This window comes from Fictibacillus sp. B-59209 (assembly GCF_036216745.1).
In the GTDB taxonomy this organism is placed as follows: Bacteria; Bacillota; Bacilli; order Bacillales; family Fictibacillaceae; genus Fictibacillus_C; species Fictibacillus_C marinisediminis.
In genome coordinates this window covers 58,979-173,680 of the sequence record NZ_JARMMC010000020.1, presented here as the reverse complement: position 1 = coordinate 173,680, position 114,702 = coordinate 58,979, and the positions used below count along the sequence as shown (strand labels likewise).

120 protein-coding genes, 2 tRNA genes, 1 pseudogene, 7 riboswitches and 1 other annotated feature (1 of these 131 running past the window's edge) are annotated in these 114,702 nt (G+C 43.1%); of the genes and pseudogenes, 85 read left to right on the top strand and 38 right to left on the bottom strand.

Translation table 11 applies throughout. The annotated features are described in order from the left end of the window. Positions 1-188, top strand: partial view of an undecaprenyl-diphosphate phosphatase gene (locus P4361_RS17310; RefSeq protein WP_256226602.1) — the end only. The gene continues 595 nt to the left of window position 1, outside the view; the window shows 188 of its 783 coding nt (coding positions 596-783); the start codon falls outside the window, past its left edge; its stop codon occupies positions 186-188. Between the two features lie 76 nt (positions 189-264). Next, positions 265-401: riboswitch (cyclic di-AMP (ydaO/yuaA leader) on the top strand. Positions 402-490: 89 nt separating this feature from the next. Beyond that, positions 491-1,147, top strand: coding sequence for a TrkA family potassium uptake protein (locus P4361_RS17305; RefSeq protein WP_328090232.1), 657 nt, complete (start codon positions 491-493; stop codon positions 1,145-1,147). 163 nt (positions 1,148-1,310) lie between these two features. Here P4361_RS17305 and P4361_RS17300 read toward each other — a convergent pair whose 3' ends face one another. Continuing rightward, positions 1,311-2,690: an amino acid permease gene (locus tag P4361_RS17300; RefSeq protein ID WP_328090231.1), complete on the bottom strand. Its 1,380-nt coding sequence runs from the start codon at positions 2,688-2,690 to the stop codon at positions 1,311-1,313. Between the two features lie 145 nt (positions 2,691-2,835). Beyond that, entirely contained in the window at positions 2,836-3,297 is a 462-nt protein-coding gene (locus P4361_RS17295; RefSeq protein WP_248251695.1) for a hypothetical protein, read from the bottom strand. 194 nt (positions 3,298-3,491) lie between these two features. On the opposite strand from P4361_RS17295, the gene hutP reads away from it, so the two are divergent. The 5 genes from hutP to hutG all read left to right on the top strand — a co-directional run bounded on the left by hutP (position 3,492) and on the right by hutG (position 9,479). Then, positions 3,492-3,926 carry a hut operon transcriptional regulator HutP gene (gene hutP, locus P4361_RS17290; protein ID WP_328090291.1) on the top strand — a complete coding sequence of 145 codons (435 nt, stop codon included), beginning with the start codon at positions 3,492-3,494 and terminating at the stop codon, positions 3,924-3,926. Positions 3,927-4,056: 130 nt separating this feature from the next. Then, positions 4,057-5,589, top strand: a complete 1,533-nt coding sequence (gene hutH / locus P4361_RS17285) for a histidine ammonia-lyase (protein ID WP_328090230.1) — start codon at positions 4,057-4,059, stop codon at positions 5,587-5,589. A 15-nt stretch (positions 5,590-5,604) separates the two neighbouring features. Next, entirely contained in the window at positions 5,605-7,266 is a 1,662-nt protein-coding gene (gene hutU, locus P4361_RS17280; protein ID WP_328090229.1) for a urocanate hydratase, read from the top strand. Positions 7,267-7,276: 10 nt separating this feature from the next. Beyond that, a complete protein-coding gene (gene hutI / locus P4361_RS17275) occupies positions 7,277-8,533 on the top strand; it encodes an imidazolonepropionase (RefSeq protein ID WP_328090228.1) in 1,257 nt (418 codons plus the stop codon). Continuing rightward, positions 8,526-9,479, top strand: coding sequence for a formimidoylglutamase (gene hutG, locus P4361_RS17270; RefSeq protein WP_256226595.1), 954 nt, complete (start codon positions 8,526-8,528; stop codon positions 9,477-9,479). The genes hutI and hutG overlap by 8 nt, the downstream gene beginning before the upstream one ends. Before the next feature lie 44 nt (positions 9,480-9,523). Here hutG and P4361_RS17265 read toward each other — a convergent pair whose 3' ends face one another. The 3 genes from P4361_RS17265 to P4361_RS17255 all read right to left on the bottom strand — a co-directional run bounded on the left by P4361_RS17265 (position 9,524) and on the right by P4361_RS17255 (position 12,673). After that, positions 9,524-10,540, bottom strand: a complete 1,017-nt coding sequence (locus P4361_RS17265; RefSeq protein ID WP_053355470.1) for an acyltransferase family protein — start codon at positions 10,538-10,540, stop codon at positions 9,524-9,526. A 177-nt stretch (positions 10,541-10,717) separates the two neighbouring features. Continuing rightward, a complete protein-coding gene (ytvI, locus tag P4361_RS17260; protein WP_328090227.1) occupies positions 10,718-11,749 on the bottom strand; it encodes a sporulation integral membrane protein YtvI in 1,032 nt (343 codons plus the stop codon). Positions 11,750-11,851: 102 nt separating this feature from the next. Then, a complete protein-coding gene (locus tag P4361_RS17255; protein WP_175501891.1) occupies positions 11,852-12,673 on the bottom strand; it encodes a YihY/virulence factor BrkB family protein in 822 nt (273 codons plus the stop codon). Between the two features lie 240 nt (positions 12,674-12,913). Between P4361_RS17255 and P4361_RS17250 the strand changes: the two genes are divergently transcribed. Then, positions 12,914-13,603 carry a TerC family protein gene (locus P4361_RS17250; protein WP_328090225.1) on the top strand — a complete coding sequence of 230 codons (690 nt, stop codon included), beginning with the start codon at positions 12,914-12,916 and terminating at the stop codon, positions 13,601-13,603. 74 nt (positions 13,604-13,677) lie between these two features. Here P4361_RS17250 and P4361_RS17245 read toward each other — a convergent pair whose 3' ends face one another. The 3 genes from P4361_RS17245 to P4361_RS17235 are packed head-to-tail and all read right to left on the bottom strand — an operon-like array spanning position 13,678 to position 16,374. Beyond that, entirely contained in the window at positions 13,678-14,658 is a 981-nt protein-coding gene (locus P4361_RS17245) for an ABC transporter permease (protein WP_328090224.1), read from the bottom strand. Then, the gene (locus P4361_RS17240) at positions 14,651-15,562 is read right to left on the bottom strand and encodes an ABC transporter ATP-binding protein (RefSeq protein ID WP_328090222.1); all 912 of its coding nucleotides are present in this window, start codon (positions 15,560-15,562) and stop codon (positions 14,651-14,653) included. Before P4361_RS17240 ends, P4361_RS17245 begins: the two co-directional genes overlap by 8 nt. After that, a complete protein-coding gene (locus P4361_RS17235; protein WP_328090221.1) occupies positions 15,559-16,374 on the bottom strand; it encodes an SGNH/GDSL hydrolase family protein in 816 nt (271 codons plus the stop codon). Before P4361_RS17235 ends, P4361_RS17240 begins: the two co-directional genes overlap by 4 nt. A 208-nt stretch (positions 16,375-16,582) precedes the next feature. Between P4361_RS17235 and P4361_RS17230 the strand changes: the two genes are divergently transcribed. The 3 genes from P4361_RS17230 to P4361_RS17220 all read left to right on the top strand — a co-directional run bounded on the left by P4361_RS17230 (position 16,583) and on the right by P4361_RS17220 (position 19,095). Continuing rightward, a complete protein-coding gene (locus P4361_RS17230; RefSeq protein ID WP_328090219.1) occupies positions 16,583-16,957 on the top strand; it encodes a hypothetical protein in 375 nt (124 codons plus the stop codon). Between the two features lie 56 nt (positions 16,958-17,013). Further along, on the top strand, positions 17,014-17,340 hold the full coding sequence (locus P4361_RS17225; protein WP_328090218.1) for a metalloregulator ArsR/SmtB family transcription factor: 327 nt from the start codon (positions 17,014-17,016) through the stop codon (positions 17,338-17,340). A gap of 807 nt (positions 17,341-18,147) precedes the next feature. Beyond that, positions 18,148-19,095 (top strand): formate/nitrite transporter family protein, encoded by a 948-nt coding sequence (locus tag P4361_RS17220; protein WP_256226586.1) that lies wholly within the window; start codon positions 18,148-18,150, stop codon positions 19,093-19,095. Here P4361_RS17220 and P4361_RS17215 read toward each other — a convergent pair. Beyond that, a complete protein-coding gene (locus P4361_RS17215; protein WP_256226585.1) occupies positions 19,089-19,544 on the bottom strand; it encodes a hypothetical protein in 456 nt (151 codons plus the stop codon). The genes P4361_RS17220 and P4361_RS17215 overlap by 7 nt on opposite strands. A 133-nt stretch (positions 19,545-19,677) precedes the next feature. Here P4361_RS17215 and P4361_RS17210 point away from each other — a divergent pair, with 133 nt between their 5' ends. After that, positions 19,678-20,184: a TraR/DksA C4-type zinc finger protein gene (locus P4361_RS17210; RefSeq protein ID WP_328090217.1), complete on the top strand. Its 507-nt coding sequence runs from the start codon at positions 19,678-19,680 to the stop codon at positions 20,182-20,184. Between the two features lie 20 nt (positions 20,185-20,204). Here the strand turns inward: P4361_RS17210 and P4361_RS17205 are convergent, their stop codons facing one another. After that, positions 20,205-20,867: a phosphatase PAP2 family protein gene (locus tag P4361_RS17205; RefSeq protein ID WP_248251713.1), complete on the bottom strand. Its 663-nt coding sequence runs from the start codon at positions 20,865-20,867 to the stop codon at positions 20,205-20,207. Positions 20,868-21,403: 536 nt separating this feature from the next. On the opposite strand from P4361_RS17205, the gene P4361_RS17200 reads away from it, so the two are divergent. The 13 genes from P4361_RS17200 (at position 21,404) to P4361_RS17140 (ending at position 31,898) form a co-directional block, all read left to right on the top strand. Next, positions 21,404-22,069, top strand: a complete 666-nt coding sequence (locus P4361_RS17200; RefSeq protein ID WP_053355457.1) for a C40 family peptidase — start codon at positions 21,404-21,406, stop codon at positions 22,067-22,069. Positions 22,070-22,232: 163 nt separating this feature from the next. Continuing rightward, complete coding sequence (locus P4361_RS17195) at positions 22,233-22,454, top strand: hypothetical protein (RefSeq protein ID WP_328090216.1); 222 nt, start codon at positions 22,233-22,235, stop codon at positions 22,452-22,454. Between the two features lie 201 nt (positions 22,455-22,655). Beyond that, on the top strand, positions 22,656-22,865 hold the full coding sequence (locus P4361_RS17190) for a hypothetical protein (protein ID WP_231689154.1): 210 nt from the start codon (positions 22,656-22,658) through the stop codon (positions 22,863-22,865). A 218-nt stretch (positions 22,866-23,083) separates the two neighbouring features. Continuing rightward, positions 23,084-25,342, top strand: a complete 2,259-nt coding sequence (locus tag P4361_RS17185) for a glycoside hydrolase family 2 protein (protein ID WP_328090215.1) — start codon at positions 23,084-23,086, stop codon at positions 25,340-25,342. Positions 25,343-25,360: 18 nt separating this feature from the next. Further along, positions 25,361-26,644, top strand: coding sequence for an ABC transporter substrate-binding protein (locus tag P4361_RS17180; protein WP_062236423.1), 1,284 nt, complete (start codon positions 25,361-25,363; stop codon positions 26,642-26,644). A 63-nt stretch (positions 26,645-26,707) separates the two neighbouring features. Further along, complete coding sequence (locus P4361_RS17175) at positions 26,708-27,640, top strand: carbohydrate ABC transporter permease (RefSeq protein WP_082683487.1); 933 nt, start codon at positions 26,708-26,710, stop codon at positions 27,638-27,640. Between the two features lie 10 nt (positions 27,641-27,650). Beyond that, entirely contained in the window at positions 27,651-28,487 is an 837-nt protein-coding gene (locus tag P4361_RS17170) for a carbohydrate ABC transporter permease (RefSeq protein WP_062236422.1), read from the top strand. Between the two features lie 227 nt (positions 28,488-28,714). Continuing rightward, on the top strand, positions 28,715-29,269 hold the full coding sequence (locus P4361_RS17165) for a DJ-1/PfpI family protein (RefSeq protein ID WP_197275474.1): 555 nt from the start codon (positions 28,715-28,717) through the stop codon (positions 29,267-29,269). A 53-nt stretch (positions 29,270-29,322) separates the two neighbouring features. Next, positions 29,323-29,490, top strand: a complete 168-nt coding sequence (gene ytzI, locus P4361_RS17160; protein ID WP_256226579.1) for a YtzI protein — start codon at positions 29,323-29,325, stop codon at positions 29,488-29,490. A gap of 153 nt (positions 29,491-29,643) precedes the next feature. Then, entirely contained in the window at positions 29,644-30,564 is a 921-nt protein-coding gene (locus P4361_RS17155; protein ID WP_062236409.1) for a DNA-3-methyladenine glycosylase family protein, read from the top strand. A 30-nt stretch (positions 30,565-30,594) separates the two neighbouring features. After that, on the top strand, positions 30,595-31,011 hold the full coding sequence (locus tag P4361_RS17150; protein WP_053355450.1) for a CBS domain-containing protein: 417 nt from the start codon (positions 30,595-30,597) through the stop codon (positions 31,009-31,011). A 5-nt stretch (positions 31,012-31,016) separates the two neighbouring features. After that, positions 31,017-31,580: a GNAT family protein gene (locus P4361_RS17145; RefSeq protein ID WP_328090213.1), complete on the top strand. Its 564-nt coding sequence runs from the start codon at positions 31,017-31,019 to the stop codon at positions 31,578-31,580. Positions 31,581-31,598: 18 nt separating this feature from the next. After that, entirely contained in the window at positions 31,599-31,898 is a 300-nt protein-coding gene (locus P4361_RS17140) for a hypothetical protein (RefSeq protein ID WP_328090212.1), read from the top strand. 241 nt (positions 31,899-32,139) lie between these two features. On the opposite strand, the gene P4361_RS17135 is transcribed toward P4361_RS17140, so the two are convergent. The 5 genes from P4361_RS17135 to P4361_RS17115 all read right to left on the bottom strand — a co-directional run bounded on the left by P4361_RS17135 (position 32,140) and on the right by P4361_RS17115 (position 37,501). Next, positions 32,140-33,330, bottom strand: coding sequence for a DUF4129 domain-containing protein (locus P4361_RS17135; RefSeq protein WP_328090211.1), 1,191 nt, complete (start codon positions 33,328-33,330; stop codon positions 32,140-32,142). Beyond that, a complete protein-coding gene (locus tag P4361_RS17130) occupies positions 33,327-34,553 on the bottom strand; it encodes a DUF58 domain-containing protein (RefSeq protein ID WP_328090210.1) in 1,227 nt (408 codons plus the stop codon). The genes P4361_RS17135 and P4361_RS17130 overlap by 4 nt, the downstream gene beginning before the upstream one ends. Beyond that, positions 34,550-35,470, bottom strand: a complete 921-nt coding sequence (locus tag P4361_RS17125; protein WP_053358348.1) for an AAA family ATPase — start codon at positions 35,468-35,470, stop codon at positions 34,550-34,552. The genes P4361_RS17130 and P4361_RS17125 overlap by 4 nt, the downstream gene beginning before the upstream one ends. 138 nt (positions 35,471-35,608) lie before the next feature. After that, positions 35,609-36,412, bottom strand: coding sequence for an undecaprenyl-diphosphate phosphatase (gene bacA, locus P4361_RS17120; protein ID WP_328090209.1), 804 nt, complete (start codon positions 36,410-36,412; stop codon positions 35,609-35,611). A gap of 198 nt (positions 36,413-36,610) precedes the next feature. After that, the gene (locus tag P4361_RS17115; protein WP_053355446.1) at positions 36,611-37,501 is read right to left on the bottom strand and encodes a peptidoglycan-binding protein; all 891 of its coding nucleotides are present in this window, start codon (positions 37,499-37,501) and stop codon (positions 36,611-36,613) included. Positions 37,502-37,793: 292 nt separating this feature from the next. Here P4361_RS17115 and P4361_RS17110 point away from each other — a divergent pair, with 292 nt between their 5' ends. Further along, a complete protein-coding gene (locus P4361_RS17110) occupies positions 37,794-38,744 on the top strand; it encodes an aldo/keto reductase family protein (RefSeq protein WP_328090207.1) in 951 nt (316 codons plus the stop codon). A 77-nt stretch (positions 38,745-38,821) separates the two neighbouring features. Here the strand turns inward: P4361_RS17110 and P4361_RS17105 are convergent, their stop codons facing one another. Continuing rightward, the gene (locus P4361_RS17105) at positions 38,822-38,974 is read right to left on the bottom strand and encodes an aspartyl-phosphate phosphatase Spo0E family protein (protein ID WP_231689152.1); all 153 of its coding nucleotides are present in this window, start codon (positions 38,972-38,974) and stop codon (positions 38,822-38,824) included. 251 nt (positions 38,975-39,225) lie between these two features. Here P4361_RS17105 and P4361_RS17100 point away from each other — a divergent pair, with 251 nt between their 5' ends. Further along, a complete protein-coding gene (locus tag P4361_RS17100) occupies positions 39,226-40,893 on the top strand; it encodes an SWIM zinc finger family protein (protein ID WP_328090206.1) in 1,668 nt (555 codons plus the stop codon). Continuing rightward, on the top strand, positions 40,886-43,663 hold the full coding sequence (locus tag P4361_RS17095) for a DEAD/DEAH box helicase (protein WP_328090204.1): 2,778 nt from the start codon (positions 40,886-40,888) through the stop codon (positions 43,661-43,663). Before P4361_RS17100 ends, P4361_RS17095 begins: the two co-directional genes overlap by 8 nt. A 45-nt stretch (positions 43,664-43,708) precedes the next feature. On the opposite strand, the gene P4361_RS17090 is transcribed toward P4361_RS17095, so the two are convergent. From P4361_RS17090 to sigY, 4 genes are all read right to left on the bottom strand, one after another. Continuing rightward, on the bottom strand, positions 43,709-44,068 hold the full coding sequence (locus P4361_RS17090; protein WP_416054259.1) for a group I truncated hemoglobin: 360 nt from the start codon (positions 44,066-44,068) through the stop codon (positions 43,709-43,711). Between the two features lie 62 nt (positions 44,069-44,130). Beyond that, positions 44,131-44,337 (bottom strand): sigmaY antisigma factor component, encoded by a 207-nt coding sequence (locus tag P4361_RS17085; protein WP_265408340.1) that lies wholly within the window; start codon positions 44,335-44,337, stop codon positions 44,131-44,133. Further along, positions 44,327-44,653 carry a YxlC family protein gene (locus P4361_RS17080; protein ID WP_053355440.1) on the bottom strand — a complete coding sequence of 109 codons (327 nt, stop codon included), beginning with the start codon at positions 44,651-44,653 and terminating at the stop codon, positions 44,327-44,329. The genes P4361_RS17085 and P4361_RS17080 overlap by 11 nt, the downstream gene beginning before the upstream one ends. Then, on the bottom strand, positions 44,625-45,170 hold the full coding sequence (gene sigY, locus P4361_RS17075) for an RNA polymerase sigma factor SigY (RefSeq protein WP_062236382.1): 546 nt from the start codon (positions 45,168-45,170) through the stop codon (positions 44,625-44,627). Before sigY ends, P4361_RS17080 begins: the two co-directional genes overlap by 29 nt. Before the next feature lie 186 nt (positions 45,171-45,356). Between sigY and P4361_RS17070 the strand changes: the two genes are divergently transcribed. The 4 genes from P4361_RS17070 (at position 45,357) to P4361_RS17055 (ending at position 48,907) form a co-directional block, all read left to right on the top strand. Beyond that, the gene (locus tag P4361_RS17070) at positions 45,357-46,127 is read left to right on the top strand and encodes an SDR family NAD(P)-dependent oxidoreductase (RefSeq protein ID WP_062236379.1); all 771 of its coding nucleotides are present in this window, start codon (positions 45,357-45,359) and stop codon (positions 46,125-46,127) included. 156 nt (positions 46,128-46,283) lie between these two features. Next, positions 46,284-46,562: an HU family DNA-binding protein gene (locus P4361_RS17065; protein ID WP_053355437.1), complete on the top strand. Its 279-nt coding sequence runs from the start codon at positions 46,284-46,286 to the stop codon at positions 46,560-46,562. 171 nt (positions 46,563-46,733) lie between these two features. Then, positions 46,734-48,584, top strand: coding sequence for a PAS domain S-box protein (locus tag P4361_RS17060; protein ID WP_328090202.1), 1,851 nt, complete (start codon positions 46,734-46,736; stop codon positions 48,582-48,584). A 47-nt stretch (positions 48,585-48,631) separates the two neighbouring features. Next, positions 48,632-48,907, top strand: coding sequence for a hypothetical protein (locus P4361_RS17055; protein WP_328090201.1), 276 nt, complete (start codon positions 48,632-48,634; stop codon positions 48,905-48,907). Positions 48,908-49,373: 466 nt separating this feature from the next. Here the strand turns inward: P4361_RS17055 and P4361_RS17050 are convergent, their stop codons facing one another. After that, positions 49,374-50,750, bottom strand: coding sequence for an FAD-binding oxidoreductase (locus P4361_RS17050; protein ID WP_062236372.1), 1,377 nt, complete (start codon positions 50,748-50,750; stop codon positions 49,374-49,376). A gap of 131 nt (positions 50,751-50,881) precedes the next feature. Here P4361_RS17050 and P4361_RS17045 point away from each other — a divergent pair, with 131 nt between their 5' ends. Together P4361_RS17045 and P4361_RS17040 are read left to right on the top strand one after the other, a co-directional pair. Then, the gene (locus tag P4361_RS17045) at positions 50,882-51,394 is read left to right on the top strand and encodes a BsuPI-related putative proteinase inhibitor (protein WP_175502016.1); all 513 of its coding nucleotides are present in this window, start codon (positions 50,882-50,884) and stop codon (positions 51,392-51,394) included. 267 nt (positions 51,395-51,661) lie between these two features. After that, positions 51,662-53,821, top strand: coding sequence for an ATP-dependent Clp protease ATP-binding subunit (locus P4361_RS17040; protein WP_328090199.1), 2,160 nt, complete (start codon positions 51,662-51,664; stop codon positions 53,819-53,821). Positions 53,822-53,881: 60 nt separating this feature from the next. On the opposite strand, the gene P4361_RS23285 is transcribed toward P4361_RS17040, so the two are convergent. Beyond that, a complete protein-coding gene (locus tag P4361_RS23285) occupies positions 53,882-53,965 on the bottom strand; it encodes a putative holin-like toxin (RefSeq protein ID WP_353051312.1) in 84 nt (27 codons plus the stop codon). 331 nt (positions 53,966-54,296) lie between these two features. On the opposite strand from P4361_RS23285, the gene P4361_RS17035 reads away from it, so the two are divergent. After that, positions 54,297-54,563, top strand: coding sequence for a hypothetical protein (locus tag P4361_RS17035; RefSeq protein ID WP_256226560.1), 267 nt, complete (start codon positions 54,297-54,299; stop codon positions 54,561-54,563). Between the two features lie 15 nt (positions 54,564-54,578). After that, the gene (locus P4361_RS17030; RefSeq protein ID WP_328090198.1) at positions 54,579-55,196 is read left to right on the top strand and encodes a hypothetical protein; all 618 of its coding nucleotides are present in this window, start codon (positions 54,579-54,581) and stop codon (positions 55,194-55,196) included. Between the two features lie 180 nt (positions 55,197-55,376). Here P4361_RS17030 and P4361_RS17025 read toward each other — a convergent pair whose 3' ends face one another. Continuing rightward, entirely contained in the window at positions 55,377-56,114 is a 738-nt protein-coding gene (locus P4361_RS17025; RefSeq protein ID WP_328090197.1) for a type II CAAX endopeptidase family protein, read from the bottom strand. Between the two features lie 84 nt (positions 56,115-56,198). Here P4361_RS17025 and P4361_RS17020 point away from each other — a divergent pair, with 84 nt between their 5' ends. After that, a complete protein-coding gene (locus P4361_RS17020) occupies positions 56,199-56,870 on the top strand; it encodes a diphthine--ammonia ligase (RefSeq protein WP_328090196.1) in 672 nt (223 codons plus the stop codon). A 128-nt stretch (positions 56,871-56,998) separates the two neighbouring features. Here the strand turns inward: P4361_RS17020 and P4361_RS17015 are convergent, their stop codons facing one another. After that, the gene (locus P4361_RS17015) at positions 56,999-57,829 is read right to left on the bottom strand and encodes a GDSL-type esterase/lipase family protein (protein ID WP_328090195.1); all 831 of its coding nucleotides are present in this window, start codon (positions 57,827-57,829) and stop codon (positions 56,999-57,001) included. Positions 57,830-57,983: 154 nt separating this feature from the next. On the opposite strand from P4361_RS17015, the gene P4361_RS17010 reads away from it, so the two are divergent. After that, positions 57,984-60,389: a penicillin acylase family protein gene (locus P4361_RS17010; protein ID WP_425590277.1), complete on the top strand. Its 2,406-nt coding sequence runs from the start codon at positions 57,984-57,986 to the stop codon at positions 60,387-60,389. 38 nt (positions 60,390-60,427) lie between these two features. Here P4361_RS17010 and P4361_RS17005 read toward each other — a convergent pair whose 3' ends face one another. Next, on the bottom strand, positions 60,428-61,282 hold the full coding sequence (locus P4361_RS17005; protein ID WP_256226555.1) for a DUF1206 domain-containing protein: 855 nt from the start codon (positions 61,280-61,282) through the stop codon (positions 60,428-60,430). Positions 61,283-61,429: 147 nt separating this feature from the next. Between P4361_RS17005 and P4361_RS17000 the strand changes: the two genes are divergently transcribed. The 16 genes from P4361_RS17000 (at position 61,430) to P4361_RS16925 (ending at position 73,666) form a co-directional block, all read left to right on the top strand. Beyond that, positions 61,430-61,816, top strand: coding sequence for a hypothetical protein (locus P4361_RS17000; protein ID WP_328090194.1), 387 nt, complete (start codon positions 61,430-61,432; stop codon positions 61,814-61,816). A gap of 258 nt (positions 61,817-62,074) precedes the next feature. Next, positions 62,075-62,254: a binding site (T-box leader), on the top strand. A 74-nt stretch (positions 62,255-62,328) separates the two neighbouring features. Then, positions 62,329-63,711, top strand: coding sequence for a glycine--tRNA ligase (locus tag P4361_RS16995; RefSeq protein WP_328090193.1), 1,383 nt, complete (start codon positions 62,329-62,331; stop codon positions 63,709-63,711). A 51-nt stretch (positions 63,712-63,762) separates the two neighbouring features. Beyond that, a riboswitch (TPP riboswitch) is annotated at positions 63,763-63,868 on the top strand. A 98-nt stretch (positions 63,869-63,966) separates the two neighbouring features. After that, on the top strand, positions 63,967-64,584 hold the full coding sequence (locus P4361_RS16990; RefSeq protein ID WP_328090192.1) for a thiamine phosphate synthase: 618 nt from the start codon (positions 63,967-63,969) through the stop codon (positions 64,582-64,584). After that, the gene (thiO, locus tag P4361_RS16985) at positions 64,584-65,714 is read left to right on the top strand and encodes a glycine oxidase ThiO (RefSeq protein WP_062236337.1); all 1,131 of its coding nucleotides are present in this window, start codon (positions 64,584-64,586) and stop codon (positions 65,712-65,714) included. The genes P4361_RS16990 and thiO overlap by 1 nt, the downstream gene beginning before the upstream one ends. Before the next feature lie 5 nt (positions 65,715-65,719). Continuing rightward, positions 65,720-65,920, top strand: a complete 201-nt coding sequence (gene thiS / locus P4361_RS16980) for a sulfur carrier protein ThiS (protein WP_328090191.1) — start codon at positions 65,720-65,722, stop codon at positions 65,918-65,920. 4 nt (positions 65,921-65,924) lie between these two features. Continuing rightward, positions 65,925-66,689 (top strand): thiazole synthase, encoded by a 765-nt coding sequence (locus P4361_RS16975; protein ID WP_328090190.1) that lies wholly within the window; start codon positions 65,925-65,927, stop codon positions 66,687-66,689. Next, positions 66,689-67,711 carry a thiazole biosynthesis adenylyltransferase ThiF gene (locus P4361_RS16970; RefSeq protein ID WP_328090188.1) on the top strand — a complete coding sequence of 341 codons (1,023 nt, stop codon included), beginning with the start codon at positions 66,689-66,691 and terminating at the stop codon, positions 67,709-67,711. The genes P4361_RS16975 and P4361_RS16970 overlap by 1 nt, the downstream gene beginning before the upstream one ends. Before the next feature lie 7 nt (positions 67,712-67,718). Next, a riboswitch (TPP riboswitch) is annotated at positions 67,719-67,823 on the top strand. A gap of 16 nt (positions 67,824-67,839) precedes the next feature. After that, positions 67,840-68,019: a hypothetical protein gene (locus P4361_RS16965; RefSeq protein WP_328090187.1), complete on the top strand. Its 180-nt coding sequence runs from the start codon at positions 67,840-67,842 to the stop codon at positions 68,017-68,019. Beyond that, the gene (locus tag P4361_RS16960; RefSeq protein ID WP_328090186.1) at positions 67,994-69,280 is read left to right on the top strand and encodes an acetylornithine deacetylase; all 1,287 of its coding nucleotides are present in this window, start codon (positions 67,994-67,996) and stop codon (positions 69,278-69,280) included. The genes P4361_RS16965 and P4361_RS16960 overlap by 26 nt, the downstream gene beginning before the upstream one ends. Further along, positions 69,277-69,963, top strand: coding sequence for a thiaminase II (gene tenA / locus P4361_RS16955; protein WP_062236325.1), 687 nt, complete (start codon positions 69,277-69,279; stop codon positions 69,961-69,963). Before P4361_RS16960 ends, tenA begins: the two co-directional genes overlap by 4 nt. A 23-nt stretch (positions 69,964-69,986) precedes the next feature. Further along, the gene (locus P4361_RS16950) at positions 69,987-70,736 is read left to right on the top strand and encodes an ABC transporter ATP-binding protein (RefSeq protein WP_053355414.1); all 750 of its coding nucleotides are present in this window, start codon (positions 69,987-69,989) and stop codon (positions 70,734-70,736) included. After that, positions 70,711-71,511: an ABC transporter permease gene (locus P4361_RS16945; protein WP_062236322.1), complete on the top strand. Its 801-nt coding sequence runs from the start codon at positions 70,711-70,713 to the stop codon at positions 71,509-71,511. Before P4361_RS16950 ends, P4361_RS16945 begins: the two co-directional genes overlap by 26 nt. Then, on the top strand, positions 71,486-72,496 hold the full coding sequence (locus P4361_RS16940) for an ABC transporter substrate-binding protein (protein ID WP_328090184.1): 1,011 nt from the start codon (positions 71,486-71,488) through the stop codon (positions 72,494-72,496). Before P4361_RS16945 ends, P4361_RS16940 begins: the two co-directional genes overlap by 26 nt. A 54-nt stretch (positions 72,497-72,550) precedes the next feature. Then, positions 72,551-72,691, top strand: coding sequence for a hypothetical protein (locus P4361_RS16935; RefSeq protein ID WP_156316251.1), 141 nt, complete (start codon positions 72,551-72,553; stop codon positions 72,689-72,691). A gap of 99 nt (positions 72,692-72,790) precedes the next feature. Next, positions 72,791-73,258 carry a GNAT family N-acetyltransferase gene (locus P4361_RS16930; protein WP_328090183.1) on the top strand — a complete coding sequence of 156 codons (468 nt, stop codon included), beginning with the start codon at positions 72,791-72,793 and terminating at the stop codon, positions 73,256-73,258. Positions 73,259-73,417: 159 nt separating this feature from the next. Next, positions 73,418-73,666 carry an HPr family phosphocarrier protein gene (locus tag P4361_RS16925; RefSeq protein WP_328090182.1) on the top strand — a complete coding sequence of 83 codons (249 nt, stop codon included), beginning with the start codon at positions 73,418-73,420 and terminating at the stop codon, positions 73,664-73,666. 230 nt (positions 73,667-73,896) lie between these two features. Here the strand turns inward: P4361_RS16925 and P4361_RS16920 are convergent, their stop codons facing one another. Further along, a complete protein-coding gene (locus tag P4361_RS16920; protein WP_091010712.1) occupies positions 73,897-74,967 on the bottom strand; it encodes an undecaprenyldiphospho-muramoylpentapeptide beta-N-acetylglucosaminyltransferase in 1,071 nt (356 codons plus the stop codon). Positions 74,968-75,092: 125 nt separating this feature from the next. Continuing rightward, a riboswitch (SAM riboswitch) is annotated at positions 75,093-75,202 on the top strand. Positions 75,203-75,302: 100 nt separating this feature from the next. Further along, positions 75,303-75,411, top strand: a riboswitch (SAM riboswitch). Between the two features lie 107 nt (positions 75,412-75,518). On the opposite strand from P4361_RS16920, the gene P4361_RS16915 reads away from it, so the two are divergent. Further along, positions 75,519-76,787: a homoserine dehydrogenase gene (locus P4361_RS16915; RefSeq protein WP_328090181.1), complete on the top strand. Its 1,269-nt coding sequence runs from the start codon at positions 75,519-75,521 to the stop codon at positions 76,785-76,787. Positions 76,788-77,289: 502 nt separating this feature from the next. Further along, on the top strand, positions 77,290-79,248 hold the full coding sequence (locus P4361_RS16910; protein WP_328090180.1) for an endonuclease MutS2: 1,959 nt from the start codon (positions 77,290-77,292) through the stop codon (positions 79,246-79,248). A gap of 138 nt (positions 79,249-79,386) precedes the next feature. On the opposite strand, the gene yjcZ is transcribed toward P4361_RS16910, so the two are convergent. From yjcZ to P4361_RS16880, 6 genes are all read right to left on the bottom strand, one after another. After that, positions 79,387-79,605, bottom strand: coding sequence for a sporulation protein YjcZ (gene yjcZ / locus P4361_RS16905; protein WP_062237094.1), 219 nt, complete (start codon positions 79,603-79,605; stop codon positions 79,387-79,389). A 196-nt stretch (positions 79,606-79,801) separates the two neighbouring features. Continuing rightward, positions 79,802-80,287 (bottom strand): glutathione peroxidase, encoded by a 486-nt coding sequence (locus P4361_RS16900; RefSeq protein WP_328090179.1) that lies wholly within the window; start codon positions 80,285-80,287, stop codon positions 79,802-79,804. 222 nt (positions 80,288-80,509) lie between these two features. Beyond that, positions 80,510-81,679, bottom strand: coding sequence for an MFS transporter (locus P4361_RS16895; RefSeq protein WP_328090177.1), 1,170 nt, complete (start codon positions 81,677-81,679; stop codon positions 80,510-80,512). A gap of 113 nt (positions 81,680-81,792) precedes the next feature. Continuing rightward, the gene (locus tag P4361_RS16890; RefSeq protein WP_328090176.1) at positions 81,793-82,707 is read right to left on the bottom strand and encodes a DMT family transporter; all 915 of its coding nucleotides are present in this window, start codon (positions 82,705-82,707) and stop codon (positions 81,793-81,795) included. A gap of 136 nt (positions 82,708-82,843) precedes the next feature. Next, on the bottom strand, positions 82,844-83,020 hold the full coding sequence (locus tag P4361_RS16885) for a hypothetical protein (RefSeq protein WP_328090175.1): 177 nt from the start codon (positions 83,018-83,020) through the stop codon (positions 82,844-82,846). A gap of 453 nt (positions 83,021-83,473) precedes the next feature. Beyond that, a complete protein-coding gene (locus P4361_RS16880; RefSeq protein ID WP_328090173.1) occupies positions 83,474-84,259 on the bottom strand; it encodes a hypothetical protein in 786 nt (261 codons plus the stop codon). 160 nt (positions 84,260-84,419) lie between these two features. On the opposite strand from P4361_RS16880, the gene P4361_RS16875 reads away from it, so the two are divergent. Both P4361_RS16875 and P4361_RS16870 read left to right on the top strand, forming a co-directional pair. Next, positions 84,420-84,692, top strand: coding sequence for a LapA family protein (locus P4361_RS16875; RefSeq protein ID WP_053355402.1), 273 nt, complete (start codon positions 84,420-84,422; stop codon positions 84,690-84,692). A gap of 94 nt (positions 84,693-84,786) precedes the next feature. After that, complete coding sequence (locus P4361_RS16870; protein WP_328090170.1) at positions 84,787-85,167, top strand: hypothetical protein; 381 nt, start codon at positions 84,787-84,789, stop codon at positions 85,165-85,167. An 88-nt stretch (positions 85,168-85,255) separates the two neighbouring features. Here P4361_RS16870 and P4361_RS16865 read toward each other — a convergent pair whose 3' ends face one another. Next, entirely contained in the window at positions 85,256-85,648 is a 393-nt protein-coding gene (locus tag P4361_RS16865) for a hypothetical protein (RefSeq protein WP_256226537.1), read from the bottom strand. 189 nt (positions 85,649-85,837) lie between these two features. On the opposite strand from P4361_RS16865, the gene P4361_RS16860 reads away from it, so the two are divergent. After that, the gene (locus tag P4361_RS16860; protein WP_328090168.1) at positions 85,838-86,395 is read left to right on the top strand and encodes an NADPH-dependent FMN reductase; all 558 of its coding nucleotides are present in this window, start codon (positions 85,838-85,840) and stop codon (positions 86,393-86,395) included. A gap of 355 nt (positions 86,396-86,750) precedes the next feature. Further along, complete coding sequence (locus P4361_RS16855; protein ID WP_248251768.1) at positions 86,751-86,918, top strand: aspartyl-phosphate phosphatase Spo0E family protein; 168 nt, start codon at positions 86,751-86,753, stop codon at positions 86,916-86,918. On the opposite strand, the gene P4361_RS16850 is transcribed toward P4361_RS16855, so the two are convergent. After that, positions 86,915-87,103 carry a hypothetical protein gene (locus P4361_RS16850; RefSeq protein WP_053355398.1) on the bottom strand — a complete coding sequence of 63 codons (189 nt, stop codon included), beginning with the start codon at positions 87,101-87,103 and terminating at the stop codon, positions 86,915-86,917. The two genes, P4361_RS16855 and P4361_RS16850, sit on opposite strands and share 4 nt — an antisense overlap. 271 nt (positions 87,104-87,374) lie before the next feature. Between P4361_RS16850 and P4361_RS16845 the strand changes: the two genes are divergently transcribed. Continuing rightward, positions 87,375-88,205: an aldo/keto reductase gene (locus P4361_RS16845; protein WP_091010745.1), complete on the top strand. Its 831-nt coding sequence runs from the start codon at positions 87,375-87,377 to the stop codon at positions 88,203-88,205. A 101-nt stretch (positions 88,206-88,306) separates the two neighbouring features. Here P4361_RS16845 and P4361_RS16840 read toward each other — a convergent pair whose 3' ends face one another. After that, a complete protein-coding gene (locus P4361_RS16840; protein WP_328090166.1) occupies positions 88,307-89,779 on the bottom strand; it encodes an aminoacyl-histidine dipeptidase in 1,473 nt (490 codons plus the stop codon). A gap of 150 nt (positions 89,780-89,929) precedes the next feature. Here P4361_RS16840 and P4361_RS16835 point away from each other — a divergent pair. After that, positions 89,930-90,005 (top strand) — tRNA-Arg (locus P4361_RS16835). A gap of 346 nt (positions 90,006-90,351) precedes the next feature. Here the strand turns inward: P4361_RS16835 and P4361_RS16830 are convergent. Beyond that, positions 90,352-91,686: a S8 family serine peptidase gene (locus tag P4361_RS16830; protein ID WP_328090164.1), complete on the bottom strand. Its 1,335-nt coding sequence runs from the start codon at positions 91,684-91,686 to the stop codon at positions 90,352-90,354. Positions 91,687-91,972: 286 nt separating this feature from the next. Here P4361_RS16830 and P4361_RS16825 point away from each other — a divergent pair, with 286 nt between their 5' ends. From P4361_RS16825 to cyoE, 6 genes are all read left to right on the top strand, one after another. Next, positions 91,973-92,599, top strand: a complete 627-nt coding sequence (locus P4361_RS16825; protein ID WP_328090163.1) for a MarC family protein — start codon at positions 91,973-91,975, stop codon at positions 92,597-92,599. A 1,687-nt stretch (positions 92,600-94,286) separates the two neighbouring features. Beyond that, the gene (locus P4361_RS16820; RefSeq protein ID WP_328090162.1) at positions 94,287-94,592 is read left to right on the top strand and encodes a DUF3784 domain-containing protein; all 306 of its coding nucleotides are present in this window, start codon (positions 94,287-94,289) and stop codon (positions 94,590-94,592) included. A gap of 204 nt (positions 94,593-94,796) precedes the next feature. After that, a complete protein-coding gene (locus P4361_RS16815) occupies positions 94,797-95,249 on the top strand; it encodes a tyrosine-type recombinase/integrase (protein WP_375162207.1) in 453 nt (150 codons plus the stop codon). 12 nt (positions 95,250-95,261) lie between these two features. After that, on the top strand, positions 95,262-95,387 hold the full coding sequence (locus P4361_RS16810; RefSeq protein ID WP_328090161.1) for a hypothetical protein: 126 nt from the start codon (positions 95,262-95,264) through the stop codon (positions 95,385-95,387). Between the two features lie 725 nt (positions 95,388-96,112). Further along, positions 96,113-96,188, top strand: a tRNA-Arg gene (locus tag P4361_RS16805). A 168-nt stretch (positions 96,189-96,356) separates the two neighbouring features. Beyond that, positions 96,357-97,256: a heme o synthase gene (gene cyoE, locus P4361_RS16800; protein ID WP_328090160.1), complete on the top strand. Its 900-nt coding sequence runs from the start codon at positions 96,357-96,359 to the stop codon at positions 97,254-97,256. Between the two features lie 108 nt (positions 97,257-97,364). On the opposite strand, the gene P4361_RS16795 is transcribed toward cyoE, so the two are convergent. Continuing rightward, the gene (locus P4361_RS16795) at positions 97,365-98,018 is read right to left on the bottom strand and encodes a phosphatase PAP2 family protein (protein ID WP_328090159.1); all 654 of its coding nucleotides are present in this window, start codon (positions 98,016-98,018) and stop codon (positions 97,365-97,367) included. A 171-nt stretch (positions 98,019-98,189) separates the two neighbouring features. Here P4361_RS16795 and P4361_RS16790 point away from each other — a divergent pair, with 171 nt between their 5' ends. From P4361_RS16790 to P4361_RS16715, 16 genes are all read left to right on the top strand, one after another. After that, the gene (locus P4361_RS16790; protein ID WP_328090158.1) at positions 98,190-99,389 is read left to right on the top strand and encodes a hypothetical protein; all 1,200 of its coding nucleotides are present in this window, start codon (positions 98,190-98,192) and stop codon (positions 99,387-99,389) included. A 134-nt stretch (positions 99,390-99,523) separates the two neighbouring features. After that, positions 99,524-99,967 (top strand): general stress protein, encoded by a 444-nt coding sequence (locus P4361_RS16785; protein ID WP_265408303.1) that lies wholly within the window; start codon positions 99,524-99,526, stop codon positions 99,965-99,967. A 93-nt stretch (positions 99,968-100,060) separates the two neighbouring features. Then, the gene (locus P4361_RS16780) at positions 100,061-100,708 is read left to right on the top strand and encodes a phosphatase PAP2 family protein (RefSeq protein ID WP_328090157.1); all 648 of its coding nucleotides are present in this window, start codon (positions 100,061-100,063) and stop codon (positions 100,706-100,708) included. Positions 100,709-100,734: 26 nt separating this feature from the next. Continuing rightward, positions 100,735-100,850: riboswitch (SAM riboswitch) on the top strand. Positions 100,851-100,932: 82 nt separating this feature from the next. Continuing rightward, a riboswitch (SAM riboswitch) is annotated at positions 100,933-101,046 on the top strand. 96 nt (positions 101,047-101,142) lie between these two features. Next, positions 101,143-102,174 (top strand): methionine ABC transporter ATP-binding protein, encoded by a 1,032-nt coding sequence (locus P4361_RS16775; RefSeq protein WP_328090156.1) that lies wholly within the window; start codon positions 101,143-101,145, stop codon positions 102,172-102,174. Continuing rightward, positions 102,164-102,826 carry a methionine ABC transporter permease gene (locus P4361_RS16770; protein ID WP_256226522.1) on the top strand — a complete coding sequence of 221 codons (663 nt, stop codon included), beginning with the start codon at positions 102,164-102,166 and terminating at the stop codon, positions 102,824-102,826. Before P4361_RS16775 ends, P4361_RS16770 begins: the two co-directional genes overlap by 11 nt. A 27-nt stretch (positions 102,827-102,853) precedes the next feature. Next, positions 102,854-103,684: a MetQ/NlpA family ABC transporter substrate-binding protein gene (locus P4361_RS16765; protein ID WP_328090155.1), complete on the top strand. Its 831-nt coding sequence runs from the start codon at positions 102,854-102,856 to the stop codon at positions 103,682-103,684. A 24-nt stretch (positions 103,685-103,708) separates the two neighbouring features. Then, a complete protein-coding gene (locus P4361_RS16760) occupies positions 103,709-104,929 on the top strand; it encodes a M20 family metallopeptidase (RefSeq protein WP_328090154.1) in 1,221 nt (406 codons plus the stop codon). A 223-nt stretch (positions 104,930-105,152) separates the two neighbouring features. After that, the gene (locus tag P4361_RS16755) at positions 105,153-105,977 is read left to right on the top strand and encodes an aldo/keto reductase (protein ID WP_328090153.1); all 825 of its coding nucleotides are present in this window, start codon (positions 105,153-105,155) and stop codon (positions 105,975-105,977) included. 458 nt (positions 105,978-106,435) lie between these two features. Continuing rightward, positions 106,436-106,588 carry a hypothetical protein gene (locus P4361_RS16750; protein ID WP_156316247.1) on the top strand — a complete coding sequence of 51 codons (153 nt, stop codon included), beginning with the start codon at positions 106,436-106,438 and terminating at the stop codon, positions 106,586-106,588. A 15-nt stretch (positions 106,589-106,603) separates the two neighbouring features. Next, positions 106,604-108,205, top strand: a complete 1,602-nt coding sequence (aceB, locus tag P4361_RS16745; RefSeq protein WP_328090152.1) for a malate synthase A — start codon at positions 106,604-106,606, stop codon at positions 108,203-108,205. A gap of 13 nt (positions 108,206-108,218) precedes the next feature. Then, positions 108,219-109,502 (top strand): isocitrate lyase, encoded by a 1,284-nt coding sequence (aceA, locus tag P4361_RS16740; protein WP_053355376.1) that lies wholly within the window; start codon positions 108,219-108,221, stop codon positions 109,500-109,502. Between the two features lie 98 nt (positions 109,503-109,600). Further along, positions 109,601-110,359, top strand: coding sequence for a PAS domain-containing protein (locus P4361_RS16735; RefSeq protein WP_328090151.1), 759 nt, complete (start codon positions 109,601-109,603; stop codon positions 110,357-110,359). 44 nt (positions 110,360-110,403) lie between these two features. Continuing rightward, a complete protein-coding gene (locus tag P4361_RS16730) occupies positions 110,404-110,883 on the top strand; it encodes a GNAT family N-acetyltransferase (protein WP_062236253.1) in 480 nt (159 codons plus the stop codon). A 189-nt stretch (positions 110,884-111,072) separates the two neighbouring features. After that, entirely contained in the window at positions 111,073-111,957 is an 885-nt protein-coding gene (locus tag P4361_RS16725) for an ABC transporter ATP-binding protein (RefSeq protein WP_256226517.1), read from the top strand. A 1-nt stretch (position 111,958) separates the two neighbouring features. After that, positions 111,959-113,179, top strand: a complete 1,221-nt coding sequence (locus P4361_RS16720) for an ABC transporter permease (RefSeq protein WP_328090150.1) — start codon at positions 111,959-111,961, stop codon at positions 113,177-113,179. Between the two features lie 95 nt (positions 113,180-113,274). Further along, positions 113,275-113,511: a DUF2164 domain-containing protein gene (locus P4361_RS16715; RefSeq protein WP_248251785.1), complete on the top strand. Its 237-nt coding sequence runs from the start codon at positions 113,275-113,277 to the stop codon at positions 113,509-113,511. 32 nt (positions 113,512-113,543) lie between these two features. Here P4361_RS16715 and P4361_RS16710 read toward each other — a convergent pair whose 3' ends face one another. Next, the gene (locus P4361_RS16710; protein WP_248251786.1) at positions 113,544-113,999 is read right to left on the bottom strand and encodes a hypothetical protein; all 456 of its coding nucleotides are present in this window, start codon (positions 113,997-113,999) and stop codon (positions 113,544-113,546) included. Between the two features lie 157 nt (positions 114,000-114,156). Between P4361_RS16710 and P4361_RS16705 the strand changes: the two are divergent. After that, positions 114,157-114,655: pseudogene (locus P4361_RS16705) on the top strand (histidine phosphatase family protein). Positions 114,656-114,702 lie beyond the last annotated feature (47 nt).

The following is a 114,702-nucleotide window of genomic DNA, read 5'->3' as shown; positions in this document are numbered from 1 at the left end:
GCGGCCAGGCGGAACAATTATCGTTCTTCTCCCTTTTCCTTGGGACAGCCATGTCAGCATTATTCGGCTACTTAGCGGTTAAATGGATGATCTCTCTAGTGAAAAAAGGTTCTTTAAAGGGCTTTGCTATATATGTATGGCTCCTTGGCATTTCAATTATTGGAATGCAGGCAGCAGGCGTTTTTTAACCTGAAATGAAGTCCTTAAGAAAGCATTGACAATTAACATTTGCAGGATTACATTATATTTATTCAAAATCGCATAGCCTTTAAATCGCTTAATTTTAAATCGCTTTTTAAGAGCAGGGAAACCACTTTTTTGGGGTGAATCTTAGAAATAAGAAGGGATACTTCCAATTCCTAATCCGGCAGCTAACCTCGTAAGCGTTATACAGGAAGAAAGGGACAGTTTGGAAAGTAGCTGACCATTTTTATAATGGTCTTTTTTTATTTGTTCTTATCTAATATTTGTTTTCTAGGGAGAGAGAGGAATGGACAAGCAGTTTGCCGTTATAGGGCTAGGCCGTTTCGGTGGAAGCATATGCAGAGAATTTGCAAAAATGGGATATGAAGTCATGGCTGTTGACCGGGATATCGAGCGGGTAAATGAATACGCCAGTATTGCTACTCAGGCTGTACAGGCAAACTCTACAGACGAGAAAGCGTTAAGCGCTCTCGGTATTCGAAATTTCAATCATGTGATCGTATCGATTGGGGAAGATATCCAATCCAGTATCTTAACTACGCTTCTTTTAAAAGAAGCAGGAGTGAACAAAGTCTGGGTTAAAGCTCAAAATGACTATCATCATAAAGTCCTTGAAAAAGTGGGTGCGGACCGAATCATACATCCTGAACGTGACATGGCCCTCAGGGTAGCCCAGCTTATTACGTCTGAGAAAATTATTGATTTTATTGAACTATCCAACGAACACAGCATCATTGAAGTAGGAGTCACTGACAAACTTGCAGGCAAAACCCTGACGGAACTTGATGTCCGTGCCAAATACGGATGTAATATTGTCGCAATAAAAAAAGACAACGATATTCTTGTTTCTCCGATTGCCAATGTGGTATTGAGGCCAGGTGATGTTCTCGTAGTGATCGGACAAAATAGAGATTTAAACCGTTTCGAAAATGAAGGAGTGTAAATCCTCTGAAGATTCATCTGCATCATGTTCTTGGGGAAAATCGGGCTGGGGCACTTCTCCCTCGAAACTGAATAAAGCAATCATTCACTATCCTGATGGCGATGTATATACAGGATAAAAAGAGGCGCGGGAAATTCTCCGCACCTCTTTTTTTTGATTTTATTTAATTAAGTTTGCTTCTCGTGCGGGCGTAGAAAAAATAAACGATTAGGCCGATAGCAATCCAGATGACAAAAGAAATCCATGTGATCGAAGGAAGACTGATCATCAAGTAAAGACAGAATAAAACGGTTAAGATTGGCAATACAGGAACGAATGGAGCTTTGAATGCTCTTTCCAGGTTTGGATGTGTTTTCCTTAACACGATCACAGCTACAGCGATAAGAGCAAATGCTGACAATGTTCCCATGTTAACTAGGTGTGCAAGCGTTGTAAGATCGATAAAACCGGCAATTCCGGCTGCGATAAATCCCGTAAGCCAGGTATTTTTGAATGGCGTTTTAAATACCGGATGAACTTTAGAAAGTATCGGCGGCAGCAGGCCGTCGCGGCTCATCGCATAAGAAATTCGAACCTGTCCGAAAAGCATGACGAGCAGAACAGTGGTAATTCCCGTAATCGCACCGACTGATACAAGACCTGCAATGGAATCCTGGCCTACGTAGTGCAGGGCGAAGGAAACAGGGTCTGCTACGTTCAATTTATTGTAGGGCACCATACCAGTTAAAATAAGGGATACTACAATATACAATGCGGTACAGATGGTAAGCGACCAGATAATTCCGAGAGGCAGATCACGCTGCGGCCGTTTCACTTCTTCGGCTGCGGTTGCTACTGCGTCGAATCCGATATAGGCAAAGAATACTGTTGCGGCACCAGCTACAATCCCTTCGAAACCAAACGGCATAAATGGTGTCCAGTTATCCGGTTTCACATAGCCGACACCGGCAACAATAAACAGAATAATAACAGCAAGCTTTATGAATACCATAATATTGTTGACGCGGGCGCTCTCCCTGATTCCTCTGCTTAATAGCGTAGTAATCAGCAAAATGATGATAACCGCCGGGAGGTTAATCCATCCCCCCTTGCCGGATCCTGGAGCTGTTGCAAGCTCATGTGGAAGGTGAAGGCCGAATCCAGCGATCAATGACTGGAAATAAGCGGACCAGCCGGTTGCAACAGCAGATGTGGCGAGCAAGTACTCCAGCATCAGATCCCAGCCGATCAAAAAGGCAAAAACTTCACCTAACGTGGCATAAGTATAGGTATAAACACTGCCGGCGATAGGAACGGTCGATGCAAACTCGGCATAGCAGAAGGCGGCGAAAGCACAAGCAAGACCAGATATGATAAAAGAAAGGATGAGAGCAGGACCAGCATGTTCAGCTGCTACAACTCCAGTCAAAACAAATATTCCGGTTCCTATAATTGCCCCGATGCCCAATAATGTTAAATCAAATGCTCCTAATGAGCGGTTCAATCCTTTATTGTTACTTTGAGCTAACATTTCTGAAATGGATTTTTTTCTGAAAATACTCATTGATGTCCCCCATTCATTGATTAATCTTTATAATTTGAATATATTGAAAATTTTTATTTTCAAACTATTTGTAGTATATTGTCGAATGATGGTCTTGTCAATGGCTAACTAAGTAGATAACTTTTCCAGGATCAAGATTTTTAAGTCAATTTCTTAAAAGCTGTTCTAACAATTCACTGTATTTCTTTTTCTCATCTAATGAAGAAACAGCATCATACTTCAGCAATGTCTCTTTAATTACCTCCTCTTGTTTCTTAGTGCTCCAGCTTACATAGGCCTGATAGCAGCTGCTTTCCAGGTAAATGTTCAGCATATTATGGTCAGGTCCGAAAAAGAAAGCAAGGTGGTCGATGAACATGCGGATATTATTCAAGTCGACCGGGACGATGTGTGTATCCAAATGGTATTTATAGGGATTGCATACATCCCTCTGGAATGAAATGCCATAGCATTCATCTTCAAGGAGCAGCCCTGGTGTTGTTGGCAGCAGTAGGAAAGGAGTATCCTGTCCATCATAGCCGATGAAAAAATCATGGCTGTTCTCGTTTTTAACGGGAGGCCGTTTCATGGTGGCATGTACAATTTCTTTTTGAAGGTTAATCAACACTACCACTCTCTTTCATTGATTGATAAACACAGCATGCCCGATAGATTACTAGTTTATACATGTGACATGCTGCCCTGATAAAGTGATAAGTTGTTGAAAAGGAATTGACGAACAATTCAGAAAGGCATAAACTGAGTGTAGTGAGCAATTAGTTATTAATGAAAGCTGCGATTTAAGCGAAAGTAGTGGATAAGATGTCTCTTGCAGAACAGAAGTTAATCGGCAAGCTTGCCATGCTTTATGTATTGGATGAATCTCACCAATCGAAGGTGGGCGAACTCGGATGGCTCCACTGCACCGGTAAAGTAGGTTCCATGGAATCGAATAAAGTAGTGGCAGCAATCGAAACAGCTGCAAAAAAGAACCAGATCATCAATGGAGGGGTCTATCGTGAAACCCATGCGTTATACCATGCCATTATGGAAGCGCTTCACGGAGTTACCCGGGGGCAAGTTCAGCTTGGAACGGTTCTTCGGACGGTAGGTTTACGGTTTGCCATTGTGAGGGGACAGCCATATGAGCAGCCGGAAGAAGGAGAATGGATTGCTGTAGCTTTATACGGGACGATCGGCGCACCGGTCAAAGGTCTGGAACATGAAGCCATCGGACTCGGCATCAATCATATATAAATAAAAGCCCATAGCAAATAGTGGAATTTAGGGGGCTGTGTTTCAAAGAACAGGTTTTTTTGCTGTTCTTTAAATGCAGCCTCTTTTTGCGTTTTTTTTTTACATTATCCAAAAAGGAGAAGGATGACGCATGGTAGTTCTGACAGGACATAAATTGACTTTAGAAGAGGCAAAAAGCATCTTAAGTACCAATGAACAAGTGATTGCCTGTGAAGAAAGTATAAAAAGAGTAAAAGAAAGCCGAAGAGCAGTAGAGGATATTGTTGCAAAAGGGAAAGTCATTTATGGGATCACGACAGGTTTCGGAAAGCTAAGCGATGTTTATATCGCTCCGGAGGATACTGAAAAACTGCAATTGAATTTAATAAGAAGCCATGCATGCGGGGTAGGAGAGCCTTTTCCTGAAAATGTAAGCCGCCTGATGGTCGTTTTGCGTGCCAACGCTCTATTAAAAGGATATTCGGGAGTAAGACCGGCTGTAGTAGAAACCCTGATTAAACTTGTAAACTGCCAGATCCATCCGGTAATTCCTCAGCAAGGGTCCTTGGGAGCAAGCGGTGATCTTGCACCGCTGTCCCATCTGGCTCTTGTTTTGATCGGTGAAGGAGAAGTATGGTACCGCGGAAAGCGAATGAGTGCGATGGAAGCGCTGCTGCAGGAAGAAATCCTGCCGCTCACACTTACGGCTAAAGAAGGCCTTGCCCTCATCAATGGCACACAGGCGATGACAGCTCAGGGAGTTGCGGCCTATTTAGAAGCAGAGCAGCTTGCCAGCCAGTCAGAAGCCATAGCTGCGTTAACGATGGAAGGTTTAACAGCTATCACTGACGCTTTTGACAAAGACATTCATCTGGCGCGCGGTTATAAAGAGCAAACAGCAGTAGCTGAACGCATCCTTTCCTACTTGGAAGGCAGCCGGCTGACAACGCGGCAAGGAGAAGTACGAGTGCAGGATGCTTATTCTATCCGCTGTATTCCTCAGGTACATGGTGCTTCCTGGCAGGCACTGGGCTATGTAAAAGAGAAGCTGGAAATTGAAATTAATGCAGCAACAGACAACCCTCTTATTTTTGATGAAGGAAGAAAGGTTATATCAGGCGGCAATTTTCATGGCCAGCCGATTGCCCTTGCCATGGATTTTCTCAGCATTGCGATGGCAGAGTTCGCCAACATTTCAGAAAGGAGGATCGAACGGATGGTCAATCCTCAGCTCAGTGATCTGCCGGCATTCCTCAGCGCTAATCCAGGCCTTGAGTCTGGAGCGATGATCATGCAATATTGTGCGGCTTCATTGGTCTCTGAGAACAAAACGCTTGCTCATCCTGCGAGTGTGGATTCTATTCCTTCCTCGGCGAATCAGGAGGACCATGTCAGTATGGGAACCATCGGGGCACGGCATGCCTACCAGATTATCAGCAATGTAAGAAGAGTATTTGCTATTGAAATGATCTGCGCTCTTCAAGCCGTCTACTATAGAGGGATAGATCTCCTTGCACCCGCAACCCGCAAAATCTATGACCAGGCTTCTGCCGTTTGTCCTCCTATTACGTCTGACAGAATTTTTTCCGCGGATATTGAACGAATGAATGCTTGGCTGAAAGAAGTTCGATGGGACGGACTTCTGAAACACCCAAACGAAAATTCAAAAGAAATGCAATGCTAAGAGGAGGAAATAACCATGTCAAATACCATTCAAAAAATCTCGGCTCCACGCGGTAACAAATTAAATACGAAAGGATGGGTTCAAGAAGCAGCACTGAGGATGCTGATGAATAACCTTGATGCAGAAGTTGCTGAAAAACCGGAAGAGCTTGTTGTTTATGGAGGAATCGGGAAAGCGGCGAGAAACTGGGAGAGCTATGAAAAAATTTTGGAATCCCTTAAGAAACTGGAGAGCGATGAAACCCTCCTGATCCAATCCGGTAAACCTGTAGCAGTATTTAAGTCTCATCCAGACGCACCGAGAGTTTTACTTGCAAACTCAAACCTTGTACCAGCATGGGCCAATTGGGAGACGTTCCGTGATTTAGAAAAACGGGGGCTCATGATGTACGGCCAGATGACGGCTGGAAGCTGGATTTATATCGGTACACAGGGAATTTTGCAAGGAACCTTTGAAACGTTTGCTGAAGCGGCACGCAAGCATTTTAACCATTCTCTTAAAGGAACGTTAACCGTTACGGCGGGCCTTGGAGGCATGGGAGGAGCACAGCCGCTGGCAGTTACGATGAACGGAGGGGTTGTGATCGCGATTGAGTGCGATCTTTCTCGCATCCAGCGAAGAATCGATACTAAATATTGTGACGTGCTTGCCAAGGATTTGAATGAGGCATTATCGCTGGCAAAGGAAGCCATGACTCAAGAGAAGCCTCTGTCCATCGGCTTGCTGGGAAATGCTGCTGAGCTATTGCCTCAGTTGGCAGAAAGAAATGAAATACCGCATCTTGTTACTGACCAGACTTCAGCTCATGATCCGCTAAATGGATATCTTCCTGCTGGAATGTCGATGGAAGAAGGGGAAAAAATGCGGACGGAAAATCCAGATACGTATATCCGAAAGGCAAAGGAAAGCATGGCCGTACACGTACAGGCGATTCTTGACCTGCAGGCAAAGGGTGCGGTGGCGTTTGATTATGGCAACAACATCCGCCAGGTCGCCTTTGATGAGGGCGTAAAAGATGCATTCCAGTTCCCAGGTTTTGTTCCGGCCTTTATCCGTCCTCTATTTTGTGAAGGGAAAGGGCCTTTCAGATGGGTAGCTCTTTCCGGCGATCCTGAGGATATTTATAAAACAGACGAAGTCATTCTAAGAGAATTTGCCGATAATGAACACTTATGCAATTGGATTAAAATGGCGAGGGAAAAAGTCCAGTTCCAAGGACTTCCTTCGAGAATTTGCTGGCTCGGATATGGTGAACGGGCGAAATTCGGCCGTATCATCAATGAAATGGTCGCCAAGGGAGAACTTTCGGCTCCGATTGTGATTGGACGTGACCATTTGGACTGCGGTTCTGTGGCCTCTCCAAACAGAGAAACCGAAAGCATGCTGGACGGCAGTGACGCTGTAGCAGACTGGCCGATACTGAATGCTCTCATCAATTCCGTAAATGGGGCGAGCTGGGTATCCCTGCATCACGGCGGAGGTGTCGGAATGGGCTATTCACTCCACAGCGGTATGGTGATCGTTGCAGATGGAACAGATGATGCAGCGAGAAGACTGGAGCGGGTGCTGACTTCGGATCCTGGCATGGGTGTTGTACGCCATGCTGATGCAGGATATGACCTGGCAAAGAAAACAGCCAAGGAAAAGGGAGTTCAAATCCCGATGATGGAAGAATAGGAGGGGTAAAATGCTGGATACATTGTTGACCTCCATTGATCAGCTTCTGGCTATTCATGGATCGCATGGACCAAAACGAGGCAAGGATATGAGCACACTTCCTGTGATCAAAAACGGTGCACTCGGTATAAAGGATGGAAAGATTGCATTTATAGGCACAACAGAGGAAGCGAAGGGCTTAGAGGCCAAGGAAATCATTGATTGTAAAGGAAAAATTGTATCCCCGGGCCTTGTTGATCCACATACACATCTTGTATTTGGCGGATCACGAGAACATGAAATGACCTTGAAACAGCAGGGCGTATCTTACTTAGAGATTCTCGCACGAGGGGGCGGAATCTTATCTACCGTAAAAGCAACAAAGGATACGAGTGAGGAAGAACTCTTTCAAAAAGGATTGTTTCATCTAGATCGCAGCTTGAGTTTGGGTGTAACGACAATGGAGGCCAAAAGCGGATATGGTCTGGATCGTGAAACAGAAATAAAACAGCTGAGGGTGGCCAAACGATTGAATGAGGCTCATGATATGGACCTTGTTTCTACATTCCTCGGAGCTCATGCTGTACCAGCTGAGTATAAGGGGAAACCAGAAGGATTTTTGGAGAGCATGCTGGATGTGCTTCCTTACATTAAAGAACAGGGACTGGCTGACTTTGTGGATATCTTCTGCGAAACAGGCGTATTTACAGTTGAACAATCACGAAGGTTTCTTGAGCGAGCAAAAGACCTTGGATTTAACGTGAAAATTCATGCTGATGAAATCGATCCACTAGGCGGGACAGAGATGGCATGCGGGATCGGGGCCATTACCGCCGATCACCTCGTAGGTGTTTCAGAAGAAGGAATACGGTTGCTTGGAACTTCGGAAACCATTGCTGTTCTCCTCCCAGGCACAACGTTCTACCTTGGAAAAGACAGCTATGCACCAGCAAGAAGCATCATTGAGGCAGGCGGAGCAGTTGCATTGTCCACAGATTTCAATCCGGGAAGTTCCCCAACCGAAAATCTTCAGTTTATTATGAACCTGGCGGCATTAAGACTAAAAATGAAGCCTGAAGAAATTTGGAATGCCGTCACAGTCAATGCTGCGTATGCCATTGGCAGAGGGAGTGAAGCTGGAGCCATTGAAACGGGAAGGTGGGCCGACCTCGTTCTTTGGGATGCCCCCAATTATCACTATCTGCCTTATCATTACGGTGTGAATCACGTGAATACTGTGTGGAAAAAAGGAAAGAAGGCAGGAGAAAGGAAGCCTGCTTATGCATGACATCGAACATTTAAAGCCTTCTGGAAAACCAAAGTTCATTGACCGGGGGATTAAAAAAGCAGGAGAAATGCTCGTGGACTGGAACGGAGAGAAGGTGAGCGGCATAGGGCTAATCGGGATGCCGTTATCCAAAACCTCGATTTCCCATTCAGGAGCTTCGGCGGCACCGGAAGTGATCAGGAAAATGCTGAATTCGTTTACGACATACAGCATTGAAAAGGACATCGATCTGCAAACATCAGTCATTACCGACTTGGGTGACATCATGCCTCATGTGACAGATCTCAAGGAAACACAATCCAGATTCGAACATGCATTGGAAGGAGTACTGAAGCACAATCCCGGTATGATTCCAATCATACTCGGGGGAGACCATTCAATCAGCGCCAGCAGCATCGCAGCCTTCTCCAACATTTATGGTTCGGTTGGAATTATCCAGTTTGACGCCCATCACGACCTGCGCAATCTCGAAGATGGCGGCCCTTCAAACGGGACTCCCTTTCGAAACCTGATCGAACGGAATAAGATCAAAGGAGAGCACCTGATCCAGATAGGATTGCGTGATTTTTCCAATGGAAAGACCTATAGTGACTATGCTAAAGAGAAAGGTGTCACTGTTTATCCGATGAGCGAAGTAAACAGCCGTGGTATCATTCCTATATTGGAAGAAAGCATTCAACAGCTTAAATCGTCGGTATCTGCTGTTTATGTTTCAGTAGACATGGATGTTCTTGACCAGGCTTTCGCACCAGGATGTCCTGCCATCGGCCCTGGCGGCATGCACAGTGAAGAACTCATCAGGGGCATTCAGTTCCTTTCAACCCTCCCGATCGTAAAAGGCATGGATCTCGTGGAGATTGATCCAGCTATTGATTTTAGAGACATGACCAGCCGCCTAGCTGCCTATCTTATTCTTCAGTTTTTATTATTTCAAACATCAAAATAACACAAAAACCATCTCGAAATTTAATCCGAGATGGTTTTTTAATATCACTCATCCTTTTTGAGCATACGGTTCAGCTTGGTCCAGCGCAGTTCAATGAGCGGCTGGGCGAGGGCTATGACCGGCTTGCTGGCAAGGAACATTGTAATCATAACGGCCAGAACGAGAAGCATCACATAATAGTTGTTCTTCTCTATGGAGGAGAACAAATCTGTTGTAAATAAATATTTTAATACGAAACCATGCAGTAAATAAATATATAACGTTCTTTCGCCAAATTCCGTAAAAAAGAATCTTCGCTTTGGAATGATCGCCAAAAAACTGAATGTGGCAAGAAACATAACAGCATAGAGACCAAGCCTGATAAATCCTCCGTACCATTCGTTATGCCCGAGAATTTCCGCATAGGATGAAGAAGATAAAAGCCAGTCTTTGGCATGGTCTGGGATGAAGAAATGATAAGCCAGAAACATTAAGACCATGAATATGCCGGAAGCGATCCGGATTGATGGTTTTAAAATCTGTTTGAAATCCCTTTTTGTCAAATAATGACCTAGCAGAAACACTGGGAAAAATACAAAGGTTCTCAATAAACTTAAATATGTTCCTATCTCTGTAATATAACCGACAGCAACTCCAATTCCGATCGCAAGGATTAAAGGATACTTTATTTTTACAAATACCTTTAATAGGATGTTCCAGAATACCAGGCTTAACAAAAACCACATCGTCCAATGCGGGTCGAAAAAATTAAGCTTCATTTCACTTTTATCATATAAGTCATAGTAAAAGAATGAATAGATTAATTGAAAGACAACATAGGGAACAAGAACTTTTCTGAAAATCTTGGACAAATAGCCATCCTTGAATACACCCTTTGTAAAGAAGCCGGATATAAGGATAAAGGCTGGCATATGAAACGTATATATAAAGTTATAAAGGGTATAGAGCAAGTCATTTTGGCTTTTGATGGGGGAGATGAAATGACCCAGCACCACCAATAAGATTAAAATAAATCTTGCATTATCAAAATAATAGTCGCGTTCTTTTACATCAGTTGCCATATTTCCTCCAACATCTACAAGACATGCAAACATAGTTATTCGTTGCCCGTGTCCCTTTTTCTGTATCTAGTTCTATAATTCCCATAAATGATAGGATTTCTAACCTACAAATAAAAAAAGTACAAACCAAAGTTTGTACTTTTGTCCTGAATGATAGGACCTGTTTTAAGATGAGATTTAAAAATCGATTTTAATTTTAACAAATCCAGCACTCCGTAGAGCTTCATAGATGATGACAAGTGCAGGGCCGACGATCAGACCGACGAATCCCAGGAGCTGAAAGCCGAGATAAAGGCTGATCAATGCTGCCAATGCTGAAATGCCGAGGCTGGATCCAAGGATTTTGGGTTCAATGATCCGCCGGATGACTGTCAGTACAGCAAACATAATCAATAGACCGATGGCCAGGAAATCGTTGCTGACCACAAAGTTATAGACGGCCCAAGGAACAATAAACGACCCTGTCCCTAATATAGGAAGAATATCAACCAATACGATAAACAGTGCGATAAGTACAGCATATTTCACATCAAGGATTAAAAGGCCGATCAAGGCAAGTACGTACGTGATAAAGCTAAGGATAATTTGAGCCCGGATGAAGCCTACAGTCGCTCTGGAAAGCTGTGTGAAAACGAGTTCAACCTTTTCTCTTGCAGATGTTGTAAACAGATTGAGAAAATTGGCGAAGAGCCGGGGTAAATCAAGAGAAATCAAAAACACAGCGACCAGATAAATGATGAGATAGATCAACAGCTGAGGGATGGAAGCAATAACCGCTATGATTCCATTCGTCAGCTTGGTCGCGAAACTTCCAGCAAACGTCTTAAAGCCCATCAAGGCATTCTGTATCGTTGAAATAACTTCGGGAGGAAGTGAAGCATAAAGTTTTTCTGCTTTATATAAATCTTTTTCAATAAGGGCGAACACTTTTACAGCATAAGAAGGAACAAGTGACAGGAATTCAATCGTCTGAACCACCAATGTTGTAGTCAGCCAATAGGAGAGAAGTCCAAATCCTGCTAGAAATAAAATAAACACGACTGTAACAGACAATAACCGTTTCATTTTAAAATTCTTTATGAAAAGCTTAATTGCAGGCTCCAGCACAAGAGCGGTTACAAGGGCTAATATTAAAGGAATGCTGTAAGGGATCAGAAAAATAACCACAGCCAGCACTAACCCAATAATAATTAAATTCTTTAACGACATTTCAGGCCATCATCCTCTATGTAAAGTAACTTTAATCTATATCTTAAATCATTATATGGAACGGTGAAAAAGTCAATCCTGTTCTAGCCTTTCGACAGAAAATTATATCTGTTCTGCTTTTCTCTTATGAATTGTCAGCAAGGCAGCGTTGATTTGTCCGCCAATAATCAGAATCATCGCAGAGAGATAGAACCAGATCATAAGGGTGAGCAATGCGCCAAGATTACCGTAGATCTGCCGGTAATCGAAAAGTGTTACATAATAGGAAAAGCCGATGGAGATCAGCTGCCATCCAATCGTAGAGAAGAAGGCTCCGGGCAAGACCTGTTTCAGCTTCAAGCGAATATTCGGAGCAATCAGGTACAGTGAAACAAACATCACCATCAGAATACCGAAGCTCAACGTCCAGCGGGTCGTATTCCATAGGTGGAATGCCGGATGGCCATAGCCAAGCCTGTTCGCCAGAAAAGTACCGACCGAATTGCCGAATACAGGCAATAGCAAGGTAGAGACGATGGCAAATACGAGACCTAAAGTCAATAAGATGCCAAGAAAGAGTTCCCGGATGAAAGGCCGGTTCTCGATCACGTGATACGCTTGGTTAAACACACGGATAATGGCAAGAATTCCGATGGAAGACAGCCAGATGGTGATAACAATACTAATAGAGAAAATATCGCTCCTGTTCTGATCAAGAACGGAAATCAAATTATATTCCAGCAAGTTAAAGGCCTGTACTGGAGCGAACGGGCGAATAATCTCAAGCACTGAACCGGATGAAATGGGAAGGAACCCTAAAATGGTGAAGATTAAAAATGAAAAAGGAAAGAGTGACACCAAGAAATAGTAAGCAAGCTGTGCAGAAAGATCAAACACTTTGTCTTCAAAAAAACGAAGTTTAAGTTCTTTTAAAAATACGATCATAACTAACTCCTTTTTAGCCGTTACATGCAGTATTCCCCTTGTAAAAGCAATAGAGACTGCTTTCATGATATAAATTTCAAAATGATTGAAACCTTCTTCCTTGTTATCCGTATAACTTAAGACAAAGCAATTTTTCTTGCATGCTCCAAGCTTTTTAAGAAATGATATGGGGAAGTAAAGGATCAAACGCTATCATAATGTTTCATTTTTACAGCAAGATGTTGAGGAGGAAATTAAATAATGGATTTTTTTACGGCAGAATTCTTTTCTGCTCTCTTATCCATCGTCATTATCGATCTGGTGCTAGCAGGCGACAATGCGATTGTGATAGGACTTGCAGCAAGAAACTTGAAAAAAGAGCAGCAAAAAAAGGTAATCATCTGGGGAACGGTTGGGGCGGTGATTATTCGTGCGCTGGCTACGATGGCGGTCGTCTGGCTGCTTAAAGTGCCAGGATTGCTCCTTGCAGGAGGACTAATCCTGATTTACATCGCCTATAAGCTTATGACGGAAGACAAGGATCATGATATTAAAGCTCAGGATAGCATCTGGACGGCGATCAGAACCATCATTATCGCAGATGCGGTAATGGGTCTCGATAACGTACTTGCAGTAGCAGGAGCTGCTCATGGTGACTTCCTGCTGGTAGTCCTTGGATTACTTATTTCTGTTCCTATCGTTGTATGGGGAAGTACACTGTTCTTGAAACTCATCGACAAGTTTCCGTTTATTATTACGATCGGAGCAGGCATCCTGGCTTGGACTGCTGCTAAAATGATTGTTGGGGAACCGTTCCTCAAAGAATATTTCAGCAATCCGTTCATTAAATATGGATTTGAAATTCTTATCATTGCCGCTGTCGTTCTAATTGGATTAGCGAAAAAACGTTCTGGCGCCAACCAAAAGAATACACAAGAACGCGGAGTTTAAGTCAATAAAAAAGCTGAAACAGATCCTATCTGCTCCAGCTTTTTTTGTTATTTCTGGTGCCAGGCACCCGTATCTTAATATACATCCCTTTTCGTAAAGACAGCGAAGGCGACTATGAGGCCGCCTGCAGCCCAAGCCAATAGTACACTTAACGAAAAGCCGAGGGACATTCCTTCAATCGGAGTAGCCATGCCGCTGATATAATTAGTCAGGGCTAAATTCACCATGAATAGATATTTAGCGCTTTCCCATGAAGATACCATATTGGAAAGAATAGCACCGGCGACCAATGCCGCCAGCATGATTCCCATAACTGCAGCAGTACTCCTCAGCAGTACAGAAAGCATAAAGGTTAATGTTCCAACAACAAAGCATACATACCATACCAGACCGAATTCCATCAAAACATATTGCCATTGAGGAATGAGATGAACGTTGTTTGTCAGCAGTTCTTCACCCTTTGGACTGAATCCGGTCAAAAGAGGCATATCCCATCCTCCATAGCCAAAGACTAAACCTGATATAGTGTAAGAAAGAATGGCCACTGCTGTTACAATAAGCGATACTGATAATAGGAGCGCTATATATTTGCTCAGTAAAATTTTCCACCGTTTCACCGGCCGGGTGAGAAGGAGCTTGATGGTTCCCCCGCTTGCTTCAGAGGAAACAAGATCTGCTGCAGCCACCATAACAAGAAGCGGAAGAAGCAGAGTGATTGAATTTTCAACGAAAACTCTCATGAACGTTGGAGCACCTGGAGCCTGGGGATTAACATCATGATCGAGATAATATTGCTGCTGGGCCAAACGAATTTTTAAATATTTTCTCCAGTCATCCTGTAGCTGGCTTGAACTTAGACGGTTCTGTGTGTCAACAATCTCCTGCTGGAGCTTCGTACGCCAATCTGCATTCCCAAGCTTCTCCTGAGTGGTCTTTGCCTGCTGGTATTGAGCATACGTAAAAAGGGGGACGAGGGCAGCAATAATCAGGATGATGACAAACAGCCGCTTTTTTCTGAACAGCTTCAGCAATTCATTATGAACAAGTTTAGTCAATATGCTCTCCTCCTGTAAGCTCTAAGAAAAGATCTTCAAGGGCAGGGAGTTTCGTTTTCATCTCTTTTACTTCAATCCCGGCGTTAACAAGTATCCTGTTCCAGTTTCCTATTTGACTCTCATCGTATAATGTGATAAGCCTGCCGTCTGATTCTGTCACAGGTGTAACTTCTTCAAGCAGAAGCTTCGCTTTATCCAGCGGTTCTGCGCTCCAAACAACCCGTTCCTTTTCAGCCAGTAATGATTCTACAGTGTCGATTCTGATGATGCTGCCCTTCGAGATTATGGCTACACGGTCACACATCAGTTGAATTTCGCTAAGCAGGTGGGAGGAAACCATTACGCATAATTTCTCTTTTTCAGCCAGGAAGCGGATGAACTCTCTCATTTCACGGATTCCTGCGGGATCAAGCCCGTTGGTCGGTTCATCAAGTATAAGCAGTTTTGGGTTGCCAAGCAGGGCTTGGGCTATTCCGAGACGCTGCCTCATACCCAAAGAATAGGTACTCACTCTATCATTTATCCTGTTGCCCATATCTACGAGTTCGACGACTTCTTGAAGCCTGCTCTCATGGATGGAGGAATCCATACGGGCAAAATGTTCAAGATTCTCCCAGCCTGTTAAATAAGGATAAAGCTCAGGGTTTTCAACAATGCAGCCCAAGTCTTTCATCGCTTCCCCGAACTGGGTCTGAACGTTCTTTCCACCGATATAAATCGATCCTGATGTGGGCTTGATCAGCCCGACAAGCATACGGATCGTGGTTGTTTTTCCGGCCCCGTTCGGTCCAAGAAAGCCAAAGACTTCACCGGGATATAATTCAAAGGAAAGTCCTTTGATAATTTCTTTTTTGCCGATGGTTTTCCGAAGGTTGCTAACGGAAAGGGCAGGTGATTGGCTCATTTCTTTTCCTCCTCGCTGAAATGAATGAGGGAAGCAGTGCGCTCTCCGATTAATTGATAGCCTTCTTTATTCGGATGAAAATGGTCACTGAAAAGATAGTCATTCACATTAAGTTCAAAAAGATCAAAGGTGGGGACATAAATAATATTGGGATAGAAAGCCGCAACGTTAGCGGAATCAAAGTTCCATTGCCGGACGATGCTTGACGTTTTCTTGGAATCCTCCATATCGCTGAATGGGTTGTAGAGCCCTACATGATAGATGGTCCCAGTCTTGTTTAGCGAACGAATTTCCTTGTATAGTTCTTTCAGGTTGTTAAGGTAAGCTTCTTCTGTTTTATTGATGCTCTGCGAATTTAGCTGCTGAAGAGCTTGTCCGCCGCGGAATAAATCGTTGCCTCCAATTGTAAGCAGGATGACATCAGCGTTTTTAATCTGGCGTTTGATCTGCTGCTGGCTGATCTGGTCAAGAAGCTCTTTTGAAGTTTGCCCTTTTATAGCGGAATTGGAAAGCTCAATCTCTTTTTTTGTTTTCTTTGCTAATTCTTCTTTCAAGTAACCGATGTAGCCCTTGCCGTCAGGGTCGCCAGTGCCCCTTGTCAAGGAATCGCCTAATGCTGCAATGCGTAAGTTCCTGCCCATTCCATCCGCTGAATCGCTGGCAGTTTTACCGCTGTCTGGTTTAACGGTATCCATCCGCTGGCCGCCAGCTGAAAAAAACTGGTCCTGTATGACCCAGGCAAGTCCCGCAAGCCATAAAAAAGCTGATAAAATGGAAAGAGCTGTGATGAGAGACAGACCTTTTTTTCTCACAAGACCATCCTTTCAAATACTAATTACATAAAGCATAGCAGAGAAACAAAAAATTTCTTACTATTTTGCATATGTTTTCCTTCCTTTCTATTGTTTCCACTCCGCTTCCCTGTCTAAGCAGCTGTCATAAAAAATGTTGGTTAATGATACAGAGGGGAGAATAGAGAGAGAATAACAGCAGGCAACAGAAGCAGCCGGGTGGTGAAATATGAAAAAGAAATATCAAAACAGACTGATTGCCATAGTAGTCATGACCATGGCAGCCATCTATTTTTTTATAAGCCTGAATCCTCCGCTTTCCGTGGTGGGTGGACATAAGAAATCAGCCAATGAAACATGGATTGAAGTAAAGAACGAAGGCTGGTTTTCATTGAAGGTAGATGCCTTGTATGTGAATAACAAGGAGGTTCCTGCCGAAGCTTCTTTTCTGGCAACTGATAAATTTATACCGTTAAAAAAGCAGACAATTCATTCGGGGGAAGAAAAGTATATACGTATTTTTTACGAGGTGCCTTTAAAAAGGATTACCGTAGCCTACAGCTTCGGCGGCATTTCTTTTATACGTTCGTTTTCAATCTTTTAACCAATTCAGCTTTCATTGGGTATGATCGAATACATGAGTGTAAAGGGGGGATTTTGATGGATTCAAAACCTGACTATAATAATGAAGAATACGTTCAGTTAGATGAAGAAACGCTGTTTATTGTCTCACAGACGTTCAAAGCGCTTTCTGACCCTACCAGGATACGGATTCTGCATCTGCTTTCTCAAAAAGAATGCAGTGTGAATGAAATAACAGATGCTTTGTCTCTTTTGCAATCTACGGTTTCCCATCAATTAAGATTTTTAAAGAACTTGCGTCTTGTAAAGTTTCGCCGTTCAGGGACCACCCTGTTTTATTCCATGGACGATGAACATGTCATTGATCTGCTTAAACAGGCCATACATCATGCGAGCCATGACTAAGCTTGTTGCTGTGGGGAAAAAAAAAAGATTTTGCTTATTTTATGAAGATTTTATATTGTTTTTGTTGAATTTTGAGAAAAAAGCAGGAATTCTATAAAAAAACCTGTTCTAAAAGGCAGAAGCAAGCAAAAACGCTTAAAATCAAACGAAATAGATTATTCTGAATATTTTAATTTATCTTCACATAAAGTATTATAAACGAAACAAAAGAAGGGAGTAGATTCCAATGAAGAATGTTAGCGAAGCATGCTAAACAAGCCTATACAAATAGTTAAACTATTTAACAGGCACAGTATGCGGGTCTTCAGAGTCTGCCAAGCAACAATTATCCATACATCCTTTTTAAAGGCGTGATTCCAATGAAAAAAGTTAGCGAAGCATGTCAAAATCATATCCACTAAAAAATCAGCCCGTGAAAACTGGTTTTGAGATATGTGGACATGTGGGAAACCAAAAATGGAAACATTAAAACTTCAGAGGACGTGGTTCCGATGACAAAAGTTAGCGAAGCATGCTAGGATCATGGCGCAATAGGAAATAGTCCGTGAAAACTATTTTCGCATCATGTGGGCATGTGGGAAGCCAAAAAGGAGAAAATAAACTGAAAGATGCAAGTCTGCAAGTGATGCAAGGCATGTGTTCTAAGTAAAGAAAGGAAAATCAACAAGTGAATAGCAAGTATTTTAAATAAGGCGCAGGTTTATGTTAATTTACATAAACAGCGTCTTATTTTTGTATTTTAAATAAGACGCTGTTTGACGAGGAGGACTTGAAGGGAAACTAAGTTACAGGAAATGGAGGTCCCAAATGAATAATAAATCCGAACAGAAAAACGCGCATCCTAAAACCCCCCAAAAATATCCTGAGCGACAATATTATTTCCCTGCCCAAATCGTTGAAACGTTTATTAGAAAAGGAAAAGAATCCATACAAACCACTTATTTGGCACAATTAATTCTATCCAGTCTGGCAGGAGCTTTTATCGCTTTTGGAGCTCTAGGTTCAGTATTATTGACAATGGACATTGAATCGGCCGGCATTGTGAATTTAATGGCTGGTATCGGATTTATGATTGGCTACGCGATGGTCTTTTTATCAGGTTCCATATTATTTACGGAAGTAAACATACTCTTGCCCAGTTATATCATGCAGAGCAAGTTTTGGATCAGCAAAAAACTGCTGTCCTTTTGGTTTATCTGTTACATTGGAAATTTTGTGGGCGCTCTATTTGTCGGTTTTCTTTTAAACCTTTCAGGCTCGCTGCACGATGAATTCTATGATTACCTGCTCACATTCGTAGAAAAGAAAATGGAATTTACACATAGAGGAACTTGGGGCTGGTTTCAGGTTCTTTTTTCAGGTATTTTGGCAAACTGGCTAATCGGAGCAGCAGCGGTTCTTGCTACCGCCGCAAGAGATGTGGTTGGCAAGATTCTCGGTATTGCTCTGCCTGTTATCATTTTCGAAGCCGGAAACTTTCAGCACGCTGTGGCCAACATGGGCTATTTCAGTATATCCGTCCTTGAAGGCTTTGATATCAGCTGGTATAAGTTTATTCTGCTTAATCTGGTTCCAGCAAGTATCGGCAATCTAATCGGCGGCGGTATACTTGTATCTCTGCTGTTGTCATATGCTTACAAAGAAGAACTAGATGAGGGGGTTCTGAAAGAGGAAGAAGAGGCAATTGAGGAAATGGAAAACAAGAAAGAAGCACCCAATGGAAAACCAGCTGGAGAACCAGCTGGTCATCAATAATAAGGATAAGGGTAATAAGGATACGGATAGTAATAAGGATATAGGGAGAGTGCAGCTATAGCGGCAAGGGGAAATATCCCTGGAAAAAACCTTCTTCCAAACCATGGCCGGCCAAAAAATACACGATTTTCTTCATTGTCCTCTCTTCCCATAGCCCCCTGCTGCCCCTGCATTCCTTGTTGCACTTGCATTCCTTGTGTTCCCTGCATGCCCTGCTGTCCTTGCATTCCTTGCTGGCTTCCTTGCCCGCCCTGTTGCGGCTGCTGAATGTCCTGAGGAACCATCATATGGAGATTCTGGCCATCCACATTTGTAATGATCCCTTCCGTTTTCTTGCCATCATGCATGGTAATAATCACATGAAAATACAAGTGCTGCTTACAAAGATTGTGCATCTGTGCCCAGTTTCTTTCATCCGTCTGCTCCTGATTATTGTAATCTTCCACCATAGGCAATCAACTCCTTCCAACACTATTTTTATTTTTTAAAAAAAAGATTATGTCTGTCCAAAGAGGTTTGTGCGTGTTATTTCATTAGAAATAGGGTAAATACTAACCACAATAGTGTATGAGGAGGAACAGCATGAGCTTATCTAAACAACAAATCAACGAATTAGAACAAAATCTGCTAAAGATGAAAAAACAGCTAGAAGAACAGCAAGAGCTGAGGGAGAAAGATGAAAGCCTGCAAGAGTCTACCGGGGAGATCAGCTCATATGATAACCACTTTGGTGATATGGGGAGTGAGTTATATGACCGCGAAATGGCAATGGCGCTTGATGAAAATCAAGAGGAAACTCTTGAAGACATTAACGAAGCGCTCCAGCGCATTGAAGAAGGCACCTACGGAAAATGCGTGGACACGGGAGAGGAGATTCCTTACGAAAGATTAAAAGCCCTTCCTTTTGCAAAACGGACGGTCCAAGCACAAGAAAAGGCTGATGAGGACGGGAAAACAGATGATTATGAAATAGGTGAACCTTCTTTCATCAGGAAGGGTGAAGGGAAGTATGAAGACAGCAGAATGCAATCGGTTGACGAGATAATGGAGACACACGGAAATGCTTCTAATAAAGGAGAGGACGCATAATAAAAAAGCAGCCTGCCCAACTATCGGGGTTCGGCTGCTTTTTTGTTCTTTGAATAACGTTTATTCGTGGCGTAGGACAACATAGGTTTAAAATAATAAATTGTATTAAACAGGATATTACCGAGAAGGATTCCGGCAAAAGCATCTAGAACTACGTGCTGTTTAATGAAAAGTGTGGAAAGAATAATCAAGTATCCTGCAATGTTGACAGCGAAAATTCGTACTGGTGTTTTTGTTTTGCAGTATCTTATTGCAATGACCATTAAATAACTGCTCAGGACATGAATACTTGGAAAGCAATTAAAGGGTTCATCAGCTGAGTAAATATAACGAATAACATTTGTGAGAACACCGCTGCCCTCTATGGCAGGTCTTGGAACCGTTGTCTGAAAGAAATAGTAAATGACATAACAGATGGCCATCCCGATCGTTAAGCTCAACAGCGTCTTGAAATATAAGGATCTGTCATAGATAAAAAAGTAAAACAACATGCCAAAAATGAAAAGGTACCAAAAAACATACGGAATAATAAAGGCTTCAATAAAAGGAATATGCTGGTCAAATGATGTAATAAGACTCCTTGCTCCCCGATCTCCGTTATTCAGTAATTCATAAAAAGTATGCAGAAGAGGAATAGAGAGCATCAATAACAAAGGAAGAATATGGGATTTTAATTTACTCAATAGTCACTGCTCCTTCAATTCATAACAATCATATTTAACAACTACCATATTATACCATATCGTTTGCTAGAGTTGGGATGGTTCTTGTTAATGGCTATGTAATATTTATACCAAAAAATAGTCATACACTAGCTTATCATAACGTAATGAAGGGCTAGAGGCATCCTTTTTTTAGTGACAAATTATTTAACGATTTGTCTTCTTTGCATTATACTTCCCTAAAAATTGAGGGAAAGAACATCATTCAAAGGACAAATCCGCACATAAAGGTCTTTTGACACTGGGTATTAAGTCCTGTTATCGAAGATTGGGTAGTCAGATTGTTACAATTTATTTTACTGAATTTAGCTTAATTTGACAGAAAATATGGAATTTATTAGGTTTAATGTCATAAAAAATCGGGAATTCTATTAATTTGTAATATATCTGTAATCTTCCTAAAATGTTCGTGTCATATTTTGTTGGTAGAATCTAATTAAGTTAGCAAGGAAACAAATACCAACATTGGTAATACAGATTTTAGGGGGATACATGCTTTGAAAAAATTGGTAGCGGCAGCGGCACTATTAGGAATGATGGCTTTCAACCCGATCGTAGGGAAAGCAGCGCTTGGCGATCACACTTTAAAACAAGGTATGACCAGTAAAGATGTGCAGCAATTACAAACTGTCCTTAAGAAAAAAGGATATTTTACATACAAAAAGACGACTACTTACTATGGTACATATACGAAATCAGCTGTAAAAAAGTTTCAAAAAGCAAAAAAACTTAAAGCGGATGGCGTGGCTGGAAAAAGCACGTTCAAAGCACTAGGGGTTAAAACAGCTGTTAAAAGCACTTCATACAGTTCATCAGGTTTGATCAGTACGGCAAAAAGATACATGGGTGTTCCTTACCGCTGGGGCGGAACAACACCTAAAGGGTTCGATTGCAGCGGCTATATCAACTATGTTTTTGATAAATCGGCTGGAATTGACTTGCCTAGAACAGTTTCCGGAATCTATTTAAAAGGTACATCTGTCAGTACTCCAAAAGCTGGAGATGTTGTATTTTTCCAAACGTATAAACATGGTGCTTCCCATGCTGGAATATACATCGGAGACCATAAGTTTATTCACAGTTCATCTTCAAAAGGAGTAAGCATTGCTTCAATGCAAAATCCTTACTGGGCACCGAAATTCCTTGGCGCTAAAAAGATATAAGTACGAAACAGGCAGACTCATTCTGCCTGTTTTTTTTCAGTTTGAAGGCTTTTTTTATTTTTTTCGTCATATCGTTTAACTTTTCTGAATATTATAGTATAATCTATCATATCATGAATTGGCCTTAATGCAGTTTACCTTCCTGTTGAAAGGAGTGTTAGGCATGTATTTTGGTGAAACTGTCAAAATCAACCGTTTTGACGGGGAATACTTTGAGGTGAACCACAACTGGCTGATGGATATTGTGTGGGACAAATATCACATGCCGCTGCGGGACTTTTTGGATTCTTATGATAGAAGGGACAGTGATTATATTTTGACGCTGGCCGAACAGAATACTTTACGTTACGAATTGAAAAATGATAAAAGCCGCTTAGTTTTATAAGCGGTTTTTTTGTGATGTAAAAAAGTATAATATTCAGCTTGCATAGATGTAATGTCTAGCTCCAGCGCCCAGGGCTGAAAACTTGGTTCTTGTTTTCAGCATAAGTCCTCGAGGACGCTTGCGCTTTTCTTACTTTGTCTTGTGGCATACCTCTTCACCTCTTCATATCATATGAGGAATGTTAGGCGAGGAGGATGAATTATGGCAAAAAAAAAGGCTAAAAAGATCTCTAAGTATGATCAGGCGGTCAATAAATATGCACATACTCTAAAAATGGTTACCAGTTCCACCTGCCTGTCCTGCAAAACTCAATGTGTGAGGGGATTGGCCTATATAGATAAAATGTCTAAACCGGGCGCGGTCGGGCACGGTGTCCCCTGCCATCTGACAAAAGGAAAAGGTATGAAATAAGTGATGTCTCTCTAACTTAGCACATCTTCCCTAAGGATTTAGTTTGTGTGAGGATGTGCATCCTTTTTTTATTTTGAAGGATGTTAGCATCCATAAAAAGGTGTTTATGTTAATTCATCGCCGGGAAAAGTTCAGAATAGTGAAAACAAAAATGATGTCTCTGTCCCATAAAGGCGATAATAACTATAAACTATATAAAGCAAAGTCAGGTGATACCCATGAGCAGAGAATGCAGAGAAAAATTCAGTTTAAATGGTATATGGAAATGTGTTCCTGATGAGGATAACCGTCTGGAAGGAAATATTAGAAACAAGCCTGTATACCATTCAGAAGAACTAACTTGGGAGGATATCCATGTTCCTGCACACTGGCAGAAAGCGGGATATGAGGATTTCCAGGGAGTCATGTGGTATAAAACTGTCTTTCGTGCTCCGTCACTAAAGAAAAATAAGATGTTCTACATTTGTTTTGATGCTGTTGATTATTATTCAGAGGTTTGGCTCAACGGAGTGTATCTTGGAGCTCATGAAGGAGACTTTGATGCGTTTGAATTCAATGTCTCTGATTTTCTGGAATATTGCGGAGAGAACACGCTGGTAATCAAAGTGACTTCTGAATTGGATACAAAGCCCGAACGTAAAAAAATTGCCAAGGGAGGCCTTTACCATTGGGACTGCCTTCCAGTGAAACAAGAAGGGCTGACAGATTGTCCAGAAGTTCCTTCTTCTGTGAATGCCCATTACCCAAATCCTCTTGTCAACCCGGGTGGAATATGGAAAGGGGTTTATCTTGAAGAACGCTGCAAGGTACATATTGAGCATATTCAGGTGACTCCTTATCTAAAAGATGAGTATAAGAAAGCCACCATCTACCTTGATGTTGAAATACAGAACAATAACAGCAAGGAAGCCAAAATTGACGTGGAAGTTTCATTCCTGCCCCATAATTTCAGAGGGAAAATATACAGATGGAAGTCTCAGAGCTATTTTCAAAGACCAGGTACGAGCAGCTATTCAATGACTGACCAGCTGTCCAACCCCAAATTATGGTGGACATGGGAGCTTGGATTTCCTCACCTGTATAAAGCTGTGATTGAAGTGTGGGTAAATGGGGTATTGGTAGACAAGAAGATTCAAATATTTGGAATCCGCGAAATTAAAATGGATGAAAAATGGATCTTTTACCTCAATGGAACAAGGGTGTTTATTAAAGGAAACAACTATTTGTCCGACCAGTTCCTCTCTCTTATGACAAAGGAATCCTACCAGCTTGATGTCCAAATGATGCTGGATGCCAACATGAATACCACCAGGCTTTTTGCCCATGCCGAACAGGAAGAGTTTTATCAGCTGTGCAACGAAAAGGGTATCATGGTTTTTCAGGATTTGCCGTTTCAATGGGGCTATGAATCTACGGGTCTTTTTATAAAAAGAGCCGAGGATGTTTCACGTCGTTTCGTTAGAATGCTTTATAACCATCCTTCGATCATTTTGTGGTCCTGCCACAGCGAATCCCGCTTTCATGACTACAACAAGCTGGACAATATGCTCTTGCGTGTCGTAAAGGAACTCGATAGTCTGCGGCCCGTTATTAAAAATTCGGTGCTCGTATCCGATGAGGAACTTCCTCATTTTTTTGAGACGCTGGATGACTTTACAGACTATATCGGTACGCATTTAAGTGTGCACTGGGTCGGTTGGTATTGGGGCAAAATTGAGGATGCTGAGTTTTATAACCCGATGTTTGTAACAGAGTATGGAACCCAGTCTATTCCAAATGAAGATTCCTTGAAGAAATTTATGAACCAGGAGTCTCTCTGGCCTGTTAACTGGGAGATCTACCGTACATGGGGCTTTCAGACCAATATTTATCAGACGATGTTGGGGTCGGTCATGACTCAGTCCCTTCAAGAACTTATCGACATTACACAAGAATATCAGGTTCAGTTTTACAAGGAGCATACAGAGGCGTTAAGGCGGAAGAAATACAATCATGTAGGCGGGCTTCTTCAGTTTCACTTTGTTAATACAGGACCGTCCATCGATTGGTCCATCATCGACTATTATCGCCAGCCTAAAAAAGCTTATTTTGCCATGGCTAAAGCTTTTGAACCGCTGCATCTGTCCTTTAACGGCGAAGTTACGGATGGGGAGCTTGGAAAGACTGCTACCGTAACTCCTTGGATCGTGAACGATTACAACGTTACATTTGAAAACTGCGAAATAGCCTACAAGGTATTCCTTGAAGACGGCACCCTGGTCGATCAGCAATGTTTGCCTGTTCCAAAGATAGTGAAAGATTCAGTCCAATCATTTGAATCTTTAACCCTTCCGGTTTCATCCGGAACAACAGTTAAAGTAACAGGTCAATTGAAGGATTCGAACGGTATGACGGTCATGGAAAATGATAAAATCATCCGCTCGCTTCCGGCAGAGGATGAAGTGCAAAATCCGTTCAAATCACCAATACGATTATAAAATGAGGAGGCAAAACCGATGAAAAAGGGATTGTTGCTGCTTTTTTGTCTTGTATTGGCTTTATCCATGTCAGCCTGTTCCAATGACAACCAAGGAGCGTCAGGAACAGAGAAAAATGGAGAAGTGCAGCTGAAAATGTGGGCGCATCAGGGACAGCCGAAAGAAGTCGACTTTTATAAAAAACGTATTGAGGAATTCAATAAAGCTCATAAAGGAAAAATTCATGTTAAGCTCGATATCATTCCAAGCGGTGCAGGCCACGCCTATGAAGATAAAATCAATGCTGCTGCAACCTCGAACGGGCTGCCGGATGTTCTTGATATGGACGGGCCTTTTGTCGGGAACTATGCAGCAACAGGGATCCTGGCTCCCATTGATGATTACGTAGCGAAAAAGGACAAGCAGGATTTTGCCAAATCCATCATCCAGCAAGGTACATATGACGGCAAACTATACGCACTTGGAGCAATGGAATCATCCATTGTGGTCTTCTATAACAAAAAGTTGCTGAAAGAAGCCGGAATTAACGCTCCGGAATCATTAGACAAGGCATGGACATGGGACCAGTTCATGGACGCCTCGAAAAAACTGACTAAAAACAACGTCCGCGGGCTCACGATGCATATGGATAATGGCGTCGGGGAATGGCTCACTTACATGGGTTCCGTATTTGTGTGGTCCAACGGCGGCCTCTTGCTCAATGAAGACCGCACTAAAGCTGACGGCTATGTCAATGGCCCGAAATCGGTAGAGGCAATGAACTATGTCAAAGATTTGTTTAAGTCAAAAGTTGTGAGCGTTTCCAACGGGCCGACGGATTTTGAAGAAGGAAAGGCGGCCATGATGCTTGGAGGTGTGTGGCTGATTCCTGGCTTTGAGGAGTATAAAAATCTGGATTGGGGAATGACCTATTTCCCTTACAGCAAAAAGAAAACCTCACCTTCCGGATCTTGGGCATTTGGTGTGTCCAGCCAGTCCAAACAGCCGAAGGAAGCAGCTGAGGTTGTAAAGTGGATGAGCAATAAGGATTCTGTTGTAGAAATTTCCAAGATAACCGGAATGCCGCCGGCACGCGAATCCGCGTTTAAAGAGCTGCCTGAATACGATAAGCTCCCTAAAAAGATCATTAAAGACCAGGTGCTGAACACAGCAAAAGCCCGTCCGGCAACACCTGCCTATCCGGTCCTAACCGCTAAATTTGCTGAAGCTTTTCAAGCGGCTGCCTTGGGGCAGGATGTAAAAAAAGAACTTGATAAAGCAGCGAAGGATACTGACAGAGAACTGGAACGATTCAAAAAATAAGACGGAAAAGGAGTGATGGATTCACTCCTTTTCCTGTACTTTTTTGCAGAAAGGAGAAACAGGATGGAACCCGCTACACAAAAAACAAACGTCGATCGCCCATTACCTACGGTAAGCCCGAAGCAAAGGAAAAGAAAGAATTTGTTTGCCAGCTATGGGTTCGTTGGCCCGGCGATGATTCTGCTGTTTGTCTTTCTCATACTGCCGGCCATTTTGGCACTGTACTATAGCTTTACAAACTATTATTTGCTGACCCCTGAAAAGATGAAATTTGTAGGAATGGAAAACTACAAGCGGCTGGCGGAGGACGATATCTTTTTAAAATCCTTGGGAAATACCGCTCTTTTTGTCGTAATCGTTGTCCCCGTACAAACCCTTGTCGCTTTGGCACTGGCCCTTCTAGTGAACCAAAAGGTAAGAGGCATCAAATTTTTCAGGATGGCTTTTTTTGCTCCTGTTGTCACTTCAATGGTTATTGTCTCCATCCTCTGGACATTCATATATAATCCGGACAACGGATTGGCGAATTCCATCTTAAATATCGTGGGACTCGGCCCGTTTCAGTTTCTTACAGACAAAGACCAGGCGATGTATTCCATTATTTTTATGAGTATTTGGCAGGGGGCCGGATATCAGATGATGATCTTTCTTGCAGGCCTTCAGGAAATTCCGGACCATCTCTATGAAGCAGCATCCATTGATGGGGCGAACGCTTGGCAAAAGCTCATCAACATCACCATTCCCGGCATTCGGAACATCCTGGTATTTATTGCGATTGTAACGATGATTGCTGCTACCAAACTCTTTATCCAGCCTTTTGTCATGACGCAGGGAGGCCCTTTGGATTCTACGAAAACGCTCGTTTATATGGTATATGAAACAGGCTTTAAGTTTAGGGATGTTGGCTATTCATCAGCCATCGCAATTCTTTTCTTTGTGATCGTGCTAGTCATTTCCATTCTGCAGCGAAAGTTTATTAAAGAATCTACAGAATAGGAGGAGAGTTATGAAAAAGAACCGTTTATTTAAATTAATAGGATTGTATGTCGCCCTTACTTTGCTGGCACTTCTTTTTTTATTTCCGCTCATCTGGATGATTGTCTCTTCCTTTAAATCGGAAGCGCAGATTTTCGCGGATCTGAAATCATTTAAAGCCTTTGTTCCTTATACTTTTTCATTGGACAACTATACCGGGGTCTTTGAACGGATTCCATTCATCAGATATTTGCTGACGAGCACATTGTACGTTTCGGTTATTGTTCTTCTAGGTTTGTTTGTAAACTCTCTGGCTGCTTATGCGTTTGCGAGAATGGAGTTTAAAGGAAGGGACTTTTTGTTTGCAGCCGTGGTCGCGTTAATTATAATCCCGTTTGAGAGTATCCTCCTTCCCTTGTATTTAATCATCGATGAGTTAGATTGGCTGAATACTTACCAGGCGCTGATCGTTCCCTTTATTGCAAATGCGTTTAATATTTTCATGTTTAGGCAGTTCTTTTTAAACTTGCCGAAAGAATTGGAAGAGTCTGCACGAATGGATGGTGCTTCTACGCTTCGAATCTTTTTCCAGATCGTCATTCCGCTATCAAAGCCTGTTTTTATTACAGTGGCTCTCCTTACATTTATTACACATTGGGGAGACTTCATGTGGCCGCTCATTGCGACAACTGATGAGAGTGTAAGGCCGCTTCAAGTCGGCATGCAGTTCTTTTTCCATCAGCCTCCTGTGAAGTATGGCCATGTCATGGCTGCTCTTACAATGGCGACCATTCCGCTGCTGATCATCTTCGTGTTCTTTCAAAAATACTACGTACAGGGAATTGCATCTGCCGGTATGAAAAACTAATCTTGTAACTCTGAGCGAAGCCCAATTAGGCTTTGCTTTTTTGTGATCCAATATTATTCATCGAAGGAACGAATTGGGAAAATGTATAGATAAACACTTGGATATTTTCATAGGTTAACCACTGATTTTCCCAATACACATCCTCCTTTTGTACTGATACAATTGAAAACAAACAATGTTCGACAAAGATAGGTATGCAAATAGTACCAGGAAGAATGGGTGAGGGCGTGAAAAAAAAGAGAGTACTTGTCTATCTCTATCCCCAGTTTCGAGAAGTAGAGATTATGGTGGCGCTGTCTATTGTCAGCCGCTTTTATGAAGTCTTGACCTTCTCATTGCCGCATGGGGCAGTTACAAGTGAATGCGGCCTTACGATGCAGCCGTCTATTAAACTGAAGAATATTAATCCTCTTGAATATGATTTGCTGCTGATCCCAGGAGGCACGCAAGCCGGCAGCCAATCTGATCCCCGGCTGATCAGACTGATCAAAGCCTTTGATAGAGATGGTGTACGCATAGCTGCCATAGGCACGGGTGTGCTTCTGGCTGGAAAAGCAGGAGTATTGATCAACAAAAATTTTACGGCCTCTGTTCTTGAAGAGGAGCATAGAAGAGCCAAGGACTGGCTGACAGGAAGAGCTGTCAACCGGCCGGTCGTTGAAGATAAAAATATAATAACCGCCAAAAACAATGCATATATTGATTTTGGATTGGTCATCGGTGACAGACTGGGTTGTTTTAACAGTATAGATGATTACAATCTGTATAAAGGCAGAGTGTAGCAGGTTGCTTGCCTATGTTAAAATAAGGAATAATAAATAAAGGAGCTGTACACGTGTCGACTCTTCTTATTTCAATTGTTATGTCTGTCATCATCATTTTGTTCATCCTTGTTATTTTTGTTGTTGCGATATCAAAGGGATATTCCTATAAACATACGGTTGACAGCCTGGAGGAAAATCCGCACCTGCAAGGAAAAAAGGAAAAATCGCGCGATGCATAAAGCTGGCAGCCCATGCCGGCTTTTTTTATTTTTCAGGCAAGGCCCATAAATTTAGACTGGAAAGTTTGAGGATGAGAGAGGATAATAAAGATGATGAGAGCGCATACATCGTTATGTGTTTTTTTACAAACTATGAAGTAAAAAGGAGAAAATATGTTAAAAGTAATTAGGCCTGCCTCACCCTTTGATTTCTCTAAGATGCTTCGGCGGGTGAGCAGTGCAGGAAAAAATAATATCGTGCATGTGGACATGGACAATCAAACCTATAAAAGAATGATTCACCTTAGAAATAAACCGATACTTATTCAGGTAAAAGCAGCGGGCAGCATTGACAATCCTGAGCTTATGCTGGAGCACCCCGATGGGCTTTCCACAAGGGAGCAGGATGAGCTGGCTGTTATGGTAAAACGCATGTTTTCCACGGAGATTGATATTAAACAATTCTATAGCCAATTTTCGGACCATAGACAGATTACGCCGCTCATCTCTGACTTTTTCGGTGTGCGTCTTGTTACCGATCCCGACCTTTTTGAATCCATGGTTAAGATTATAATTGGCCAGCAGGTGAATCTAACGTTTGCCGGTGTCTTGATCGACCGTTTGATTGTTCTTGCCGGTGAACACATTGAACATGAAGGAGAAATGTTCTCCGTTTTTCCAACTCCGGAAAAAGTGGCTTCACTGAATGTTGAACAGCTGAGGGAGCTCCAGTTCAGTCAGAGGAAAGCGGAGTATATTATAGATTTTTCAAGGTTGATCACTTCTGGAGCATTAGATACTGATTCCCTTTGGTCCATGACAGATGAAGAAGTAATGAATACGCTGCTGCCCATCAGGGGAATTGGCCGCTGGACGATTGAATGTCTCCTTATTTTTGCAATGGGACGTACCAATGTTCTTCCGGCAGCTGATATCGGTTTAAGAAATGGTGTGCGTAAAGCATGGGATCTTGACTATCAGCCGACTGAAGAGGATGTAAGAAAGCTGGCTGAAGACTGGGCGCCATGGAACACTTACATTACGTATTATCTTTGGGAAAGCCTAGCGGTTGAACCCTTGATAAAAGAAAGATAAGAATGCGAATAGAATGAGGAGGAAGGTACTGTGAACATTGCTTTTTTTCTTTTGCCTAAAGAAGAAGTGGCTTTTTTAAAGTCTACCTCAACGATCAGGCAGGCACTTGAAAAACTGGAACATCATCGATATACGGCTGTTCCTGTGCTGGATGAAAAAGGAAGGTATTCTGAAACACTGACAGAAGGCGATTTGCTTTGGACGATTAAAAATACGCCAGGGCTGACGTTTGAAACGAGCCATCGTTTTTCCATCTCCGGCATCCAAAAAGACCGGGTCATCAAGTCCGTCTATATTAATGCTGAGATGGAAGATCTCTTGTCTTTAATTGCCACCCAAAACTTTGTTCCTGTGGTGGATGATCAGGGAGTATTTATCGGCATTGTCCGCAGGAGTGACATTATTGAATACTGCTCCAATCAGCTGTTTGCCATAAAGGGGACTTAAAAAGAATGGAAGAGATCTACTCTGAGTTTCCGCAATTAGAAACAAAGCGTTTTATTCTTCGAAACATTGAAGAAGAGGATGCAGCCGACCTGCATGAAGTATATTCTGATCCTGAGGTTGTAAAATTTTGGGGTGCTGCTCCGTTTACTTCTATAGAGCAAACCAAATCCTTAATCTGTGACTTTCAAAAAGGTTATAGGGATCAGATGACGATCCGCTGGGGAATAGCGGAAAGGGAAGGAAACCGGCTGATCGGAACATGCGGATACCACAACTGGGCAAAAAAGAAGTTCAGGACAGAAATAGGATATGAAATACGAAAAAGCAAATGGCGCAAAGGTGTTATGAAAGAAGTACTCGGCTCCATACTTCCTTTCGCCTTTCAACACATGAAACTAAACCGGATTGGAGCACTTATTCATCCCGACAACCATGGCTCTGCAATACTTGTATCAAAATTTGGTTTTCACGAAGAAGGGTGCCTCAGAGACTATCAATGTGTTGATGGTGAATTTCAAGATTTAGTGATGTACAGTTTGCTCAAAAAAGACATATTAACTCAAACATAGCATGGATGGAGTTAGGCGTTGAGCCTAGCTTTTTTTTATTTAACAGAGAATACTGCCTGGCAGTGGTATAACGAAATGTATGGGGAGTTTCTCATTCAAATATTCAATAAGTGGGTGGAGCATGATGTAGGCTCGGTATATGTCATGAACTTTGAATGGGCACTGGCTTCGTGGATTGGAATCCCTTCATCCATTTGTATTTTTTCAGAAAAGTGCGGTCAGGCAGCAGCAATGGAACACACAGGTGAGTTGTTTGCCTGTGATCATTTTGTCTATCCTGAATATGGGTTAGGAAATATTAAAGAGGGCTTAGTATAAATAGATTTTTGGTTTCATGAGCCAGGATTAAATTATCTATGTGCATCTTATCTCAACTATTTCAAGCACATTGATCCCTCTATGAAAAGGATGAAACAGCTGCTGCAGGATGGTATGCCTGCTTCATATATTATGATGGATTCAGGTGGCTGAACACGGCCAGCTATTCATTAGTAAAAACCTCACACTCAGAACCGCTTCTGAATGTGAGGTTTTTTTTATTCTATTCGAGGGGGAAACATCAGGTCCTTTCTTTTCTATTCCGGTTCTTGAACTCTCCTGTAAGGCTTCGTGTTTCTTTTTTAAAGAAATCCAGCTCGTCCGAATCAAGTGAAAGGCCTCCATACCGGACCTTATTATAAGACGTTGATACGATCTCAATCGCTGTTTTCGGCAGATCGAGACGATGCAGCCATTCAGTAACGGATTCGTCATAGGCACGGCCGCCCCCTAGTTTTGTCATGCGTTTTTCAAATTGGATATAAACTTTTCTCGCCTCATCGGCCGGTGTTTTCCAAAAACGGCGCCTTTTAAGAGCAGGCTTTTCGCCGGGCAGAATGGGCTGAATACTTTGTGAGGATATCGTCTGACCCAATGTTGATAGAATCCTTCTTCTGAAATAGATTAAGAGGGCGAGCAGGATGACTGCACAGATGATCCAAAATATCCATTGGTTGTGAAAAGGTGATACGTGAGGCAGTCCTTTCACTTTTTTGCTTCCTTTAAATGATCCAGCAAAGGCTTCAGCTCTCCTTTTGCCGCCATCAGAAATGGGAAGAAGGCTGTAAAGAAAGAATAGAGGTTTGCTTAAAATCTTAAATACAGCATAGAGTAGTAGACCCATCAAATTTTTGAACAAGAAGGAAAAGAAAGGGAAAGCAAGGTATGCAGCAACTGCTGAAGATAGCAGCACCGATAACGATAATATTCCTTGCTTTGTGTTCTGAAAACAAGGTTTCCCATCATTCAAATTTCGATGATAGCTTTTAAGCAGGATAAGATAGGCAAGCTGTACTGTCGGAATGAGGAGCAAAGCCTCAGGAATGTTCGGAAAGAAAATATACTGAAAGAATGCCAGTACAAAAGAGACAATCCAGATCACTTCCATGTCTTGCTTAATGGGCTCAGACCAGTTAGCCCATGCTCGCCAGGCTATGATCCCTGCGAGAAGGAAAGAAAAGGCGGCGCCAAACCCAAAAAGATAAGCAATTCCAAAAGCAATAGGGCTGAGAAGGATGATTTTACCCACGCTCATCTTTTTCGAAAAGGTAAAAAGTAAAACAAATGGCAAGCAGCCAAGAATATAAAGAGCAAAAAACCTTAAAAACAGGATAAGACTGAAAGGCAGCAGGATGATTACGATTAAATAAAGAAGCAGACTGTCAAACGAGTAATTAAGAGAAAAGGTGAGAAGCATCCCTTTGTTTTTCATGAGATGGCTCTCCTTGCAGACCATTTTGAAAGATAAGCCCCTTCTTCTTGTTCTATAATCCGATAGACAGGGCTCCCGTGCTTCTGCCATTTTTGAAAGTACAGCTCTTGCCTGTCATCTTCATCAAGGTTGCCTGCCAGTATAACCACAGGAACCGTGCTTGAAATTTCGCGGTCTGATTTTGCAAGCAGCTCAATGAGGGGCAAGGTTACACTTGAAACACTGATACGGGCAAGTGTTTCGAGTACTTTTAACAGATGAGCACGGTCCTCTCCTTTTTCCACTTTAAGAAAACCAACAGCACCGGGAACACGGATATTCATAAAGATTTCATACGGAATACCGGCTGAAGAAGCATGCTGGCACATAAAGGTTAAATAACTGAGCTGGTTTTCCATTGTCTCACTCTGAAAAGGGGAGGTCCCATAGGAGGATGACCCAACATTGACGATAAAGGCCCATTTGTATTCTGTTGTTTTCTCTACAACTTTCGTCTTGAGTGAAGCTGAAGCTGCTGTTGCTTTCCAATGGATCCTGTTATAAGGATCACTCCTTTCATAGTTTCTTACACCTGCAGGAGAAGCCGGATCTTCAAACAATGACCGTGAAAAAGGATGGAAACCCTGGCCGAACTGCAGCAGCGGCTTGATACCGATCACTGGGAGAGGAGCAGGAAATACTATCACTTCCGTTCGGTAGATGGGATCAAAGGCCAGGAGGAGGAGACCATATCCCATGACATTCCGGATGCTGAGTTCAATACGGTTCAGCTTCACGGCCCCCCGTTTTTTTCCTGTAACTATAAGCTCCTGCTCCAGCCGTGACTTTTTAGGGACAGCAAATTGCCACTCATAATCCTTTTGCTTTAAATTTTTCTTTTCATGCGTAAGTACTGCGTTATCAACATCAATGGCATCGGAAGCGGTAAAGGTCATCGTTCCACGGATCTGCGGCCAGCTGCCTTCATAGGAAAGGGTAAGAGGCAGGCTGTCTGTATCGCCCGGAAAAAGCCGGATGCTCCTTCGCGGGTTTTGAAAAAAAAGTTGATCAGCTGCAGACCGGAAATAAAGGCGGCTGAGATAGTATACGGCTCCGAATAAGCAAGCAAGCGCTAATACAGCAGGTGATTTTTTATAAAAACTGATGGCAGCTAAAACTCCACCGGCACTTAACGAAGCCTGAAGAAGCTTGGGTACGGCAAGCTCTTTCCGCCAGACACTCATGACCCAGCACCTGACTCGACCGGGACTTCAACGGATTTCAAGATCTCCTGAATGACCTGATGCTTTGTTTTTCTCAGCGTTCCTTCAAGCGAGAGGACCAGACGGTGGGACAGAACATAAGGGGCCATCAGTTTTATGTCATCCGGTGTGACGTACATCCGTCCATGAATCAGAGCATGGCCCTGAGATGCACGCATAAAGGCAAGCGTTCCCCGCGGGCTGACGCCAGCTTCAGCAAATCCTGATTCTCTTGTCGCATGAACAATGGACAGCAAATAGTTCTCAACATCGTCCGATAGTTCCACTTCCTTTACCATGTCTTGCATTCTATGTAAATCCTCCAGAGAGAAGACGGCTTCAAGCAGATCGAGAGGTTCCTGCTTTCGATACAGAGAGATCATCCTCTTTTCTTCTTCAAATGAAGGGTATCCGGTCTGTATTTGAATGAAAAAACGGTCAAGCTGTGCTTCCGGAAGGGGAAAGGTACCTTGAGATTCAATCGGATTCTGGGTAGCGATGACAATAAAAGGAGAGGGAAGCTTGGTTGTTTCCCCTTCAATGGTAACTTGCTTCTCCTCCATTATTTCAAGCAGGCTGGACTGTGCCCTTGGTGTAGCTCTGTTAATCTCATCAGCCAGCAGTATGTTCGTCATGACCGGTCCGACGCGAAGCTCGAAATCCTGTTCTTTCGGGTTGAAAAATTTAATCCCCGTTATATCACTGGGAAGGACATCAGCCGTAAACTGAATCCGTCTGAATCCGCCGCTGATGGACTTGGCCACACTTTTAGCCAGCACCGTCTTCCCGGTGCCTGGCACGTCTTCTAAAAGAATATGTCCTTTATTAATAAGTGCAATCATGATCAAGTCGACAATTTTTTCTTTTCCGACTAATACTGACGCTATATTACGTTTCATGCGTTCTGTTTGCTGAAGGATATCCAATTTTATTTCCACCTTTATTTTCCATTTTTCTAATATATTCTACAAAAACGGCGAAAAACCTCCAACAAAAAAAGACGGCGAAAAACGCCATCTTTTATCTGAAATTGAAAATTAAAGCCAAATGATCGCAGCTAAAACTGCGGCAAGTATAAAACGATAATAGGCAAATGGAGTAAGTTTTACTTTTGCAATCAAGCGGATAAAGAACAGAATGGCAACGACCGCGACAATAAAGGCCGTGATGAATCCTGCTGCAAAGAATGGAAGATCAGCTCCGCTAAGTACATCCCAGCTTTTATACAGATCAAGACCGCTTGCAGCAATCATAATTGGGACTGCAAGAATAAATGTGAAATCTGCAGCTGTTCTGTGGCTTAAGCCGAGCAGCACACCGCCAGAAATGGTCGCGCCCGAACGGGAGAAGCCGGGCCAAAGTGCAAGACATTGAAACAGCCCAATGATAAATGCTTGTTTATACGTAATTTGATCAAGGGTAGCTGCCGTAATTTTCTTCTTCTTCTTTTCCGCATAAATCATCAGCAGACCGCCGGCAATTAAGCTGAATACAACCGTACTTGTAGAGAATAAATATTTTTTTACAGCATCATGAGCGAGAAGCCCGATCACAACAGCCGGCAGCATGCCCGCAAAAATGTGGAGTAAATTCAAATGGCCTTTTTGGCCGTTTTCTGTCTCCACCTTGCCTACACCGAGAAGGCTCCACAGTCTTTTCCAATATAGAACTACAACAGCTAGGATGGAACCGAGCTGTATAACAATTTCAAACGTTTTCGCTTTGTCCCCTGTAAACCCGAGAAAATGCCCGGTAATAATTAAATGTCCGGTGGAGGAAACAGGTAGAAACTCTGTTAATCCTTCTACCATTCCCATAATAATCGCAATCCAAAGAAACATACATTCACCAGCCTGTTCACTAATTAGTCAAATACTGTACCTATTATAAAAGATATTTGCCGAAAAACATATAAAGATATTGTGACAACGCAAAAAAGCTGAAGCAGCAGTTCATAGAATAATCCGCACTAACAACGTTCGCAGCCCAAACAAAAAAAGAGACGGCACATGTCCGCCTCTTTTCTTAAAATGCAAAGATTATTTATCCAGGATGGTAACTTTAACGTTCTTGCGTCCCCATTCGGTTGCTTTTTGTTTAGAAGAATAGAAGACATCGATTCTGTTTCCTTGAATGGCGCCGCCTTTGTCAGCAGCTACTGCATAGCCATAGCCTTCTACATACACTTGAGAGTTTAACGGAATAACATCCGGGTCAACAGCGATGACTTTTACGTCTGGATTCGCTTTAAGATTTGTACCGTTTGCTGTTACGCCGCTGCATCCATCGCAATCAGCGGTGTAGGCTGTTGCTTCAACAGATACTGTTTTTCCTTGTTTCTGATCAGTAGAAGCAGCCTTTACTGGTGCTGAGGCTTTTTGTGCTGGAGCAGAAGATTCAACTTCTGTTCTCACACGAACGCCATTTTCACCATAAAGAGCTTTAATGGTTTGAGGACCCGTTAATCCGTCAACAGCGATGCCTTTTGCTTTTTGGAAAGCTTTTACTGCATTCACAGTAACCGGACCATAAATGCCATCCACAGTATAGTTATAGAATCCTTGGTCTTTTAATTCACTTTGCAATCCTGAAACTGCATAGCCTTTATTGCCTTGCTTTAGTATATTTGATTTTCCTAAAGAGGACTGAAGAAGTGCCTCAGCAGTTCTTTTTCCTGCTATTCCATCTACTTTTAATCCGTTTCTCTTTTGGAAATCTTTCACGGAAGCCGCTGTAATATCTCCATAAAAACCTGTTGTTTCAGTGTAATGAAAATATCCCTTATCTTTGAGTTTTTGCTGCAATTGATGCACGTCTTTATCCCACATGCCCTGTTTTAATGTATGGTCCCCTAACGCGGCTTCCCCTACTAGTGGAGAACTCATCATTACTCCAGCGATCGCTCCTGTTGCAATTACTTTTTTAATCATATGTAGTACCTCCTCAAGTACGAAAAGTTTTAGTTAAAAAGGATATGTTTTCCTTCATAGCCAATTGCAATTGTACAGGGTGTGTATGACAGGCAGGTTAGAGTAAGGTAACAAAACGATTACATAATTATTTCGAAATAGTTCTATATCCCTCCAACCATTGAATTATTTACTTGATGAACTCAGGGCATGACTGGGGTGTGAGGTTTTACTTGCTGTAATTCTTTATAATTTTCAGAAAACTGTTAAACTTGTATCGTACCTATTTATTAAAGGAAAGGTGGAATTTTTCATGGAATATCGCCGACTTGGAAAAACTGGATTGAAGGTAAGCGAGATTTCACTCGGCAGCTGGCTGACAACGGCTGGCTATGTGGAGAAAGAAAACGCGGAGGCCAGCATAAATAAAGCGTTTGACCTCGGCATTAACTTTTTCGACACCGCCAACGTCTATATGCGCGGAGAAGCTGAGAAGGTAGTGGGAGGGGTATTGAAAGATTACCAGAGAGATTCCTATGTTCTAGCAACAAAAGCCTTTTGGCCGATGGGAGAAGGTCCGAACGATAGAGGGCTTTCCCGCAAACATGTCATCGAGCAGTGCAATGCCAGTCTGCAGCGGCTCGGTCTGGATTATGTTGATATCTTCTATTGTCACCGTTATGACAAAGAAACGCCGCTCGAAGAAACATTGCGGGCCATCGATGATCTGATCAGGCATGGAAAGGTTTTGTATGCGGGAGTCAGTGAATGGACGGCAGAACAAATTTCTGAAGCGGTCCACCTTGCGGACAAAAAATTATTGGATCGAATTGTTGTCAGTCAGCCTCAATATAATATGTTTGAACGCTATATTGAAAAAGAAGTGATCCCTGTCAGCGAGAAACACGGAATCGGACAAGTCGTATGGTCACCGTTGGCACAGGGGGTGCTAACAGGTAAGTACAAAATAGGAGAAGAAGCTCCGAAGGGAAGCCGCGCAGCAGATGAGAACAGTAAAAAGGCAATATCCCGCCATCTGACAGACGATAAGCTTCAGAAAGTAGAACAGTTAAAAGGGGTAGCGGCAGAAACCGGTATCTCTGTTGCACAGCTTGCCCTTGCCTGGATCTTACGTCAGGAGAATGTTTCAAGCGCGATCGTAGGAGCGAGCTCACCGGATCAGCTGGAGGAAACCGTGAAGGCCTCCGGCATTAAACTTTCCTCTGAGACTCTCGAGAATATTGAGAACATTCTTCAAAATTAATAGAATTCAAAAACGGCGGGAGACTTCCCCGCCGTTTTCTGCGTTATGCAGTTTTACGTTCTGTGTTATTGCGCTGGTTATTGCTCGATATACTGTTTTGGGCGACCCTTCATTCGGGAAAGGAGATTCAGCAAATGATCTAGTTCCTGGCTGCATTTCACGGTGACTTCTGCTGTCAACCCGTAGGTTTTCCCAAGACAAAGCAAAACTTCGCGCTTTTTTTCAATCATTTGTAATAACATCTTTCATTCACGACTTTCATGAGGGATTTTGTCACAAAAACTAGTATGAAGCAAAACTTAAATTTCGAAAAGAGATTTGATAAAAGTAGTCAAAATATTACAAAAAATAGTGTTAAATTATCTGTAATAATGGGCAATATAGTCCATTATTTTTTTATTGTTGAAGGAATGAAGCACAACATTGAATGGAACCTCCTTAATTTTGATATAATGGATGGTACTATATTACGGAGGCTCACATGTTAAGTAAGCAGATTCCTAAAGACGTTGTTCTGGAACTTGGAAAAGACGTGTTGTTTCATTTTAGTGGAGAAGTGATACAAGAAGGCTATGCGCTTTACCAAAAAGGCGCTGTATACAATATTAATGTGGATAACAAGACTGTAACAGGAAGTGTTTCTGAAGAGAGTGAATATGCGGTAAGTCTTGATCTTGAGCATTTTTCAGAGAGCAGCTGTTCATGCTTCAGCTCCGAGCCATGTGCTCATAAGCTGGCTGTGTTTTTTCAGCTGTATGCCTCTTTTGGACCTCCCTATCAGCTTATATTGGAATGGAAAAGCAGGAGAGGAAAACAAAAGAATGAACAGCAGGAAGCCATGATTTCTTCAGCTGATCAGCAAGAGAGCAGCACAAAGAATGCTGAACCAAAAACGAGAAAACGGGTGATTCAAAACATACTTTCTGTTGATGAATGGAAAAAGAACTTTAATCAGCGCTTTGAAGACTTTGAAAAGAATAAGATGCAGAATCTGACCTTTAAAGAGCTGGAAAGGGGAGAAGGCTATACCTTCACCCACATCCATAAGGAGTTTTATCCAGGTCTATTGAATGCTGCCAGTTTTATGGATGATGACATAGGAAAGCTGTATCGGTTTCATGCACAGCTTGAAACCTTCCTAAGGCTTACGGAATATGAAAAGCAATATGGGGTGCCCGATTATCTAGCTTCACATTTTAAACTTAATCTCAGCCAGCTGGTCGATGGGATGTTCAAAACGGCTATGGAGATTCAGGCAGAAAGGCTTAAGTCGGAACATCTGGATTTAATTGAAGAAAGTTTAAAAGAATTCCAGAATATATTTAAGCTTCCCGCCCGTTATTTTGATATTATTTTTCGTGTCTTTCAAGTAGGCTGGGCGACCATTTACCATGTGGATCAATGGGTAGTAGCTTATGAAAAGCAGCTTCTGGAGGAAAAGGAAAAGGGTTCCCGGGCTCAGTTTCTGGATATGGCGCTCGTTCACTTTGCCTTTTTGAGGGATGACCTTACAGAAGCTTATCAGCGGATGGAAAAAACAGAGCAGTTTTCTTCCCGTCATGCCTTAATATGGCTTGAGCTGCTTTTTCATTGGGAAAAGTGGGAGTCTTTACTGAAATGGCTGCTCGCCTTGAAGCCGGAATTTTACCAGAAGACGCAGGATTATTACCGGGATGCGTCTGTTCGGGAACAGTTTCACCAATATATTGAATACTTTTGGAAATATGCACAGTACACGGGGGAGGAAAAGGAGTATGAACAGATGCTCGTTGACTGCCTTCCGGTAACTTTTTATGAATACAATGAATTTTTGCACGTCCAGCAGGATTTTAAGCGCTGGGTCGAGCTTCAGATCTTAATGGGGTATTCGCCTTCCTTGATTAATGGTACGGATTTAAAAGAAGTGGAGCAGCTGGATATGGAAGTGCTTCTTCCGCTGTACCACCAGTCCGTTGACCGGCTCATCAGGGAGAAAAACCGCAAATCCTATAAGCTGGCCATCCGTTTCTTGAAAAAGCTTCAGTCAATCTATAAAAAGCTGGACAGAGACGTGCAGTTTGATGATTATATTGAAAAGCTGGCTAGCCAGTATGCCAGACTCCGCGCTTTTCAGGAAGAGCTAAGGAAAGGAAAATTCATACATGATTGATGTGACCGCCATTGTACTTCATGCCAGATGGCTGAACGACAACAGAATGGTGTTCTGGGGAGAGCAGAAAGGGCGCAGACTCCATGTGGATGACTGGATGCCCATGCTGTTTGCCTGGCATAAAAAATCTTATTATGGAACGTTTATCGAACGAGATGATGATCAATATGTTTATGTGTCTGCTGTTGATGCGTTTCGTCTGTTCACAGGGCATCCGCGTTTTTTCCTGAAACAGGACAATTGGAGCGCAGAGGCTCAAGACATGATCACTCATGCCCGGGAGCTGGATGTATCACTGCAGGAACACCGAGTAAAACCCAGCTTTGAATCCTGGAAAAAAGGTGAATGGAAATGGGAGATAGAGGCCACCGGGAAAGAACTGTCCCATTGGCTGAACACGGCGATCGATGAACTCGCTCTTGAAGAACCAAAAAGATTGGATGCGGATCCTACCTTTTTCGACCGGTTTCCGTTTCAACATCTTCTCGAAAAAAATACACTTTATGAAAATCTGTCAGAGGAATCATGGCTCGTTAAACTGGGTTGGAAAAAAGATGAAAAGCCGTTCGATGTCCTTCTTGAGCTTCAGGAACCTGAAGAAGATGATCGATATTGGAAACTGGATGTGCTGCTGGAGGATAAGGAGAGCAGCATCCACTTTGACTGGACAGGGGCAGCGGAAGATCTTCCGGAAGAATGGCAGCCCTTTACGCACCGAATAGCAGAAGATCTTTCTTTTGCCGGTACACTTGTGTCTTTTCTTCAAAAGAAGGATGGTTCTTTTAAAACGAAGCTGACGGAAAATGAAGCATGGGATTTTTTAAATGAGAAGAGTCAATGGCTGGAAGAAGGGGGATTTAAAATCCTTCTTCCTTCATGGTGGGAAGCGCTGAAAGATCTTCAGCCGGACCTGAAAGCGAAAGTGAAAAGTTCAACTGGCGGATACGCTCCGTCATTTTTAGGGCTGGATTCCATCGTGCAGTTCGACTGGAAAGTTTCCACAGGCGACATCGAATTGAGCGAAGAGGAGTTCCTGAAGCTCGTTGACAGCCGCAGGCGCCTAGTGAAAATTAAAGGGAAATGGTTCAAGCTCGATCCTGCTTTTATCCGTGAGGTCAGACAGGTTATGAAGAGTGTGAACCGCAAAGGCCTTCAGCTGAAGGATATTTTGGAACAGCACCTCATGCAGCCCGTGAAAGACAGCAATGAAGAAGAGCCTTCCTTGCTGCGCTATGTCAATATTGAGCTGAACACAGACCTTGCCAAAATGGTCGAACAGCTGTCTGAAGTGAAAGAGATTCCGATTCAGCCTACGGCCCCAGGCTTTCAGGGAAGTCTTCGGGACTACCAAAAAACAGGGAGCTCCTGGCTTCAATTTTTAAGGAAGTTCGGTCTTGGAGGATGTCTGGCGGATGACATGGGACTGGGGAAAACAATCCAGACCATCGATTACCTGCTTCAAACAAGAAAAGATAATGAAGAGGGGGGATTTCCTGCACTTCTAATCTGTCCGACTTCTGTCATTGGAAACTGGCAGAAAGAACTGCAGCATTTTTCACCTGATTTAAACGTGTTCCTTCATTATGGATCTTCAAGGATAAGAGGAGAGCCATTTATCAAGTCGATTCAGGGGGCGGATGTTGTATTAACCTCGTATACGACCGCACAGCTGGATGAAGAAGATTTTCAGCATGTCTTGTGGGATGCGATCATTTTAGATGAAGCTCAGAATATAAAGAACAGTTTTACAAAACAATCAAGGAGCATCCGCCGTTTATCGGGAAGACATAAAATTGCGCTGACCGGCACACCAGTAGAGAACCGGCTGCTTGAGCTTTGGGCCATATTTGATTTTCTTAATCCCGGTTACCTGGGAAGTGAAGCCGCCTTTCGAAAACGGTTCGTCCTTCCTGTTGAAAGAGAGCACGATAACAGCCGACTGAAACAGCTGCAGAGCCTCGTTCAGCCTTTCTTATTGAGAAGGACCAAACAGGACCCACACGTACAGCTGAACCTTCCGGAGAAACAGGAGATTAAAGAGTATGTCCATCTAACGGCAGAGCAGGCATCCTTATACGAACGGATGATTCAGGATACGTTTCAGCAGCTTGAGCAAGAAGGCGGCATGAAGCGAAGAGGGCTGATTTTAGCTTTATTAGGCAAGCTGAAGCAGGTTTGTGACCATCCGGTTCTATATCTGAAGGAAGAAAAGAAGAACAGGCTCGAGGAGCGATCGAATAAATTTTCGAAGCTGGTGGAACTCTTGGAAGCCATAAGAGAAAAGGGCGAAAGGTGTTTGATCTTTACGCAGTTTTTATTTATGGGCAATCTGATTCAGGACTATATCGCGAACCGCTGGAACGAAGATGTGCTCTTTTTGCACGGAGGAGTGCCTAAGGCTAAACGCGATGAAATGATTGAAAAGTTTCAGGATGGAAAACACAGTGTGTTCGTGCTGTCCTTGAAAGCTGGGGGGACAGGGTTAAATCTTACAGAAGCAAACCATGTGATTCATTTTGACCGCTGGTGGAACCCAGCTGTAGAAAACCAGGCGACAGACCGTGCCCACCGAATCGGGCAAAAACGGTTTGTGACCGTTCATAAGATGATCACGCTCGGTACGCTTGAAGAGCGGATTGATGAAATGCTTGAAAGCAAAAAAGAGCTTAGCGAAAAAGTCATCACGAGTGAAAACTGGATTACAGAGCTTTCTACTCAGGAACTCAGAGAGCTTTTTGTCCTGCGGAAGGAATGGGTAGAAAAAGAGTGAAAAAAGAGGAGCAGACTCAGGATTGAGCAGCTCCTCTTTTTTTTATTATTTATAAAGTATGTCATCTCTTAGTGTATTGACGTGATCAACTGCTGTTTCAATATCTTGTTCGGGCACGTTAAACTCCTGAAGCGCTTCTTTTAAGTGAAGAACAATGGCGTCGAAATGCTCAGGCTGGAGATTCATGCCTTCATGTACCTTTGCCATCGACTTTCCGGAATACTGAGCGGGTCCGCCCAAAGCGAAACTCAAGAACTTGGTTTGATGTTTCCTCTGTTTTTCCATATCGATATTTTCGAAAAAATAATTTACACTCGAATCGGCCAAAACTTTATCATAAAAACGGTCAACCACTTTTCCTATGGAGTCTTTGCCACCCAATTTTTCGTAAAGTGATGTCTGCAATGATATCTCCTCCTTATGTTACCATTTCCCCACAAGAGGACAGACATAAACGCTAAGGAGATTTATGGTTTGGACCTGAACACTTTTCTTGCGAATATGAGGTAAAAGAGGAGAGGAAACGGACATTGGATCAATCCCCATAGAGACCAGAACCAATAACGGTAGCCGCGTTTCCTTCCGTCCAGAAACAGCCATGTGCTCTGGCAAAGAAGAATGATGACAACGAGAATTAGTGTCCAAAGCGGCTGGCTGTGTATGTTATGTGTCATTCCATTCACCTTCTTTTCTATGATGTTTATAAAGAAACAGAATAGCACCAATCAGTACGGGAGCCTGAAGGATGACGAAAACAGAAGGGAGCCGAATAAGCATAGCTGCCACGCAGAACAGAACTGCAGCAGCTATCACTCCAAACAGGGCAAGCTCTTTAGCGAGCTGTCTTTTATTTCTGCTGGTTTCCTCAGCTACCATTTGTTCAAAAAAGGCAAGGTCTGGCACGCTGACTTCTTCATATTTTTCAATCTGTGAGAGGCTTTCCTTGAGCTTATCTTCAAGGTTATTTGCTGAGTCTGGATTCTCCTTCACTTTCAGCTAACTCCTTTCTAATGAATCTTAACCCGGTATGAACCCGAGATTTAACCGTTCCGGCGGGAATATTCAGCATGTTCCCGATCTCGTCGTACGTATAACCGTAATAATGCTTTAGGATTAAGGGGGTTCTTGTTTCTTCGTTTAAAAGGCTTACGGCATCTAGCACCTCATTCCATTCTTCATTGATGAAAGCGGCTTTCCATTTCAGGTTTCGGGATGCCTGTTCGCGCTCTTGGTACTTCTGCTCGGTTTTCTTGCGTCTGAACTGGTCGATGTATAGATGGGATGCGATGGAAATGAGCCAGGAAGAAAATTTAGACTTTCCCTCGTATAACCCAATCTTTTGAATGCATTTAAGCATGGTCTCCTGTACAAGGTCTTCTGCTGTTGAACGGTTCATCGTTATTTTCAGTACATAATGAAACAAAATAGAATAATTTTGCTGCAGCAAGAGAGAAAGAGAATGCTGGTCGCCCTTTTTTGCTTTTTTGACCAAATCTTTTTCTTCCATCTTTACGGTGTCCTCCTTGCGACCTGATTCATGAATCAATAGTAATACGTTTTGTGAAGGTAAATCGTTCATTCTGTTAAAAATATCTTTTATTAATGGATAAAAGAGGGATACTTTGTTACGTTAGAAATATTCTGTTATCTGGCGAGTCTTTTTACATTAAATAAACTGAGAGGAAGATTGATCATGTATTTACCGTCTTTTTCGTTGGAAGGAAAAACAGCATTGATCACTGGAGCAGGGCGGGGAATCGGCAGGGCACTGGCCATTGGTTTTGCTGAAGCTGGAGCGGATGTTGTACTGATCTCCCGAACTCGATCAGATCTTGATGAAGTTGCCGGCTCTATCGAAAAACTTGGGAGAAAGGCATATGCCTTTACAGTAGATGTGACAGTAAAGGAAGAAATTCAATCATTATATGATTCTCTTACATCACGCCAAATTCCTGTACATATTCTAGTCAATAATGCCGGTATGAATATTAGAAGCAAAGCGCTGGAAGTTTCTGAAGAGGAATGGGAGAAGATCATGAACACCAACCTTCGTTCAGCCTTCTATTTTTCCCAGGAAGCCGCTAAACTTATGAAATCTCAAGGGAACGGGCGAATCATCAACATTTCCTCTGTAGCAGGGCATGTTGCGTTAAGAACGGGAGTAGTATATGCTTCGACGAAAGCGGCGATGATCCAAATGACGAAAAACCTTGCACTGGAATGGGGCCCTTACGGAATCAATGTGAACTCAATTGGTCCCTGGTATTTCAGAACACCGTTAACAGCAGAACTTCTTGCAGATGAAAACTATTTGAATGACATTCTATCCCGCACTCCACTGAACAGAGTGGGAGAACTGGCCGAATTAGTCGGTCCTGCCGTTTTCCTGTCTTCTGACGCTGGTTCCTATTGTACAGGACAAACTCTTTTTGTAGACGGCGGAATGACCGTGTATGGATTCTAGAGAGACAATCTAAGTGTTAAGAGAAAGATTCCGGCCTTGTATACCGGGATCTTTTCATGTTTGGAAATATGCAGGACAGATGTATAAAAAGTGAGAAAGCGTTAATAATGGTAGCAAATGCAATATATTAAATTACTTTTTAGGAGGATTTTTTTCATGAGAAAACAAGACTTAGTTGACGCAGTAAAATCTGCAACAAACATGAATAAAAAAGAGTCAACCCTTGCGGTGGAAGCTGTTCTTGAATCGATTACCAATGCATTAAGGCAGGGTGAGAGCGTCCAGCTGATTGGATTTGGAACTTTTGAAACTCGCAACCGCAACGCCCGTAAAGGGCGCAACCCTCTAACAGGGGAAGAAATCATGATCGCCGCAAGCAGTGTACCTGCATTTAAACCAGGAAAATCACTGAAAGAAGCCGTTAAAGCAGTATAAAATAAAAAGCCCCGGGTCACGGGGCTTTTTTTGATGAACAAAGTTTTTCCCATGCCTATTATTGTCTCTATTTGTCGGTAAATTCTTGAAGGAAAACCTTACTCCATTATCTAATATAAAAGGGATTGAGACACAATACGACAGAATGATAGTTGAGGGTGTGGACTGAAAATGATGCTAACCAAAGATGAACTTCTTCCGAGACTTGGTGTTTTCAAAAAATTAATTGATGTTTTGCCTGAATTTATATGCTTGAAAAATAGAGAAGGCCATTGGATAGAGGCTAATGAATTTGCACTCCAGGTATGTGGAGTGGACCGCTGTACGTATAAAGGAAAAGCTCTTGATGAACAGAACTCCTGGTGTAATGCAGGGATGATCGAGCGGTCAAAGGAAACAGACAAGAAGGCTTGGGAAACAGGAAATCCGATAAAAATTCAAGAAGAAGTGCAGCAAAAAGACGGATCGTATATTTATCTTGAATTAATCAAACAAGCTACTTTTGACGAAGAAGGGAATCCTTTGTTTTTGTTTGTGACAGGAAGGGACATCACCCAGCATAAAGAAAAGGAAGAAGAGCTGAGTGTCGCGCTCGAACTTTTGGAATCTGTACTCGAGGGCACGACTGACGCCATTTTAATTGTCGATACAAAAGAAAATCTGATCAAGGTCAATCATGCCTTTGAGAATATGTTCGGCTGGGAAGAGCATGACCTTCTATCCGATGAAATCGATTCGCACATTATCATACCGGATGAATTCAAAGCGGAATCTAAAAGTATTATGGGCCTTCTTGCCGAAGGAAGTACGGTTCCTTCCTTTGAAACCCAGAGAGTCCGGCGTGATGGATTAAGGATTGATGTATCCATATCGTTTTCTGCGATCCGCAACATGCAGGGCAGAGTCATCGGTTTCTGTTTGATTTATCGGGATATTTCAGCACAAAAAAAGGCAGAGCGGGCTCTCCGTGAGAGTGAGGCGAAGTACCGTGTCATTGCCGAGCATTCTAAAGATTTAATCGCCGTAGCCAATCCCAATGGGGAACTGATCTATAGTTCACCTTCCCATGAAGCCATCCTCGGATTCTCTAGTAACTTAGATGAAATAAACAGAATTCTTTTTTCAAGGATTCATCCGGATGATTGGGAATTTCTTAGAGCTGCCTTTGCGAAGGCCAAAATGAAAAAAAAACCTTTTACCTTTGAATGTCGCCTGATGCATCAAAACGGAGATTGGCTGGTCATGGAGACTAATGCGGTTCCGGTACTTAACGAATGGAACGAGATAGAAAGCTTCGTAACGATCGCTCGGGATATTACAGCAACGAAGGAAACTGAGGAATTGATAAGAAAGTCGGAGAAGCTTTCTGTTCTGGGAGAGCTGGCGGCAGGAGTCGCCCATGAAATACGAAACCCCCTTACATCCTTAATCGGCTTTGCCCAGCTTTTAAAGGAAACAGATGAAGAGATGAAAACCAAATATGTTGCAATTATGCTGACGGAATTAAAACGAATTAATGACATTGTCGGGGAGCTTATGCTAGTGGCCAAGCCGCAAGCCGTCCACTTCGAATACAGTTCATTAGAAGATATGCTTCAATCTGTGATTCGCCTTCTGGACACACAAGCCATTATTAAAAACATACAGATTCAATTAAAAGTGGATAAAGATATTCCTTCTATTTATTGTGTGGAAAATCAGCTGAAGCAGTTATTTATCAATCTGTTAAAGAATTCCATTGAAGCCATGGATCAAGGAGGAATCATCACGCTTGCTGTCATAAAGAAAAAAGGAAGCGTAGTGATTAAGATTGAAGACCAGGGTTCGGGCATACCGAAAAACAGGCTTGGAAAATTAGGAGAACCTTTTTATACGACTAAGGAAAAGGGAACAGGGCTTGGTCTGATGGTATGCTATAAAATTGTAAAAGAACATTACGGTAACATTTCTTTTGAGAGTGAAAAGAATAAAGGAACAACTGTTCAAGTGAAATTGCCCATCTATCCATTTTCAGTCGTTTAGAAATAGGCACCCGGGACATACTGATTCTAAAAAGGCAGGATGATGAGATGTCCCCCTACCGAATTTTTTTCGTATACAGGATGAATGATCTTCGCTATCTGCATGTACACGGGATGGATATGGTAAATAAAAAGCTGTTTACTGTTCTGTTGTACTCACCGGATGATTCCATTGATCTTACTCTGAATACAGGGCATTTGCCGCAGGAACTTCTGGAGACGCTGTCCAAGGAAAAGGAAAACATAGATGGAGGCAGCTACGATCTTGCACATTGGCAGCCGATGCAGTGGAATCAAGATTTAAATGCATTAAAAACGAACTAGACCAGCTCAAATAGAGCTGGCTTTTTTATAGATGTGTAATGTCTAGCCCCAGGCGCTTCGGCTTTTCCAACTAAACACTGGTGCCGGATTGGATGATATGGGTCTTTACCTTTACCGATAGGGGAACATCAGGATATTAAGGGACATTATTCTGTTCATGTTTTAAATAGTGAAAATCACTTGTTCCTATTTTCTACTAAACAGCTTGTATTATACCTAAAAAAAGGGGGCTGTCCAGAAAGTCGNNCGCACGCCCCGCGGAAAGCGAGCAGCCTGGAACGGAAATCAACAGCTTACAGACTTCTTGGACAGCCCCTCTTTAAGTACTATCTTCTTCTTTTCATAAACAGAACGATAAGGATGACTACGAGTACTAGGATGATTAGAGTTTTCATGGATTAGTCCTTTCTAAGGTAAATTTGTACTTTATTATTACCCTGTCCGCATTCTCCTTAATCTGCTGTTTTTAAAATAAAACCTTCCCCGGATTTAAAATATGGCGGGGGTCGAACTGTTCTTTGATCATTTTCATCAATGGCAGGGTGTCGGCATGCTCCTGCTGCAAATATTTCATCTTGCCGATTCCGATTCCATGTTCACCGGTACAGCTTCCTCTTTTAGAAAGGGCATACTCGACAATCATCTCATTAATACGATTGGCTTTTTGTGTTTCTTCTTCGCTGCTCTTATCAAACATGAGAATAGAATGGAAATTCCCATCACCGACATGTCCGAGAACTCCGCCGTGCAGACCTTCCCTTTCTATCAGTTCACGGGCGTAAACCACAGCGCCTGTTAATTCAGATAAGGGCACACACACATCTGTCAGCATCATCTCTCTTCCAGGAAACCCATGCTTAAATGCATAGGCAAGGTGATGTCTTGCTTCCCAAAGCTTTGCCTTCTTTATAGAATCTGTTTCGAATATCAGATCTTCAGAACCGTTAGCTGACAACAGTTCTTCAGCAAAGGCAACATCCTGCTGCATACCGGATGGGTTACCATGAAACTCCAGGAAAAGAGTGGGCTTTTCGGGATAGGAGGTTTCACTGTGCTGATTGACCTGCCTGATGGAATATTCATCAACAAGCTCTACACGGGCTAGTGAGTTTCCTGAGGAAAGAAGAGATATTGCGCCATCTACCGCCGCTTTAACACTAGGGAAAACCGCTCTTCCAGCAACAGTAGCTTCAGGAATGCCATAGACTTTGAGTGTAAGTTCAGTAAATACACCTAACGTGCCTTCCGAACCGACAAAAAGACTTGTCAAATGATACCCGGATGATGATTTTGCGGCGAGCCCGCCTGTATGGATAATCGAGCCGTCTGCAAGGACGACTTCCAGATCTCTGACTTGAGGCCGCATGATTCCATACCGCACGCTAGTCGTACCGCTCGCATTCGTTGCTGCCATCCCGCCTAACGTAGCATCTGCTCCTGGGTCAACAGGGAAAAACAAACCGTACTTTTTTAATGCCTGATTCAATTGTGTACGCGTTACCCCCGGCTGCACCCTGACTAGGAAATCCTCTTCACGCACTTCCAAGATCTTGTTCATATTCTGGAAATTAATAGAGATGCCGCCCTGGAGTGGAATGCAGTGACCTTCAAGACTTGAACCTGCTCCAAAAGGAACAACAGGAATCTGGTGTTCGCTGGCGTATTGTAATATAGAAGAAACTTCGGAAGCTGAATCAGGAAAAACCACCACTTCCGGAAGTACAGGTGAATGATGGGACTCATCTTTGCTGTGCTGCTGAAGGATCGTCTCGTTGCTTGTTGCACGTTTTTCATCGGTAAGTTTTTTCATTTCTATAAGCAAATCTTCATGTAGTACTGGCATGTAAAAATCCTCCCTTGGGTGTATGTTGAATAATCTCTCTTAAGGGTACTTATAGATGTAGACATAAAAATCCTTTTTTTATTCTGGTAAAATAACAAAAATCAGCCAAGACTATGTGTGAGGTGATGACATTGAAAAGCTGGCTGCTTATATTGGGGTTTATCATCGTTTTAGCCGGATGCGGCACAACGGAAAAGAATGAGGCTAAGAAGGGAGAACCAGTCATGGGAGACGGAAACAAGCAGGAACAGAAAAAAGACGATCCTGAAAGAAACAATGGCGGAGGAATTGTTGCAGGCGCCATCGAGCCTAAACTTTCGATTCTCGAGCAAAAAGCTGGGAGCGCGCTATTGCGCTATGAACTGAAAAATCAGACAGAGCAAGTCAAAATATTTGAATTCACAAGCGGTAAGAAATTTGACTACATTGTGAAAAATAAAGAGGGCAAAAAAGTTTATCAATACTCAGATGACCATATGTTTACTCAAGCTCTTTCGAAGATCACTTTAAAACAAGGAGAAACCTATACACAGGACATCATAGTCAAAAATTTGCCAGCCGGAACATATACGATTGAAATCTGGCTCACGGCAATAGATGAGGATAACGATTACAGACAGAAGCAAACATTTGAGATTAAATAGTGAAGAACCCGCTCATGAAGCGGGCTTTTTTATTGGGTTGTGGTCTCCGATTCATAAAAAAAACAGATCATTTGATTTTCGGGAACAAGAAGTGTAAGGTACTAGAAACCAAAGATAATGATACACACTTAAAATAAGCAAGTATAAATTATTTGAGCAAAAACCTTGAAAGTCAAAGAAGGTCAAAGTATAATAAAGCCATAAGGTCAAAGATAGTCAAAGTCAGACAAAACAAATGACCTATTACAATGAAGGAGGAAATGCTTTATGCGATGTGAACAATGTAAAGTGAATCCTGCGACTATTCATATGAATGTTTCTTTTAATCAACACAAACAACAATTAACGCTTTGTACAGATTGCTACCATAAAGTAACACAATCCATGAACACTGCAGGAGGTATAAATCCTATGAATCAATTCTCATCCTTTGACGAATTCTTTAAACAAATGATGAGCGGCGGAATGAATTCAGGTATTTCCAGCGAGCAGCAGTCTCCTAAGACCCAGCAGGGTGGCGGAGGAGGATTCCTGGATCAATTCGGGCGCAATATAAGCCATGCAGCGAAAGCAGGCTTGGTCGACCCAGTGATCGGCAGGGAAGAAGAAATCAGCCGTGTCATTGAGATTTTGAATCGCCGAAATAAAAACAACCCTGTTCTCATCGGGGAACCAGGGGTAGGTAAAACAGCCATTGCAGAAGGTCTTGCATTAAAAATTGCAGAAGGCTCTGTGCCGGCTAAACTTTTATCTAAAGAAGTCTATTTGCTGGATGTGGCATCTCTTGTTGCTGATACAGGAATCCGCGGCCAGTTTGAAGAACGGATGAAGCAGCTGATCGCTGAACTTCAAAAACGCAAGAACGTCATTCTTTTCATCGATGAAATTCATCAGATTGTCGGTGCCGGGTCTGCGGAAGGATCTATGGATGCGGGTAACATTCTAAAACCTGCTCTAGCACGAGGAGAGCTTCAAGTTGTTGGGGCAACCACACTGAAAGAATACCGCAAAATTGAAAAGGATGCCGCGCTTGAACGCCGTTTTCAACCAGTAATCGTTAATGAACCTACGCCAGAAAAAGCGTATGAAATCTTAAAAGGACTAGCTCCAAAATATGAACAATATCATGAAGTAAGCTTTTCTGATGATGTTCTAAAAGCATGTGTAAATCTTTCTCACCGCTATATTCAAGACCGATTCCTTCCAGATAAAGCGATCGATCTCATGGATGAGGCAGGTTCAAAAATCAATCTGCTGCACTCAGGAAGTGAAACTTCTTCTATTGAAGAACGATTAGAAGAAATTTCTAAGGAAAAAGAAAAAGCAGCATTGAGCGAAAATTATGAGCTTGCAGCCAAACTTCGCCAGGAAGAACTTCAGCTTCAGGAAAAACTGACCGAAAACGAACCAAAAATGAAAACAGAGGTTTCATTGGAAGATATTCAAAAAATCGTTGAACAGAAAACAGGAATCCCTGTAAGGAAGCTTCAAGCGGACGAACAGGCAAAAATGAAAGATCTTGCGAAAAACTTATCCCAAAAAGTCATCGGACAAAAAGAAGCGGTGGATAAAGTATCAAAAGCCATCCGCCGAAGCCGTGCAGGCCTTAAAGCCAAAAGCCGTCCAATTGGATCCTTCTTGTTTGTCGGTCCGACTGGGGTAGGTAAAACAGAGCTTACGAAGTCGCTTGCAGAAGAACTGTTCGGTGATAAGGAAGCCATGATTCGCCTCGATATGAGTGAGTACATGGAAAAACATGCCGTGTCCAAGCTGATCGGTTCACCTCCAGGCTATGTCGGCCATGATGAAGCAGGACAGCTGACAGAACTGGTGCGCCGCAAGCCTTATAGCATCATCCTGCTCGATGAAATTGAAAAAGCTCATCCGGACGTCCAGCACATGTTCCTTCAAATTCTTGAAGATGGACGCCTCACTGACAGCCAGGGCCGTACGGTAAGTTTTAAGGATACAGTCATTATCATGACGAGCAATGCTGGTTCTGGAATTAAACAAACGAAGAAATTAGGATTTACAAACGAGGTGGCTGAAGTTCAAAAAGAAACAAGCATTCTCGATGCGATCGGTTCTTACTTTAAGCCAGAATTCCTTAACCGTTTTGACAGTATTGTGCAATTCCAGTCACTTAAAGAAGAAGATCTTGTTCAAATCGTAGACCTTATGCTTACAGAATTGAAAGCAAACCTGGTTGAACAAGGCATCTCTATCAGTTTTACGGATGAGGCGAAAAAGAAAATTGCTGAACTGGGCTATCATCCATCGTTCGGCGCACGTCCTTTGCGCAGAGTGATTCAGGAGAAAGTGGAGGATGCTGTTGCAGATGTCCTTCTGGAGCAAGAAGAAAGTACAGAATTACGTGTTGATGTTCGTGAAAATGAATTAGTTGTAGAAAAAAGAGAAATAAAATAATACTAAAAAAGAGCCATGCGATGCCGCATGGCTTTTTTGTATGAGATATGTGATGTAACCCTAATCGTTGTCCTTGGAGCGAATAATGGTCAGAACTAGCATTGAAAAACCAATCATTAACGACATTGCTTCGAATACTGTCATACCATTCCCTCCCCCTAATTATTTCGGGCTAGAACGTTGTATCAGGATAAGCAGCAACCCCTGTCTTATATATTCCTATTTTATCCCGATTGTCAATTTATAACAAGAATCGTTAAGACTATTTCAAATCTTTTCCAGTAGTGCAATGGTACCAAGTTACCAAGCAAAATGGAATAAATATTCTCCAATTTGAAGTTTAAAGGAAAATACATGCCATTTTTACTACTTTTATATCCCGGTTGTATTGATGCTGTTTTTGCAGGGAAATAGTTAAAAACACAGCCGGGTTTTCTGTTTCACCGTTTGCTACAATAAAAGGGGAGGTTTGATTATGCGGAAATATAAGCTTGATGTGGTGGATGTAATTGAATTAAAAGAGCATTATATTGGAGAGACAAAAGAAGTAATGGTGTGTACTGTCATACTGAATGAAGATGGAAGCGAGTTTTTTCGTGGAATTACGGCAGTAAGATTTAACCGGCATGGAATATTCCCGCAGATTGACACCCTAAAGGGCATTTTTGAGGATAAAAACAGTTTTATGGACTTTGCGAGTTATTTAAAGCGTTATATTAAACAGCAAGTGCGCTATTTGTAAGAGAGGGGCAGATTGATGAATTATGTATGGTATGCAAGTTACGGCTCAAATATGAACCAAGACAGGTTCAGCTGTTATATAGAGGGAAAGCAGGCCGAAGGCAGCTCTGAACCAGAGAGAGGATGCCGCAATTGTGATCCTCCACTGGCTGACCAGCCGGTAAACATTCAGTACCCGCTTTATTTTTCTAAACAGGAAAGCAAATGGGGAACAGGAGGAGTGGCGTTCATCGGCCACCGTGAAGGTGAAAATGAGAAGACAGCAGGAAGAATGTATTTGATTTCTGAAGAGCAGTTTATGGATGTTGCTTCACAGGAAAACGGCATCGATGGTTTAGAGATTGATTTCGCCCGAATTAAGGAATCCCGTTTTCTTCCCTTAACGGAGGGATGGTACGGAACCATCGTTTATTTGGGAGATTGCGAAGGCAAGCCGATTTTCACGTTTACATCCAACCATGATATGGGGGAAGAAGAGTTTGTGCCTCCTTCCTTTGCTTACCTTAAGACGATCGCCAAAGGGCTGGAGACTATAGGGATGGATCGGCAGGAGGTTGTGGATTATCTGCTTGAGAAGAACGGGATTAATGGATTCATAAAAGGCGATCAGCTGGTTAAAGGATTATGGGGCTAGCGTAAAGGTCTTAGTTATATCGTCTGACTGAAGGCTGTAATGCCATGAAGAGGCAAAAATAGGCACCAAGTCGCAAGTCTCTTGATGCTTATCAATAAGATTTAAAGGTGAGATAATATAAATCCCCTATACATATGAGGCACCCTTACAAAGGTGCCTCTATTTTTTTGCTAAATACACTTAAGAAAGAAGCTCGACAATGGAGACATACGTATTCCATAGAGCATGGACAAGCATGCCGGGAACGAGAGATTTAGTAAAGTAGAACAGCATAGCAAAAACTATGCCCATGATACCGGCAGCCAGCGGATAACCGATATGCAAAGAGCCAAAGACAGCAGAAGAAACAACCAGCCCCGCAATAAAATGATATCTCTCATGAAAGAAACGGAACAGAAATCCCCGGAAGACCAATTCTTCAGTTACAGGTGCAGCAATGCAGGCGCAAAAAATAACAATAACGATACCGGCGATACCAATCCCGCTTGTAAAAAGGCGGTCATCTACGTTTGATCCGGGATCCTCGAGATGAAGCACCTCAAAAATAAGATATTGTGATACCTGGCAAATGATGAGAGCCCAAGCCATCAAGAAGTAGGTTTTCTTCTTTTTCAGGGCACCCAGCGTTAGTTTCTGGAACATAAATTGACGGGTGCGCTTAAAGACGAGCATGACTGCAGTGAACGTTAAAGCATCAATCAGCAAGAAGACAGGGCTTTTTTCAAATCCAGCCATGGAAAAACCAAAAATGACAGCTGCGAGCGCGTAAAACATGCCGGTCAGCAATGAAAACAAGATGATGAATCCAAGGTAAGCACCAAAAAAGCAGATGAATCCTCCCCAGGTCACCGGATAGGCACGTTTCTTCTTCACCAATGGCTGAGGCATTTCTTCTGTATACTCCAAATGTTCTTCCATTCTCTCCTCCTCATTGCTTTATAATCATATGTAGACCATCTATTTCAATTACACCAAAAATAGGATACAAAAGGAAGTGAGACGATGACAAAAAAAATTGTAGTTTCATTCAGCGGGGGCAAAGATTCCATGCTGGCTCTTCATAAATTGCTGGAATCAAAGGAATATGAAATCGATTCTTTGTTGACGACAGTCAATGAGGATTTTAAAAGGACGAGCATACACGGCATTCGGGAGGAAATTCTTGATGCGCAGGCAAACGCGCTTGGCTTTCCTGTCCGTAAAGTTAGAATTCCAAAAGTATGCACGAATGAGATCTACGAGGAGCGGATGCGGGAAGAAATGGACAAGGTGAGCCAAGCCGGCATTCAGCACGTGATGTTTGGAGACATTTTTCTTGCTGACATCAGAGAGTACAGGGAGGCCAAATTAAAACCGGCTGGAATGGAAGCTGTTTTCCCTCTGTGGGGCGCAAAGTCAGAGGATCTCATCGACGAATTTCTCGCGTTGGGATATCGGACCGTCGTTACTACTCTTGATCGGACGAAGCTGGATCAAGATTTTCTGGGCCGTGAGATCAACGGCGACTGGAGAACGGATTTACCCGAGAACGTAGATCCATGCGGAGAAAACGGAGAATTCCATACTCTTGTAATTGGGGGGCCATTGTTCAGGCAAAAGATTGAAGTGGTTCAGGGAAGTGAGACGGTTAGAGACGGCAATTTTGTTTATCGTGACTTTATGCTCACTGAATAAAGATGAAAAGGGGCTGTCCTGAAAGTCGAAAATTGACCTTCAGGCAGCTCCTTTGACGTGAAAAATCTTCAATGAAAAGTTGATTGGAGTGCAAGGTGCGAGACTCCTGCGGNNTTGGACAGCCCCTTTTATTTTTTCTTATAAGGAGCTTTAAGTGTTTTAATCATCTGCTCCGCAATCAGTTCGTGGCCTTTGTCGTTGGGATGAATAGAATCATAAATCCATTCTTTCCTGTTTTCGGGCTTAAGCACTTCGCTGCTCGGTATCACAACAGATGGTTTATATTTGGCTGTTGTTTCATAGGCAATCAGATTCCAGTCATTCAGTAATTTTTTAGTTGCCGGATAAAAGGATTCTCCCGAGTCCACAGCGTTATACAATTCATTGTATACGAGAATAGCATCAGGATTCTCTTTTCGAATCAATGAAAATATCTTATTTAAATTTTCTTCATAAGCAGATTTTACGTTTTGATAATCCTGAAGTGCCTGGACAGGCCCTTCCTTTAAAGCAAGCTTCACCAGGTCGTTGCCCCCGATATTGATCGTAATAATATCCGCAGATTTTATCCGGTCCGACATACCTGGGGATGAGATTTGTTTAAGCAGATCACGGCTGGTCGCTCCTGAAATTCCCTGATTATCTAGCTGCACTTTTTTAGACGTAAGGACAGCCAGATTACTGCTGGCCATTTTAATAAAACCGCCTTGATTAGAACCTCGGCCCTGAATGACCGAATCTCCCAAAGCTAGATGATGAATCTCTTTTGCAGGCAGGGTTTTTAAATGCTGAATATAAGAAACATCAGCCGAATGGGATTTCGTCCCGGCGGATTCAGTGACTGCTGCATTCTGTGCCTTCAGGCGATCTATCTTAAACTGGGGATAGTAATACCACCCTCCAGCAGCCAGCGTACATAATGCAAAAAGGATGAGCGTCAGCCATATCCATTTTTTCATACGGCTCCCCCTTTCAAAGTAACCATTTTAAACCATCATTACTTCTTCTATCAAATATATAAACTTTTGTAGGGCATATGAGATTTCTTAAAATTGGATTTTACAGGAGAAGGAAAAAAGACAAGAGTAAAGAAGCCATAAAGAAAGAGGGGGAATACAGGTGGAAACTGCTATTCAAATTGAAAAACAGATACCGAAAAAGAAAAAATGGAAAAGAGTGGCAGTGATTATGCTGGCAGGACTGCTTCTCGTCACTGCCATTTCGGGATCGGCTGCCTATTGGTTACTAAGAAAGAGCCTTCCAGTTGTGAGCGGTACAAAAACCGTTCCATCACTTTCCGGAACGGCAGTAGCTGTCCGTGACAAAAACGGTGTACCTCATATCAAGGCTGGCAGTTTAAAAGATTTATATACTGCCCAAGGATACGTTACGGCTCAGGACAGGATGTTTCAAATGGATTTGAGCAGGCGCCAGGCGTCAGGACAATTAAGCGAAGTAATCGGTGAGAAAACGGTGGAAAAGGACCGTTATTTCAGGACGCTTGGTTTACGAAGAGCCGCAGAGGTATCGTATGAACTGTATTCTTCTGAAGCGAAGCAAGTGCTGCAATGGTACGCGGATGGCGTGAACGCCTACTTAAGGGATGCCGAAAAGAACAATTCACTTCCGATCGAATTTTTGATGGTGGGGTACAAGCCAAAGAAATGGACGCCCGTCGATTCATTGACCATTGGAAAATATATGGCCTTTGATCTTGGCGGACATTGGGAAGGACAGGCATTCAGGCATTACTTGCTGCAGAATTTCCCAAAGGGCAACGCACTTGATCTTTTCCCTTCTTATCCAAAGGGCGGAGCAGAGATCATTGATATCGCAAGCAAAGCAAAGGTGGATATTAAGAGCAGCCTCGCTAAAGCGGTCATTCCTAATGAATTCAATGGTTCGAATGATTGGGTGGTGGCCGGAACCAAAACAAAATCGGGTCTGCCGTATCTTGCAGACGATCCTCATCTTGGATTGAGCACGCCATCGATCTGGTACGAAAGCCATTTAAAAGCACCCGGCATGAATGTAAGCGGTGTCATATTTGCGGGGGTTCCGGGAATTATCGTTGGCCGGAACACACAGATTGCCTGGGGAGTCACAAATGTAGGACCCGATGTTCAGGACCTTTACATTGAAAAAAGAAATTCCGATCATCCGGATGAATTTCTGTATGAAGGAAAATGGGAGAAAGCCAAAATCATCACAGAAAATATAAAAGTGAAAGATCAAAAGACCCTTCCTTACAAAGTCACGATTACCCGTCACGGTCCGATCATGTCCGAATTTGCTTATGACAAGCAAAAGAATACGGCGCTTTCCATGAGATGGACGGCACTTGAGCCCTCAACGGAACTTCAGGCTGTACTGATGTTTAATAAAGCAAAGAACTGGAATGAGTTTAAAAAGGCGCTGACTTATTTTCATACACCAGCCCAGAACTTTGTCTTCGCATCTAAAGACGGAACAATTGCCTATCGCGCCAATGGACTGATTCCGATCCGTAAAGAGAAATATGCTTCTGTCCCTGTACCGGGCTGGGAAAAGAAATATGAATGGAAGGGTTATATTCCTTGGGATAAGCTCCCGACGGCCGTGAACCCAAAAGAAGGATTTATTGCAACGGCCAATAATAAAGTGATCGGTGACGACTACCCGTACCACATTACTGATTCATGGGCCCAGCCTTACCGGGAGCAGCGAATAAAAGATGTTCTGTCAGCCAAAGAAAAGCTATCCTTAAAAGATATGCAGAAGCTGCAGTTCGACAGGAAAAATCTTCAGGCAGAAGAAATGCTGCCGATCCTTCTCTCCCATTTGAAGACTGCAGACCTTGGAACAAACGGCAGAAAAGCGGTAAAACTATTGAAAGACTGGAATCATGAAGATGACAAAAATCTTGCTGCACCCCTGCTGTTCAACTTATGGATGCCAGAGTTCAGCGATGTTCTCTTTGAAAAAAAGATTGATGAAAAGATGATGCCGTTGTTTGACGGCAAGGCTCAAGTCGTGGATGAACTGATCCGTCATGCGGCCGAGGGTAAGGAAGGTCCCTGGATCAAAGAGGCAGGGGGGCTGGACAAAGCCGCAACAATCTCCTTCAGCAGAACGGTTAAACAGGTGGAGAAGCTGCAGGGTGAAAATCCCGATAAGTGGAAGTGGGGAACGTATCATACATTGCCGTTTGATCATCCTCTATCAGCGATAAAGCCGCTGAACCTGCTGTTTAATCCAAAAGAAACGCCGATGGGAGGAAGCAGGGTAACAGTAGGTGCTGCAGGCTGGGATTCTCTTACAGGGAAAGTGAACCATGGAGCTGCCTGGAGAACGGTTGTTGATCTTGCAGACTTGACGAAAACCTACAATGTCGTCGGTCCAGGACAGTCAGGACATGTCCTCAGCAAGTGGTATGATAACCAGATTGAAGATTGGACTACAGGCCGCTATCATGTAACGGAAACGAATGAATCCAGCTTCAAAAACGGAGAAAAACTAGTTTTAAAGCCTGGTAAATGAAAACAGCCTCGTCCAAAAGGGACGAGGCTGTTTTATCATTAAGGATCGAGTCTTCGGTACTTCGCTTCAAAGAGCAAGTAGGCGCCATAAGCGACCAGTCCGAGAGCGACGATAGTAAGGAGCACTGGACCGAACGGCTGCTTTACAAGTTCAGCCAGAGCACCATCCAGCCCCTTTGTTTCATCTGGATCTGCCTGAATGGCTGTTCTGATTAAAAAGATGCCGATGATGGCGAATACTACACCATGTGCAAAAAGTCCGAACTTCCCGATATAACGTGCGGTCTTCCATTCTTTTTGATTCATCTCATGACGTTTAAGCCCTTTTTTGAATTTTTCCGTATAGGCCTTGTAGAAGTTATAAACCCCTATACCGATAAAAACAGCACCAATAACCGCAATGATTGTTTGTCCGAAGGGCTGTGCCAGCGCTTTTGCGGATAAGGTCTGGTATTTTTGGCTTGACGAGTTGGCACTCGCTCTGAAGATTATTTTGATTGCACTTACACATAGACTGAAATATATAGCAGCGATGATGAGATAACTGATTCGCGCCATCCATCCTTTTGCGTCATTTCCTTTATGCTCGGGGTCAAAGACCGTCATGATGACTTGCCACAGTGCATAGCCTGCAAGTCCTACAGCCAGCGCAGCGAGCATAACAGAGCCAAAGGGCTGCTTGGCAATGGTGTAGAGGGCACCTGAGGAAGTGGTTAATTTACCTTGCAAACCGAATGCTGTCATTACGGCAAGTATTCCAATGACAATATAAACGGCTCCTTTTGAGAAATGGCCTAGGCGGGCCATCCGGACGATCCATGGTGCAGCTTCATCTTTATATTCTTCTGCTTTTCTTTGGGCATGTTCTTTGTGCTGTGACAAATCTTTTTCCATAAAGGAGCCCCTTTCAAGGTTTCTATCTTCTATATACCCATTTGCTCCAATAGTTGAAACGGGCAGACTGCTGTCCACACCCGTTTTCCACAATTTGCATAAGATGCAGGGTAAGTAGTGTAATCAGGGTAAAGAGGAGGTTTACTTTTGAAGGAACAATATTACGGTCTTTGCTGTCAGCATATTGGGCAAGACGTTGAAATTACCACCCATGACGGGAGTGTCTATAGAGGCTCCATCCAAAGCGTTGATACAGAAAATGTCTATCTCCTTCCCTATCATGACGATGGTTCAGGGCGGTTCTTTCCGGTCCTTGGTGCAGCCTTGGTAGGTCTTGGACTCGGTTCCATTGCAGGGTTTGCCCTTGCTCCCCGTCCGTTCGCTTACGGCTACGGTTACGGGTACGGCGGGGTTGCACCATATCCTGGCGGCTATGGCGGTTTCCCGGGCGGATACGGCGGTTTCCCGGGCGGATACGGCGGCTTTCCAGGCGGCTATGGAGGCTTCCCAGGCGGAGGCTTTGGCGGGTTTTGATAAGTAAAGATAAAAAACTCTTTGCTGATAACGTGAAGAGTTTTTTTGCTGTCTGAGAAATTGGCCTGTAATTGAGTGAGATTGGCATGTGAATCCGAAACATCGGTATGTAAAACACCCACATCGGACAGTAAACACTCTTCAACCAACTTGAATGAACCGGAAACTTCTGGCTTATAATAGGGGAAAGGGCCAACTGGCTGAAAAAACTTGACAATGCGGCTGAAAAATTGTACTATTTTCCCCATAATCTAAACATGTAAAGCTATGACAGACGAATAGTATCTGAGGTGCTTTTGAAAAGCGATCCGGGGGTGGTGGAAGCCCGGACAAAAGTTCAGAGAAACGGCAGTCTCGAGCGATTAATTGACCAAAGCGGATGCTTTTTTTAGCATCAATTAGGGTGGAACCGCGTGAGTATAAGCTCTCGTCCCTGGACAAGGATATTTGTCTATGGATGAGGGCTTTTTTGGTTGATTTAATTAGGATTTACTAAAAAAGGAGAGATGGTCATGAGTGTGACAATGGAACAGATCGTCAACATGGCAAAACAGCGTGGATTTATTTTTCCGGGTTCAGAAATTTACGGAGGCTTGTCCAATACGTGGGATTATGGCCCGCTCGGCGTTGAACTGAAGAACAACGTGAAAAAAGCTTGGTGGAAAAAGTTTGTTCAGGAATCTCCATACAATGTTGGTTTGGATGCAGCGATTCTCATGAACCCGGAAACATGGGTAGCATCTGGACACATCGGAAACTTCAATGATCCAATGATCGACTGTAAGCAATGTAAAGCGAGACACCGTGCCGATAAATTGATTGAAGATGCACTTGCTGAAAAAGGAATCGAGAAGATTGTTGACGGGCTTTCTTTCGATGAAATGGAAAAGTTGATTGAAGAGCAAAACATCGCATGTCCGGATTGTGATGCGCACGACTTTACATCTATCCGCCAGTTTAACCTGATGTTTAAAACGTTCCAGGGTGTAACGGAATCCAGCACGAACGAAATCTATCTTCGTCCCGAAACAGCCCAAGGGATCTTTGTAAACTTTAAAAACGTGCAGCGTACGATGAGAAAGAAATTGCCGTTCGGGATCGCTCAGGTCGGCAAAAGCTTCCGTAACGAGATCACACCTGGTAACTTCACGTTCCGTACCCGTGAGTTCGAACAGATGGAGCTAGAGTTCTTCTGCAAGCCTGGCGAAGAACTGAAATGGTTTGATTTCTGGAAGCATTATGCTCACGATTTCTTATTGAATCTTGGCATGAAACAGGATAAGCTTCGCCTGCGTGACCATGAATCCGAAGAGCTTTCCCACTACAGCAACGCTACGACAGATTTTGAATACCAGTTCCCGTTTGGCTGGGGAGAGCTTTGGGGCATTGCATCCCGTACTGATTTTGACCTTAAGCGCCACAGCGAGCACTCTGGTGAAGACTTTAACTATATCGATCAAGAAACGAATGACCGTTACATCCCTTATTGCATCGAGCCTTCACTTGGCGCAGACCGTGTAACACTTGCGTTCTTGATCGACGCGTTTGAAGAGGAAGAGCTTGAAGGCGGAGATACAAGGGCTGTTCTTCACTTGCATCCAGCTCTTGCGCCGTTTAAAGCAGCAGTGCTTCCTTTATCGAAAAAGCTTTCTGAAGAAGCAAGAGAAGTATTTGCCGGTCTTGCCAGCGACTTCATGGTCGATTATGATGAAACAGGCTCCATCGGAAAACGTTACCGCAGACAGGATGAAATCGGAACTCCTTTCTGTATTACGTATGATTTTGATTCTAAAGAAGATCAGCAGGTAACGGTACGTGACCGCGACACAATGGAACAGGTCCGCATGCCGGTATCAGAGCTTCGATCCTTCCTGGAATCGAAAATCAAATTTTAATCTCTTTACATTTTTAACCTGAATGGTAAGATGAAGTTAATTAAATAACTCTAGCAACACTGGGGGAGCCTTTGCCGGCTGAGACTGAACAACCTGTTCTAAACCCTTTGAACCTGATCTGGATGATGCCAGCGTAGGGAAGTGGAATCCGCACTGTAGGACACATACAGCTGCTGTTGATTAGAAAACAGATAATCAGCCACTCTTTTCTGCGAAAAGGGTGGCTTTTTTGTATGGGAAAAAGGAGGATGCAAGGTGGGGAAATTCGAGTTTCATGTAATGACAAATGGAAGGAAACAGCCTGACGAAATCATCTCGGCCGCATCCATCCTGGCTCCATATGTGACGTGCATACATATCAGGGAAAAAGACAGAAGTGCCAGTGAGATTTTTAATCTGGCAGAGAGATTGAAGAGAGCTGGATTGGGCCGGGAGCAGATCTATATCAATGACCGTGTGGATGTAGCCGTTGCTGCGGGAGCTGAAGGCGTTCACTTAAAAGGCTCCAGTCTTGATCCGGAAATCGTACACCGCTATTTTAGCAGGCTGAGAATCGGCCAATCCGTTCATTCCATAGATGAAGCGCTCTATGCTGAAGAGAAAGGAGCTCATTATTTGTTTTACGGACACGTTTTTAGAACAGGAAGCAAAAAAGGGAGCGATCCGCGGGGTCTGGATCAATTGCGGGAGGTTGCTGAAGCGGTCACTGTTCCAGTTATCGCCATCGGAGGGGTTACACCAAGTAATACTAGTGAACTCATAAAAGCGGGAGCAAAAGGAATCGCCGTCATGTCGGGGATCTGGTCGGCGGCAGATCCGGGTTTAGAAGCGAAAGGCTATGCGGAAGCACTTAAGAAGGAGGAGATGTCATAATGCCCAGGCACTATGATGTGATAATTGCTGGCGGGGGGATAATCGGCTGTGCCATTGCTTACTATTTGCGCAAACATACAGAGTATACCGTGCTTGTGATTGAAAAGAACCGAATAGGCAGTGAAGCTTCATCGGCCGCTGCAGGAATGCTTGGAGCGCAGGCAGAACTGAATGAGGCAGGGCCGCTCTACACGATGGCCCGTGAGAGCAGGAGTCTTTTTCCTGAGTTAAACAGGGAACTGAAGGAAATCAGCGGGATTGACATTGAGTTTATAGACAAAGGGCTGTTTAAAGCGGCAAAAAATGAAAAGGAAAGCCTCCGATTGCAGCAACTCATTGATTTTCACAACGATAACGGCCAGCCGGCAGAGTGGATCAGCGGATCGGAGCTTTTGAAAATGGAGCCGAAGCTGTCCAGCGGATTGGAAGGTGCAATGTATTTGCCGAAAGACGGCCAGGTCAATCCATCTCAATTGACGAAAGCCTTTGCCCAATCGGCAGCAATGCTTGGAGCTGATTTTTTAGATTATACCGAAGCAGCCGGATTCGAAATGGGCCGGTCAGGGATTGGAATCCAAACGAGCGCGGGTATGTTTTTCGGAGAGAAGGCAGTGCTCGCATCAGGCGTCTGGACAGGGAAACTGGCGGCCCAGACCGGATTGCACATGCCTCTTTTTCCAGTAAAGGGAGAGTGTCTTTCTTTAACCTTTTTAGAACCGGTCATTACATCAACTGTTATCTCAGATGAATGCTATCTCGTCCCTAAGCAAGGAGGAAGGCTCGTAATCGGAGCAACCATGGAAGCAGGTACATACGACAGAAAGGTCAGAGCAAAGGGAGTTTTGGAACTGCTGACAAAAGCGAGTGAAGTCCTTCCTGCTATCGAAGAGGGCGAATGGGAGAAGGCATGGACAGGGTTTCGGCCGCAAACTCCTGATGGCCTCCCGTACATGGGGAAACATCCTTACCATAAAGACTTGTACATTGCGGCAGGCCATTTTCGCAATGGGATCCTGCTCAGTCCGCTGACAGGGCGATGGATGGCAGAGCTGCTGATCGGAAATCTGCAGGAAGAAAGATTAAAAGAGTTTGCGCCAGACCGGTTTGCCTATGAAAAGATGAAAGGATGAGTCTCATGAAACTAATGGTTAACGGAACAGCCTTAGATATTGCCTTAGCCCGTACAGTCCAGGAACTTTTGGGAGAGTTAAAGCTTGCCGGCAAAGGGGCAATCGTTGAATTGAATCAAGAAATTTTGGATAAAAGCCAGCACGCAAAAACGCGTTTAGCAGATGGTGACAAAATAGAAATCGTACATTTTGTAGGAGGAGGATGAGGTTATGCTGAAGATTGGAAACTATGAATTTCGCTCCAGATTGCTTTTAGGAACAGGTAAATTCCCTGATTTTGATGTCCAAAAAGAGACAGTAAGGGTGTCGGGCACGGAAATCCTTACATTTGCCGTAAGAAGGATGAACATTTTTGATCCCGACCAGCCAAACTTTTTAGAAAAGCTGGAGGCAGAGAACTTTACGCTTCTGCCGAACACGGCGGGTGCGAAAACGGCAGAAGAGGCGGTTAGAATCGCGAAGCTGGCAAAAGCTTCGGGACTATGTGATATGATAAAGGTAGAAGTGATAGGAGATTTTAAAACTCTGTTGCCTGATCCGCTGGAAACGCTGCGGGCTTCAGAAATGCTGTTGGAAGAGGGGTTTACGGTCTTGCCCTATGCTTCAGATGATGTCATTCTTGCAAAAAAATTAGAGGAACTTGGCGTGCATGCCATAATGCCCGGAGCTTCCCCCATTGGATCTGGCCTCGGGATCATCAACCCGTTAAACATAAGCCTTATTATTGAGCAGGCTAATATACCAGTGATTGTAGATGCGGGCATCGGATCACCGGCTGATGCGGCAGCGGCCATGGAGTTGGGGGCTGATGGAGTACTGCTGAATTCAGCGGTATCAGGGGCCGATAATCCAGTAAAAATGGCCGAGGCCATGAAGCTTGCCATTGAAGCCGGCCGTCTCGGGTATGAAGCGGGAAGAATTCCAAAGAAAAGGTATGCAGCGGCAAGCAGTCCGCTGGAGGGAATGAGTATTTAATGAAAGATCGCTACTCCAGGCAGATGTTATTCGAGCCTATAGGAGAAGAGGGACAGGATCTCTTGTCTGATAAACATGTTGTGATTATCGGTGCGGGTGCGCTCGGAACGGGCAATGCAGAAATTCTTGCCCGCGCAGGTGTGGGCAGGATCACGATTGCTGACCGTGACTATGTAGAATGGAGCAACCTCCAGCGTCAGCAGCTTTTCAGCGAGGAAGATGCAAAGTACCGGATGCCTAAAGCGGTTGCTGCAAGAGAACGGCTGGAACAGGTTAATTCCGATATCCACGTAGAGGGCCTTGTTTTGGATGCAGGAGCTGAAGAACTGAGGGAACTGACGGAGTTTGCCGATCTGATCATTGATGCGACAGATAATTTTGATACGCGATTGCTGATCAATGACATCTCCCAGGAGAAGAAGATTCCTTGGATTTACGGCGCATGCGTTGGAAGCTACGGACTCAGTTATGTGATTTTACCCGGGGAGACGCCTTGTCTAAGCTGTCTCCTGGAGAAGGTGCCGATGGGCGGAGCAACGTGTGATACGGCGGGAATCATTGCGCCTGTTGTCCAAATGGTTGTCGCTCACCAGACGTCTGAAGCACTGAAGCTGCTGACGGACAACACCGCTGCACTCCGCAAAAAACTGGTTTCCTTTGATGTATGGAACAATCATTATTTGGCGATGGATGTCCAAAAGCTAAAAAAAGCGGACTGTCCTTCCTGTGGAGAACATCCTCAGTATCCGCATCTGAATCCTGAAAATCAGACGAAGTCAGCTGTACTCTGCGGAAGGAACACCGTCCAGATCCGTCCTTCGGAAAAGGGAGAAAGGGATTTGGATGAGCTTTCTTTGTCCCTGTCGCGGCTTGGCGGGAAAGTAGAACAGAACCCTTATCTGCTTTCATACAGCAATCAAGAAGAACAGCGGCTTGTCTTTTTCAAGGACGGACGTGTACTGATTCACGGCACGAAAGATATAACAGAAGCGAAAAATCTCTATTACAGTTTAATAGGATAATGAAATAGCAATCTGCTAGGGGGGCCGTACGGCTGAGACTGAACCTTTGTGTTCTAGACCCTTGGAACCTGATCTGGATTATACCAGCGGAGGGAAGCGTGCTGAAGCAACAAGCTGATTCAGAATAGATGACCTCAGCAAAAACCTCAGCCGCCATCTCTCATGAAGGCGGCTTTTTTGCGTTGATTTCTACGGTGCCAGGCACCGCCGTTACACAAGTATGTAAAGACTGGTGCCTGGCACCAGATAAATGGCACCAGATAAAAGATAAAGGAGGATGCCATGAGCGGATTACAAGAGAAGATTAATAGATTAGCGGAGGAGAGACAGGAGAGGCTGATTGAGATTTTAAGAGAGCTCGTTGCCTTTCAGACGGTCAGTCCTCCTGCAAGAAACACTGAAGAGGCACAAAGCTGCGTGAAATCCATCCTCTCTGGCCTTGGATTTAAGACGGAGGAGTGGGAGCTGTTTCCTGGCGACAAGATTGTCGCAGGATCAAAACAAGGAGATGCCTCAGAGGAATATCAAAGCCTTCTTCTTAACGGCCACATTGATGTCGTAGCTGTAGGGGATGAAACGCAATGGAAGTATCCGCCGTTTGTGCTGACGGAGGAAGATGGATGGCTCTATGGACGGGGTACAGCAGACATGAAGGGAGGCATGGCCTCTTCTCTGTTTGCTCTTCAGCTTCTTCAAGAGCTGGGGATCAAGCTGAAAGGGGACCTCTTTTTTCAATCAGTAACCGGCGAAGAAGCCGGGGAAGCGGGTACCAAATCCTGTATAGATCGGGGAATGAAAGCTGACTTTGCGCTCGTGGCTGATACGTCCAATCTTGAGATTCATGGACAAGGCGGGGTCATCACCGGCTGGATCACGATAAAAAGTAAAGAGACCTTTCATGATGGCCTTCGCTCGCGGATGATTCATGCAGGCGGCGGAATAATAGGAGCGAGCGCCATTGAAAAAATGATGAAGATTATAGAAGGGCTGCAGGAACTTGAACGGCATTGGGCAGTAACCAAAACATATCCAAACTTCCCGTTCGGAAGCACGACCATCAATCCCTCTGTCATTGAAGGAGGCAGGAATGCTGCATTTATCGCTGATGAATGCAAACTTTGGGTTACTGTTCATTTTTACCCGAATGAGACGTATGAAGATGTTGCAAAAGAAATTGAGGAGCACATTATTGCTATAGCAAAGGCCGATCCATGGCTGAAAAACAACCTGCCTCTGTTTAAGTGGGGAGGAATATCCATGATTGAGGAGAAGGGGGAAATCTTTCCTGCACTTGATGTTGATCACAATCATGAAGCATTGGCAGTACTGAAAGAACAGCATGATGCCGTTTCAGAACAGAAAGCTGCTGTTTCGATGTCGCCGACCGTTACAGATGCGGGGTGGCTTGGACAGGCGGGAATCCCAGCTGTCATTTATGGCCCGGGAGAGCTGAACGAAGCCCATGCTGTCAATGAAAAGGTGAGGCTTAAACAGTTGCTGGAGCATTCAAAGGTTCTCGCCGGATTTATTGCAAAGTGGTGCAATACAGAAAGGAGCAATAAACCATGACAAAGTTAAAGGAAGAACGATTTACAGATAGATTACACAGAAACGTGGAACCAATCTGGAAGCATACTCATCTTCATCCGTTCGTTCAGGGTATTAAAGATGGTTCCTTGCCTAAAGAGCGCTTTGCTTATTACATGAAACAGGATTATGTGTTTTTAAAGGATTATGCAAAGCTCTTTGCGTTAGGGACGATAAAATCCAAGGATACAGAGACGATGAGCTGGTTTTCAAGCCTGCTTCATGAAACATTGAATACAGAAATGGATCTTCACCGTGAGTACTGCCATGAAATCGGCATCGAGCCCGAGGAACTGGAGGCTGAGCAAGCTTCTCCAATTAACCTTGCGTACACTCGCTATATGATGAACGCCTCCCAGCAGGGAACACTTGCTGAGTTAATCACATGCCTGCTGCCGTGCATGTGGAGCTACCACGAGATCGGAACGCTATTAAAGAGGGAAGCGGGAAGCCTCGCAGAGCATCCGTATACCCGATGGATTGAGATGTATGCATCAGAAGAGTTCGGTGCACTTGCACAGTGGCTGATTGTTGAACTGAACAAGTTGGCGAAAGATATGACAGAACAGGAATTGGCGGTGCTAGAGGAGCATTTCCTGACCACATCGCGCTTTGAATTCATGTTTTGGGATATGGTGTATTACGGTCATGGATGGCCGGTGTAATCACCTTTTGAAGGAGAGTTTTTATGTCAATAATCTTTAAGAATGTATCTTATTCTTTTACGGAGCAAAAACAAGCCCTCCCGCTTCTCAAGAACATCAATTTTGCAGCAGCGCCCGGAGAATTTGTATCGATCATCGGCAAGAGTGGAACCGGAAAAAGTACCCTGCTCAAGCTTGCCTGTGGACTGGAGAAACCTGATCAGGGAGAGATTATCGTACATGAGAAGCCAGTCTATCCTGGAGCGGCGGGATACATGCCTCAAAAGGATTTGCTTCTGCCTTGGCGTACGGTCATGGAAAATCTTCTTCTTGCTCCTGAGATTCAGAACCAGAAGGGACAGAAAGTAGAAGAGGGGGATTCATGGCTGAAAAAAGTAGGACTGTGGAATTACCGGAATGCTTATCCGCATGAACTTTCAGGGGGGATGCGCCAAAGAATAGCCTTTCTCCGCACCCTGCTGACTGGAAAAGAAGTACTTCTTCTTGATGAACCATTCGGTGCTTTAGATGCGATGACTAAAAAGGAAATGCACGAATGGATTTCTTCCCTATGGAAGGATTTAAACAAAACCATTCTTTTGGTTACACATGATCTTCATGAAGCGGTTTTTTTAAGTGACCGAATCATCTTGCTGCATCCATCTGGCGAAACAGAAGAGGTGATGATTCGGCTTCCGAGGCCGAGAAATAGAGTATTAACGAATGAGATGGTGGGATTAATCAATAAATTGGAGAGCAGAATTACAAATGAACAGCATGAAACGATTTTTTAAAGACTATTATTTATTTTTGGCTGCTGCCGCCGTCTTGCTCGTACTATGGGAATGGCTTGTGAGGACAGACAGGGTGCCTTCGTTTATTTTGCCGGCCCCTACAGGTATCCTCGTTTCGCTCTTTGAAAACAAAGAGGTTCTTCTAGGACATACATGGGCGACATTCAAGGAAGCCATCCTCGGTTTTTTGATCGCAGCCGTTGCAGGTGTTTCGCTTGCTGTTGCCATGTTTTTTTTCAAATCTGTACAGAAAATGGTCTATCCTGCGGTCTTGATCTCCCAGACGATACCGATCATTGCACTGTCTCCGATCTTTGTCCTTTGGTTCGGCTACAGCATCTGGAGCAAAGTGGCGGTTACCGTACTTATTGCCTTCTTTCCCATCGTCGTCAGCACGTATGATGGTTTGAACCATCATGACCGAGATTATGTGGATCTTCTGCGTTCCATGGGAGCACGGAGATGGCAGGTCTTCAAAAAGGTGCAGCTGCCAATGGCGCTTCCGGCTTTCTTTTCAGGGATAAAACTCGCCGCTGTATTTTCAGTAGTAGGAGCGACGATCGGCGAATGGCTTGGTGCCAGCGAGGGGCTTGGCTATTATTCCAGAAGAATGTCGGGAAGCCTAAATGCAGAAGGAGTATTTTCTGCCATTTTTCTATTGTCATTGCTCGGGATGTGTTTGTTCGGAGCAGCTGCACTCGCAGAAAAACAAATGTTTAAATGGAAAGCTAACAGAGAGGATGTACAACATGAACAAATGGATAAAACGAAGTAGCTGGCTCTTCTTTGGGAGCCTGCTTCTCCTTTTAAGTGCTTGTTCCTCAGGGGACACAGCCAATCAAGGAGGAAAAGGGGATCTTAAAAAAGTCAGCATCATGCTCGATTGGTATCCGAATGCAGTACATGCCGGCATTTATGACGCCATCAAAAAAGGATATTTTAAGAAAGAAGGCATCCAGGTTGATGTGAAGATGCCAGCAGAAACGAACGATCCGTTAAAACTGGTGGCTGCCGGCAGGACCGATCTTGCATTAACGTACCAGCCTCAGGTCGTTCTTTCCAGGTCAGAAGATATTCCTGTTGTTTCCTTGGGAGCGCTGGTAAGGCATCCATTAAACCATTTGATGGTTCCTAAAAACAGTTCGATTCGTTCACCCAAAGATCTGGAAGGGAAGAATGTAGGCTATCCTTCTATTCCCATCAATGAAGCGATGGTCAAAACAATGGTGAAACATGATGGAGGCAATCCTGAAAAAGTAAAGATGACAGATGTCGGCTGGGATATCATCCCCGCGATGGCGGCTCACAAGGTCGATGGAATATCTGGAGGGTATATCAACCATGAACAGATTCTCTTGAATAAGGAGGGCCATCCTGTACGGTCCATTGATCCTGTAAAGTACGGTGTTCCTGATTATTATGAGCTCGTTCTTGTTTCCAGTGAAGATGGACTGAAAAAGAACCGAAAGCTTTACCAGAAGTTTTGGAATGCGCTGGAAAAAGGCCAAAAGGATGTACACGATTATCCGGACCAGGCACTGAATGTCTTATTTAAGCATGAAAACAAAGAATTCCCGCTGGATCAAAACGTAGAAAAGAAAAGCCTGCAGATCCTGCTGCCTTTAATGGACAGCGGAAAGAAGCCTTTTGGCTATCAGGAAAAGCGTTCATGGAAAAAGGTTTCGGATTGGCTCTATGAAACCGATATGATTAAAAAGAAGGAAGATCCACGGAACGCTTATATTAATTTTGAGCAATAGAAGAATAGACTCCTCGAAACTGGTTACGGTAATAACCAAAGAGGAGGTGCCGTTATGGCTAACAGTGAAAAAATCCGCAAGCAAAACGCTGAACAACGAAAAGGAAAAGCTGATATTCCAAAAGGAACGTTTGCTGATCCGATTGCCAATCAGGGAGACATAGCTGAAGCAAAAAATATCAAAGAGAATAAATAGCAAGGAGGGCGTACTCTAATCAAGGGGTGCGCTTTTTCTTATCTAGAAAGAACGATAGTATACAGGTTATGATGGATTCAGATAAAGGGGGAAGACGTTGTGCTGACATGGGAGAAGAGCGGTCCTGACAAAACTATGGACGAACTGGAGATCATGAACACCAATCCGTTTTACAATAAGCTGTTTTACGGTCGTGGCGAAGTGACATTTGAAGAGGTGACGGAAGAGTTAAAGGGATTGGAAGGATCCCCGAGACAACGCTATTTGATTAAAGCGGATGGCAACAACGCTGCGATCGTTGAGTACATTCTGAACAATCCGAAGGACCATAAACCGTGGCTTGGATTTTTAATAGTACACAGGACTTTCCACAGACAGGGGATCGCAAAGGAAATCTATCTAGCATGCGAAGAAGAGATAAAAAAAAATAACAAACAATACTTGCGTCTCGGTGTACTTAGCGGGAATATCCCTGCGCTTTCTTTTTGGTTCAGATTGGGGTTTGCAGAAATAGAAGTAAAGGAAAGCGAGGGAAAGCTTCTTCATATTCTTGAAAAATCTCTTTAAACCGCTAATCAAGTCCTTTTTCCTAAATTCATTCTTACTCACATAAAGGCGAGTGTGCACGCATATCCTCATTGGTGTGCATAAAAGCTAAACCAGCTTAACATGTGCTTAATGATAGTGCATTAAAATGGCAGGGAAAAAGAATAGGAGTGGAAGGTAATGAAGACATATTGCTTTTTGCAGGAAAAAATGAATTCTGCGACAATTAACAAGCTCGTTCTTAAGGCGAACGAATATGAAGAGTGCCAGATCTATTTTGAACTTGATAACTGCCAGATGAACGCTAAAAGCATGCTTAGTATGAGCAAGCTTCGCGGTGTTGCCGGGCTATGCTGCATATCTGCCCAGGGCATGGATAAACAGCACGCATTGGAAGGTCTGAGACAGATCTGCGCTGGGAAAATATAACCATAAGAAATAATCGGGCGAACTATGATTTTTGAACATATTTAGGATTTGTTGAAAATAATTAAGCCGAATTTGAACATAAATCCTTATTTCAGCGATTTGACACATTCATTTCAGCTTTCTGTCCCGACGCACAATAAAAAAGCTTGCACCGCATTATCTGGGCCAAGCTTATCTATTGCTTTTTCCTCTCCTAGCTTTTCCCCATCTCAGAGGAGGAATGGGGAAAGTCATCCTTTTGCTTCTTCTTTAATGATGGAAAACAGATGGTCTAACGCATTACTAAGCTGGCTTTCTTCCATTCTGCTGATATAGGCTTCCTGATTTGAATAAAGCTGCTCAATGCCTTGCATAAGGGATTCAGCAGTCAGGTCTTCTTCAAACAGAACTTCGCAATAGCCTTGTTTTTCAAATGATCGGGCATTTTCAATTTGATCTCCGCGGCTTGCTTCTTTTGAGAGTGGAATGAGAAGCATTGGCTTTCTCAGTGACAAAAACTCAAAGATAGAATTAGAGCCTGCTCTTGAAATGACAAAATCCGTTGCTGCAAGGATATCTGCGAGCTCATCCGATACATATTCGAACTGGATGTAGCCTTTTTTCAGAATGGAAGAATCCTTCTGGCCTTTTCCGCAAAGATGAATGATTTGAAAGCGGGGAAGCAGAGCGTCAAGGCTTAATCTTACGGCCTCATTTATTTTTTTTGATCCGAGACTTCCTCCCATGATCAAGATGATCGGTTTACCAGGAGTCAAACCACAGAAAGCTCTCCCCTTGACTGCGATCCCTTCATGCAGCTCCTTACGGATAACAGCACCCGCGTATACCGTTTTTTCCCTTGGAAGATGATCAGTGGTTTCGGGGAACGTTGTACACACTTTGTTAGCGAAGGGGAGTGAAAGACGGTTTGCAAGCCCTGGACTAAGATCGGATTCATGGGTCACAATTGGCACCTTGTTCATCCGGCTGCCGAGGATTACGGGAACGGAGACGAAACCACCCTTTGAAAAGACCACGTCTGGTTTTATGGTCTTGATGAGCCGAAATGCTTCAAATGCTCCTTGCATGACACGGAACGGATCTTTAAAATTGTTCCAGTCAAAATAGCGCCTTAGTTTACCAGTAGATATGCTGTAATAGCGGACGCCTTCGATGGTTTCTGTCAGTTGCCGTTCAATTCCTCCTTTTGAACCGATATAGCTGACTTCCCAGCCTTCTTTTAAGAACAAAGGAATCAGAGCCAGGTTAACAGAAACGTGCCCGGTGGAACCTCCCCCGGTGAATACGATTTTCTTGCCCAAACCTTCCACCCCTTTTATTTATGTGTTTCTATCATACCAAAAATAATCTGCAATGATTCCAGAAATATCTGAATAATGGTTGACGCTCTCCTGTCTGCCGTGATAGAGTAAGACTAATTTAATGAAGCTTATCAAGAGCGGCGGAGGGAAAGGCCCAATGAAGCCCGGCAACCTTCAAGTATTCTACTTGAAAAGGTGCTAAATCCTTCAAAGGTAAAACTTTGGGAGATAAGAGACGGATCGGAACCATACAGCTCTCTTATCTTCGTGATAAGGGGGTTTTTTGTACTAAAAAAATAAAGTGCTACATAACATGTTTCAATCTCATGATAATACTCTTATCCAGAGCGGCGGAGGGAAAGGCCCGATGAAGCCCGGCAACCTTCAAGTATTCTACTTGAAAAGGTGCTACTACCTGCAGGAAAGAACCCTGGATGATAAGAGGAGGCCGGACTGCAGACCTCTTCTTTAGAAAGAGGTTTTTTCTTTTGCCATCATACAGATACCATTCATCCACTAATAAAAAATTTACTTTTGCAGAAGGAGTGATTATGTTGAAAGAATTAAAAATAGCACTGCTGGGGCTGGGGACTGTAGGATCCGGCGTATATACATCCATCATGGATAGAAAAGGTGCTTTAGAAGAATTGCTGGGTCATCGTCTGAAGCTGTCCAGTATTTTGATTAAGGATTCTTCCAAAGCAAGGCCTTTCGTAAAGGGGGTACCGTTGACGTCCGAATTCGAGAAGGCGATCGGGGAAGAAGTGCCTGATGTGGTCATTGAGGCGATTGGCGGAATCGAGCCTGCACGGTCTTACATCATACAATCACTTGAAGCGGGATGCCATGTGATTTCTGCGAATAAAGATTTGATTGCCCGGCATGGAGAAGAATTAACAGAGCGTGCTGCCGCAAAGGGTGTCCGTTTTGTCTATGAAGCGAGCGTAGGCGGAGGAATACCGATTTTGAGAACATTGAGGGAGCTTTTAAGAATCAATCGGATACAGCATGTAGAAGCCATTTTAAATGGAACGTCCAACTTCATTCTTTCGTACATGAGAACGACAGGTTCCTCGTTTGAAGAAGCGCTGGAACTGGCCCAGAAAAAAGGATATGCAGAGCCGGATCCAACAAATGACATCGAAGGCTTGGACGCATTTTACAAAGCGATGGTGTTGAGCAAATGGATTTATGGCGTGCAGCCATCCTGGGAAGAAGTGCAGGTGGAGGGGATTGGAAATGTGCTTCTTGAGGAGATTCAACTGGCTGAGCAGCTGGGGCTTCGGCTGAAGCATCTCGTTCTTTTAAACGATAGACTTGATCTCCAGGTACAGCCTGTATTTGTGGATAGCGATCATCCGCTGTATGGTGTGGAAGGCGTGGACAATGCCGTCCGTATTCAGACAGACCTTCTCGGCTGTTTGACCTTGCAAGGGCCGGGAGCTGGTGCAGAAGCAACAGCAAGTGCCATTGTGGAAGACTTATTATCGATCTATGAAACTAGGGAAGTATATAGAAACAAACCGGCTGTATCGGAACTCTGCCCTAAGAAACAAGAACAAGAGGTGAATACCTACCTTCTCGTCGGTGAAAAAATTGATTTTACAAAGGAAAGGGTTTCAGCAATTGAAAGGCATGGAATCATTTTAGACCGGACTTCTCTTCGTTTTCAGCATACTTCCCTTGCTGCCCTGCTTTATGAAGGACCGCTCCCTCTAGAAGAGGAGGATGAGTTTATTCCAGTGAACAGCATCTATCCGGTCCGTCTGTCAAAAAGCGGCAAGGGGGCAGAGAAAGAAAAGGTGCCGGTGGCAGAATAGAAGACAGGAATATCCGTGGAGAGTCGGCTCTCTGCGGATTTTTTTACCCATCATGTTGACAAAGGAAAGGGTTTTACATATGATGGAAGTAACAAAAGGAAGGGAGTTGTGTGGATGAGCGTTCACGTTCTTAACTAAGCGAATTGGATAGTTGGAGCAAAAAGGCCGTGCTTGAAGCGGTTGTATTCTAGATGTCTTTTTGCGGCCACCAATAGTTAAGAACAGCGGTCAGCATACAACATTATCATTTTCGTGTACGTATTTTGTGCAACGAACGATGCCGCGCTCTTTGGGCGTATTTTTTTATGCTTTTTACAGCTTCCATAAGTCAGGGGACAGCTGTATGGAGAGGCGTATCCTTCCACACGAAAATTGATAACAGGCAGAAATGGCGGCGGTCCATTTCTGCCTTTTTTTATTGCATGATCTGGCCCTGTTCCCGGGAAAGGGGGAACTGTTTTATAGATTAGTTATTCGAAAAAATATGAGGAGGCAACTACCTTTGAACACCCATACAATTAACATGCTCGAATTTAATAAAATTACAGAAACATTATCTGCGTATGGATTAAACGAGAGTACAAAAAGAAAAATTTTAGAGCTAATGCCCTCTGGACAGATCACAATCATTAAGAATTGGCTAAGAGAGACGACGGAAGCGGCAGCAATTCTTAGAAAGTCTTCAAGCGTTCCTATTGCGAACTTGAACGGGATCGACCATGTGATGACGATTCCAGATAAAGGCCTTCTCTTAAGCCCTGAACAGCTGCAGCTTATTTGCGGGCTTGCAGAAAACGTAGAGCGCTTGCAGCGGTATATGAAGGACAAAGAATTTCTTGCACCAACTGTGTCTGCTTATGCATACTCCCTGTTTGAACTGAAAGACCTCAAATCTGAAATTCAGCGCTGTATCCGTAACGGAAGAGTGGATGACGGAGCCAGCAAGCCGCTTGAAAAAGTAAGAAAGAGGATGCTGGCCTGTGAGGAAAAAATCAAAGCGAAGCTGGATCATATTCTAAAATCACCGGCCTATCGGGATATGCTTCAGGAACCAATGATTTCGGTGAGAGACGGAAGGTATGCCATCCCTGTAAAAAGTAAATTTAAACGGAGCATGGATGGGCAGATCATTGATTCCTCTTCCAGCGGATCCACCGTTTTTATAGAACCGAAAGATGTCCGCAAGCTGCAGGATGAGCTTCAGCTTCTGCAGGCAGAGGAAGATATCGAAACAGCAAGGGTGCTGGGCAGATTAACAGGTCTGGTTGCAGGCTGCAAACATGAGATCTCAGTTAATATTGAAGGGATGCTTCATTATGATTTTATTTTTGCCAAAGCCAAATACAGCATCGCCCTTGATGGCAGGGAGGTTTCACTTAATCGTGAAAAACGGACCATTATCCATGAAGGAAGGCATCCGCTGCTCGGAAGCCATGCTGTTCCTTTGAATTTCCGGCTCGGTGAAAACTATGGAGCACTCGTTATTACGGGTCCGAATACCGGCGGAAAGACGGTAGCCATAAAAACGGCAGGACTGCTGACGCTGATGGTTCAGTCGGGGCTTCATATTCCTGCTGGAGAGGGGAGCGAGTTTGGAATCTATTCAGAGGTGCTGACAGATATCGGTGACCATCAGAACATTGAACAGTCGCTGAGCACATTTTCGGCGCATATGACGAACATTATCTCCATCCTTCAGAAGGCCGGTCCTGATACGCTTGTAATCCTCGATGAACTTGGTGCAGGAACCGATCCTGCTGAGGGAATGGGGCTGGCTGTAGCCATTCTTGAAGAATTGTTTGAGAGAGGCGCTTCCATTCTAGCCACGACCCATTACAGTGAGATTAAAGATTTTGCTTATCTTACTCCAGGATTTGAGAACGCATCGATGGCTTTTGACCTCGAATCTCTAAAGCCGCTTTATGAGCTGAAGATTGGGGAAGCTGGTGAAAGCCAGGCCTTTTCCATCGCTTGGAAGCTGGGTCTCGAACAAAAGCTGATCACAAGGGCAAAACAAATAACGAGCAAAGAGGTTTCAGAAAAGAAAGAGAGCACTTTGTTCGATTTACTGCATGTAGAAGCACAAACGCAAATGTTAAGGAAAAGAAGAGAAGCAGAAGAAGGGAGAAACCGCAGGAAACGAGAAGCAGAAAAGAAAACGGAAGAAAAACCGGAAGCCCGGACATTCGAAGTGGGGGATCGGGTGTATGTATCCAGTTTAAAAACGGCGGGCATCATCTGTTCGGAAGAAGATAAAAGAGGAGAATACGAAGTGATTGTCCAAGGAGAAAAGGTGAAGATCCATAAGCTTCGCCTCACCCTCCATATTTCAAGAACCGAGCTGTATCCTGAGGGATATGATATGGATATTGTTTTTGAAACCAAGGAAAACCGAAAAAAAGACCGGCTCTTGAGCAAACGTCATGTTGATGGAATGGTGATCAACAGAGACGAAGAATGAAGAATAGAAGCTGCTAAAATGGTTGGTGCCAGGCACCACAATTACACAAGTGTGTAATTACGGTGCCAGGCACCAAAACCAAAACCCAACAAAAAGATCCAGGCGCCTCCGCCTGGATCTTTTTGTTCTGCAATAAAATTAGCAGCTGCTGCTGGATTCACATCCACCGAGATGGCCAATCCCGCACGAACAGCCGATGATGATCAAGAGGATAAACAATACGATAATAATCGCAAATCCTCTTCCGCCGCCGTAACCGTAGCCGCCGTAGCCGCCGTAACCGCCATATCCGTGACATCCGCCGCCATAACCGTACCCGTAAGAAGCTGCAACAGGAACGTTTAGCGGAGCATTCATCGGTACATTAATCGGTGCGTTTGCATACATATTAAATTCCTCCTTCAAAATACTATTCCAACATCCTCGATACAGTATATGAAGGATCAGCCACTCGGTCTGGACGAATGCCTTGATGGCAAGCCTAAATCCTGGAGCAAAGAAAAAAAGACGCTCTGGACCGTATTCCAGGGCGTGCGTTTTATGGAAAATCTGTTTATTGCTGTGCAAGCTGCGATTCAATTTCTTTTTTCATATCTTTGGGTGATGTCTGAGGAGAATGGCGGGATACAACGTTTCCATTTCGATCAACAAGAAACTTTGTGAAATTCCATTTGACCACCTTTGAGCCTAAAATGCCGGGCGCTTCTTTTGTCAGGAAAGCAAAGAGAGGATGAATGTTGTCTCCTTTTACATCAACCTTTGCGAACATGGGGAATTTCACTCCATAATTCAATTCGCAAAACTCCTGAATTTCTTCTTCACTCCCAGGTTCCTGGCCTGCAAACTGGTTACAAGGGAAACCAAGGATCTCAAGACCTTGTTCCTTGTACTGGTCGTAAAGTGCCTGAAGTTCCTTAAATTGAGGAGTGAAACCGCATTTACTCGCTGTGTTGGCAATGATTAACACCTTGCCCTCGTAGTCCCTGAGAGATTTTTCTTCCCCCGTGATCGTCTTTGCTCGATACTCATAAACAGACATTGTGACCCTCCTATTATATAAACGAAAGTATATAGCTTCAGTGTAGTAGGTTTTATTCAGAAAGGAAAATAAAACGCTTACCATTACATGTACGGTGCCAGGCACCGCCTTTTGACACTTGTGTAATTGCTGTGCCTGGCACGCCAAAATGGCACGCCAAAAAATCAAAAAAAAGCGACAGGGAGAATTCTCCTTGTCGCTTTTTCTATTCTTTTATGCTTCTTATGCCGCGGATATTGAGGCTTTTGCCCGCACACTATAAAGCTGATAAAGGACGAGGGCGATGACGGACAATATGATTCCTGAGATATACGGAAGTCCCGCTGCAACAGAAAACAGCCAGCCGCCAAGCGGAGGCCCGATGATCCGTCCAAGCGAATCAAAGGAAGAGAGCAGTCCGGTTACACTGCCATGCCCTGATGTTGAGGTTTTTGTTAAAAGTGCAGAGACACTAGGGCGGATTACACCATTGCCAATCCCGAAAATAGAAAGATAGATGGCCGCCGTCGTAAAGTTATGAACTAGAAGGATCAAACCAAACCCGACAGCAGAAATAACAATGCCTGCCTGGATGACTTTTCCTTCGCCGAATTTTTTGGTCAGTCTGCCGACAAGTCCTCCTTGAACAAGAGCACCTGCAAACCCCATGATCATAAATATGTAGCCAAGGTGATTGGTATCAAGTCCAGCTTTTTTTGCAGCAAAATAAGCGAAAGTCGCTTCAAGTCCTGATAACGAAAGGGAAATGAACAGTTGAAGCACGAACAGAATGGATACGGCTCCCGTAAAAGCTTTCCATCTCGATCCAGGTTCAGACGGTCCATTCGTCCGCAGCTCTTTAGGCAGTGATTCCTTCAATACGAAAAGAACGAGAAAAAACGTGATAATTGATGAAATTCCAGCAAGATAAAACGGCGTGTTCAAGCTCGTCTTGGAAAAAACACCGCCGATAGCCGGGCCGAAAATAAATCCAAGACCGACAGCTGCACTGATGATACCCATACCTTTACCCCGGTTTTCCGGGGTCGTAATATCGGCTACATAAGCCATCGTTGTTGGCATGTTGGCGGATGAAAGCAGGCCGCCGATAATCCGTGCCGCAAAAAGCATCCAGAGCTGGCTGGAGACAGCCATCAAAAAGAAGGAAATAGAAAGTCCGGCGATTCCGATCAGCATGACCGGTTTCCGGCCGATCCTGTCAGAAACTCTTCCCCAGATAGGGGCGAAAAGAAGCTGCATCAATGAATAAACAGCCATCAGCAAACCGAGCTGTGCCGGATTTGCTCCGACCTTTTCCGCAAAAAAAGGAAGGACAGGAATAATGATTCCGAATCCAACCATCACTAAAAACATGACTAAGAATAAGATTGGCAACGCTTTTTTATTTTCCAATCTTGAGTCCCCTCCTGATTAAATCATATATCTATGTATTTTTATTTTGAAACGATAACCTGCATTAACTCTATAAACGTACCTCTTTTAACGGTTTTTATCAACTTCTGCATCTATACACCATGAGAAACAGCAGGATCATTTACAGGATGTGAGGGCCTGTTTGTTCTCAAAAATAGATACAGCCCTGTGCAGACAAGAAAACCTCCAGCTGCCTGGAATGCAGATATATGCTCATTCAGCATGAAATAGGCCAGTATGCTCGCGCCAACAGGCTCACCAAGGATATTGACAGAGATGGTTGTTGCACTTACGTATTTCATCAGCCAGTTAAAGAGGACATGGCCGAAGACGGTGGGAACAATGGCAAGTAAAAAGAAAACGGTCCAATCATGTTTGGAATAACCGGCCATAGCGATGCCAGCCCCCAAATTATAAAGAGCAAAAACAGCAATAGCGGATACAAAAACAGAAAGACTATAAAAATAAGAAGGAATACGCCGTAAAAGATGCTGTCCGATCAGCATATGAACCGCCACTGCAAGCGTCCCAAGAAGGGAAAGTACGTCTCCAAGCAAATTTTCGGGCGATATGCCAACGTCACCCCAGCCAATCAGCACAGCGCCGCAGATGGCGACCCCCATCCCAGCAAGCGAAGCGGCGGTTGTTCTTTCTTTAAATAGAAAGAAGGCCCCAATCAGAACAAAGACAGGCTGCAAAGCGAGTATGATCGTAGAGCTTGCGACAGTCGTCAGCTTCAGGGAACCCATCCAGAGCAAAAAATGAAGAGCAAGAAACATTCCCGACAAAAAAAGTAGCAGCCACTGACGGGGAGTAACTTGTTTCGAATGCTTGAACTGCTTACCTGCAAAAGGAAGCATGAACAGAACAGTAAAAAGCAGCCTATACATCCCTTGAACGGAAACGGGAGCATCAGAAAACTTAACAAAAATAGAAGAAAAAGAAACTGCGACAATACCGACGATTAACGGAATAAATACCGGAAAAGGGCACTTTTGTTTATCCATAGAGGCCTCCTGTATTCTCATTATGCCTATATGAAGTATACAGGATTTTTTATAAAAATCAGCCATTTTCTTACGGAGATTCCCAATAGAAATTCAAAAAAAACGGCTGGCTGCTTATTCAGACCAACCTATTTTTTTATCTGTTTATTGAAGGCGCAAGAACGCCAGCCACTAATAGTGCGGCTAGTTTAATGTCTTGTAAATCTGTCTGTTTGACAGCAATGCCGATAAACGTCCAGACGAATTCGAGGAAAAAAAATGTCTCTGTTTCGCGCTTAAAATAAAAGGCGAAAGCGGCACCGACAATCAGCATTATGATTGTCCAGGTGATATGACTTAATCCCCATGATAGAAGAATAATTTCAAAAGGAGAAGATGAACAATGGATAAGAAAACGGGAAACCATTAAAATAAGCGGAAACACAATGAAAAGAAGAAAACTGAGTACATAAAAAACTTGAAGCAAGAACACCAAAACCAGGATAAAAACTAATGAAGCGGCGGCTCCTTGAGCGTAATGAGACTCGCTCTTTTTTAATTTGCCAACTTAATATACGGTAATATTATGGACTCGGACGCTGCAGATCAGCTTCTCAGGTGATTTTAAGCATCAGCAACAAAACAAGCGGCACGAAAACGGAAAGGGGCTGTCCAGAAAGTCGGAAATTGACCTTCAGGCAGCCCNNCGCACGCCCCGCGGAAAGCGAGCAGCCTGGAACGGAAATCAACAGCTTACAGACTTCTTGGACAGCCCCTTTTGTTAAGTTCAGTTTGCTTTATGTACGCTGCTGCTCACAAGCTCCCAGCGTGTGTACTGAAATTTCCAGACAGAGTCTGCGAAGGCAACTGAGTCTGCGTTGGCGATCCCGGATATCCTCTGAACACCCCGCAATTCGAATATGCCATCACCATTTATGTCTACAGGTGTGAGCATGCTGAATTTATTAGCGGATATCTTGATCGGTTTTACAAGGGTACCATTTTTATAGACCTCAGAAGTATCATATTTTTGTTTTCGTTCTTTTAAATTAATAGAAGTGATTTTTCCAGTGTTTTTAACTAAAATCGTAGCGTTGTAGCCATCTGTAAATCTTCCGCTGATTCCTAAAGAAGAAGGAACCGGAATTTCGAACACATGGTTATTTTTTGCAGATACTAGATGAAAGACAGAAGTTCCTCCGCGCCCGCCTGTTTCAGCCGAAATGTATGTCTCAGGAATATGGTCACCATTGAAATCAAAGAACTGAATGTGAGGATGATATCCCCCATCATTTAAATTTAAGGTTGTGAACCGATGGGTTGCTGAGTCTTGAAGAATCAAAAATAGATTTTCAGAGTAAATATTCTCCTGTTTTTCCTTTTGGCCCATTAACGTTACTACGTCAGGGCGCCGGTCACCTGTTACATCCATTTTTCGCTGTGACAGCACATAGATGGATGAACCGCTTTTATTTTCATTATTTTCTTGGCTGAGCGGGTTGGCAAGTGTCGGCGTTCCGGCGGTAATCAGTAAAATGAGGAAAAGAAGCATGTTGAAAAATATGGTTTTCACGAATTCTGCCTCCTTAATATCCTAATTATGGTTAATATGCCGATATTTCCATCGGTTCATACACATGGCTAACGAATTATTTTTTTGTAAATAAAATGAAATGTTTTTACAGGTTATCACTTCTTCAAACAGGGTATAAACCACTAAGGAGGGTTCGAATATGAAACAAACAATGAGTATGAAACCATGGATATTAGTGGGTATAGGTACTTCGGCTGCAGCCGTATGGTTATCATCAAAGCCTAACAGAATTCGAACAAAACTTGCATTGAAAAACATTAAGAGGAAAATTAAGCCTGACTATTCAGATAGAACGAAGGTTCTCCCTGTGGAAAAAGGCGGCCATCCTGATCCGAGCGATTATGAAGATTCAAAAATGGTTTCAGAAGGTTCAGCCTATGGGGTCCATTATTTCAATGAAAAAAAGCAGTAAATAGGATAAACCTACTGTTTTATGAATATCAGTTAAGTTAGCCTCGCGCGTATGTTATTATGTTGAAATAACATATACGCGAGGTGATTTCGTTTTGAAGGCAAAAACTATCCTTTTAACAGCATTCCTTTTATTGGTAACAGGCACTGTTTATGCAGCCAGCTCAGTCCAAGTAAGGTCAAATGGAGGAGATAAGTCCTCGTCTGCTGTTTCGTTTGACGACACCTTTGCGACCATTTCGATAAAGAAGACGACAGGAAGCGGAAAGCTGAAACTTGAGCTTTGGCAAAAGCATTTATTTTTCCCGGATGAAAAAGTAGGCCAGACACCTTGGATAACAGAAAAGGGAGTAGGCTATCAAAAAGTGATCAATCTCGCTGGATCAGGGGATTATTATCTTAAAGTGGTAGACTCAGGCAAAGCTGGAGGAAATGGAATTGGCGTAAATTATAAGGCAACATCGTTTCTGCAATGATTGATAGCTAAAAAGGCAGGGAGTTCTTCCTTGTCTTTTTATCATTTTCGCAAAAAAAAGAGAATACATTACTGTATCCTCTAGCATTTCAATAATTTTCATGTCTCTCGCCTGGATAAAACTTTTCATCCAATTCCCATGATTCTACCATTTGGTAAGCGGCTTGCTGAGGGTAGCCTTTTCCGTACAGATAAGCCATGGCAACAGCCTCCCGCAAAGCATGTTCATAGGAGGTTTTCGGCGCTTCAGTCAATCCCCGTTTAACAAACCACTCGACGGCTGTCAAGGTCGATAACTTCAGGGGATTATTGTATGGAGTGTAGTAACCTCCGGCACCTGGAGCTGGACCTGGATAGCCCGGGTCTGGATAGCCTGGGTCTGGATAACCCGGGCCTGGACCGGCCCATCCTTGAGGCCCAGGAGGTCCTGAAAAGGGTGCTGGCCCCGGATAGGGTAAAGGAGGACCTGGATAAGGTAGCACGTTCGTTTCACCTCTCGTTTTAAGTAGCCTTTATGACAATCTAGTGTATGCAGGCGCCTAACACTCTGTGCAGAAGACATTGTTCCCTGCCTTTAAAGCTCAGAAACAGAATACTTAACCTATTTCAAAATTTAAGTATAATATATACAGGTAAGATCATTTTGGAAATTTAAAAGGCAGGTAATGAACATGAAAATTTTAGTTATGAACGGCAGTCCAACTGCGGAATCAAGAACCAGAGGCATTGCCGAATATGCAGCAAACGTTCTGAAAGAAAAAGGTATAGATGTTTCCTTTTTCGACGCGGGAAAAGACCGTCTTCCATTATTCACGGGAGATACGGCGGAGCGGGAGGATGAAGCTGTTCGCGGTTTGAGTAAAGCGGCTGATGAAGCGGATGGATTTTTTATTTGCACGCCGGAATATCACAATGGAATGAGTGGGGCTTTAAAAAATGCACTTGATTTTTTAAGCGGCGGCCATTTTAAGAACAAGCCAGTTGCCATATCAGCGGCTGCTGGCGGCGGAAAAGGCGGAATTAACGCATTAAACAACCTGCGTACGGTGATGAGAGGTTTATACAGCCTTGTACTGCCGGATCAATTTGTCGCTGATCCCCTTCATTTCAATGAAGAACGGGAGCTGTCAGAAGAACTGGCTACGTTAAGAGTGTCTGCACTGACCGATCAGCTTATTGACTTAACAAAGGTCGTATCTGCCAACAAACAAAACCTGACTGAAGAATAATAAAGGAAAACATTCTGCCCAAGGGCAGAATGTTTTTTTTTCGAGGAAGTGAAGTCTAGCTTCAGCTTTTCATTTGAACCAGCTTATGATTTCGAAATACCACATGCCGGCAAGGAAAATAAACCCCAGTGACAAGACGATAAATTTAACGTATTTCAAAAGGATTCTCCTGTCTTTTTTCAATAGTATGACCAAAAGCCCATATGATAACGCGGCTTTTCAAAGGGAAGTTTGTATTGTTTTGTAACTTTATCACTTCTTTTGTTGAATCCCTTCTCAAACGTCAAATTTTTATAGATAATATCACTTGTGTATCTGATTATGTTGGAATTGATAGAAAAGGAGAGCATTGTGTGTGAGTAATGTAGAGTATCGCCAAAAATGGCTTTTAGAATCGATTGGAGCAAAAAAAGAAGAGCTGATCAGGCTGGCATTTCTCAGAGGGTTTACTAGTCATGAAACGGTCCAGTGCAGCCAGGAGCTTGACGGGCTGCTGAACGAGTACCAAAGAAACGTTTGTTAATTCATCGTTACGAGTTGCTTCGTTAACAGATCGACCCGTGTCAGGATCGCACGTTTAATCAGCAGCGGATAATCATTTTGAAACTCACTGAGAAGTGCCCGAATCTCGGTGATCAAGTCCAGTTCGTTTTCAAGAATAACATCTCTGCTCACTTGCTTAGGGAAGTCAATGACATTATTTTTCATCAAAACACCTCCGCGTAACTTACTTCTACATGAATGTAGTATTCCATAAAAAAGGAAACACTCCTGCACATAATTGTAAATGTTTTGAAAAGACAGCCTCAATTTTACAACGAAAAGCATCAGAATCTAAAAGAAGAAACGTTTTTTCTTTCCTTGATTATGGGTATATTCGTAAAGGCAAACGTCTGCACACTTGTCAGGCATATCTTTTCTTGTTTTTGAAGATTTATGCGAAAATGTCGATATATTCATAATCTAAGGAGGGAATAAGATGGCCAAACATCTTCAAGACACAACAACATTGCACAATGGCGTTAAAATGCCTTGGTTCGGCCTTGGGGTTTATAAAGTGGAAGAAGGGGACGAAGTCTACCAATCCGTTAAATCGGCTTTGAGCAAAGGATATAAAAGCATTGATACAGCAGCAGTATACGGAAATGAAGAAGGCGTAGGCCGTGCGATCAAAGATTCCGGCATCCCGCGTGAAGAATTATTCATCACGACGAAAGTATGGAATGCAGATCAAGGTTATGAAACAACATTAGCAGCATATGAGGAATCTCTCAAAAAGCTTCAGCTTGATTATGTGGATCTTTATCTCATTCACTGGCCAGTGGAAGGGAAATATAAAGAAACATGGCGTGCTTTGGAGAAATTATACATAGACGGCCGTGTCCGGGCGATCGGTGTGAGTAACTTCCACGTCCACCATTTAAAAGACGTAATGGCAGACAGTGAGATTGTACCGATGGTTAACCAGGTAGAGTATCATCCGCGGTTAGCTCAAAAAGAATTGCTTGCTTTCTGTAAAGAAAACAAAATTCAGATGGAAGCGTGGAGCCCTCTGATGCAGGGTGAGCTCCTAAACAATCCAGTACTTTCTGAGATTGCGGAAAAACACAACAAATCCGTGGCACAGGTCATCCTGCGCTGGGATCTTCAAAATGGTGTTGTGACCATTCCGAAATCCGTAAAAGACCATAGAATTCAAGAAAACTCCGAAGTCTTTGACTTTGAACTAAGCGCGGAAGACATGGAGAAAATCAATACGCTAAACGAAGATCAAAGAGTCGGGCCCGATCCGGATAACTTTGACTTCTAAGACTAAAATGATTAAAAGAGGACGACTCAATTGGATGAGCCGTCCTCTTTTTTGTTTGCGCATAGAATGGTAAATAGTTCCCTTCAGCCCGGGGTGCGTTATCATGATTTATAAAAGTTGTTCATTTCCTGTAAAACAGCCTTCAAATAATCCCATGTCCGAATGGTGGAAGGTACACTGAGGTGTTCTTCAGGAGTATGCACATCAAACATATCAGGACCAAGGGAAATCGCATCGATATGTGGAAGTTTTTCTGTGAAAACCCCACATTCCAGACCGGCATGAATGGCTACGATCTCTGGAGGGTTGCCGTATAAATCTTTGTACACCGTTTCGAACAAGCGGCGGACTTTTGAATCTGGGAGGTAAGGCCATTCCGGATAATCAGCTTCTGTGGAGAACCGAGATTCTGTAAGCTGTGCAATCAGGTTATTCTGCTCAACAGTCTGCTGCTTCAGACTTTTCACAGAGCTTCGTATCTCACTGACAAAACGAACTTCCTGGCTGTTGCTCGTTACCACTCCAAGGTTGGTTGAACTCTCTGTTAAACCTTCAATCTCCTGGCTCATGGACAGCACACCACTTGGGATCAGCATGAGTGAGGTGATCACGTTTTGTGTGGTTTTGACGGAATATAGTTTGTCCGGGCTTTCCGCGGTTTCTTCGACTGTAACTGAGATTTCCGGATCAGCTGTCCGCAGTTCATTTTTAAGAACATGTTCCCAGTTGGACACCAGCTTTGGGAGATCGATTGAAGCATCTGCAGGTAAATAGATTACAGCTTCGGCTTCCCGAGGGATCGCATTTGATTTCATCCCTCCATTGATTGAATGAAGGCTGAAAGGGAACAGGATGGAAAGATCATGCAGAATTCTTCCAAGGAGCTTGTTGGCATTGCCTCTTCCTTTTTGGATAGACATGCCGGAGTGGCCGCCAAAAAGCCCGCTCAACTGGATCTTGTAGCCTTTAAGCTCTTTTGGAGCAGTTTCCCATTGAATGGGGAGAGCTTGAGTGGCCGTTATGCCGCCTGCACTGCTGACCAATAATTTGCCTTCTTCTTCTGAATCAAGATTAATAAAAATTTCTCCGGAAAAAATTTCAGGACTGGCTTCTAGCGCGCCTTTCATGGTTGTTTCTTCTTCTGTAGTGATGATGATTTCAAGGGCAGGATGAGGAATACCACTCGAATCAAGGAGGGCGAGGGCGTAAGCAACGGCTATCCCGTTATCCGCTCCGAGTGTCGTATTGGACGCATAGAGCATATCTTCTTTTAGCTGCAGAGAGATGGGGTCGTGTTCAAAATCATGGGCCGTTCCTTTGTTCTTTTCACATACCATATCCATATGGCCTTGCAGAATGACGGCAGGGACATGCCCATAGCCTTCTGAAGCGGTTTTTTTTATGAAAATGTTAAGCGCTTCGTCCTGTACCGCTTCAAGATTCCTTTCTTTTGCAAAACGCAATAGGTAATTACTGATTTCTTTTTCGTTGCCGGATCCGCGGGGAATGGCGGAAATTTCGGCAAAATAATGAAACACCGGGTGCTTTTTTACATCTTCAAGTGTTGTGTGCATATAATTTATCCTTTGCATGAATTTTTGGACATGAACTTTATGTATAATTATAGAGTAGAGAAAGAGGGCGAAATAATCAACCTGCCCAAACAAAAGGCTTTTCAAAAGGCTTGCAGTTTTGTATAATACACTTTGTTGACCATAAATATTGGCTCCGTAGCTCAGTGGATAGAGCGTCGGTTTCCTAAACCGTGCGTCGCAGGTTCAATTCCTGCCGGGGCCGCCACTTTAATGATATCAACTGTTTCAAGGCTTTTTGTCAAACAGATGCTTTACTGAAGGTACACGGTCTAATACCCGAATAATTACATAACCGAAGAATGTCTTCTTACGTTTTCTTGTCTGTTGGCAAGCATATGTAAGGAGGCGTTTTTTTATTTTGTCTAGGTCAACCGTTAGAATAAAGATTGAAACTTCTCCAAAGCGTACCATCCCTGTATTGTAGTCGCTTTACAATAATTACACTCCTTATTCTAGAAGATTGTATTAATGTCGTGTTATAAAAAAACAGCCCAATATTTAAAAAGGGCTGTTTATCTCAAAGCTATTTTCATGACTTTTCCACGAACTGCCTATTGTTTGGCTGCCTTCACTGCTTCATACGCGTTGACGTACCCCGCGCCTGCCTCATGTTCTTCATATCCGGACATTGGATCTGCAGTAGACTGCATCAGCTGCAGAACACGGTCTGGCTGAAGGGATGGATTGGCTTCCAGCATAAGTGCCGCTACTCCGGATATATGAGGTGTTGCCATGCTCGTTCCGCTTGCTGTTGTGTAATATGGTAAATGCTCAGGTGCAATGTAGGTGGCGTCTTTTTTGGTGCCGAGCAAGTTCATAACCATGCCTGTACTGGATTTTGTAGATACAATGTCTACACCCGGAGCGGTAATGTCAGGATGCAATAATGGATCCCCCTTTACGCCTCTTGAGGAAAAGTCAGCAAGTTGTTTGTCTTTTGTTCCAGCTGCTACGGAAATAACCCATGGGGCGACAGAATAAGGATTGATCGTATTTTCATCTGGACCTTCATTTCCTGCTGCAAAAGATACGACCATTCCTGCATCATGTGCCTTTTTGCTCGCAACGTTGATCGGGTCTTTTGCTGAATACGTTCCAGTGGTTCCCCAACTGTTGCTGATTACATCAATTCCGTATTTCTGCTGGTTTTCAAGCGTATAATCAAACGCTTCAAGTGCCCAGAGGACAGAAATAGCTTCTCCTGTACCTAAACCTACGAGCTTGGCATCAGGAGCAATTCCTTTATACAAGCCATCGCTTTGAGTACCGTTGCCGGCAATGGTTCCTGCTACATGTGTACCGTGTCCTGAGGTGGTATCGGTATTTGGTATATTTTCTGCATACAGCGTTTTTGAAGATTCAAACAGGCTGTTCCCTGTCAAAAACTTCACATTTTGCACTACTTTATCACCAATTGGAAGATCCTTATGGGTAGCATCAATTCCTGAATCAATAACGGCAACGGTTGTCCCTTTGCCCGTATATCCTAATTCATTCCAAACCTTTTCAGCTCCGATTAATCCTCGGCTGTCTTTTAATTTGTATTCCAATTTTTTGTTATAGTATATGGATTCTGCACCCAGGTTTGCGTTCAATAACGAGTTGATGTCAGCTTTCGTGCCCTTTACTGCCACCATCGGAAGTTTATGGAAGGTCCTCGTCTGCATACCTAAATCCTTCAATTGGTTAAGTTGAGACACACCAGGCATTTCACTGTAAGTGATGACACCTTCTACTTGAACTGAGTCTGAAACCTTATTTAGCATTTGTGTTAATGCTGGATCCACCTCTAAAGTGGCCGCGCTAGCTTTCTCTGGAGTTTTAAAGTTGCCTGCTATTGTACTGATGAGCATCAACACCGCAAATATGGATAAAATCCGCTTCATTTTAATCCTCCTCTGAATTTTCTGACTATTTAACAATATAAAGTATAAGGTACATGCGTGGTCGTGCCTATGAACCATAAGAACGATTTGACACAGTACGACTTTATACGACTTTTATCTTAATAAAGACTTATAATGCTAGTACTAAGGCAGTGTGAAGTTAGGTAAATGATTGTTAGGAATCTCAAATAGTGGCCTATCCCAATGTTTTTCGATTGCAGTGGCTTATGAACTAAAGCTTATTGGGAAATAAATAGTTAAAGTGGTAACGAAAGGAGTATATACTTTGCTGACTTTAATCCTTAAGCTCACTGTTTCATTTTTTGCCGTTATGAATCCGCTTGGGAATATTCCCATTTTCTTGTCTCTTACTAGCGGTTATTCTCTTAAAGAAAAACACCGAACCGCAAGAAAAGCAGCTATTATTTCGTTTATCATTCTTACTGTTTTTCTACTTTTAGGAAATTTAATTTTTTCGTTCTTTGGGATTACGATCCATGCATTTCGAGTAGCTGGGGGAATATTAATCTTTGGAATCGCATATAACCTGCTCCATGCTAAAACATCAAAAGCGCAAAGCCTTCATCACCAAGAACAAAAGGAAGCAGAGTTAAAGGACGATATTTCCATAACGCCTCTTGCGCTCCCCATCATAGCAGGCCCTGGAACCATAGCTAGTGTTATGGCACATACTTCCTCCCATTCTCTTGAAAATCTAGGGAGCGTATTTATTAGCTATATCCTTGTATTAGCAGCTACCTTTATCCTTTTTTTTTACTCAACCTCTATTATTACAAAGCTTGGAGAAAATGGTTTAAATGTTATTTCTCGACTAATGGGACTTATACTTGCCGTGATGGCGATACAAATGATCGCAGAAGGTGCCTATGGATTATTTCTACACTTGAAATAAATAAGGGAGCATAGGTTGATGAAGATAAAAAATATATAACTATTGAGAGGGTATGTCGACGGTATGAAGCGCTATTTATAGCGCTTTTTTAAATGCTGAAAAATTAGCCTAAAGCCGGCGTATAATCCTTCGAATCGTACGGTATATCATGCTGAGAGGTCTGACACTTTGCTTTTTGGTCCTTTTAAGATCGATACTCCTCTTACCTTAATGCTTGACAGTGATAACTGGCTTTTCCCAAATTCTTTGGAAATCATGATGGAGGAGGCGGAGAGAGTTTCTAAAGATGTTGCATTAATATGTGGGAATCACACACTTATTTATGAAAATGAGCAGGGCCAAGTCTTGTGAAATGTTGAGGTCGAGGGAGGAAAATCATTTAATGACCCGTATGAATTCCTGCTCGCAAACTATGTACCTTATCCTCGACTATACAGAACATCTGCACTTAAAGAGGTGGGAGGCTGGCCTACAGATGATCTCTATGAAGGCAGATATCTTGAGGACCGCCGAATGGATGTTTTATTGATTGAAAAATATAAGATTCATTGGATTAATTACATGCTCTATAATTACCGCAAACATATAACTTAACCGTACAGCGAAAAGATATTTTAAATGATATGATTCGATGGAACATTGAGTATGCTCTAAAAAGATGGGGGGATCACTTTACACCTGTGTATGAAGAATCATCCGATTGGGTGGAGTTGAGGAAACTGGAGCCCAAACTGTAATATGAAATGTTATGTTAATTCTTTTGTCAACCTGCATTTTATTTAATAGATTTTTCCAGCTCGTCCAAACGCTTTACTAGATTTCTGCATAAGATAAAGTGAGAGACAAGGTTAAACCTTTTTTCTCAATTTATAACGGTTTGGAGGGATTTTTTTGTCGTCCAAAAAGAAAAAACACTGTGGTTGTAAGCGTTCCTCTAAAACAGTCAAATTAAAATGTAAAAAAGTGAAAAAGCGCCGGTCCAGTTCAAGCTCAAGTTCAAGTTCAAGTTCAAGTTCAAGCTCAAGCTCAAGCTCAAGCTCAAGCTCAAGCTCAAGCCCACGTACACTATTCAATAAAGGATGCTGACAGGCCCTATAGTGGTGATCCCTGCAACTAAAGTACAATAATTCTCACAAAATAAACGCGAAGCAATTAGCTTTGCGTTTATTTTATTAATTGGTTGTTTCCCTTCTGTTTAATAGTATCGTCAACATTGAGATAACCGTTGTTAGTTGAACAACATGATAAAACCAACAATGTATACGAATACAGCCTTTTTAAAACAACCTAGACATTTCCATTTTTGGCGAAATTAAAATGGAACATATGAAGAGGAGAGGAATAAATGAAGAAATTATTCAAGATGCTAATTATGATTGGTATAATCGCAGTGTCATGTTTATTTCCGCTTGTCAAAAAATCTTCTTCAAACTACTGTTTGGATGTTAAAATTAATCTGCTAGATATTTATGTAACCAATCCTTCGATTATATTTCTCTTTTTTATTTCCTCATTGAATTACATATACAATGCCTTCTTTAGCAACAAACTTTGCGCCATTTTCTATTTACTCTGGACATTGTGACTAATGCAGCAGTCTTTTAATAAACAATTAAAAACATATATGTTAAAAAATAGTAATAGATGATATTTTTTAATAAAAGGGATATTCAGGGGGAGGAGTAACATGGTTATAATTAGATTAATCTTTATTATTTTGAGTTTACTCTTTTTTTTAGTTGCATATTTAATCTGGAAAAAACAAAATTTTTCTTTACTAGCCGGATACACTAAGGATTCCGTAATAGATGATGACAAACAAAGATTTGCAAAAGTTAATGGAGTGATGTTTGTAATTTACGGAATTCTGTTGTTTTTATATGCTTTCATTTATACAAAAGTTAACTTTTATGTAGCATTTGTTGGGTTCATCATTCTTTACTTTATACATATTGCTGTTGTAAATATAAAATTTAAAAATAAGAATTTTTAAGTTGAAAACACCCTGGTATCATAGATGATACCAGGGTGTTTTATTTTATCCTACAAGCGTTATCCTCGCAATTGCCTACTGGTACAATATTTCTTTTAGTCGCAAAATAGTCATATGCTTTATCTCCAACTTTTATTATTTGAGAGTAAACGGAAAGTGGCGCTTCTACAAGAACATACTAGATCAAGTCTAAGGGATAGAGCGATGGTAGAGACATTATATTCCACAGGTGTACGGGTAAGTGAATTAATAAATATCACCTTAGAAGAAATAAAATGGGAAACGAGACAGATTTGGATAAGGAAAGGGAAGGGCAACAAAGAGCGCTTTGTCCTTTTTACACATGAATGTTATGAACGTATAAAAGCATATCTGAGCGACCGGGAAACGGATAGCAAGTACCTTTTTACGAATCGACAAGGAGGAAGGTTAAGCCGAGTTTTTATAGAGTATCAGTTTCGGCAATTTTCTGATGCTTTAGGATTTAGAATAACACCTCATACCATGCGGCATACGTTTGCTGCTCATTTGGCAGAGAAGAATATGCCACAGAGTTATATCCAGGAATTGCTCGGCCACGCCAATATCAATAGTACTCGTATCTATACACGCCTTATGGAATCCGCCCGAAAAAAACAATATGACAAATATCAATAGGAGGAAAAGAAATTGGACAAGTATTGGGAGATTACGACTTCTTTACCCAACTCTTCTAACACAGAAGTCGTCAACATCAAACGCATTTGTATGCACGTTTATTTGATGATGCTCGAAAACATATATATGATGAATTAATGTAAAATATTAATCTGTATAATTCATTTGGACAGGAAACCTTTGAAACACCATTAATGTGACATATAAAAACCGAAACAGCATAGCCTTTTCCGGTTTTTCTATTTTTTAGCTTTTTACTCTTGGTTTCCTTAATGCATAACAGAACATAAAGGGCCTTAATGTCTGAAACATACTCAAGCTTAAGTGTTTAATTGATTACCGTACCTCTTTGGGTTTTATTATCGAGCATACTAAAAATAAACAACTGGGCAAAAGGAGAATAGGTATGCAAAATAATAAAGATAATAAAGGTAGTAAATCTTTTTCCAAACCTTAGATTAAAAATATCTATAATAAGGAATTGATTGAACTAAAAAAAACCATCAATTTATATTTAAAAGAAAAAAAAAAGGAAACGCCCTAATTTTTGAATATATGAAAGGTAAATTAGAATAATCATCGTTGCAGGTTCATTCCATTAATGGATATTTTTGTATGAAACCACTAAGTTATAATCAAATTTAACTAGAGGGAACGGTGAACAAGAAGTGAGTATGTGATGTAGCCGGAATAAACCGAACAAGCTACTCATCTTGCTTCAGATTTCATTTTAATCTGCCATTCTTCTCATTATTTTTGCGAAAGGAACAAACAAGACACTTTTAATATAGACCGTTATCCTGTATAATACAAAAGCGAACCAAAGAAAGTTAGATAATGCTGATATGGCAGTGCTTTCGGCTGGCTCCGTAGCTCAGTGGATAGAGCGTCGGTTTCCTAAACCGTGCGTCGCAGGTTCGATTCCTGCCGGGGCCGCCACTTATAAACAATACGATGGCTGCACGCGGCTGTCTTTTTTTATGTCTGACGAGATTTGAACGATTATTGAACAGTATAAGAACATAATGTGACATTTATCACAAACTAGTGTTAGGTCTGTTAAAATAGAGACATACTATATGATAGATATGAAAAGATGGTGATTTTATGGGTGAAAATGCTGCTCAAAGCATTTTAAAAGACTATATACAAATAACAAAGCCGGGTATTATCTTTTCTAACCTGTTAGGAACAATTGCTGGCTTTTGCATCGGTGCGAGAAATCTCTCTTCAAGCCTTAGTTTATGGGAGCTTTTCTTCTGGACAGTTCTAGGAACCATTTTTGTGATCGGTTCATCTGCGATCGTGAATAATGTTTACGATGCGGATATCGATAAGTACATGGAACGGACAAAGAACCGGCCGATTACCAATGGGAGAATACCGAAACGAAATGCGATCTTAATGTCGCTCATTTTTATTATCATAGGTGAGGCCATTTTAGGCTTGATGGTAAATCCGGTTGCTGCGCTTGTAGGTTTTATTGGATTTATTTTCTATGGATTTGTTTATACAATTTCTAAAAGGGTGACTGTGATCAATACGGAAATCGGATGTATTTCAGGCGCTACACCTCCGATTATTGGCTATACGGCAGTTACCGGACACTTTGATTTGATCGCATTGCTCTTATTTGTATTCATGTTCGCATGGCAGCCTCCGCACTTCTTTGCACTGGCAATGAAACGGGCAGAAGAATACAAGAGTGTAAATGTACCGATGCTGCCGAACAAAGTGGGTTTTAAGCAAACGAAGGTTCATATTTTAATTTATACCGTATTTGCGGTAGCAGCTTCTCTTCTCTTGTACTTTTTTAACGTACTGGGAATCTGGTACTTAATCGTTGCGGGAATTTTAGGAGCAGTCTTCCTTTACCGTGCGATGCAGTCCTTTAAGTACAAAGAAAAAGAAACGGAAATTGCGTGGTCAGGAAGAATGTTTAAATTCTCCATTATGTATTTAACGCTCATGTTCGTGACCATGATGTTTGCTCCGATTTTCAGCTAATAGCTTAACAATAAAAACCCCTATTGAAATGGTGCCTGGCACCGCCTCAATGGGGATTTTTTAATCCAGCTCCAACGCCAAGGGCTGATCGTGGCGCTGGAGCTTTTTTTAATGGCTGATTTCTTTCGTTGATGAGGGAATTGGTTTGGATTTTACGGAAGGTGACCAATTTCTCTCGGAGACAAAACATAGTGTCTCTGCCAACAAGAAGGCAGCGAACACATCCAGGATGACATGCTGTTTAACCATCAGAGTTGAAACGATAATAATCACGGAAAAGTACGTAATCATACTTCTGTTCCAGGTTGTTGAGAACGGTGCCTTGCGCATTACCCGGACCAGCAGGTAGCTGGAAAAGCAATGGATGCTTGGAAAACAATTATAAGGGGCATCCATCTCGTAGACCCGGTTTACAAGAGATTCCAAGAATGAAGAGCCAGCAACGAGCGGCCTAGGAACGGTGGTCTGAAAAAGGCTGTATACCGTATAGCAGACCAGCAGGCCTGCAATGTAAACAAACAGTGTCTTGAAGTACGTCTTCTTATCTTTGAAATAGAAATAAATCAAGATTCCGTAAATATATAAGGTCCACAATAGGTAAGGGATAATAAAAACAGCAGAGAATGGTATGTTCCTGTCAACGGTTGTAGCTAGGTTATGCACTTCGCTCCCGGGGTGATTGACCCAATCATAGATCAAGGAGCAAATCGGCAATAATCCTAAAGAAAGCAGCGGGAACAGGTTTTGCAGCGATTTCTTCATAATTTCCTCCATGGCAGCTAACTTCTTTTGCCATTTCCCTAGTATACATCAGCTCAAACAGAATAGGGCAAATGGAAAACATTGCTTGCTAAATGATAAGGCTGCTGGTTTAAGGGTAAGCTAAAAAAGGTATTTATCCTGTAATCCAAGCATGTTCAGGAGGTACAATCCATGCAGATAAGTAAACCAGCAATTGTTCCGCGTTATACATTTTCTGAAATTTACGGTCCGGATCTCATTTTTAATCCGAGGCCTTCATTCGCTCATAATAAGTGGATTCCCGATTGTCCAGTAAAGCTTGATCTTCTGACGGGAAGCCAGTTTGCGGTATTGGGAAGCATGCCGGTCATCTGCAACCGGTCGGTAACTACCAAAAAAGCAACGGAGCTGTATGAACGGGCGGGTCTCCTGCTTCGTTTTCCTGTTCACGAATATTCGACAGAGGCGGATTATCGAAACATTTTCGGCCGCTTAGAAAAAGAGCAGAAGAAGATGGTAGTTCAGCATATTCACCCAGAAGAAGAAATGTCATCAGAAAATTATTGGATCGATCCGCGCCTTGTTCAGTATTTAAACAATAAAGCGAATTTAGAAGAGCTGGTTCCTTCTGGACATGCTCCGAAACGAAAATCAACAACAGCTGCGGAACTTCATGATCAATTAGTAACCTTCCCATTTCCATGTGTGGTTAAGGCAGCGACAAATGAGGCAAATGCGGCAGGTTTTGATGTATTTATCTGCAAAAATCAGGAGGACATTGACAGGGCAGCAAACTTTTTCGCCTCCTGTGAAGGAATTGTCATAGAAGAGTACTTGGAGATCGAGCACAATTATTGCGTTCAGTTTGCCTGTACAGCAGATGACCGTCTGATTTATCTGGGCAGTACGGTCCAAAATATTACGGAAGACGGAAAATATAAAGGAAACTGGGTCGATAAAGAGTCAGAACCCGATGATGAGGTCATCAAGGTCGGGAGAAGAATTATGGAAGAAGGCTGTAAAAGAGGCTATAAAGGGATTGCAGGATTTGACATTGCGGTAACGGCTGATGGAAGGAAAATAGCCTTTGATTTAAATTATAGAGTCAACGGTTCTACCGCCGCACTTCTTATGAGAGACAGTGTTGAAGAACAGCTCGGTAAAAAGGTAATCAAATTCGTTTCCTGGGAATCCAAGGGCGGTATAGAACCCCTGTATGATGAAGTGAAACGGGGGATTGAAGATAGATATTTCATTCCGCTGTCGATCTATAATGGCAGTGAAAGCCCTTATGAAGATGCCGCCACGCTTATACAGGGCCTTGTACTGGGAGACACAAGGGAAGAGGCGGATCAAAAGGAATATATTTTTCAAAGAGCCGGTCTATCCTAAAAGAGGAAACCATCTAAAACTCCCCGGCATTTGGAGGGGAGTTTTCTTATGCTTATTATGACACCTGTTTACAGATATAGGGTTGGGGTAAATACTAGTAAATAAAATCAGACATTGATTAGGAGGCAATACATATGAGCAAAATGGTGATTGGAGTGTATGAAACAGAGAACGAAGCTGTTGATAGTATACAATCCCTGGTGAATCAAGGATACAATGCAAAGGACATCTCCATCCTTGCTAAAGATGATGGAAAGATGGATCGAGTTGCCGATAAAACGAATGTTTCAGAAGAACATCTGGACGAAGATGTAAACGAAGCAGCCTATGGAACCATTGCAGGTTTTCTGTCTGGTATCGGCGGAGCCATCGCGGTGCCAGGCCTTGGTGTTCCCGGTATTGGTCCGCTGCTTGCTGCTGGTCCATTTGCATCCATGTTTAGTGAGGATTCAGAGGATGATTTAAAAGAAGTTCTCATGTCCCTGGATCTTTCAGAACGGACCGCTGAGCGTTATGTGCAAAAAATAGAACAGGGCAGCATTATGGTTTTCTTAGAAAAAGATGCGGTGAAACTTTAACAATAGAGTAATTCTAATAGGTGCCTGAACGCATAAAATAGTCCGCCACATGAAAGGATATGTACATAAAAGCAAGTTAAAGTGAGGGCGGATATGAAAAAAGAGAATATGGCAATTCTAAGCGGCGTTATGATAATGGGTATTGTAGCTTTAAGACTAATGAACAGGCTTCGTAATGATGATCATTGGATGAAACTTGACGGAATGGGAAGCTTGGCTATATTTTCAGCACGGGGCGGAGGTTTCGTGGATTTCTTTCTGAGAAGTTACTCTTTTCTTGGTTCTGGATTTCTGTTGATTCCTGCCACTATTTATTCTGCATACAGATACAGGAGAAAAGGAAAGAGAAACATTGTTTTTTTATTAATAGCCAACCTGATCGGATGCCGTTTGATTAACTCTGTTTGGAGAAAGAATTGGAAGCAGCGGCCTCCATCCACTAAACCTTTTTACATTAGGTATGGATATCCGAGTGCTCATGCGATGAATGCAACAGCGCTTTATGGTCTTTTTACACTCTTATCAAAAAAGTTTGTTAGAACGAAATTTTGTATATTGGCAGTGCACCTTGGATTTATTTGCTGGAGCAGAATTTATCTAGGCATTCACTATATTACGGATGTACTGGCTGGAGTTGCCGGAGGAGCAATGTGGCTGGCTTTTATGGCTTCAGTGTTTTTATTCCGATCAGAGAACTCCGAAAAAAGATTTGACATCGACTTAGATCATGGTATAAGATAGGTCACATCAAGTAAATATGAACGTGTTTCTTATCCAGAGAGGTGGAGGGATATGGCCCTGTGATACCTCGGCAGCGGGTTTTTCTTTTGAAAAACACTGTGCCAATTCCAGCAAGTTCCTTTAAGGGCTTGGAAGATAAGAAGAGCAGCTCGTTTCCTTATGGATACAACATCTCTTCTTTCTTTAAGAAGAGATTTTTTTATTTAATTGAACATTATATTTGTTTCTTATCCAGAGAGGTGGAGGGATTGGCCCTTTGAAACCTCGGCAGCGGGTTCCCGGTTTAATGGGAATACTGTGCCAAGTCCGGCAAGCGATTAGCGCTTGGAAGATAAGAAGAGATCAGCCACTCATCTATGCGTCAGGCCTCTTCTTGTTTTCAAGAAGAGGCTTTTTTTGATGTTTTAACAGTAGCGAGAAAGGAGATCACATCATTGATTCGATTTGAAGAGGTAACCAAAATTTATGAGAGTGGCAAAAGCCGGGTAAGAGCGTTAAACAATGTGAGCTTTGAGATAAAAAAAGGAGAGATCTACGGTGTTGTCGGATACAGCGGAGCAGGAAAGAGCTCCTTGCTGCGATGTGTGAATCTTTTGGAGAAGCCGACATCAGGGCACGTCTTTGTAGGAGAGGAGGACATGGCAAGATTGTCTCCGAAGGAACTGAGAAAAAAACGGAAAAATATCGGTATGATTTTTCAGCATTTTAATCTGCTGAACGCAAAAACGGTATTTGATAATATTGCGACACCGCTTTATCTTCTCGGCATGAAGAAATCATTCGTTAAAGAGAAGGTGAACGACCTGCTGGAATTTGTTGGCTTGTCCGAGCACGGGCATAAATATCCCGACCAGCTCTCCGGCGGACAAAAACAGCGGGTAGGCATTGCCCGGGCGCTCTCCACTGATCCGGAAGTGCTATTGTGTGATGAAGCAACATCGGCATTGGATCCGCAGACGACCTCCAGTATTTTAAAGCTTCTGAAAAAAATCAATAAGGAATACAACATTACGATTCTGATCATCACGCATGAGATGAACGTCATTCGTGAGATATGCGATTCCGTCGCTGTTATGGAGAACGGAGAAGTGATTGAGAAAGGGAGCGTTTTTGATGTATTTGCAAGGCCACAGACTGAGACGGCAAGGCGCTTCGTCAGTTCAGTTCTTCAGGATGAATTGCCTGAGTCCCTTAAAGACCTATTGAAGAAGCAGGACAGGAATCATCAGATCTTCAGGATTGTATTTACCGGAGCATCCACAGGACAACCGCTGCTGTCACAGATTGCCAAGAAATTCAACGTGGACGTCAGCGTTCTATACGGCCATGTCACAGAACTTCAAGACGTCCCTTTCGGAAACCTTGTTGTTCAATTGATCGGCGACGAACAGGAAATCAGAAGAGCGATCTTTTTCGTGAACCAGAGTGAAGTCGAAATAAGGGAGGTTGCACCTTATGCAAGTTGATTGGAGTACATTTTGGGTCGACATTTTAAATGCGGCCGGTGATACCTTAACGATGGTTGGATTTTCCTTATTGTTCTCGGCTGTAATCGGCATTCCGCTTGGCGTCGTACTCGTAGTCACGAGGATGGGGCACATTCTTGAAAACCTGGCCGTCTTTAACGTTTTGAACGCGATTGTAAACGTTCTGCGTTCGATACCGTTCATCATCTTAATGGTGGCGATTATCCCGTTTACAAGATTAGTAGTCGGTACCTCTATCGGGACATCGGCCGCGATTGTGCCATTGATTGTATATGCCGGCCCCTATATCGCAAGGCTCGTGGAAAACAGCCTGCTTGAGATCGATCCGGGCATTGTAGAGGCCGCAGAAGCCATGGGAGCGACTCCTTGGCAGACCATCTTTCGCATACTGCTGCCGGAAGCATTCAGTTCACTGATCCTGTCGTTTACGATCGCAACGATCGGCCTGGTCGGAGCTTCGGCGATGGCAGGGGCTGTTGGTGGAGGAGGCTTGGGCGATCTGGCCATTGCCTACGGCTATCAGCGATTTGATACAGACGTGATGATTGTCACCGTCGTTCTGCTCGTCATCCTTGTTCAAGGCTTGCAGAGCACAGGAAATATACTGTCCAGAAAAATTAGAAGAAGATAAAAAGAGAAAAGGGAGAAGGGAAATCGTATGAAAAAATATTCATTGATCATTTTAGTCATCGGGGTTTTAATGTCGGCATTCTTGAGCGGGTGCAGCGGCGGAGATAAAAAAGGCCTTGAAAAAGTAAAGATGGGCATCAGCGGATCTGACAGTGACGTGTGGAAGTATATCGCTAAAAAAGCAGAAAAAGAAGGCATTGATTTGGAAATCGTAGAGTTTTCCGATTATGTCCGTCCGAATCAGGCATTGTCTGACGGGGATATTGACGCTAATGCGTTTCAGACCATCTCTTACTTCAATTCGTTTAAAAAAGAACATAAATTGGATTTAGCACCGATTGCAACAACCGTCATTGCGCCTATGGGCGTTTACTCAAAAAAATACAAGAACATCAAGGATATCCCGTTTGGATCAACCATTGCTTTGCCGAATGAAGCTACGAACATGGGCCGTGCTTTGCTTCTTCTGCAGAGTGCCGGGCTAATCAAACTGGAAAAGAACTTTGATGGGAATGGTGATCTGAAAAAAGTGGTGGAGAACAAAAAACACTTGAAGCTTAAACCAGTAGTTGCAGGCCAGACACCACGGGTGCTTCCTGATGTGGCCGCTTCAATCATTAACAATGGCGTTGCTGTCGACGCTGGAATGAATCCGAAGAAAGATTCGATCTTCCTTGAAAGCAAGACTGCAAAGCCATATATCAATATCATTGCAACAAGAACTGAAGATAAAAATAAAAAATCGCTGAAAAAAATTGCGAAGATCTATCAATCAAAAGATACAGCCAAGAAGATTAAAGAAATCTATAAAGGTGCAACCATTCCTACGTTTGTACCGCTAAGTGAAATTGGAGAGTAATAGAGAGAGAAAGGATCTGAGATCATGACTGTAATCAGCAGAACTGCCGGAGAAATCCAGGAACAAATCCGTACGAACATTGATGTAAACCAAGCGGCTTACATTCAAACTTCTCACGAGATCCATGATAATCCAGAAATCGGAAATGAAGAAGTGTTTGCATCCAGCCTGCTGGCATCGCTGCTCGAAAAAGAGGGGTTTCAGGTAGAACGCGGAGTGGCCGGTCACGAAACGGCATTTGTTGCCCGTAAGCGTTCTATTCTAGATGGGCCATCCGTTGCCTTTTTAGCAGAATATGATGCCCTTCCCGGCATCGGTCATGCATGCGGCCATAATATCATCGGTACATCAAGTGTGGCAGCGGCCATCGCTCTTGCTTCCGTTATCGATGAGATCGGAGGAGAAGTAGCTGTTTTTGGAACGCCTGCTGAAGAAGGCGGAGAGAACGGAAGTGCGAAGGGAAGTTTTGTGAAACACGGTTTGCTGGACGGCATTGATGCTGCGTTAATGTTCCATCCAGGTAACGCTAACCGCATTACCGGGACATCGCTTGCGGTTGATCCGCTGGATTTTGAATACATCGGAAAGCCCGCTCATGCGGCTGCGGCACCGGAAAAGGGAATCAATGCACTTGATGCAGTTATTCAGTTGTTTGTCGGGATTAACGCACTGCGCCAGCATGTGGCGGACGATGTGAAAATTCATGGCATCATTACACACGGGGGAGACGCTCCTAATATTGTGCCTGAATATGCGAAGGCCCGTTTTTACATTCGTGCTTCCACAAGAGCAAAACTGAATGAGACAACGAAAAAAGTAAAAGCCATCGCAGAAGGTGCTGCCCTTGCAACAGGCGCAGAGCTTAATGTTATTGCTTTTCAGAATCAGGTGGATAACCTTTTATTAAATCGATCGTTTGATAAAGTGTTTCAAGAACAGCTGGAGAGTCTGGGTGCAGAAGTAGATACCTCACACCGATGCGGACTTGGTTCGACTGATGCCGGTAACATCAGCCAGGCAGTGCCAACCATCCATCCCTATCTTCAAATCGGCCCTGATCACATAGTCGGACATACGGATGAGTTCAGGGAGGCGGCAAAGTCAGAGCAGGGCGATCAGGCGCTTATTCTCGGTGCAAAAGCGCTCGCTTTGACCGGTTTTCAGCTGCTCACGAACGGTGAAGTACTGGCTGGCATCAAGAAGGAATTTGAATTGAATAAAGCTAAGGAACTTGCTTCGGTCTAAAGAGCGATTTTGTCGATATTGAGCTTATTTTTGATTAATTGAGCCGAACTCAACATATTTGAGCTAAACTTCAATTAATCGATCCTATTTCATTATTCAGACTTCTCCGCAAGATTTTTGTTAACTCTTAAAATCCCTCAATCTCCCTGGAGGGCTTTTTTCTTAGCACTTTTTTTCATTTTCTCCAGCCAAGTGGTACCATACAAACAAGGAGGCGGTACATATGATAAAAAGTATTTCTGATACAGCTGTATTACAAAACGGTTTAAAGATGCCATGGCTGGGTCTTGGGGTATATAAAGCAGAAGAAGGCCAAGAGGTTATTAACGCAATTAAACATGCGGTCGCCGCCGGCTACAGAAGCATCGATACAGCTTCGTTCTATAAAAATGAAGAAGGTGTAGGAGAGGCTGTTAAACAGGTGGATGTCCCGCGTGAAGAGCTTTTTATTACGACCAAGGTCTGGAATACAGAACAGGGATATGAGGAGACGCTGCGCTCATTTAAAGAGAGCCTGAAAAAGCTTGATATGGATTACGCAGACCTGTTCCTTGTTCATTGGCCGGTGTCTGGCAAGTATAAAGAGACGTGGAAAGCATTAGAAACGCTTTATAAAGAGGGTAAGACAAAAGCGATTGGTGTTTGTAATTTTAAAATTCACCATCTGGAAGACCTTATGAAAGACTGTGAGATTAAACCGATGGTCAATCAAGTGGAGTACCATCCCCGCCTTACACAAAAAGAACTGTTGGCTTTCTGCAAAGATCATCAAATCCAGCTGGAAGCATGGAGACCGCTGTTAAAGGGTGAAATCTTTGATGAGCCGATCCTGATGGCATTGGCAGAAAAGCATAATAAAACGGTAGCACAGGTTATTCTCCGCTGGGATCTTCAGAATGGAGTAATTACCATTCCTAAATCAGTGAATGAAAACCGTATTAAGGAAAATGCCGATATCTTTGATTTTGAATTAAGCATGGAAGACATGGAGCAGATTGATTCATTGAATAAAGATCTTCGAAACGGCCCAGATCCGGACGAGTTTTAAGAAAAACTAAATTAGACAATGAGGTTTTATTAGGGTGAAAGGGAATTGAATAGCCATTTGAAAAGCAGACAGGGATCAGCTCGCTGATCCCTGTCTGCTTTTCAGGCTTTTCATTTGTTTCACAAATCAGCTGGCTCAAAAAAGAGCCAGCTATCCCCTCCTTCGGTGTTTGTAAGTAAAAGACTTGAGGGCCTCTTTCAAGCAACAGTATGCGATGTCCGTTACGAACGAAAATCAATCTTCGGCTTTAGCAAAACTTAAGAGTTTGATAACTAAATATTTGCAGACTTTCAGTAGAATCGTCCTTAGTAAGGTCCTCTGTTATAGAACAGAGGACCTATTTTTATTTTTATTTAAAAAATGTGTTGCACAAATCATCTCAACTGTTATATATTATTTTACAAGATAAATATCTGTTTTATAACAGAAACCCCATCTCGTAATAAGGAGGAGAAATCGTGATGAATTGTGCCAGCTGCCATGGGAATGGTGAAGAAACATGCTTAGAGTGCAACGGATCAGGAATGCATCAAAATGGAAACTGCCCGGATTGCATGGGCGAAGGATGTGTCTGCTGCAAGCGCTGTAATGGAAACGGAATCATTGACTGAACAGGAGGTTAACACATGGATAATTCGGTAGTAACATCTAAAACACAAACTGTTGCAGTACAGGGAGATGTGGACCATGAAATACTGTCAGCAGAAGCCATGGCTTTTCTTGAAAAGCTTCATGATCGTTTTCAGAATGCAAGATTGCAGCTCTTGCAGAACAGAGTAAACAGACAGAAAAAAATAGATCAAGGTGAGCTTCCAGATTTTTTGCCTGAAACAAAGAAAATACGGGAAAGCAATTGGTCTGTTGCAGATGTGCCTGATGATTTGCAGGATCGAAGAGTAGAAATTACCGGTCCAGCTGGTGATGCAAAGATGGTCATCAATGCTTTGAACTCAGGAGCCAAGGTCTTCATGGCAGATTTTGAAGATGCCAACTCTCCGACGTGGGAAAACAGTCTGCTCGGACAGGTGTATTTGCGGGATGCGATTCGGGGAGAGCTGGAGTATACTTCTCCGCAGGGAAAAGAGTACCGCCTGCATGAGAAAACAGCGACTCTCGTTGTACGGCCCAGGGGCTGGCATCTTGAGGAGAAGCATCTGTCGTATAAAGGAGAGCCAATGTCTGGCAGTTTAGTAGATTTTGGACTTTATTTTTTTCATAATGCTAAAGCGCTGATCGAAAAAGGCTCCGGCCCCTACTTTTATCTGCCGAAGCTTGAGGGGCATCTGGAAGCCAGACTTTGGAACGAAGTGTTTGTCTTTGCCCAAGAGGAAATGGGAATTCCTCAAGGGACGGTCAAAGCAACTGTTTTGATTGAAACCATCCTAGCGACCTTTGAAGCGGAAGAGATTCTTTATGAATTACAGGAACACAGCGCGGGATTAAATTGCGGACGCTGGGACTATATTTTCAGCTACATCAAAAAGCTTAAGAATCATACGTCCTATCTGCTGCCCGACCGAGCACACGTCACGATGACGGTGCCTTTTATGAGAGCGTATACACAGTTTGTCATTAAGGTCTGCCATAAAAGAGGTGCTCATGCCATCGGGGGAATGGCGGCACAGATTCCGATCAAAAACAATCCCGAAGCCAATGAAGAAGCACTGCAAAAAGTAAAAACAGACAAAGAAAGAGAAGCGGCTGACGGGCATGACGGCAGCTGGGTAGCCCATCCCGGATTAGTGCCGGTCGTCCTTGAAGTATTTGACCGTCTGATGCCTTCGGCGAATCAATTGGAGAAACAGCGGAATGACGTTGTAGTAACAGCTGAGGATCTTTTGCAGCCTACGATCGGGCCGATTACTGAAAACGGCCTGAGGACCAATATCTCTGTAGGAATACAATACATTGCTGCATGGCTTACAGGCCGCGGAGCAGTACCGCTTAACCATCTGATGGAGGATGCGGCTACAGCTGAGATTTCCAGAGCTCAAGTCTGGCAATGGATCCGCCATACGCAAGGCGTCCTGGAAGATGGCAGACAGGTAACCCTTGAGCTTGTGGGACAAGTGACGGAAGAAGAAGTTCAGAAAATCAAAACAACACTGAATGAGCAGCAATGGGAAGATGGCCGGTTTGAAGAAGCCATTACTCTCTTTGAGCAGCTGGTTAGACAAGATGAGTTCATCGAATTTTTAACATTGCCTGGTTATACCCATATTAAATAAGGAGTGAAATAGAATGAATCAAAAAGATACGGCAGCACAAATTAATGAGAATTGGAAAGAAAAACGGTGGGAAGGAATCGAGAGGACGTATACGGCAGAAGATGTTGCCAAACTGAGAGGCTCGGTTCAAATTGAACATACCCTGGCCAAAAGAGGAGCAGAACGGCTATGGAAATCACTCCAAGACGAAAATTATGTTCATGCGCTTGGAGCACTGACGGGAAATCAGGCAGTTCAGCAAGTGAAGGCGGGGCTTAAGGCGATCTACTTAAGCGGCTGGCAAGTGGCGGCCGATGCCAACCTTTCCGGACATATGTATCCTGACCAAAGCCTTTACCCTGCAAACAGTGTACCTAATGTCGTGAAAAAGATTAACCAGGCGCTGCAGCGTGCAGATCAGATTGAATGCTCCGAAGGAAAAACCGACATCGACTGGTTTGTTCCAATTGTCGCGGATGCCGAGGCAGGATTTGGCGGAGCGCTTAACGTTTTTGAGATGATGAAAGCGATGATTGAAGCAGGAGCCTCAGGGGTTCATTTTGAAGACCAGCTTTCTTCGGAAAAGAAGTGCGGTCACCTTGGCGGTAAAGTGCTCCTTCCGACACAGCAGGCGGTGCGCCATCTGGTTTCCGCCAGGCTGGCAGCAGATGTGATGGGAGTGGATACCATCTTAATCGCACGTACGGATGCCAATGCCGCTAATTTAATCACGAGCGATGTGGATCCTTATGACCATCATTTTTTAACCGGGGACAGGACTACTGAAGGGTTTTACAGAACGAATGCAGGGATCGACCAGGCGATTGCCAGAGGGCTTGCTTACGCTCCGTATGCAGACCTCATCTGGTGCGAGACATCGGAACCAAATCTTGAAGAAGCACAGAGATTTGCCGATGCCATCCACGAGCGTTTTCCTGGTAAAATGCTAGCCTATAACTGCTCTCCGTCTTTCAACTGGAAAAAGAAGCTGGATGATGAGACGATTGCTACCTTCCAGCAGCAGATTGCATCGATGGGTTACAAGTTCCAGTTTGTTACTCTTGCAGGATTCCATACTCTTAACCATAGCATGTTCGAACTGGCAAAAGAATATAAAACTAGAGGAATGGCCGCCTATTCAGAGCTTCAGCAGAGGGAGTTTGCAAATGAAAAAAATGGATACACGGCAACTCGTCATCAGCGTGAAGTAGGCACAGGTTACTTTGATGAAGTGGCACAAGCTGTCTCCGGCGGGCTTTCCTCTACTACAGCACTTAAAGGTTCAACAGAAGAAGAACAGTTTACAATAGCTAAATAAAGTGAAGCAGCCTTTAATGAGGCTGCTTCCTTTTTCATATTTGTCTAGCTCCCTTTGTTTATAGACAAATAACGAGATTTGGACAATAATTAAGGAAAATGCAAGAAGAAGAAAGGAATTACGCAAAAATGCTGCAGCAAGCTCTTGATCGAAGCGATAATGGAATTTATATGATTGACAAGGATTATAAAACCGTTTTTGTAAACAAAAAATGTGAAGAAATGTTAAACATAAATAGAGAAGATGCCCTAGGTGTACATATTGATGAATTTTTAAGCCGAATTGATGGCTATCGCAGGTTTCTTTCGCTGTCACTGGAAAACAGAGAGGAATATGAAAAAAGCCGTTTTGAATATATTTGGAATGGAGAAAACCGAATCTTTACAGCCAAAACAAGAATTTTAAAAGATGGTGATACGATCATCGGAGCTTATGTGGAGTTCATTGAGGTGACCAGCCAGGTTCTAAAGGAAAGGGAACTGGGGCAGATCATTAAAGAGCTTTCTTCCAATATTATTCCTGTCATGGATCGGATCGGTGTCCTTCCGATGCAGCCGACAGTTGGAAATGACCAGATATTTTTGCTGACTGATTACACATTAAACCGCTGTTCTGAATTAAGGATTGAACATTTAATCATTGATTTAACCGCTGTATATTCGATAAATGACAGCCTTGTATCGGAACTTACACAGCTGATTGCAGCTCTTCAATTACTGGGGACTGAGGTATATGTCAGTGGAATTCAGCCAATGGTTTCAGCCGCGATCGTTTCTTCGGGTTATGCTTTTCCTGTTAAAGATGGCCGTACTTTTGCTCATTTGAGCCAAGTTTTGAAGGAACTGGGTAATGATTGAAGCTGCACAAGGCATTGATTTGATTGAAAAAGGTGGGGATACAAATGTCTGCTGAAGTCAGCCTGTCTTTCTATCAGCCTGAGCATAATCAGGAGTTGAGTACATTTGAACTTCCAAAAGAGCAGCTGCGATTTACGGCACTTCCGTTAACGGCATTAAAGGTCTGCGAAGAAGACCAGAGCAGACATCCGGTGGTCATTTTGTACGAGGGGAAGCCCGCCGGTTTTTTTGTGCTCCATCATGGACCGGGCATCACCCCCTTTACAGAAAATCCGAACGCCCTTTTCATCCGTGCACTTTCTGTTCATCCGGAATACCAGGGGAAACGGGTAGCAAAACGTGCGATGCTGGCCCTACCTGGCTTTGCCTCCGTCCATTTTCCATTTTGCGATGAGCTCGTGCTGGCGGTAAACAAAAAGAACATTGCCGCACAGCAGCTGTATTTTAAAACGGGCTTTGAGGACAGAGGACAAAGAAGGGCTGGCAATATTGGCATTCAATATATTTTGCAGTTGCCCTTATAAAGGAGTATTTTTCCGAACAACTAGCTGGTGTTTTATCGTATGCGAGAGGCCTGTCCTATGGGGATAAGGGCTTCTTTTTTATAGTTTTTGACTGTTTGATATTTCCATTTTTGTGTGAGAAAATATAAAAGATATTTTATTAATATGCTAGGATGGTAACTTTTTGTACTACATAAGGGGGTTTTTAGCTTGGCATTGGAGCTGCAGTATCTGCATAAATCTTTTGGGCATACAAAGGCAGTGTCTAATCTTTCACTTACTTTGCCGGCCGGGGAAGTACTTGGGCTTTTAGGAAGAAATGGTGCGGGTAAGACGACAACCATTAAAATGATTCTCGGCCTTCTCGTACCTGATCAGGGGGAGATTCTGTGGAAAGGCAGCCTGCTCGACCGCAGCCAAGTTTCGATCGGCTACTTGCCGGAAGAAAGAGGACTCTATCAAAAAAGCAAAGTTTCTGATCAGCTTCGATATTTTGCAGAGCTTGAGGGGATGGACAGACAAAGCGCCAATAAAGCTATCGATTATTGGCTTGAAAAACTGCAAATTCCGGAACACAAAGATAAAAAGGCTTCCGATCTTTCCAAAGGAAATCAGCAAAAAATACAGCTGATCGCCACACTTATTCATGATCCGGAGCTTTTGATACTGGATGAGCCGTTCAGTGGTCTCGATCCTGTTAATGCGAATATGCTGTCTGCGATTATAGAAGAACAGGTGAAAAAGAAAAAAACAGTGATCCTTTCCTCGCATCGTATGGAGCAGATTGAATCATTCTGTGAAAATGTTTGTCTGATGAAAGATGGGCAAGCGGTTATACACGGCAGGCTTAGCGAGATTAAACAGAACTACGGATACCGCAATCTCACGCTGTTTAATCATGAAGATATGGAAGAGAAGCTGAAGGCATGGAAGGTTTCCTACGAGAAGAAGATGAACGACTTGCTTGTAAAGGTAAAGGATGATTCAGAAGCCTTCGAACTGTTTAACCGGCTACATCAGGCGAACGTTCCCATTCGATATTTTAAAATGCTCGAACCTACACTGAATGAAATCTTCCTGGAAAAGGTGAGATAAGATGAAAAAGTTTTCAACCGTATATAAATTTCATTTAAAAGAAAACCTGACTTCCAGGGCTTTCAAAATATCAACAGCCATCATCTTTGTGGCCATTCTGGCTTTTCTTGGCTACTCCAACTGGGCAAACAGCTCTGATAGCGGCAATAAGGATAAGATCTCGCTGATCAATGAAACGAGCAACGAGATTAATATTCAGGCATTAAATAAAACGCTAGAAGAAACAAAGCTGAATGAAGCCGGCCAAAGCCAGGGGAAAAGCTTAAGAAAGAAGGTAGAGCAAGGAGATCTGGATGGAGTTTTAATAGTTAAAGATCAAAAAGGTGTACCAGGTTTGACCTATATTTATAAAAACTTCCCGAATAATGAAGTTGTTCCTGTCGTATCTCAGGCATTGCAACAAGCATATATATCGAATACGATCACCAAAAATAAAATTAATGCAGAAACGGCTTCTTCTTTGCTGGCAACAGTACAAGTGAAGGATGAAGTATTAAAGGATACGAGCAACACGTTTGGAATTGTTTATCTCTTTGTATTCTTTATGTACATATTTATCATGGGGTTCGGCCAGATGATTGCAACGGCCATCGCAGCGGAAAAATCCTCGCGCGTCATGGAAATCATGATTCCAAAAGTAAAGCCGATCATGATGATGTATGCCAAAATTGCCGCTATCCTGACAGGTGCAATTGTTCAGATTGCGTTTATCGGAGTAGCTGGCGGAATTGCTTACTTGGCAGGCTGGCTTGATGCCGATCAATTGTCGATTTTCGGTGCAGCTATCGATCTATCGAATTTAACACCGGGCGTCATTACAGCTTTCATTGCATATTTTGTACTGGGGTATTTATTGTACGCCATGCTTTATGCGGCAGTCGGGTCAATGGTAAGCAGGACAGAAGACTTGGGCTCATCTCAGTTTCCGATCATTATCCTGATCATGGGAGCATTCTTTATCGGTATGCGCTCATTGTTCGATCCCTCCACTACACTTGTTGTTGTAAGCTCGTACATTCCTTTCTTCTCACCAATCGTTACATTTTCAAGAATTGTAGCGGGAGAAGCGGGAGCGATGGAGATCAGTATTACAATCGGAATACTTCTTGTTTCATTATGGATTATCAACCGGATTGCAGGGCGCATTTATGTGCATGGTGTGATGCATTACGGCGGTAAAGTGAAGTTGAAAGATATGATCCAAGTCGCTAAAAATAGTTGATAAAGTGAAGCCGGCTATTGAAAACCGGCTTTTTTTATGTCCTCTAAAAAGAGTGATACAATCAAAAGGACTACGATTTGAGAGGGAGGCGGAAGATGTTAATCAACTGGAAACAAGAACAAAAGGATCAGGCCATCCGAGATATTCAGCAGTTTTTTTACGATGAGCGCGGGGAGGAAATAGGAATCATCGCAGCAGAAAATTTTCTTGATTTTTTCGCGAAGCAGATCGGACCTCATTTTTATAATCAGGGAGTCAGAGATTCACAGAATGTCGTAAGAGACAGACTGGCTGCTGTGGAAGATGATCTATATGCACTTGAAAGGAAATAAAAATAGGCCAGGCACCCATGCCTGGTCTATTTTTAATTAGCGAGCCTTACGATAGCAAGAAGTTTGAAGGAACCGCTCATCCGTATTCTGCCGGCTTGCTCTGTTGAAGCATACAAGGTATACCGGGCAACCTCCAGGTTTTCGGTTAATTCCTCCGATCCAGTAACGGTCGCCGTGTTCTGCTGCTGAAGGTCCTGAGTCGTCTGAGAGTTCTGTGCCACAACAACCTCTTGATTGCGCCTGACGGTCAGTGTGATGGTGGCTGGTTCGCACGGGAAGCCAGCCGTCCAGCCGGCTGATGCCGTTATTTCTACCTTATCCCCTTTGGAGAGCTGGGTAAATTGCACGTAAAGGAGCGGAACCTCTTCACTGGCTGGCAGAAAATCACTTGGGCTGTTCAGGTCAACTTCCTTGTTGATTGAAAGCTTCTTTTGAAACGTACTGTGTTTTTTCGCATCCGTTTTCCCGTTGCCAAAATTAAATTTCATCCATTTACCTCATTCAAAGTGTTATGAATTATGGTATGCGGTGTGGGGGACAGAGGCTTGGACGGGTGGATGTGGTGCCTGGCATCTAAAGAAGAAGGATTCATCGTTGGAAAGTGGAATAATAATCAGTCTGTACAAAATATGGAGGTGAGTGGTTATGCAGATTTTATTAATAAGGCATGGGCAATCAGAAGCTGATATCCTGAATGTTCATGAAGGAAGGGCGGATTATCCCCTTACAGGCTTGGGCAGAAAGCAAGCACGTCTGATGGCAAAACGGGTGACTGAAGACTATAGACCGGATGTCATATACGCAAGTACGCTTTGCAGGGCATCGGAAACAGCATCCATTTTGTCAAAAGCAGCTGGTGCACCATTAAATTTTGAAGCTTCGTGAGTATGATAATGGAGTGCTCGCAGGAGTGCCATTTGAGGAAGAAAAAAAGTATTTTATCCCTAAAACCATGTATGAAAGGTTTGAAAAAGGAGAATCAGCCATCGAATTTCGAATGAGGGCGGAAAGTATCTTTTCCAAAATATTGACTGAATGCAGTGAACAGCGAATTGCAATTGTTGCTCATGGAGGAGTTATACACTGCTTACTTCGTTCTTTCTTTAAAATGGGGGTACAGCCAAACGAATTATTCATTTTCTAAATGATACGTCTCACACTGCGGCAATACCATCAACAGTAAAATAAAGG

Excerpts from the sequence above, each read along its gene's own strand:
- P4361_RS17305 (WP_328090232.1), top strand. The coding sequence starts at position 491 with ATGGACAAGCAGTTTGCCGTTATAGGGCTAGGCCGTTTCGGTGGAAGC.
- P4361_RS17300 (WP_328090231.1), bottom strand. The coding sequence starts at position 2,690 with ATGAGTATTTTCAGAAAAAAATCCATTTCAGAAATGTTAGCTCAAAGT.
- hutP (WP_328090291.1), top strand. The coding sequence starts at position 3,492 with ATGTCTCTTGCAGAACAGAAGTTAATCGGCAAGCTTGCCATGCTTTAT.
- hutH (WP_328090230.1), top strand. The coding sequence starts at position 4,057 with ATGGTAGTTCTGACAGGACATAAATTGACTTTAGAAGAGGCAAAAAGC.
- hutU (WP_328090229.1), top strand. The coding sequence starts at position 5,605 with ATGTCAAATACCATTCAAAAAATCTCGGCTCCACGCGGTAACAAATTA.
- hutI (WP_328090228.1), top strand. The coding sequence starts at position 7,277 with ATGCTGGATACATTGTTGACCTCCATTGATCAGCTTCTGGCTATTCAT.
- hutG (WP_256226595.1), top strand. The coding sequence starts at position 8,526 with ATGCATGACATCGAACATTTAAAGCCTTCTGGAAAACCAAAGTTCATT.
- P4361_RS17265 (WP_053355470.1), bottom strand. The coding sequence starts at position 10,540 with ATGGCAACTGATGTAAAAGAACGCGACTATTATTTTGATAATGCAAGA.
- ytvI (WP_328090227.1), bottom strand. The coding sequence starts at position 11,749 with ATGTCGTTAAAGAATTTAATTATTATTGGGTTAGTGCTGGCTGTGGTT.
- P4361_RS17255 (WP_175501891.1), bottom strand. The coding sequence starts at position 12,673 with ATGATCGTATTTTTAAAAGAACTTAAACTTCGTTTTTTTGAAGACAAA.
- P4361_RS17250 (WP_328090225.1), top strand. The coding sequence starts at position 12,914 with ATGGATTTTTTTACGGCAGAATTCTTTTCTGCTCTCTTATCCATCGTC.
- P4361_RS17240 (WP_328090222.1), bottom strand. The coding sequence starts at position 15,562 with ATGAGCCAATCACCTGCCCTTTCCGTTAGCAACCTTCGGAAAACCATC.
- P4361_RS17230 (WP_328090219.1), top strand. The coding sequence starts at position 16,583 with ATGAAAAAGAAATATCAAAACAGACTGATTGCCATAGTAGTCATGACC.
- P4361_RS17225 (WP_328090218.1), top strand. The coding sequence starts at position 17,014 with ATGGATTCAAAACCTGACTATAATAATGAAGAATACGTTCAGTTAGAT.
- P4361_RS17220 (WP_256226586.1), top strand. The coding sequence starts at position 18,148 with ATGAATAATAAATCCGAACAGAAAAACGCGCATCCTAAAACCCCCCAA.
- P4361_RS17215 (WP_256226585.1), bottom strand. The coding sequence starts at position 19,544 with ATGGTGGAAGATTACAATAATCAGGAGCAGACGGATGAAAGAAACTGG.
- P4361_RS17210 (WP_328090217.1), top strand. The coding sequence starts at position 19,678 with ATGAGCTTATCTAAACAACAAATCAACGAATTAGAACAAAATCTGCTA.
- P4361_RS17195 (WP_328090216.1), top strand. The coding sequence starts at position 22,233 with ATGTATTTTGGTGAAACTGTCAAAATCAACCGTTTTGACGGGGAATAC.
- P4361_RS17190 (WP_231689154.1), top strand. The coding sequence starts at position 22,656 with ATGGCAAAAAAAAAGGCTAAAAAGATCTCTAAGTATGATCAGGCGGTC.
- P4361_RS17185 (WP_328090215.1), top strand. The coding sequence starts at position 23,084 with ATGAGCAGAGAATGCAGAGAAAAATTCAGTTTAAATGGTATATGGAAA.
- P4361_RS17180 (WP_062236423.1), top strand. The coding sequence starts at position 25,361 with ATGAAAAAGGGATTGTTGCTGCTTTTTTGTCTTGTATTGGCTTTATCC.
- P4361_RS17175 (WP_082683487.1), top strand. The coding sequence starts at position 26,708 with ATGGAACCCGCTACACAAAAAACAAACGTCGATCGCCCATTACCTACG.
- P4361_RS17170 (WP_062236422.1), top strand. The coding sequence starts at position 27,651 with ATGAAAAAGAACCGTTTATTTAAATTAATAGGATTGTATGTCGCCCTT.
- P4361_RS17155 (WP_062236409.1), top strand. The coding sequence starts at position 29,644 with ATGTTAAAAGTAATTAGGCCTGCCTCACCCTTTGATTTCTCTAAGATG.
- P4361_RS17145 (WP_328090213.1), top strand. The coding sequence starts at position 31,017 with ATGGAAGAGATCTACTCTGAGTTTCCGCAATTAGAAACAAAGCGTTTT.
- P4361_RS17135 (WP_328090211.1), bottom strand. The coding sequence starts at position 33,330 with ATGAAAAACAAAGGGATGCTTCTCACCTTTTCTCTTAATTACTCGTTT.
- P4361_RS17130 (WP_328090210.1), bottom strand. The coding sequence starts at position 34,553 with ATGAGTGTCTGGCGGAAAGAGCTTGCCGTACCCAAGCTTCTTCAGGCT.
- P4361_RS17125 (WP_053358348.1), bottom strand. The coding sequence starts at position 35,470 with ATGAAACGTAATATAGCGTCAGTATTAGTCGGAAAAGAAAAAATTGTC.
- bacA (WP_328090209.1), bottom strand. The coding sequence starts at position 36,412 with ATGTTTCTTTGGATTGCGATTATTATGGGAATGGTAGAAGGATTAACA.
- P4361_RS17115 (WP_053355446.1), bottom strand. The coding sequence starts at position 37,501 with ATGATTAAAAAAGTAATTGCAACAGGAGCGATCGCTGGAGTAATGATG.
- P4361_RS17110 (WP_328090207.1), top strand. The coding sequence starts at position 37,794 with ATGGAATATCGCCGACTTGGAAAAACTGGATTGAAGGTAAGCGAGATT.
- P4361_RS17105 (WP_231689152.1), bottom strand. The coding sequence starts at position 38,974 with ATGATTGAAAAAAAGCGCGAAGTTTTGCTTTGTCTTGGGAAAACCTAC.
- P4361_RS17100 (WP_328090206.1), top strand. The coding sequence starts at position 39,226 with ATGTTAAGTAAGCAGATTCCTAAAGACGTTGTTCTGGAACTTGGAAAA.
- P4361_RS17095 (WP_328090204.1), top strand. The coding sequence starts at position 40,886 with ATGATTGATGTGACCGCCATTGTACTTCATGCCAGATGGCTGAACGAC.
- P4361_RS17085 (WP_265408340.1), bottom strand. The coding sequence starts at position 44,337 with ATGACACATAACATACACAGCCAGCCGCTTTGGACACTAATTCTCGTT.
- sigY (WP_062236382.1), bottom strand. The coding sequence starts at position 45,170 with ATGGAAGAAAAAGATTTGGTCAAAAAAGCAAAAAAGGGCGACCAGCAT.
- P4361_RS17070 (WP_062236379.1), top strand. The coding sequence starts at position 45,357 with ATGTATTTACCGTCTTTTTCGTTGGAAGGAAAAACAGCATTGATCACT.
- P4361_RS17065 (WP_053355437.1), top strand. The coding sequence starts at position 46,284 with ATGAGAAAACAAGACTTAGTTGACGCAGTAAAATCTGCAACAAACATG.
- P4361_RS17060 (WP_328090202.1), top strand. The coding sequence starts at position 46,734 with ATGATGCTAACCAAAGATGAACTTCTTCCGAGACTTGGTGTTTTCAAA.
- P4361_RS17055 (WP_328090201.1), top strand. The coding sequence starts at position 48,632 with ATGTCCCCCTACCGAATTTTTTTCGTATACAGGATGAATGATCTTCGC.
- P4361_RS17050 (WP_062236372.1), bottom strand. The coding sequence starts at position 50,750 with ATGCCAGTACTACATGAAGATTTGCTTATAGAAATGAAAAAACTTACC.
- P4361_RS17040 (WP_328090199.1), top strand. The coding sequence starts at position 51,662 with ATGCGATGTGAACAATGTAAAGTGAATCCTGCGACTATTCATATGAAT.
- P4361_RS23285 (WP_353051312.1), bottom strand. The coding sequence starts at position 53,965 with ATGACAGTATTCGAAGCAATGTCGTTAATGATTGGTTTTTCAATGCTA.
- P4361_RS17035 (WP_256226560.1), top strand. The coding sequence starts at position 54,297 with ATGCGGAAATATAAGCTTGATGTGGTGGATGTAATTGAATTAAAAGAG.
- P4361_RS17030 (WP_328090198.1), top strand. The coding sequence starts at position 54,579 with ATGAATTATGTATGGTATGCAAGTTACGGCTCAAATATGAACCAAGAC.
- P4361_RS17025 (WP_328090197.1), bottom strand. The coding sequence starts at position 56,114 with ATGGAAGAACATTTGGAGTATACAGAAGAAATGCCTCAGCCATTGGTG.
- P4361_RS17020 (WP_328090196.1), top strand. The coding sequence starts at position 56,199 with ATGACAAAAAAAATTGTAGTTTCATTCAGCGGGGGCAAAGATTCCATG.
- P4361_RS17015 (WP_328090195.1), bottom strand. The coding sequence starts at position 57,829 with ATGAAAAAATGGATATGGCTGACGCTCATCCTTTTTGCATTATGTACG.
- P4361_RS17005 (WP_256226555.1), bottom strand. The coding sequence starts at position 61,282 with ATGGAAAAAGATTTGTCACAGCACAAAGAACATGCCCAAAGAAAAGCA.
- P4361_RS16995 (WP_328090193.1), top strand. The coding sequence starts at position 62,329 with ATGAGTGTGACAATGGAACAGATCGTCAACATGGCAAAACAGCGTGGA.
- thiO (WP_062236337.1), top strand. The coding sequence starts at position 64,584 with ATGCCCAGGCACTATGATGTGATAATTGCTGGCGGGGGGATAATCGGC.
- thiS (WP_328090191.1), top strand. The coding sequence starts at position 65,720 with ATGAAACTAATGGTTAACGGAACAGCCTTAGATATTGCCTTAGCCCGT.
- P4361_RS16975 (WP_328090190.1), top strand. The coding sequence starts at position 65,925 with ATGCTGAAGATTGGAAACTATGAATTTCGCTCCAGATTGCTTTTAGGA.
- P4361_RS16970 (WP_328090188.1), top strand. The coding sequence starts at position 66,689 with ATGAAAGATCGCTACTCCAGGCAGATGTTATTCGAGCCTATAGGAGAA.
- P4361_RS16965 (WP_328090187.1), top strand. The coding sequence starts at position 67,840 with ATGACCTCAGCAAAAACCTCAGCCGCCATCTCTCATGAAGGCGGCTTT.
- P4361_RS16960 (WP_328090186.1), top strand. The coding sequence starts at position 67,994 with ATGAGCGGATTACAAGAGAAGATTAATAGATTAGCGGAGGAGAGACAG.
- tenA (WP_062236325.1), top strand. The coding sequence starts at position 69,277 with ATGACAAAGTTAAAGGAAGAACGATTTACAGATAGATTACACAGAAAC.
- P4361_RS16950 (WP_053355414.1), top strand. The coding sequence starts at position 69,987 with ATGTCAATAATCTTTAAGAATGTATCTTATTCTTTTACGGAGCAAAAA.
- P4361_RS16945 (WP_062236322.1), top strand. The coding sequence starts at position 70,711 with ATGAACAGCATGAAACGATTTTTTAAAGACTATTATTTATTTTTGGCT.
- P4361_RS16940 (WP_328090184.1), top strand. The coding sequence starts at position 71,486 with ATGAACAAATGGATAAAACGAAGTAGCTGGCTCTTCTTTGGGAGCCTG.
- P4361_RS16935 (WP_156316251.1), top strand. The coding sequence starts at position 72,551 with ATGGCTAACAGTGAAAAAATCCGCAAGCAAAACGCTGAACAACGAAAA.
- P4361_RS16925 (WP_328090182.1), top strand. The coding sequence starts at position 73,418 with ATGAAGACATATTGCTTTTTGCAGGAAAAAATGAATTCTGCGACAATT.
- P4361_RS16915 (WP_328090181.1), top strand. The coding sequence starts at position 75,519 with ATGTTGAAAGAATTAAAAATAGCACTGCTGGGGCTGGGGACTGTAGGA.
- yjcZ (WP_062237094.1), bottom strand. The coding sequence starts at position 79,605 with ATGAATGCTCCGCTAAACGTTCCTGTTGCAGCTTCTTACGGGTACGGT.
- P4361_RS16900 (WP_328090179.1), bottom strand. The coding sequence starts at position 80,287 with ATGTCTGTTTATGAGTATCGAGCAAAGACGATCACGGGGGAAGAAAAA.
- P4361_RS16890 (WP_328090176.1), bottom strand. The coding sequence starts at position 82,707 with ATGGATAAACAAAAGTGCCCTTTTCCGGTATTTATTCCGTTAATCGTC.
- P4361_RS16885 (WP_328090175.1), bottom strand. The coding sequence starts at position 83,020 with ATGCTGATTGTCGGTGCCGCTTTCGCCTTTTATTTTAAGCGCGAAACA.
- P4361_RS16875 (WP_053355402.1), top strand. The coding sequence starts at position 84,420 with ATGAAACAAACAATGAGTATGAAACCATGGATATTAGTGGGTATAGGT.
- P4361_RS16860 (WP_328090168.1), top strand. The coding sequence starts at position 85,838 with ATGAAAATTTTAGTTATGAACGGCAGTCCAACTGCGGAATCAAGAACC.
- P4361_RS16850 (WP_053355398.1), bottom strand. The coding sequence starts at position 87,103 with ATGAAAAATAATGTCATTGACTTCCCTAAGCAAGTGAGCAGAGATGTT.
- P4361_RS16845 (WP_091010745.1), top strand. The coding sequence starts at position 87,375 with ATGGCCAAACATCTTCAAGACACAACAACATTGCACAATGGCGTTAAA.
- P4361_RS16840 (WP_328090166.1), bottom strand. The coding sequence starts at position 89,779 with ATGCACACAACACTTGAAGATGTAAAAAAGCACCCGGTGTTTCATTAT.
- P4361_RS16830 (WP_328090164.1), bottom strand. The coding sequence starts at position 91,686 with ATGAAGCGGATTTTATCCATATTTGCGGTGTTGATGCTCATCAGTACA.
- P4361_RS16820 (WP_328090162.1), top strand. The coding sequence starts at position 94,287 with ATGGTTATAATTAGATTAATCTTTATTATTTTGAGTTTACTCTTTTTT.
- P4361_RS16815 (WP_375162207.1), top strand. The coding sequence starts at position 94,797 with ATGGTAGAGACATTATATTCCACAGGTGTACGGGTAAGTGAATTAATA.
- cyoE (WP_328090160.1), top strand. The coding sequence starts at position 96,357 with ATGGGTGAAAATGCTGCTCAAAGCATTTTAAAAGACTATATACAAATA.
- P4361_RS16795 (WP_328090159.1), bottom strand. The coding sequence starts at position 98,018 with ATGAAGAAATCGCTGCAAAACCTGTTCCCGCTGCTTTCTTTAGGATTA.
- P4361_RS16790 (WP_328090158.1), top strand. The coding sequence starts at position 98,190 with ATGCAGATAAGTAAACCAGCAATTGTTCCGCGTTATACATTTTCTGAA.
- P4361_RS16785 (WP_265408303.1), top strand. The coding sequence starts at position 99,524 with ATGAGCAAAATGGTGATTGGAGTGTATGAAACAGAGAACGAAGCTGTT.
- P4361_RS16780 (WP_328090157.1), top strand. The coding sequence starts at position 100,061 with ATGAAAAAAGAGAATATGGCAATTCTAAGCGGCGTTATGATAATGGGT.
- P4361_RS16770 (WP_256226522.1), top strand. The coding sequence starts at position 102,164 with ATGCAAGTTGATTGGAGTACATTTTGGGTCGACATTTTAAATGCGGCC.
- P4361_RS16765 (WP_328090155.1), top strand. The coding sequence starts at position 102,854 with ATGAAAAAATATTCATTGATCATTTTAGTCATCGGGGTTTTAATGTCG.
- P4361_RS16760 (WP_328090154.1), top strand. The coding sequence starts at position 103,709 with ATGACTGTAATCAGCAGAACTGCCGGAGAAATCCAGGAACAAATCCGT.
- P4361_RS16755 (WP_328090153.1), top strand. The coding sequence starts at position 105,153 with ATGATAAAAAGTATTTCTGATACAGCTGTATTACAAAACGGTTTAAAG.
- aceB (WP_328090152.1), top strand. The coding sequence starts at position 106,604 with ATGGATAATTCGGTAGTAACATCTAAAACACAAACTGTTGCAGTACAG.
- aceA (WP_053355376.1), top strand. The coding sequence starts at position 108,219 with ATGAATCAAAAAGATACGGCAGCACAAATTAATGAGAATTGGAAAGAA.
- P4361_RS16735 (WP_328090151.1), top strand. The coding sequence starts at position 109,601 with ATGCAAGAAGAAGAAAGGAATTACGCAAAAATGCTGCAGCAAGCTCTT.
- P4361_RS16730 (WP_062236253.1), top strand. The coding sequence starts at position 110,404 with ATGTCTGCTGAAGTCAGCCTGTCTTTCTATCAGCCTGAGCATAATCAG.
- P4361_RS16720 (WP_328090150.1), top strand. The coding sequence starts at position 111,959 with ATGAAAAAGTTTTCAACCGTATATAAATTTCATTTAAAAGAAAACCTG.
- P4361_RS16715 (WP_248251785.1), top strand. The coding sequence starts at position 113,275 with ATGTTAATCAACTGGAAACAAGAACAAAAGGATCAGGCCATCCGAGAT.
- P4361_RS16710 (WP_248251786.1), bottom strand. The coding sequence starts at position 113,999 with ATGAAATTTAATTTTGGCAACGGGAAAACGGATGCGAAAAAACACAGT.